This window comes from Dethiosulfovibrio faecalis, assembly GCF_021568795.1.
Taxonomy (GTDB): Bacteria; Synergistota; Synergistia; order Synergistales; family Dethiosulfovibrionaceae; genus Dethiosulfovibrio; species Dethiosulfovibrio faecalis.
Genome location: NZ_JAKGUE010000007.1, coordinates 1 through 107,385, shown reverse-complemented (window position 1 = coordinate 107,385; position 107,385 = coordinate 1). Strand labels below are relative to the sequence as shown.

Here is a 107,385-nt window from a genome sequence, read left to right as displayed (position 1 = left end):
TCGTGACCTGAAAAATGGAGAACTGGCTTCCCATGGCATCCTGCCATTCGTTCACCATAACCTCGTTTCCTGTGATGAGTTTGAGACCGTCGTCCATGACGAATATCTTCTGGACCTCTCTATCTCCGACCGGAACCACGTCCTCGTTTTCGAAGGTTCTCTTTCCGGACAGCCTCTGTACCACTATGTTGACGAATGATTCGTTGGCCTTTCTGAGAGAGTCTATCTCCTGAGATGCTCCGATCTGTAGGCTTTCGACGAAGCCAAGACCTCCGTCGTCTATTGTATCCCCCATCATCCTACCGGACCTCACCGACGCCACCGTGACGACGACGGCCATCAGGAGGGCTATCATGACGCCGACCACCAAGGTAACCTGTATCCCAACGGACAAACCACGTGCTTCATCTGCTCGAGCCATAAAATAGTCCTCCTCTTCCAAACCCTATCTCTAATCTAAAAAGCGGACACAAGAAGAGTCTAAAGAATCACATTCGACATGTCAATCACATCAAACTACAGAGGAGGATAGACTCTAGGCTACCTCTGACCGGATTTCATGCCGAGAGATTCTATCAACTCCACGTCGTCCTTTGCGGAGCTGCCCGTCGTGGTGAGATAATCGCCGGTCAGAAGGCCTCCTATCCCTCCTACGAGCCCTATGGACACGGCTTCTCCAAGGAGAGAGCGGCCTCCGGCATAACGGACCGTCGCACCGGGTACGGCTATCTGCATCACAGCCCCCCACCGCAGCACCGTCTCTGGGTCGACAGGAGCCGCTCCTTCCAATGGAGTTCCCTCTATGGGCATGAGGATATTCAGAGGAATGGAGTCCACCTCCAGCCCAGAGAGAAGAGCGACCATCTCCGCCCTGTCTCTATCGGTCTCCCCCATCCCTAAAAGGCCGCCGGAACACAGCTCCAGCCCGGCCGCCCTGGCGGCACAGAGGGTACGCAGCTTCTCCTCTATGCCATGAGTGGTGCATATCGAGGGGAAAAACCCCGGCCCGGTCTCCAGATTGCAGTGATAACGGGACACTCCGGCCGACGCCAGTCTCCTCAACTGCCCCTCGTCCAGTAACCCGTGGGAACCGCAGAGGCTCAGCCCCACCTCGTTCGAGACGACCTCGTAAATTCCGCAGAGACGATCCAGATCTCGGTCGGTCAGGGTCCTGCCGCTGGTGACCAACGACAACCTATGGATCCCGGAATCGCGGCAACTCCTGGCGATGGACATAACCTCATCCAGAGAGAGAAAAGAGGATCGGCATCCCGTGTCCCATCTTACAGATTGAGCGCAGAAGGCACAGTCCTCGCTGCACCCTCCGGATCTGGCGTTGACTATGGAACAGAACTCTATTCCGTCCCCTCCCATCCTGCGTACCGAATCCGCCCTTTCCAAAAGGTCTTTCAGCTTTCCTCTCGATAGATCCAACAGAGACTCTATATCCCAGACCATGATTGTCAACCACACCCTCTACTCAAGATGACAGACAAGATAACACTACCGGCGGGATAGTTCAACTGAATCACCGAAGATGGTTGCTGGACTACACCACAAAAATAGTTATAATGACGATGAACAATACTTAGCACGAGAGGGAGGATGAAGATGGCCGACTATCACGGCATGTGGGAAGATCTGAACATAGATCTCAAGACTCACGATCTTTTATGCGACGCTCTTCCACCGCTTTACGAGGGGATATACCTGGATCAGGAGAATAGACCCGAATCCATGGACTATTTCAACATGGTGGTCGCAGAAGTTCACGGAGCCAGGATCAAGGAACTGATGGATTTCAAGGCCGAGGGGAACAAGGTAGTAGGAGCATTTTGCATCTACGTACCGGAAGAGTTGGTCCTTGCCGCAGGATCCCAGCTGGTGGGTCTATGCGCCGGTTCGGAATTTTGGGTTCCGCCGGGAGAAAAGGTTCTCCCCAGAAACACCTGCCCTCTCGTCAAGGCAGGGGTAGGAGCCCGAATATCCAGAACCTGCCCCTATTTTCAGAGCGTCGACCTGATCGTAGGTGAAAACACCTGCGACGGAAAGAAGAAAGCCTGGGAAATCCTGGCCGAAGAGGCACCTATGTACGTCATGGACATACCCAACGTAAAATCCCAATCCGGCATGGCCTTATGGAAAAGCGAGGTAAAATCTCTCTCCGAAGAGCTGGAGAAATTAACGGGGAAAACCGTAACGGCCTCCAACTTGAAAGAGGCTATCGAAAAAGTAAACGCGAAGAGAAAGGCTCTTCAGAAACTGAACGAACTGAGAAAAGGCGACGTAGTTCCCATATCGGGAAAGGACGCCCTTTTGGTCAGCGAAATAGCCTTCTACGACGACGTCGATCGTTTCGTTGAAAAAGTTCAGGTATTAACCGACGAATGCGTCGAAAGAGTTCAAAAAGGCGAATCCCCCTTCACCTCCGGGGCAAAGAGGATAATGGTAACGGGTTCTCCGTTGGTCCTGCCGAACTGGAAACTGCATCATCTCGTAGAGAGCACGGGTAACCCCGTCGTCGTTGAAGAAAATTGCACGGGAACCCGTTATTACGAACAGATGGTGGACGGCTCTCCGTCGAACCTAGAGGGACTCATGGACAACCTGGCCTCGAGATATATAGACAACATCCACTGCGCCTGTTTCACCCCCAACGACGGAAGGCTCGACGACATCGTCAGGCTGGCCAAGGAATACAGGGTGGACGGCATAATAGACTATTCTCTCTCGTTCTGCACCACCTATCTGACCGAGGGAACCAAGGTAAGAGATAGACTCAAGGAAGAGGGCATACCGGTACTGAGCCTGGAAACGGGATACGAATCAGGAGACGAAGGACAGCTCAAGACCCGCATAGAGGCGTTCATAGAGACCCTTGAGTGAAAAAGCCTACGCCCTTTTCCAGACCCAGTCGGACGCTCAGAGACTTCACAAGGTCCTCAGGGAGAGGAAGATTTCACACGACGTATCCCCCACACCGAGAGACCTCTCGAGATCATGCGGGATGGCACTCAGATTTTCGATAACGGAAATAGCCGCCGTTTCCCGTATCGCCGAATCCATAAAAGTCCCCATAGAGATAGCGAAGAGGGGCTGAGCGATCGCTCAGCCCCTCTTCGCTATCGTAATCATCAAGACCGTCTTTCGTTCACCGGCCAATCGAAAAGATCCGGTATGTTCGCCATCTCGTGGATTTCCTCTCGGTTCGAAAGCCCAGAGGAAGCCAGGGATATCTTGGCGGGAGCAGCCTGCCCTATCCCCATGGCTATGGCACCGCAGAGCATCATTGTGCTAACCCCTCTGGTTATCCTCTGTCTCAGGGCCTTGGACAGCCCGTCCAGATCCAACAAAGGCAGGGGACCTTTCTGTTCCCCGCCGTATCTGGCCCTCAAAGCCTGAAGCTGGGCCAGAAGCCTCTCGTCCTCCAGATCCGACGCCCCCTTCAGGAGCCGATCGATCCTCTTCAAGTCCGCCTTGTCGAGCCTGATTATCTTTCTATCGAGACTCCGAAGCTCCTTCTCGGCGGCCTTTTGCTCAAAGCCATCCAATCGATCCATCTCGGACGCAAGATGCTCCATTCTCTCCATATACCTTACCCCGAGGCTCTCGTGCTCCACGAAAAGGTCGAGATCCTCGCTTAAAGTACTGATGGTCATCTCGATACCTCCGTATTCCACAACGATATGTTCCATTGTACGATAATCATACACCGAAAACCTCCTGAGGACATCGGTCCTTTTACCTACCCTAAAACCGTTGATGTAGCTAGATGAAGGTGCTAAAATGGGGATATATTAGGACCAAGTCTTAAAAACAGATCCTCACAAAGGAGAGTGACGCCATGCTCGACGTAAGGGAGATTTTTCAAGAGGGAGAGACCCTGGAGGCCAACAGGACCGTCCAGGTGGACGACACGGTGGGGAATTTCTCGGTTCATCTGAACCAACTGCTGTCCACCACCGCCTGCATAGAGCGAATGGTACGCATGTCCACAGAGATGGTGGAAGGGAGGCTGCCGGAGGGATTCATCACCGTAGGCCTCAGCTACAGCGTCCGACACGACGAGACAGCCATGCTGGGCACTGGGCTCAGCTATTTGCTCAAGCTTGAGCAGATAAAGGGAAACAGACTGGTGTTCTCCATGAAGGTGACCGATTCGATCGGAGAGGTCTTCCACGCCACCTGCGAGAGGGCGATCGTAAACCGCTACGAGCTGATCGACTCGGCCACTGAGAGGGCCAAAAAGGCCAGAGAATCCTAAGATACAGGGTCGCCCTTTCCGACCAAGGAGGGATTCCCTATCTCGACCCTGTTGCGACCGCCCTCCTTGGCCCTGTAAAGGGCGTCGTCGGCGGCCCTCAGCAGATCGTTGAGGCTGAGGTCTCCATTGGCCTGGAAGGCGGCCCCTCCGAAACTGACGGTCAGAGGTCGACCCAGGCCGAAATCGCTCTCCGATACGATCCGACGGATTCTGTCCGTGACGGGGAAAAGGTCCCGTTCGACCATATCGTCGAAGATTATTATGAATTCCTCTCCTCCCCACCGCCCAACGAGATCCACAGCTCTCACGGCATCGACGAGGATCTCGGCCAACCTGACCAGTACTCTGTCTCCGACCTGATGGCCATAGTCGTCGTTGACCCTCTTGAAGTGGTCGATGTCCCCTATGGCGACGCAAAAAGGGGCCCCTCGCCTGGCCTTGTGAACCGCCCTGTTCAGGAACTCCTCTATGCCGAAGCGATTGGCTATTCCGGTCAGGTGATCCATCTTCGAAAGTAGCTCCAGTCGTCTGTTACCCTCCTCCAAAGCTGCCTTGGCCTTTGCCAGTTCTCGGTTGAGAGCTCTCAACTGATCGTTTTTACGGACGAAACGGTAGGCTACCCCGGAAGCCGAGGCTATCAGGATTATAAGCAAGGCCACTATGGACCAAAACAGACCTCTGTCTATTCCCTTTGAAGCCAGAGGATTCCAGCGGTCAAAGATCCTGGAGCTTTCCTTCAGGTTCAAAGAAAGGACGGCTTTCTGCATTATCCCAAGCAGAATAGGGTCGTCCTTCCTTATGCCCATCCGAAGCCTGTGCTCGAAATCGTCGTGACCCCAGAGCTTCAGCGTCGTCAGCCCCTCTTCCTCTATCACCAGAGACGCCACGAGGAGAGGAGCGGAGGCGGAAAAGACCTCCCCGTTGGCCACCATGTGGAGCCCCTCTCGGTTGTTAGCCACCGGCACGATGGAGAGATCGGGATATCTCTCTCGAAGGATATCCTCTACGTTGTAACCCTTCACAACCGCAACGGTCTTTCCGGCCAAATCCACGAAACCTGCCAAATCCGACACGTCGTCTTTGGTGACTATCACGGCTGGGTTTATGACGTACGGAGAGGTAAAACCCAGATATTCCTCTCGATCCTCGGTCCTGTTAAGCAAAGGGATCACGTCGGAGCTGCCGGCCTTGACGAACTCCAGGGTCTCCTCCCAAGATCTAGTGGGAACCAACTCCATGGCGACTCCCAACTTTCCGGAGAGGAGCTTGAGATAATCCGCCCCGACGCCACGATATTCGCCGGATTCGTCTATCCATTCATAGGGAGCCCAGGAGGGGTCCACGGAAAAACGGATGGGGCCCAGCTTCTCGAGGTATTCTCGCTCCTCCTCCGAGAGAGGCACGGAGGCATCCACGTAGAGCAAGCCGTCGGAGGTCTCGGAAAAGACTACGGAGCAGTTGAAAGACACCCATGAGAGTACCGCCACGAAGACCAAGCGCATGACCCTACTCACGTAAATCCCCCCTTATTTATCATGATATCACGTAAACTCGCCGAAAAAAAAGCCGAGGTAGGGGGCTTGAGCCCCCTACCTCGGCCTGAGCTTCCGATCAGAGTCGGGCCAAACCTCTGTCCTCTTTCTTCAGCTTGAACCGTTTCACCAGCGACATCATGGAGGAGGCCCCTTCGGCCATAGCCTGAGCCTCCAGAGAGACCCCCTCGGAGGCTTTCGCGGTCTCCTCCGAGGCCCCTCTTATGGCCTCCATCATGCGAACGGTGTCGAAGTTGGCGTTGGTGACCTGATCTATCGAGGAGGTCATCTCCTCCGACGAGGCGGCCTGTTCCTGGGCCACGGCTGCGATGTTCTGTATGGCCTCGTTGACCTCTCTGGTCATCTCCAAAGACCGGTTCAACTCCTCCTGGGCTCCCCTGGCGGATTCGACCGCCTCGGACAGGATCGAACCGGTCCTCTCGGTGGCCTCTATGGACTCACCCGAGTGTTCCTCAAGCTCGACTATTATCTTGGCGACCTTGTCGGCCGACAGGGCCGATTCCTCCGCAAGCTTGCGGACCTCCTCGGCGACCACGGCGAATCCTCGGCCGGCCTCTCCGGCCCGGGCGGCCTCTATGGCGGCGTTAAGGGCCAACAGGTTCGTCTGGTCCGCTATCCTGGTGATGTCCCCTACGAAACCGCTGATGGAATCCACCGATCCTGCCAGTTCTCTTATACGACCTATGCTTTCCCTGGACACCTCGCCGGCCTCCTCCATCTTGTGGATGGTTTCCTCCACCTTACCCACCGCTTTTTGGGTCTCCTCGGCGCTTTTCTGGGATGCCTCGGCTCCTTCGGTGGCAGACGAGGCAGACATCTGCGCGCTCTCCGCCACCTCCTGCACGGAAGCCCCGCTTTCCTGCAAAGCCGCCGAGTTGCTCTCAGCCAAAGAGGCTACCTTCTCGACGGACGAACGGATCTCCTCCATGGAGGCGTTGGCCTCCTCGGAGAGGGCCGCCAAACTGGTGGACCTGTCTGAGACCGACTGAGCTTCCTCTACCACCGAGCCGACTATGTCGCGAAGCCCCTCGACCATCTCGGAGAGGGAATCGGCCATACGGCCAACCTCGTCGCCGGAGGAGGTCTGGAACTCGTCCCTGGTTATAGTGAGGTCGCCGTCCTTTGCCCTGCTCGCCAAGAGGGAGGCCGTTTTTATGGGACGCACCACTCTACCCACGAAGAACAGGACTACTCCGGCCAGCACCGCCAGGGCCGCTACTCCGACCATGATTCCCATGGTCATTATAGAGTCCGCCTCCTGATATATCATGTCGTAGGGCAAGGCGATCTGCACCGACCAGGGCGATCCGTATCTGTCCACATCCACTGGCTGGAAGGTCTCGTATATGTCCACTCCTGAGACGTCGGACACGACCGAACGATTGAAGTTCTTTCCGTCTCGGATGGCAGAGAGGGCCTCTCCGTCCGATACGGTGGTGCCAACCAGATCTTTCTTGGGATAGGCCACATAGGTTCCCTTGTCAGAAAGCAGCCCGGCATATCCGGTCCCGAAGGGTTTTATTTCGGAGAAGACCTTCTGGAAGGTGTCCATGGATATGTCCACCCCGACCACTCCTATGACCTTTCCACCCAGCTTAACCGGAACGCAGAGAGATGTCATCATGACCATCTTGCCCCCTACCTCCCATTCGGCCGGATCTGCTATTACTACATTTCCAGACGTCAGAGGCAATTGATAATACTCGGCAGTCTCATAACCCACGCAGGGATCGTGCAGTATATCGCCGCCGGAACGCACCAGATAGGGGATATAGCGTCCGGTATCGTCGTGTCCCTCGGCACCGACGAACTCCGAGTCCCTGCCGTCGAAGACGTTAGGCTCGAAGACTGCCCAGGCTCCGAAAAGTTGGGGATTGGACTCCAAGGTGGATCGAAGAAGAGCCACCCCGGCGTCCCTGTCGGACCTTTCACGACCGACCATCATGGAAAACTGTATCGACAGGTCCCTGGCGTGGGTCAGAGCCCTGCCAAGATACTCGGAGACCTGAACCCCGTACCTCTGAGCCGTCTCCTCTCCGAGACTGTAGGCGTTTTCAAGGGCCATCGACCTGGCCCGATAGGTCAGTATTCCCACGGCCGACGAAAAGGCCAAAAACGAGATCGTCAGGATCACCGTCAGAAGCTTGGTCTTCAGACTCCAGTTTCTCATGTTCGATCGCCCTCCTCATGTTCAGAGACATCATCCCTGTATGCTTATCTAAAAATACCCCCTTGTATTTTACATCAAGGGGGATAGGGCTATCAAAGATCTTATGCGACTAAAAGAGCCGTGTCTTTAGTAATGGCTTTCAACGCCTTCTCCATTTTCCAACAGCTCGACCAGGAAGGGAGGAAGGGCGAAGGACGCCCTGTGGACGTCGGAGGTGTAGTACTTGAGTCCCTTGGGGGCCTCCCTCAGCGGCTTCGACGGATCGTGCCTCTTCGAGCCTATGGCATATACCCACATCCCAGAGGGATAGGTGGGCATGAAGCCCAGATAGGGATGTACGGAAGGAAAGACCTCCTTCATGGCACGATAGGCCGGGACCATTATGGCGGCGTCGGTGAAGGGCGATTCTATGTGGGTCACCATGAAGCCGTCGTCGGACAGAGCATCCCACACGTCCCTGTAGAAGGGCGACTGGAAGAGTCCTGCCGCCATGTCCACCGGATCGGTGGCGTCGACTATTATCACGTCGAACTCCCCTCGATGGTCCTTCATGTAGACCATGGCGTCCATAGGCCTTATCTCCGCCTTGGGATCGTCCATGGCACAGCTCAAGGTCGGAAAGAACTCCCTGGAGGTGTTTATTACCTCCTCGTCTATGTCCACCAGAACGGCCTTTTCAACCGACTCGTGTTTTACCGCCTCTCTGAGCGAGCCACCGTCTCCGCCTCCGACGACGAGGACCTTTTTAGGGTTGGGATGGGAACAGAGGGGCACGTGGGCCATCATCTCGTGATAGCAGAACTCGTCCTTCTCCGTCACCTGAATTGCCCCGTCCAGGACCAGCATACGGCCGTACTCGGCGGTCTCCAGTGCCAGCAGGGATTGATAGGGAGTCTCCTTCCGAACCAGCTCTCCCGTCACCCTCAGGGACAGGCGCAGATGTTTGGTGGACTCCTCGGTAAACCACACTTCGTTGTGTCTCTTCTCTCGGGAAATCATGGCGAATAACCCCTTTCGATGCTTTTATGCCGAAAAAAGAACCCCCGGCACAGACATTGTACAGTCTGGCACCGGGGGTGTACATCTTGATCTCATCGCACTTCTCTTCTGAGAGTCATCGAATCCTTTGTCAATATCAAAGTTTTTTGCGCAGCATATCCACCTGATCGGAGTAATATCGGTGTATCTTGGTGCGGTAGGAGGTTATGCTCTTACCCCTGTATATATCCAGGGCCTTGTCCACGTTTCCTCCTCTTTTGAGGGCATCCCTCAACATATAGCAGCCGACGTATATGTTAGGTTTGGAATGGAGCAGCTTCGAGGCGGATTTTACCGTGGGGAATACCCTGGGGATCCACTTTCTGTTGGCCTTCCAGTTTATCTGCATCAGACCGTAGGCCTTGCCGCTCTTGGCCCTCACCTTTACGGTGGACTCCTTCACTATGATAGAGGACACCAGAAAGGGATCCACGCCGTATTTTCCGGAGATGGCCTCCACCAAAGACGCGTAGGTCCTTGCCGCCTTGGCACTGATGCCGGGGTTCTTCGCCTTGAAATAGGAGGTCATGACCGACACCCTGGCCTTGGCGTAGCGTTTGGACCGGTGTTTTTCCATGTAGTTCCAGGCCGGACTGTTCCGGAAGACCCAGCTGTAGGACTCCGCGGCGTGAGGCAACACCAGTGTCGATAAGATCACAGTCAAGATCACCCACAGTGCAGTCCGAGACGCTCTTAACGGCGAAACCGCTCTAGTCTTCACGGGATACCCCTCCTTCCAGTTGATTCAGCATTGACAAAGCCGCTATCTCCTTTCGTACCATCTCCTCCACCGAGGCCATAAGCTCCTGCTCCAGAGCGGCCCATTCTCTTCTCACCCCGTCTTGAAGGCCGTCGGAGATGGCCTTTCTGGACCTCGCGACGGCCTTCTCCACCGTCCCTTCCGATACGACGGCTCGTGCCATCATCTTAGGTATCGATATGTCCCTAAACCCTTTCCTTATCCTCTCCCGACCCAACGCGTAACCGCCGAGACCTATGACTCCGCCCAGGAGCAGTCCGGGCAGGCCCGAGGCTATGAGGGCCATTCCTCCTCCGCCACAGATAGAGGCGACCACGGCTCCGGCCAGGACAGCTGCGACCCTGTCCATTCCGGAGGACAGTCCCGCCACGGGGGATATGCCGCTCATGTCCAGGGCGGACAAAACATCCGGCCCCTCCTCTCCGAGGGCGAGTTCCAGATGTCTCGGCATGGACCGTACTCCGTTTTTCCTGAACCAGAGAGCCAGCTTTTCCAGCACCATGACGGGGATCTTCTCCGAGGCCGACCTGAGATGATCCGTCACCTTACGGTCGACCGAGTCCTTTCTGTCCTCCATGGCGGAGATCACCCTCTTTTCGAAGGCGGAGATCTTCCCTCCGGCTCTGCGGAATTCCTCCAGGGCGGGGATTACAGCCTCTCCGACCAGAAGGGACGCCACGTCGTCGGACGCACGGTCCACAGTGTCCTCCAGCACAGGATCGATCACGTCGGTCCGGATCTCCTCCACGAAACGATGCAGATCTCTCCGGAGCGACGACAGGGTCTGACCGTTTTTGTTCTTCAGCGCCGGGAACAGAGCCAGACCTCGGGAGACGACCCCGTAGGGCTGATCGCTCCTTATCAGCCTGGCCTCGGGCATGATCCTCTGTACGAGGTCCGACACGAAGGGCCAGAGACTGCTTCCCCCCGCCAATATGACCGAATCCGCTCCGTCGCAGCCCAGGATGAGGCCCCCAAGTCGAGTGACCAGGTTTTCCGGACAGTCCGAGCCGGGACAGTCTCCCCCTATTGAACGGATCATGTCCTCGGTGGGACGATAGTCGGAGATCCTCTCCATGAACTCGTCCCATCCCAGCCTTCGGATGCCGCCGTAGGCTCCGGCGGTCCCGCTCCACAGAACCGACCTGTCCCGGGCCATGGTCGTGGAGAAGCTCTCTTTTAGGATCCTGCTCCAATACCAGTGGACGAAGTAGGACGTTCCCTCGTCCATACTCTCCTCCAGACCGGGGTTCCTCTCGCAGAGGATCCGAAAGAACAGGTCGTCGAAAAGCCTTCCTCCCAGGGACCAGTCTCCCCAGGACGATCGAACCGACAGCCCCTCCAGGGAGGCCAGATCGCAGGTGCCTCCTCCGAAGTCCAGCACCAGCACCCGTCCCATGGCCTCCGACGGCGCCATGTCCCTCTGGGAGATATGGTAGAGCAGGGCCCCGAGAGGCTCCTCCAGGGTCTTCACCCTACCGTAACCGGCATCGAAGGCGGCGGAGGTCAATGCGTCGAGGTAGGATCCGCCGGCCTGACAGGGAACCCCGAAATAGACCTCTCTGGAGCGTGGATCGAAGGGGATGTGCCTGGCCTCGGCCTCCTCCCTAACGGAGGACAGAAAGGCCACGGCGGCCCTGTAGCTCTCACGGTCCCTGTCTATCTCGGGCTTGAAACGGGTTACCAGTTTAAGGGATCGTCTCTCCTCCTCGGTGGCCTCTCCCCAGGTGTTCAGGGCAATGGACCCCACCAGAGGGGATCTTCCCTCTCGGTAGAGCACCACCGTGTCCATCCCGGTACGGTCCGCGATGAAATCCACAGGGGAGGGCAGAAGCTCGTCAGAAGGACACTTGCAGAAATAGGAGTTGGAGGTACCGAAGTCGACCGCCAGAACCGGCCTGGTCATCTCGAGGACCTCCGTCGCACAAGGCCCTTGACGACCAGAGATCCGTCTCTGAAGACCGGAGCTCTCTCAACCGTCACAGGGGTGCCCTCCTCGTAGTGTCCGAAGCTCTCGTAGGTCTCGAATAACTCGGAGCTCCATACCATGGTCGAAGCGGCAGGAGAATCGACTCCGGGGCGGTAAGTCGACGGACCTCCGTATCCCCGGTTCTCTCCCTCTATCAGGAGAGCCTCCACCGCCGTCTCCAGCTGGTCCCTAGGGACGGCCTTCAGATCGGTCAGGGCCCTCCCTATCCAGAGATCGTCCGAACCCCTCCTTGAATCCTCTTCTCCGTCCTCCACGGCCCTGTCGATCCTCTCCCTTGCGACGGACAACATCGTCTCGAGCCGCCTCTCCATCTCCTTCAGGTCGACCGATTCGGTCTTTCTACGGAAGAAGGACAGCCCAGTAGCCCCGAGAGCCGTACCCAGAAACAGGGGGAAGTCCCCTGTCATCCCCAGGGAGGTCAGGGCGGGGGAGACGACAAGCCAACCCAACATGGCTCCTATGAAGACCGGTGCGGCGCTCCAGACCCGGTCGAATCCGTATAGATAGGGGGTGTCTCCCGGGTCCATCTCCAGAGGAGCCAGCCTTATAGCGCCCTCTCTATCCGGGTTTTCCAAAGCCATGTCGTCTATCATCCTGGAGAGGGCGACCCTCCAGGCTCTTTTCATCGGGTCGTCGCCGGGAAGGGATCGTTTAGCCTCCTCCAATCCCTCCCGGACGGCCGATCTATAGAGATCTTCCATGTTAACGCCTCCGAACTCGTCTTCTGATTTCAAGGCACCTCTAAAAACTCACGCCCGAGGTTTTCGGAGATGCCCTTCAGACATCGCGACAGACCCTATGATACATCCTGCGGCACTTGTGGGGATAGGAACTCTGGATTATGCTGGGATATCCGAAGCGACCGATCTCGGTCGGGAAGGGGGACGTTCAATGAAGAGAAGAGGCTTTTCCGGCCTTATGGCCTTGATATTACTGCTTATATCCCTGATCCTGGGGACTTTGGTCGGTCTCATGGGCAAAAGAGGCGACGATAAAGACGAGAGAACCGATATGCCGATCTCCACTCCGGGCTACGTATCCGGCGACGCTACGGAGGAGAGAATCGCATCTCCGGTGGTGATCCCCGATCCCAAACCCCGCACGAAGCCCCGGAAGCCGACGGTGGAATCCTACAGCATAGGCGGAATAGGGTCCACCGAAAGGGTTCCGGTGGACCTTCCCGATCAGGATCCATCCGACGACCTGGCCGTCGGAGAGGAACGAGAGAGACCGTCTATAAAGCTGCCCAAGGAGCTCGAGGAGCTGGGAGACAAGATGAAAGGCCATCTGGACGCCTTCGACGAAGCTACGAGACAGGCCCTCAAGTCGGTACTGGACGCCATCGAGCTGGACGAGCTGAGCCCCGACAAGGCTACCATACGCCCGAAAGGCGACGGCCTGGAGCTGCGGTTCTCCCTGCCCACAGGGGACTAGCGCTCCGAGAGGGCGACGATACGGTCCAGAGGGATCCATGCCCCCACCACGTAACGGCCATCCCTCTCTCCTCCTAGAACCGCCACGTCCTCGAAGAGCGCTCCGTCGGTCTCGAAGGTGTCGGGAGGCTCCGTTCCTGTCAACTCGTGGGACAGAAGAGAGCAGTTGAGAAAGAGGGACACCCTGGCGGCCCTTCGAGACCTCAGCATCTCCGAGGGAGTCCCCCTATCGGGCAGAAGGGCCTCTCCCGCCACGTAGGCCAGTTCACTCTCCCAGTCGACCTCTCCGTAGCGGAAACTCTGGGTCCCTTGGACCATGCCGTTAGCCATCCAGAGTTCCGGAATCGACGGAGAGGCGGAACAGACCGAGCCAACCGCCAGGACCAGAAAGACGGCAAGAAACGGGACCCGTCTCATCTCGATCGCCTCGCTCCAACCGTCGCGGCGGTCAGATCGACCACCTCGAGCCCTCTGCCGTCCAGTATCACAGCCACGTCCTCCGCCGTTCCGTCCACCGTGACGTCGAGCTCCAGCCTGCCGGAACGGAAGGACCGACGATAGACGCCTACCACTCCGGGAGACTCCCTTAGGGCCGCCTCCAGATCCCTGACGGACCCGAAGTCCATTCCCTCCACCGAGACCCTGATCGAGCGACCGGGGACGCCGTTTCCCCCGCCGGTCAAGGCATAGGCCACCTCGTTCACCAGAGAGGAGGAGGCATTTTTCGCCGCTTCCTTGAGCCCTTTGACGGCCCCGTCCCTCTCGCTGAGCCCCTTGGATCTAACCTCCGGAACCTCCACGGCCAGACTCTGTCCGGTCTGGGCTATCACTGCCTTCAGCTTGAGAAGAGTCCTGACTCCGTATATGGTCTGACCCGACATCTTCTGGGCCGTAAAGGAGGACGACTGTCCCTTGCCGAAGATAAGGACGTCGGCGTCGAAGTATCGAGCCAGCTCGGCCAGCTCCGCTTCGTCACCGGCTATCTTGGCCGCCTCCACCCTCTTGGAGGCTATGGCGTCCAGCTGTCCCTTGTCCAGCATGAGATACCCCGCCCTCTGGAAGGCCGACTCGACCTCTCCCTCGGCGGCGGAAAGAAACGGGCGGTCATCTCCTATCATCTCGTCCACCAGGACCACCACCCTGGGATTGCCGAGGGCGTCTATCACGGCCGGACCGAGAACCCCGTCCAGAGCCGTCTCCTCCACCTCGCAGCGCCCCTTAAGGTGCAGGACTCCGTCTTCGGTACGCCACTCCTTCGATATCTCCAGATTCTTGACCAACCCTCTGGATCCGGAGAAAACCCTGTCCCTGACCACCTGGAAGTCCTTCATCTCCGTGATGCCCTCCACCCTGGCACCTATGGCCCTCTCCAGAGCGTTTCTGTAGAGCTGCCTCTTGGCCTCTTCTCTGGCCGCAGATACGTTGCCCTCAACAACCGCTGCCTCCCCCTCCGCCTCGATGGTCCGAGCCTCGGCCGTGCAGACCGAGAGGAGAATGATCGAGATCAAAACCAGAACAAGTTTTTTCATGACCTTCCCTCCTTTCCCTACTCTACTGTTTCATGGTATGGTTTTTGTGACCTGAAAGTCAACGGGGTCACATCGTGAAGAGGAACCTGCTATAATGCTTTTCAGGGAAGACTTCGAAGCCGGATTTATGCTATTATTTTCGACATAAGTCGATAGCGATGGGCAGACAGGAGAAAAATCTCCGGCGTTTGTCCGCCGGACAGCAAAAGGAGATGGGATAATGTACGAAGACGACAACATCAAGGCAAACAAGGCAGAGGAGCAAGACGAGATGGACGTCCAGGCGGACGAGTTCGTCACAGAGGAAGAGGAGCAGAATTTCGACAGCTGCTGCTGCGACTCCGACTACGACTCCTGCGAGGGGAAGAGCGAGAGCAAGGTAAAGAAATACGGCCTTCTTATTTTCGTAGTAGTGGTCTTCCTGGGTCTTTTCTCCGGGATAATGCTCAGGCTCGATCGTCTTGAGGATCAGACTGCGGCCGCCAGACAGGATGCCATAGCCTCCCAGGCCGCCGTGATGGAGTCCGCCAAGGCGATGGAAGCCCAGTTTGCCGAGGTAAAGGCCACCTTCGAGAACATCGAGAGCCGCCTCGACGTTATCGCCAAGGCCAACACCGGTGCCGTAGAGGCAGTCGAGGATATGAAGACCCTTTACAAATCCACCGACCAGCTCCTTAGGGAGACCCTGGTAGCCAGAGATCAGCTCATCAGGGAAATCATCAGCAACCTAAGACTTCCCTAAAAAAGAAAAAAACGGAGACCGATTGGATTCGGTCTCCGATTTTTTTTAGCTTACCTGGCTGTCCTCGTCTCCCAGGATAGAGGAGATCATCATGGATCGCCTTACCCCCTTGCCGTAACGGAGAACGACGTCCGGTCCGGCCCTGTCCAGTTCGTAACCAACAGCCCCCATGGCGAGAACCCTGCGATGATGCTCAACCTCTCCCGACGGAATCCTCAGGTGAAGGGGTCTGGCTATCACCATCGGATCGTCCAGATCCTGCCAGGTGATGAACCTGGTGTGTCCTCCGTAAAGTTTCTTACAGGAAACGACGTAGTATCCCTCGGCCAGTACGTTCTTCAGGCTAGCCCAGTTTCTGGGAGAGACGGTGGAGATGACGTAACGCCTGCTGGATGGGATGAAAGACCCCGATGCGGATATAAGCATCCGGTGCAGCCCGTTTCCACGGAAATCCCTGTCCACCACGACTATATCCCTCATGGCGAACTGCTCCAGGCTCCAGCTGTCCAGATACGTCCCCTCCACCACCTTGAACATATCCTCCAAGACCCAGGAAAAGACGCACAATGCCACCAAAAGGCCACCTGCCTTGACCCCGAGGGCAAACCCCTCTCCTGAGAGGTTTCTCTCTATGGAGTTCTCCGAGGCATATATATCTTCGTCGCCGACCTCCCTGTATACCCTGGAGTTCAAGGCCATAATCTCGTCGTAATCCTCCATGCCCAGACGGCATAGCCTAGCAGGTATCGGCAAGGAGCTACCGTGACGGTGAAGATAAAGAAGCTTTCTGTCTCTGTCGGACAGCATGAGACATCCCTCCTCTGAGATGTGATCCCCGCAGGACGGGGCTTTTTTAATTTTCAATCTTCAATACAACGAAGACGCCTAGACCTCCCGCTTCCGAAAGGGAAAACAGCCGATTTCGGGCAAACTCGATTTACTTTCGAAGGTAGAAAAAAGACGAGATAGAAATCACTAACAGATAAAAGCCCGAGGAAAAAGGAGGTTGTGGCAACAATCGAGCGGAAACAAGCTAAACTCCGATACAAGTATATCATATCGATCGTCATATACAACAAAACGACAGGGGGGGCGCTTGCGTTTCGCAAGCCCCCCCTGTCGTTAACGAGATATTCCGATTCAACGGGAAAAAGACGCCATGGACTCCTCCACTATGTGATCCAGCAGGTCGGGAAAGGAGAATCCACCCGCTCTGGCCGCCTTGGGAACCAAACTGTTGGAGGTCATACCGGGAACGGTGTTTACCTCCAACACGAAAGGACGATTTTTACCGTCCAGTCTTATGTCCACCCTGGAGTAGATGGAACACCCCGATACCCTGTGGGCTATCTCGGCGAACCGGGAAACCACGTCCACCACCGACGGGTCCAGAATCGCCGGAGAGACGTAACGACTGCCCCCGCCGTACTTGGATCTGTAATCATAGAAATCCCCGTCGGGAAGGATCTCCACTATCGGGAAGGCCCTGGGAATCCCTCTTTCCTCCATCACCGTCACGGTAAGCTCCCTGCCGGCCACATAGGCCTCCACCAGAGCCCTGTTCTCTAGATTCCACGCGGACCGAAGGGCCTTCCTCAGTTCGTCCTCCTCGGAGACTATGTAGGTCGCCACGGTACTGCCTCCGCAACAGGGCTTCACCACCAGGGTCCCCCATCTGGAGAGAGCCTCCACAGGAGAGGCTCCCTCGCCGGGATGGACCGCCACGCCCCAGGGGACGTCGAGCCCCGCCGCCGCGAAAGCCCCTTTGGAGAGGGTCTTGTCCATCGCAACGGCACAGCCAGACGGCCCCGAACCGGTATAGGGAACCCCCGCCATATCCAACACCGCCTGAAGCCTGCCGTCCTCGCCCCATCCTCCGTGAAGGGCCACGAAACACAGGTCGGGACGATCACCGGCCAGGAAGGAGAACAGGGCCTCAGGAGACGGCAGATCCACCAGCTCGACCGAATGGCCCTTGGCCTTCAAACCCTCGGCTACCGCCTTGCCGCTGTCCAGGGAGACTTCCCTCTCCGGAGAGTCCCCTCCGCATAAAACCGATATCCTCATAGAACCTTCCTAGGACCTTATCTGACCCGATCCGGAGACCCGGAATTTGATCGTGGTGAGCTGTTCTATCCCCATAGGTCCCCTGGCGTGAAGTTTCTGGGTGCTTATACCCATCTCGGCCCCCAGACCGAAGACCGCCCCGTCGGTAAACCTGGTGGAGGCGTTGACGTAGACCGCCGCGGCGTCCACTCCGTCCAGGAACCGCCTGGAGCTGCCGTAATCTCTGGTGACTATGGCCTCGCTGTGTCCCGATCCGTGAAGGTGGATATGATCCATAGCCTCGTCCAGGGAGTCGACCATCCCGATCGAAAGGATCAGAGCCAGATATTCGGTGTCCCAGTCCTCCTCTACGGCGGACTTCATCGGCACGATATTCCTGACCCTCTCGTCGCCCCTAAGCTCCACGCCAGCTTCCTCCATCGCCTTTACAAGAGGGGGCAGGAATCGGGACGCCACGTCGGAATGGACCAGAAGGGTCTCTATGCTGTTACAGACCGAGGGTCTCTGAGCCTTGGCGTTTACGGCGATCCTGACGGCCATGTCCACGTCGGCCGAGCTATCCACGTAGAGATGGCAGAGTCCCATGCCTGTCATTATCACCGGAACAGTGGCGTGCTTTCTGACCGCGGCCTTCAGCCCCTTTCCGCCTCTCGGTATGAGAACGTCCAGAGACTCCAAACCCATGAGAGCCTGGGTGGCCTCCCTGCCGGGGTCGTCCAGCAGCTGAACCGCTCCGGCAGGAAAATCGACCTTCGCAAGGGCCTTTCCTATCGCGTCGGCGATGGCACCGTTGGAGTGATACGCCTCCCTGCCGCCTCTCAGTATCACAGCGTTTCCCGACTTGAGGCAGAGTCCCGCCGCGTCGGCGGTAACGTTGGGACGGGACTCGTATATCATCCCTATCACCCCGAGAGGAACCCTGACCCTGGATATCTCCAGGCCGTCCTCGCTTATACAGCTGCCCAGACCGGCCCCTATCGGATCCGGCAGCGCCGCTATCTGCTCGAGCCCCGACGCCATAGCCTCTATCCTCTTGTAGTCCAGGGTCAGCCGCTCCAGAAGAGGCTCGGACAGACCGGTCTTCCGGCCCTCCTCCAGATCCAAGCCGTTGGCCTCCATGATGGAATCCCGATGGGAACGTATCGACGAGGCCATCTCCCTCAGGGCTCGGTCCTTATCTTTCCTCCCCATCAAGGCAAGGTTTCTGGCCGCCTCCCGAGCGGAGAGCCCCATCAATCTAAGCTTTTCTTCCACTTTTCATACCCCCAAAAATAATACGATCATAAAACGGCGAGATTGTCCCTGTGGACCACCTCGTCGAAGTCCTTGTCTCCCAGAAGATCGGCGATCTCCTCGCTCTGATGCCCCAATATAGCCAGTATCTCCGAGCTGTCGTAGTTGGAGAGCCCTCGGGCTATCTCGTCTCCCTTGATCTCCTGAATGGAGACGATCTGTCCTCTGGAGAACTCGCCTCTGACCGCTATTACACCCGAGGGCAGAAGACTTCCGCCTCCCTCTGTAAGCGCTTCTACGGCACCGTCGTCTATGACGAGAACCCCCTGAGGTCTCGCCCCTGATGTGATCCACTGTTTCCTGGCGTGTCTGCCGGTCTGATAGGGCACGAACAGAGTGCCGAGTTCCTCGCCCTCCAGGATTCTCCGGGTGATCCTGTCCTCTCCCCCGCTGGCTATCACCATCGGTATCCCCGCCGGAAGGACTATGTCCGCAGCGGCCAGCTTGGTGTACATCCCTCCGCTGGCGAAGCTTGACCCCCTCCCGGTAGAGTTGGCCCTGATCTCGTCGGAGATATCGGCCACCACCGACAGTCTGGTGGCGTCCGGATGCTCCTTCGGGTTACGGTCGTACAGGCCGTCTATATCGGACAGTATTATCAGCAGATCGGCCTGGACCGCCACCGCGACCAGGGCGGACAGGGTATCGTTGTCTCCGAACTTGATCTCGTCGACAGCCACGGTATCGTTTTCGTTTATTATCGGCACGACTCCCAGCTCCAGAAGCCCGCACAGGGTGTTCCTGACGTTAAGATATCTATGTCTATCGTCGAAGGCGTCCCTGGTCAGAAGGACCTGTCCCACGTTCTGACCGTACTCCCCGAAGAACTTCTCGTACATCTGCATCAAAGATGCCTGACCGACCGCCGCCAGAGCCTGTTTCATGGGAAGGGTCGACGGTCGCTCCCTGAGACCCATCCTGCCCACCCCGGCTCCTACGGCACCGGAGCTTATCAAAATCACGTCCTTGCCCTGGTTGTGCAGGTCCGAAAGGGCTCTTGCCAGACGCTCCATCCGAAGGAGGTTGAGTTTCCCCGTCGGATGGGTGACCGTGCTCGTTCCCACCTTTACAACGATCCTTCGGCAATTTCTAAGATCCGATCTGTCCATGGTCTTCACCCCAATGGTTTAAATATGTCGCGGTGATGAAATTATACACCTCTAAGGAAAAGGGGAGAGAGGCACAATCCCTCTCTCCCCCCTCTAAAGATCGAAGACACCGGAAAGACGTCAGTCCTTGCCGCCTCCCAGGATACCCTGAAGGAGCTTCCCCGCCTCTTCCTCGACGGCCTCCTTCAGCTGGTCCTCCAGCTTCTTGGGCTGAGCGGGTTCCTGAACGTCCTCGGAGACGCCGGAGACGACATCCTTAGGAACCGAGGGAACTATCTCCTCCGCCGGAGCGGCTTCGGTCTTCTCCGGAGCTATCTTGGAGGGACCTATCTTGAGATCCTTGACGGACGACGAGTCCATGGTGCCCGCGACCCGGAAGGAGATATCCCTGAAATCGTCCTTGACGATACCCTGCTGGGCTCCGCCTAAGACCCCTCCTACAACCGCCGCCAGGGTTCCGACTCCGCCCCCGGCCAGACCACCGAGACCGGCTCCCACAGCCGCGTTGAGGAGCTTGACGTTGACCTCTCCGGAGCAGGACAGGTTCAGCTTCTTATCCGGACCGACCGTTCCTATCACAGCCATGGTCCTATATATCGGGTCACCCTCTCTGGCGGTGACCAGGGTTCCCTTGTCCAGGTGGAGCACCATGTCCACCATCCGGAAATCACCGTGTCCCTTGGCGTAGGAGATGCCGTCGGAACCGTAGAGGGACGCCGCCATATCGGCGATCGGGAAGCCTGTCAGCCTGCCGCCGCCGAGGTCAAGGGTCCCCTCTCCCTTCATGGCGAAGGGACTTAGAACGCCTGATGCGGAAAATTTAGCCTTGGCCGTTCCCGTCACCGTTCCCTTGGTTCCGGCGAAGTCCTTTATTAGGGGGGCCACGTCGGTTCCGGACAGGGAGACCTTCTTGGAAAACTTCATCGTTCCGAAATCGATCCACGCAGAGCTGACGACCTTTCCTCCGTACAGATCGGCCGTGCCCTCGGGGGCATCCAGCTTTGTCCCAGACAGTTTCAGAGGACAGTTCAGGTTCTTGATCGCTATGTTCATAACCGTGAAGGGAGGAGACTTGACGTATCCCGATCCGCTGCCCGTCTCTCCCTCGAAGGTTCCCTTGAAGGCCACGGAAAGCTTGCCACCTATTCCGTAGGCATCGGCGTCCACTATATCCTTGGTAGCCTTGGAGAGGTCCAGGTCCGGCCCGGAGAGCTCGAAGCTACCCTTGGGCACCGATCCCGAGGCGTCCATCTTTCCCTTTAACGACAGAGGGCGTCCTCCCACAGAGGCAACCGCCTCCTTGAGGTCCACCATACCGTCTTTGTAGGTCAGAGAGGCCGACACTCCGTCGACTCCGACCCCCCAGGCCACGACCTTGGGACTGGACAGAGCCATGGAGACCTCAGGAGAGGCGGCGGGACCCTTTGCCCTTATCGTGCCGGAAACGGCGGCCTGGAGAGGCAGCTCGACTGACTTCTCCAACATTATCTTCGAGCCCTCCAGAGCCAGGTCCAGGACGGGACCGTCCACCAGGGATATCGAGCCCGACGCCTCCACGGAGCCGCCGGAAACCATCGCCGATCCTCTGGATACCTTGAGGGCCGACGAATCGCCGGTAAGGCCCAGGTCGACCTTCTCCACGGGAAGCCCAGCCAGGGAAAGTTTTCCCGAAGACAGGGCCAGGTCCACCCCTAGGCCGTCCAGAGGACCGTCGAGATTCAACGAACCGTCGACCAATCCGGACAGAAGGCCGCTGGGCAGATCGAACCCGGCAGCCACCTTGGCGAGGTCCAGACCGCCCAGCTTCCCCTTCATGGAAAGCTTAGGCGACTTGCCTCCGATCGAGACCAGGCCGGAAGCGGTGATAGGAGCTCCGAACCACTCGGCCTTGGCGGAGGGGATCTCCAGGTCGGAGCCCTTCAGGGCGAAGTTGACCGACGGCTGCCCTATGTTCTGACCGAAGCCGGACAGAGAGGGCGAGCTGACCTTGCCCTTGATGGAGGGTCCGGCCAAAGGCCCCTTGATCGTAACGTCCAGGTCCAGATCCCCTTCCACCGGGATATCCGCACCGGTGAGGGCCGCCACCAACTCGGTGGAGACCTTTCTGGCCTTCAGAAGCAGGTCGACCTGAGGGGAGTCGTCCATGAAGGAAACTGTGCCCTCGAGATAGGCTGGCTGTCCCTGAAGAACCGTCTTTGACGACAGTTTGGCCACCCCTTTGGGATCCATTACCACCGAGATCCAACTCTGAGAAAGGGTCTGACCCCAAAGGGAAAGGCTCTCGGCCCGAGCCTTGACGGTACCCTTCAGCCCGTCCACCGGGCCGCTGAGGTCCACCGCTACGGAATCGATCACCCCGGAGACCTCCTTGGGGATCTGGGAATAAGTCCCTCTGAGTTTGCCAAGATCGGCGTCGGACGCGTCCAGCTTAAGCGCCACCTTGGGCTTGCCAGGTCCGAAAAGGGCGGAGAGACCTCCCGAAAGGGGGACCCCCGCCACTGCCGCCTTCAAAGACGAGACCTCCATAGACATATCCTGATAGCTCCAGTTGCCCTTTAAATTCGTGACCGGGACGGAGGCCAGCTTGCCTTCGAAACCCATGGTTCCAGAGAGAACGGGAGCGGCCAAAGAGCCCCCGGCCTTTACGGTAAGGGAAGCCGAGCCCTCCATGCCTCCTTCTGCCAGAGGGGGCCACAGCTTGGCCAGCTCCTCCAGCTTAAGCCCGTCGACGGTTCCTTCGGCGGTCAGTTCGGGCAGCAGATCGCCCTTTACCGACACTGTGCCGGAACCGACCGACAGCCTGGCGGATTCGACTACGGCCATCGAACCTCCGTATAGAGCGGAGATATCGCCCTTCACAGGAAGTCCCAAATAGGACAGATCGAGCTTCAACCCTAAGTTCAGAAGCTCTCCCTGGTTTAAGGCGGCGGATAGCAGGGATATCTCTAGGTTACCTCCTGGCAGAGCCAAGGACGAGTCCCTGAGCTCGACTATCTCCACGGGGATGGAAGAGGGCTCGCTTCCCTCCGACTTCGGAAGACCGTCAACCAAGGCCTGAATCTCGTCCGGATCGGTATCCACTCCGACCAGGGACAGACGCCTGACCAGGGCCCCCTTTCCCAAGATACCCATGAGGTTGGTTTTGATCTCTATGGACGGGACCTTTAAAGAGTACTCCCCGTCCTTCACGATATCCAAGTTTCGAATATCGTATCCCTTAACCGGGTTGCCCGAGACCTCTCCCATGGAGACCTTAGCCTCCAGAGTCTGAGAGAGTATCTTAGTAGCCTGGCTCTTGACGACCCCCGTACCGAGGTCGGTCACGGCCAGCAAAAATCCGGCCGCGACTACGAGAACAGCTAACGAAAGTCCGACAACGGTCTTTTTACTCATTTCACACCCTCCTTATGTCTATCGTGCTGCCACGAGTATAGCACGACACCGTAACGAAAGCGTTGACCACCGGGCCTCTCTGTTATAGGATGAACTTGAATCGGGGGGGTGTTCCGGAGATGACGCAGAGCGAAAAAGACAAAAAAGAAGAGAGCAAGAAGAAAAAGGTCTTCGAAGAGGTGGCAGGGGCCACCAAATACTGCCCAGTCACCTTCCAGGCGGATATAAGAGAGGCCGAGGAGAACGAGCTGGTAAGACAGGCTGAGGAAAAACTGTTCCTCCACAACATAGAGGTGGCGGACAAACTTCACAAGATATCGCTGGATCTCTCCCTAGACGATCTGATGGGCGACGACACGGCAGAGGAAGAAAAAGACGAAGAGGAGGAGGCCTAGGCCTCCTCCTCTATGGTTCCCTTGGCGACGACGGCCGTCTCGCCTCCCAGCACTATATCGCAGAGATCCTCCCTGAAGGTGGCCGTAACTATGTTGACCCCTCCGGGATTGCATACCGTTACGGGCGACTCCAGGTCAAGTCGTCGGACCGCCGCAACGGCAGAGGCACAGGAACCGGTGCCGCAGGAATCGGTCAGATCCTCCACCCCTCTCTCGTAGGTCCAAACCTTAAGAGACCGCCGGTCCACAGGGCCCACGAAGTTCACGTTGGTCCCCTCGGGAAAAAGCCTCCGGTCCTCACGGAGGGTTCTGCCCCATCGGATCAGATCCTCTCTGTCGACCTTTTCAGGATCCTCCAGATATATAACCAGGTGAGGCACTCCTACGATCAGGAAATCCGCCTCTACCTCTCCCCCAGCCATAGGCACCTTTCGACCGAACCATCCCTTTCCCAGATCGACCTCGCCCATATCCAGGTTGACGAAGCTGCCCTCGACCCTGGCCTTCATTATCCCCGCAATCGTCTCGAAAGACATCTCGAAAGGCGCTACCCCTCTCTCGAAGGCGTAGCGGGCTATGCAGCGGGCGCCGTTACCGCACATCTCGCCCTCCGAACCGTCCGAGTTGAACACCCTCATCCTAAAATCGCTGTTATCCGACGGCTCCACCACCAAGACCCCGTCGGCTCCTATGGATCTCCTTCTACGACAGACCCGTCTGGTCAGGTCCACCAGCTGTCCGTAGGCCATGCCGTCCCTGTCGATCACCACGAAATCGTTCCCGTTGCCGTTCATCTTCCAGAAATTCAACGGGATCACCTCCCTACCGTAAATAGAAAGGGGCAGGTCGCCCCGCCCCTATGATACATCTTAATTCTCAATCGGCAGAACCGGTCGACACCGATCGGGCGAAAACCTGGTCCGGACGATAGTCCTCTACAGGACTGGATATCACGTGGAAGGACACCAGGGCCACGGTGACGGCCAGGAGGAGACACAGAGGAGCGCCCATCCCCATGGCGACTCCCACATAGCCGGCACCGGCCCCAATCGCCGCCAATATGGCGTAAGGCGCCTGGGTGTTGACGTGGTCCATGTGGTCCGCCCCGCTGAACATGGAGGACATTATCGTCGTATCCGATATGGGACTGCAGTGGTCGCCCCAGACCGCCCCGGCGAAGACCGCCCCTATTGTGGGGACCATGTGGGTCATGGGATCCACCCCTCCGTTGACCGAAACCGACGCCACCAGGGGCACCACGATAGGCATCAGTATGCCCATGGTTCCGTAGGAGGTCCCGGTACAGAAGGAGATGACCGCTCCGACGAAGAAGGTCAGAAGAGGTATCCAGCTGGGGCTGAGGATATCTCCCGCCACAGATACTATGTATCCCGCAGTTCCCACCGACTTTATGGCCGAGCCTATTCCCCAGGCGAAGATCAGTATGAGTGACCCCACGAAGATGGACTGGGCTCCCTTCATGAAGCCTCTGAACATACTGCTGAGAGGAGCCAACCCCTGTAGCGAGTAGAGGACTATGGTCATGAAGGTCCCTCCGAAGGCTCCGTAGACCAGAGCCTTGGAACTGCTTCCCTCTCCGATGGCCTCGGCCAGACCCACGTTGGGCCATCCTCCTGTGATCACCAGCATGGAGAAGATAGTCCCTATAAGGAAAAACAGGGGAAGGACGAAGTTTATCACCCTCCTGGGAGTCTCGTCCGCAGGAGACAGGTCCGGGTCGGCGTCGGTGGAACTAAGTGGCTGAGCTCCCTCCCTCAGAAGCTTTCCGGTCTTTCTTGCCCGCCTCTCCGCCGTCAGCATGGGGCCGAAATCCCTGCCGGAGAGCACCACGTAGGTCAGCAAGGCCAGCGCCACCACGTTGTAGATCACGAAGGGGATGGATTTCAGATAGGTCACGTAGGCCGACGCCTCTATGCCAAGCTCGTTGAACTGCATACCTATCTGGCCCACCATATAGGCCACCCAGGAGGATATCCCGGCTATACAGGCGATAGGAGCCGCCGTGCTGTCCACTATGTAGGAGAGCTTCTCCTTGGACACCCTGTAGCGATCGGAAACAGGGGCCATCGTTGTCCCCACCACGGCGGTGTTGACGTAGTCCTCGAAGAAGATGACGAAGCCGGACAGCTCGGTGAAGAACATGGCACGTCTGCTGCTGGAGATCTTCTTGGAGAGCCAGCGCACCGCCGCGTCCACCCCTCCTCCGACCTGCATGACCCCGACCAGGCCTCCCATGGTGAGACAGGTAAGGACTATCCTGGCCCCCCAGGGATCGCCCAGGCCATTCCAGAGCGACTCGACCGCGTTGCCGAAGCCCACCACCGGATTCCACCCGGCCAACATGGTGCCGGCCATCCAGGAACCTACGAAGAGGGCGGGGATTACCTCCTTTGTAACCACGCACAGGCCTATGGCTATGACGGGAGGAAGAAGGGACAGCACGCCGAAGTCGGGAACGACGCCGTCGGCGGCGAAAGCGCACCGGGCCCATGCCAGAGACAGGACCAGGGCGGAAGAAAAACGGTAGATCGATCTCATAACGAAAACCTCCTGAAAAAATGGAATATCAAAGCAAATCCTCCGGAACCGATTCGCCCTTTATCAGATCGTCGAAAGACTGACGCTCAACGATGCATCGTGCCTCGCCGTCTTTGACCAGGACCACCGCCGGCCGTCTGAGCCGGTTGTATCCGCTCGCCATGGAAAAGTTGTAGGCTCCGGTGTCGAAGACCGCTACGACGTCGCCTCTTTCGGGGAGAGGCAGCTCGGCGTCCTTTATCAGGATATCGCCGGACTCGCAGCACCTGCCTGCCACCGTCACCACCGAATCGGGCTGTTCGTCCATCCTGTTAGCCAGGACGCACCGATACTCGGCCTGATACAGGGAGGGCCTGGGATTGTCCGTCATGCCCCCGTCGACGCTGACGTAGGTCCTTATTCCCGGTATCTCCTTGACCGTGCCGACCCGGTACAGGGTGATCCCAGACGGACCGACTATCCATCTGCCCGGCTCTATCACCAGTCTGGGCCTTGCCATTCCCCTCTCGGAACATATCCTCTCGGCGGTCTCCACTACGCAGCCCAGGAAAGAGTCCAGGTCCACCTCTCTCTGATCCTTGCCGTAGGGTATGCCTATGCCGCCTCCGACGTTGAGCTCTTTAGTCTCGAAGCCGATCTCCTCTCTTAGGGTTTTCATAAGATCTCCCAGAACCCCCAGGGCCTCCAGATAGGCCCTGTTCTCCATCAGCTGGGAACCTACGTGGAAATGGAACCCCAGCAGCTTAACGTAGGGAGCCTTCATAGCCGTCTCGACGCAGTCCCTCAGTCCCTCACCCAGAAGGGGCATACCGAACTTGCAATCCGTGTGGGCCGTCTGGATATAGCGATGGGTGTCGCCGCTGACCCCGGGAGCCAGGCGGAACAACACGGAGACCTCCGTCTTACTTTCCTCGGCCATACTGGCCAAAAGGTCCAGCTCGTCCCGGTTGTCCACCACGAAACGTCCCACTCCGACGTCCATGGCCATGGCCATGTCCTCGGCGGTCTTGTTGTTGCCGTGAAAATAGGCCCGCTCCATGGGAAAACCGACGCTCACCGCCGTATGGATCTCGCCGGAGGAGACCACGTCCAGCCCCAACCCCTCTGACTTCACCAGGGCGCACATCGCCCTGGGCAGAAAGGCCTTACCTGCGTAGAGGACCTCCACGTCTTCGTACCTCTCGGAAAAGGCACTCTTGACCGCCCTCATCCTCCGCCTTAGCTCCGTCTCGGACATCACGTAAAGGGGCGTGCCGAACCTCTCGGCCAACTCGGTCACGTCGCACCCGTCGAAAACCATACCGCTCATAAACCCCACCACCTCGCATCATCTCTCTGATAAGATAAAATCCATCGGAACAAAAAAACGAAGACCCATCCCACTCAGGGACGAGCCTTCGTAAAAGGCACGCGGTACCACCCTGCTTGGACGTCTACGTTCCAAGCATAGCACCACCGAGAGTATAAAAAAAAGACCCGCCCCTACCGTAGGGACGGGTCTTGAATACCCGCGGTACCACCCTGCTTGGACGTGTAAACGCCCCGCTCGGACCCTTTGACGGAGGTCAACCGGGAGACGTACTACGGCCTAAGGGCCTTTCCGTTCCGGCTCGCCGGGCCTTATCCCCCGAGATCACGTTCGAGACCCCTTCCAGCCGATGGAGGTCTCTCTCTGGTCGAACGCCAAAGATCGCTGGGGCTTCCGGTTCATCGCCTTTATCGCTATGAAAACAACTTGCGCTGTATTATACACCTAGCCGAGAACCTGTCAAGAGGACATGCTCGCAGGAAGTTCCTACAGCACCGAGACCTCTAGGCCTCCTGGACCTCGAGCTCCATTTCCTTGTGTTTTCTGGCAGCGGCGAAAAGGGTCATCGAAGTGTAGAAGATCACGACTATGACCAGGTACCTCAAGATCTTCAGGGGCAGCGACTTGACGATGAAGGCCGCTATCAACACGCCGATCACACCGAACAAGTTGATGGCCCAAGAGGCTTTCTTGTTGTATGCCTGCTGCTTAACGAACTCCGCTGAGGCCACTGGCATAAGGAAGGCGCAGGAGCCCATCATGACGGGGAAGGCCACTCGAGGACTCATTCCAAGGAAGGTCACCATGGCCATGGCAGGAGCGTAGAGTCCGACACCCATGGTCATGAGGGCACCGAAGATGAAATTCAAGACGATGCCTATGGCGAGCCTGGCACCAGTCAGGCCCCTTGCCTCTCCCTGGAAGGCCAGCCAGCCCTGATCTCCGGCGATGAAGAGGAAGGCCGCGGCCAAAAGGGCGAAAGCCATCACCAGCTGCACCCGCTTCTCGGAGAAGCCGGAAACCCACTTAGATCCAATCTTGGCACCAACCACCGAGGCCGCTATGAGGGAGATCAGGGTGACCATGTCCATATCGATGGCGGAGATGAATATGAAGGCCTCCAGAAGGACCGGCCACGTGCAGGAGACGTTAAGGGTCCCAGGTATCACCCTGTCCTCTATCTGCTTTCCGAACCTCAACATGGCGGTCAGGGGAGCAAAGCTGCCTATGCCGAGGGTGTCAAAGAAATTGGCGACGAACCCCATAAACCCGGACAACATAAAGTTAGTGCCTTTTTCCATCTTGCCCTTGAACTCCATCATGTCCTTTATGAAAAAGAACGAAAAATAAGCTCCAAAGACACCTAGCGCACCAAGAAGACCGTATAGCATTTTTTATCCTCCTATGATTAGTATAGTCCATGCCTAACGCCAACCTGACAAAAAACATTAAAAAAACCACCGAAAAAGATAACGACTCACACAAGCTCACAAAAGACACTCGGCACTTCTCTCTCGTTCAATGGGCAAAAATGCTATCCCCCCTTCAGATCACGAAACCCAACCCGATCGGATCATCATCGTCTATGACGTACTGGTTGAGCCCGGTTATATAGGCACTCCCGGTGATTTCCGGGATAACCGCCTTAAAGGATCCCACGGAGGTCTCCGCTAAAACCCTTCCCTTGAACAACGTTCCTATAATGCTCTCGTAAACGAACTTCTCGCCTATTTTAAGTTCATCCTTCGCATATAAGGTCGCCATCTTCGCACTGGTTCCGGTGCCACAGGGAGACCGATCGAGCTGCCCCTGACCGAAAACAACCAGATTCTTGTAGTTAGCCTCCGGATTTGAAGGACGATCGAATATCTCTATGAGGTCCACGGTCTTTATATGAGGAAGCAGAGGATGAACTACTTCGAGCTCACAATTCAGAATGTCTCTCAGCTCAAGCGCAAGTCTCTTCAACTCCTGGGCTTTGTCCACCTCTACCGATAGGCCGAACTCGGCAGCGTTTATGATACCGAAGAAGCTACCTCCGAAGGAGATATCAAGCTTCACGTTCTTCCCCAGGCTAGGCATGAAGACCTCTACGTCTCTCTTATATAGGAAGGCGGGGACATTTACGAAAGAAACCTCCTTGACCTTCTTCTCCCTCACCTGGACCTCGGCCCTTACAAGCCCGGCCGGAGCCTCCAAGACGACCTTCGTAACCGGCTCGTTCATCTCGACCATGCCGGTTTCGACTGCCACGGTGCAAGCTCCTATGGTGCCGTGGCCGCACATGTTGAGATAGCCGCCACCGTCCATGAAGATGATCCCGAAATCGGCCTCGCTGCTGGAAGGCGCAGTCAGAATGGATCCGAACATATCGTTGTGACCTCTCGGCTCATGCATCAGAGCGGTGCGAAGATAGTCCATGTGATTTTCGAGATAGCTCTTCTTCTCCGGCATGGTCAACCCGGGGATATTTGGAACCCCACCTACGATTACTCGGGTTGGCTCCCCCATAGTGTGGGAGTCAACGGCAAAGACGTTTTTCTTGAACTGCATCGTACAGCCCTCCTTGACTTTAATTGGATTCCTGTCTTTTGCGCATCTTCAACTTAAGAAGGGAAACCGCCTTTTTGGCATCGAGCTCCGAAAGACTGTTCTCGCCAAGGACCTCCGTCTCCACTCCTTCTTCCGTCTTGTTGATATCGACTATGGTGTTCATGTACTTGTTCACAACGACGAACTGAGCCTGAGTCCCTACAAAACTGACCCCCACGACGGAGATATCCCTTTTCCCAAGCTCCTCGACCGTGTTAGCGAAGTCGACGTGGCTATTTCCCCAACCGTCCAACGAGACTATGGCTCCATCGGCTCTCATGGACTCCGCCCACGCCGCGGCGCGCTTTCCAACAAAATACTTATCGCCGTTGTCCTGCGGGGTCCCCACAACTATGACCCCCAACAAATCGACGTCGTCGTCGCTATCGACGATCTCCAAAAGAGGATCCCTGAAATGGTGCAACGTGGTCTCTTTAGTGGAAGGTCCTATTCCCATATTTATCCTCCGTCAAATCAATAGAGACACATCAAGGCTCCGTCCCGATATTCGTTCGGGGTTACTATCACCGGGACGTTCCCGAAATCGACTATGGAGTATCCTCCCTCAAATCCGGCGGGCTCCCGGCCGAAAAGCCTGGTATCGTACCCTCCGCCCTGACCTGCTACTTGTTTCACAATCACGATCTTAGGCTTATCCGCAGAAACACTCTCGTAATAGACGTGTCTTTCATCGGCATCTCTAGGGTTCAGTTTTTTTATGGACTCCCTGATGGATTGGATCACGGAGTCGCACAGACGATACGCAGCGTTCGGACCGGATCGGACCCGACCTTGATCTTTCTGAAACTCGACGTCGACCTGTACGATGTAGTCCGACTCCTGCGGCGTCCCTCTGCGATTGAAAACCACGGCGTCCTTGAGCCTTCCCGATGCCGCACCCATGTTAGAGGCCTGCCGTCCGTCGACGTCTATTCCGTTTATCATGACCACCACTCCGGTGAGCACGTTGGTCACACCCTCGCCCAAAGTCCCCAGAGCCTTCGTTGCGATGGGCTGAAAATCCATTATGGCGTTCACCTCTACGTCGCGCTGAGAGGGAGAGATCACGTTCAATCGGACCTTGTTTATGACATCGGAGTGGACCTCCTCCGCCATGGGTCTCAATTCCTCGCCCAAGGTCAATAACCCGTCGCAGAAGGACGTCTTCTCTCCAAAAACGACCTTCTTGACGTGGAAGGCATTGACCACCAACTTTCTAGTCTTTTTAGAGTTATCCATGATCGAAGTCATCTCCGTATTCATCAGATATGCGCACATCCAACGTGGACGTACGCATATCCTGCGTATGTCTGACTTAGACCTTCGCTATGTATTCGTAAGGCAAAGGGACTATCACCCCTGCCGACTCTATCTCGGTCATAGCCCTGAGACTGTCCTTGACTATGGCCATCTGCATCTCGACGTTATGCGGTTCTCCGGCGTTCGCACCCATGGGGACCCTGGGAGCGACGGCTCTGGGCGAACCGTTCTGTCTCACGACGGGAGGCAAAGCAGCGATTATTATCGTAGGAATCCCCGATTCCTCTATTGCCCGCTGTACTATGACAGCGGACCGATGGCAGGTGCCTCACCCAGCGGTCATAAGGACGGCGTCCACACCCTCGTCCTTCAGTATCTTCGCCACCGATGGACCGAGATCGTTCTTGAATTTCTCCTGATTGCCGCCGCCACCCATAAACCCGACATGGCTCTTGGCTACGGACTTGATGAACCCCTCGGCTGCAAGCTCTCTGATACGGTCGAGAGGGAACATGCAGTTGATGTCCTTGTTGACGTCACCATTATCGTATCCTCCGTGAGAGACCATCATGTCGTCGATCAGGGCATCTCCGGGAACGATACGATAGGTGGAGTCTCCAGCCAGGTTAAAGCGCTTGTCGCTCTTGAGATGCACTCCGGCCGCGGTCGCCAGGGCGATGTTCATGTCTTTGAGGTCCTTGGTGACCGGGGTCCACACAGGGTTCGGAGTTATGGGGACGTATATCTCGGATTGCAATCCACTTACGCAGACGGCTACCATATCTATCCATTCCTTTCTTTTTCGTGTTCTAAGATCTGCACGTACTTTTCGTTTGGGGTCGAGTTGACCACCTCGGGAAAGCTCATCCTGAAGGCGACTTCCTGTCCGATCTGCAACGGCTCGTCGCAGATAAGCATCCTTTTAGGGACCCGAAGGGATCCCAGACGTCCCTTGAGATCCATCCCAACGGCGCCGTCTTGAATGTCCACTATGACTCCGGCCATCACGATGAGCTTGTCGCCGTAGTTCAAGGGCAGATCAGTCCATGTATTTTTCACGACGTTTATCGCTTACCGGTATGGAATTTTCGTTCGGGACCAGCTCCAACTCCATTCCGATCTGCTCCTCTATGCTCTCAAGATTGCTCTCCTTCACGTTGGGGTTCCACTTGCGCTCCGGCTCCATGACTTCCTCGCCGTTCATGATGGCCCGAAGCATCTCCAACGCCCTCACGGCGTCCTCCCTGCAAAGGGTGTTACAGCCGAGGATCTCGTTCTCGATCCCGTTATCGGACTTATTCAGGTCCACCATGGCAGTCATGTAGGGGTTACCCACGACCAAGGCTCCCTGCATGGCACAGAAAGACATACCCACCACAGGGATCCCTCTCATACCTATCTGCTCGATATGGCTGGCGAAGTCTATATGGTTATTTCCGAAGCCCTCGGTGGTGACGATCGCTCCGTCCACGTCCAGGGCCTCCACAGTCATGCCGAGCCTCTCCGACACGTAGAACTTCTCGCTGTTGATCTGAGGGCTTCCGATCAATATGACGCCGCAGAGATCCATCTCCTCGTCCTTGAGGGTCTCCAGCACCAGAGGCTCACGCCAATAATGCCTCGAGCACTCCTTCGATGCCGGTCCGATACAGGTCAGAGCGTGGATGCCGCCGTCCAGCACCTCCAGCGGAGACAGCATCACGGGGAGGTTCCCAAGGTCGATATTGGGATGCCCTCCGAGCATGCCTACCGGCTCCTCCGGAAGTATCAGGTTGTCGTGCATAGCTCCCTGCCCCATTATCTCCTTGACTATGACGACCTTCTTCTTGCTGGGATGACGGACCTGCTTGAACTCCTCCGTATCTACCACGAGACTTTCATCCAGATCCTTCAGCGCCATGCGGATCTCGTTCGTGATGAACTCGGTGGCCCGATGAGCAGAAAACGGCCCCCTACGCTCCATGTTAGTGTGAGCCTCTATGACCACCTCGGTCTTGATCATTATGTCGCCCTTGTCGGGAGCCCCGGGACGGTTCCATAGGATGTTCTCCTGGAGAATTCCCTCCGACGAGCCGAACTCTCCTATCTGAACCCCGTTCTCGTCAGTCCCGGTGATAACCATGACCACGTTGTCCAGGACCCTGGTCACCCCAGTCCCCAGCTTGCCGTCGTTCTCCTTCGTCGCTATAGGCTGGATGTCCATCAGGGTCTCGGAGTAGGTGTCGTATAACTCGGGGGTGATGATATCTATCTTTATCTTCTTGACCAAGTCGCTTACTTCCACCGCATCGTCGCAGATGTCTTTTCTGATGTAGAGCTTGGTTCCATCTATCTTCGTATCGTCGCCGAAACTGACCTCGGTGATGTTGAAATGCTTCTTGACCAGAGACCGGATCTCCTTCGGTTCCGCCTTGGCGGCCGAAAGAGCCCGAGGCTCCTCCTCCGGGACCTCTACCAGCATCGCCTCCGAGGGATAGGGCTCCTCGCTTGAATAGTTGCCGTACGAGCCGAGAGGCAGCTCTATATCTATCCCTCGCCCTTCTTCTATCTTGATTCTCAATGTACCTCCGTAGCTGCCGGAGGACCGGGAGAGCTTCGGAGCGGCCTGTGCAGGCATAGCCGGCGCCACGTATCCCTGGAACATCGAGGGAGTCAAGGCAGTGAAGGCCTCCCTGGCGGAGGACAGCTTTTTCCCGACGGCCTCCCCGCGAGTCACCGCGTCCCGGGGCAAGGAGAGCAAGAGCGAGTCCACGAGATTGGCGAAGTTGGACGGATCCTCCAGATCGTCCGGACCGATGGGCTCACCTGCCTTCTTTCCAACCTTGAGGACCGCCTTCTCGTTCTTCTTCGACACCTTGGCCTTAGACGAACCATCCGTAGTCCCGGCGTCCGACATCTTCTTGGCCCCCTCTACCAGATCGGGGGTCAGGGGAGTGAGAGAGTCTATAGTCTTCAACAGCTTAGCTCCCAAAATTTCGCCGATCTTATGGCAATTAGACGGTATAGTCAGCAATCCGGAGTCCTCGAGGTCCGGAAAAATCGCAGGATCCTCCAGGTTGTGGGACTCCAGAATCGTCCCCTCCTCCGTCCGACAGCAGACGATAGCCGGCTTACCGGCCATTTTCTTCGCTTGCTCGATATCGATAGACATTCTTATCCGCTCCTTTATTCGTCACCCGAGAAGGGCAACCTTCTTGTCAGATCGTGCCCGATGGTCCTCATGACATGATCGGTGTGGTGATATACAGGCAACCCCAGATTAGGGGCGCTGCACATGACCGTGTTGCTACAGTCGCTGCAATTGGAAATCAAAAGCCTCTCAGCCCCCTCCCTCTTCAGCTTCAAAACGGCCTGAGCTTGACCGGGACAATCCCCCGGAGTCATGCACTTATTGGCACCCTTTATCTTCACGACGTTCTTGCACTCCGCTACGGACACGACCTCCGACCCCATCTTGCGGGCTATATCCCGAAGCCTGGCCTCGTCGGCTCCACACGCGCAGACCAATAAACCGAGTTTTCCCCTGAACTGAGGGAAAGGTATCGTGACTATGGCGCCCCCGGAGATCTTGGTGACGACCGAATCGTCTATGCCCGCCGCCTTTCCGGTATAGGGACCGCCTATTATGAGCTCCCCGAAATCTCCGTCGATGCCACCGACGTCTTCGATAAGCTTTTTGACCGAGGTCCCCACGGGGACATCGGAAAAGATCCTCACTCCGTCGGGCCGTCCTATCTTCCCTATGATCGTGAAATCCTTGTCTATCACCGGTTTGAACTCGTCGATAGCCATGGCTATGTTCTTGAGGGTCTCCACGTTCAAGACCACGCAACCTGCATCCGAAGGCAGCTGGGTGGGCTCCAGCCAGGTCCCGAAGATATCGTGTATCAAAGCCCGCTCCTCCCCCATGGGATACATATCGGCGAGGAGGTGGATCTTGATGGAATCGTCGCTGCCAAGCTCCTTGCGCAGGGCCGCTACAGCGTTTTCGTTCTTTCCCTTGATCCCTATGACGGCATCGCCGGCCCCGGTCATCCGCATGGCATGGCGGATTCCCCTTATGAAGAGCCCCGCGTCCTTCTCGATTCCCTTTATGTTATGGTGAAGAGCGGGCTCGCATTCCGCGGCGTTCGCGACTATATGCCCTCCGTTTAGATCGGTCTTAAGCTTCACGTGAGTGGGAAAACCGGCGCCTCCGGCTCCGACCACTCCGGCGTTGAAGACGGTCTCGACCATGTCCTTGCCCTTCTTGACCTTGACGTAGTCCCTAGACTGGTTCTCGCTCGCCTCTATCACGATGAAACCTTCGGATATCTCCTTCACCACCCCGGACACGCTGGAATGGATCCTGGCCCCCAAGCCGTCGGGCTCGGCGACACACTGCCCTCGTTCGACCAAATCCCCTTCTTTCACTGTCGGAGAACTTGGTTTCCCTATGTGCATAGACAAAGGGATATTGAATAAGTAGTTCAACGTCATACCCCCCTAAGGATATATAAAGTTAAAGCGACAGCGAGACAAAAGCAGACGCAGGCCGCCACCCTGGAAACCTTAACGAGTCCGACTACGCCGCCGCGAACGATCCTTCCTGAGAACTCAGAAAGGACGACAGCCTCGACAGGCGGTCACATAAAAGAACCTCTATGATAGATATGAATTTTGTTTTGGATAAAAAGAAAGGGGTTCGTCGCCTGTTCAGGCCAAAGGCCGACAGGGACAAAGGGGAGAGATTTGAAAGAGAGATGCAACTATTTACAGTTAGGATGACTCTATTCAGACAGGAGGCTATGGGACTTGGGGTAAGGTATGGTCCTAGATCGACTGGCTCCGATGGTCGCCTTTCCGGCATCGAAACCAGGCAAACTGGGCATGGGTAGGACATCACCATAAAAATCCCGTCCAGTGGAGGCTTCTTGCGAAGACGGCCAAAACCGCATGGTCCTGGGCACGGTTCCGGGCACAGGGCTGGGGCTGGGGCTGGGGCTGGGGCTGGGGCTGGGGTCTCGCTCTCTTCAGTAGCCTGACCCATAGCGATGACATTCCGTATCAAAGCGATTATCTCCTTCATACATAGAGTCATGGCAGAAAGTTATTAAACTATCCACCTCACAAAACAATTAATATCACAAAGCAGTAAAACTGTCAAACACAGCCAAAAAGGAAAACACTTTTACTCGTTTTAGTTCTTCAATCACCTCCCTATCTCATGCAACTCTAAACGAAACGCCGCCCAAAGAAAGGAGTTATTGAGAGCGCTTTCACATGAATGCCGCACAAAAAACAAGGCGAAACCACAAGAAGACCATTCAAAGACGCCGCGGATAGAGACGACATAAAGACGAACAAGGAACGAAAAGTAGAGAGAGATATATACTTCATATGTGTTCAAAACGGCTGCTGCGAAGGAATAACTAGAGACCGGAAGTTCACCTCATATCGATGGGCAAACGCCCTTACTCTTTATTAAATTGTTCACTCTATATCATAACCAATACCATGGGCAAGAGATGCTGTCAAATAAAAAATATACTTTGAATTTTCCGATCAAATTCCCAGACGTGATGGCGACGACCCATGAAAAACACTGTCGCCAAGCCCACTTACCGATCTAACCCCGTTAAAATAAGGCCGATTCAGGGCTTCGTTTTCAGAATAGATTTCCTATTCTCTCCTCCGTCGTTATTATGGATAGACTAATAACATTAACAAAGGGGTCGCATTATAAAAATATACGCCCCCTTTGTTTTTTGATTTTTAACGAGTCAATCTACAACGATAAGATCCTTAGTGTAACCGTTCAAAACCTCGCATCCATCCTCGGTGGCTATAACCAGGTCCTCTATCCTCACCCCTATATCGCCCGGAAGGTAGATTCCGGGCTCGATGGAAAAGATCTGCCCAGGCATTACCACGTCGGTGTTTACGGGTGAAACGTCTCCGAACTCATGATCCTCTATGCCTATGGAGTGCCCCAACCTGTGAGTGAAGTACTTGCCGTATCCCTTCTCCGTTATATAATCCCTCGCGGCCCCGTCTATATCGCAGAATCTGACACCGGCCTTGACCTTCTCGATCCCCCTCATATTGGCCTCTCGGACGATCTCGTAAACCTCCCTGGCGTGGTCAGAGACGCTGCGATAAAAGACGGTTCTGGTCATATCCGAACAATATGACTGAAAACGACAGCCTATGTCGATGATCACGCAGTCCCCCTCCTTGACGAGGGAGTCGTCCATCACGTGATGAGGGTCTGCGGCGTTGGCTCCGTATCCCACTATGGGATCGAAGGAATGCCCGTCGGCCCCTAATTCCTCCCAGATGTCGCCTAGCATCTTGCCCATCTTCTTTTCCGTGTATTTCTTCGGAACCAGGCCGATCATCCTGTCCATGGCGGAATCGTTCAACTTGGAGGAGGTCCTCATGAGGTCCTTCTCCATCTCGTCTTTACACATCCTGACCTTGTCCACTATCTCCGAGCCGTTGACGAAGTCGCTTGCGCCGCCGGATTTCATGAGCTTAAGCAGGAAACGGGCGGGCCAGTTCTTATCCACCCCCATAACCCCATCGTGATCGGTGAATTTCGTCAGCATGGGTACCGGATCCTGGGTGTCGTTGTACCACACCATGTCCAGACCGAGATCCTCCTCCACGGGGAACAGCTCGTTTATGAAAAGCCTGTGCTTGCCCTTCAGGTCAAGATAAAGGGCCAACATCCTCTCTCCCGGCAGGATCCATTTTCCGGTCAGATAGAATATGGCACAGGGATCCGACACTATCATCTGAGGGATTCCCTTCTTCTCCATGGATGCTAGAACGGCGTCAAGCCTGGTCCTGTTCATATAATCGACCTCCTATGATATTTAATTATCAACTACCTGACACAATGGGTTCTTTTAACGAATTTTCTCCATATCCACAACCCGCTGAAAATAACGACGACTGCTCCGCCTATTATCTCTATCTCGTAGATAACGTTTTCCCTAAGGGTGGGCATAGCCGGAGCGAGGGGCAACAGAATGCCGCCTATGACCACGACCATGACGACGGAGGCTATCAAAATCGCCGTATTCGCGTCCTTGGCGATCACGTAGGGCCGGACCTCGTCAGGTCTCGTCCTGCGCAGTTTTATATAGGACGTGAAGAGAAGGATATAGGGGAAGAGCGAGGTCAAAGCGGTCATGGTGACCAAAACGTTGTAGATTATGTCCACCGAGGGCAGTAGATTTATGGCGAGCAGGATTATCGTCACTATCGTAGCCTGAAGATAAACCGCCCTGACCGGGATGTTATGCTCGTTGCTTTCGGTCAATTTCTCCGGGAAAACCCCTTTCGGGACGCTGCAGAAAAGCATCTTTATAGGCGATCCGATGTACAGAATGATGGCGCCCAAAACCGACAGGGTAATTCCAAAAGCGACCAGCTTGATGAACCATGTCCCTACCCCCAGGTGGGAGGCGACCTGGGACAAGGCCACGAGGATACCCTGAGAGGCAGTTATCTCGCTGGTGGGCAATATCATCGTTATGGCGACGGAACCCAATATATAAAGCCCCGAGATCAGACATGCGGCTATCAATATGGCTCGGGGGAAGTCCTTTTTAGGGTTCTCCATCTCCGTGACGAAATTAGCCGTCGTCTCCGCGCCGCCCAGAGCGAACAAAACGGACGAAATCGCGACGAAGGAATTTACGTTCAACTGAGGCATCATGCTCTGCACAGTATAGACCGAGGCCGACTGATGTCCGAAAACAAACACCGATACGAAACCCATGGCTATCAAAAGGATAGCGGGGATGGTTGATCCCAAGGCTCCCACGAAAATAAAAAAGCACCGTTTAAACCAATATCGGATAAACAGGATACAGTACGAAAATATTACCGCAGAGATACCCCATTCAGCTTGCTTAATTTGAAATATTTAAGCTGATGCCAATATTTCAAGATCAACAGGGCAAAAAAGGGTGGTCGAGCCAAGCTCGATCCACCCTTAAGAGACGAAACGTATCTAAAAAATCAGCGAGAGATCTCTTCCGCCAGTCTCTCCACCAGGTCGGGCAGGACGGAGAAGGCGAAGCGGGGCTCAAGTCTCTCGGTGGCCTTGTGTACGTCCTTTCCGAAGGGCCCCAGGTTGCAGACCGGGGCCTGCACCGCCTTCATGGCCTCGAAGGGAACGTCGTAGAGATCGCCCCATCCCGCCATGTTCTCCTTCAGTACGGACATATCGCCGTTCCCGACGGCACGACCGAGGTAGCTCAGATCGGAGATACCCTCGAAAACCGGCACATTTACGGGTTCGTAGCCCCTCTCCCTGGCGAGGTCGAACACCGCCTCCAGGGCTCGATCCAACCGCCCTTCGGCTTCGTCGTCGACCGCCACGGTTGGAGGGTATAACGGAGGCAGAAATCCCACGACCGCCATCGGCCCATCCAGGCCGCTTTTGTCCAGAAGAGATAGTACCTCCGCCGCCGCCGCGTCGACCGGGGACCCCGAGACGTCGCCTCCGACGGGATCGGCCTCTCCCGCGACCTTTCTCAGCTCGGAAAGGGTCATCACCCGCGACTCCGGCAGAGATAGACTTACGCCCAGCTTTCTGGCAGACCAGGAGGTCAGGTCTATCGCCCTGGCCAGCCCCTCCCTGGCGGAGTTCAGGAGAACCTTCAAAAGCTCCTCGGGAGAACGGGAACAGTAGAGCAGGTTATAACGGGCCATCACCCTGTCGTAGAGGGTAACGGAGTAACCGTCCCTCAACGCCTCAAGCCCCAGACAGGCGGCGGGAGGAAAAACCATATCGCCCAACCGATCCGCCGACTCGGGGGCTCCCTCCAGATGGGAGTTTATCTGACCGGCTATCTGAACGGCGCTTATTCCCTTGAAGAACTCTCCCACATGGGATCCCACCCCCACGGAGAGGACGAAACCCATGGCCTTGCCTATGGACCCGCGGTGAACCGGCCAGCTAGAGCCCTTGGCTCCTACTGTGGGCTCTCCGTTGACCCAGGCCGACACATTCAGGCCCCTTTCCTCCAGAAAACGGGCCACCTCGGGAACGGCTTTTCTCATGCCGAGAGACAGGTTCTCCTCGTCGGGGACCGCCAGAAACAGCACGTTACAGGGGGCGCCCTCACGATCCCACTTTTCAATCAGCGCCATGTGAACGGCCAGACCGCATTTCATATCGGCGGTTCCCCGCCCGAAAAGCCACCCTTCGTCCAGATCCTTACGGATCGGCTCGGGAAGCTCCCTCATGGCGATATCGACCGCAAGCCTTTCGGGATCGAAGGCCACGTCGGCCAGGTCACCGTAAACGGAGGCGCTGACCACGTCGAAGTGCCCCGTCAGTCCCAACGTGGCCGAGGAGCCGCCGGACGCCTCCATAAAGGCCAGCACGGCAGGGCGACCGTCGCAGTCTATCGTTTTAAGGTTCCCCGACCTCTCGCCGGAGAAACAGGACAACTTAGCCAGGATGGAATGGATTTTTCGCCCCATCTCCAACTCGCCGGACGAGCCGGAAACGCTCTTAACCGAACATAGATCCAGCAGCAGCTCTCTTATTCGATTTTCCATCGTAATAGATCGTCCTCCTTCACGGATACATAAAATCTCCGAAAACGGCATCTCCATCGCAGTGGAAACCGTTATTTAAAAGGATTACGTCATCGATTATACTAGAAAAATCGAACATACTACAGAGGACTTATGACCCCTTTGTACATCAGGGTCAGGGCCAAAACGGCTGCGACGGACAGACCTCCGGAGATCAGGAAGTTCGAGGGAGAAAAAGCCGACTTTCCCGACTCGTACTTTGCCTTCCAGAAGAAAAAAGCTCCCGGAGCGTAAAGAACGGCACACATCAAGAGATAGTCCAACCCAGCGGCGTAGATCAGCCAGAAGGAGTAAACCGAGGCTATCGCACCTATCGCGAGATCGCCGACACGAGACTCTTCCGGGCCGTAGGACTCGCCTGTGACGACCAGCTTGAACTGGTACAGGGCACTGAACATGTAGGGTATGAGGATGGCAGCGCTGGCTATGGTATACACCGCCTGATACGTCCCGCTGGAGAAGAGGATCAACACCAGAAAAAGCTGAATCAGGCCGTTCGTTATCCACAGAGAGGCGACGGGAGCTCCGTTGGCGTTCTCCTTGGCGAAAAGCCTGGGAAGGACGCCGTCCTTCGCCGCCACGTAGGGAGTCTCGGCGGCCAGGAGGGTCCATCCGAGGATGGCTCCCAGGAGGGACACTATCAGCCCCAGGTTTATCAAGGTGGCGCCCCACGGCCCCACGACGGACTCCAGTATATAGGCGGTGGTGGGATTGGGCAGCCCCACCAGATCTCCACGGGCCATAACTCCTAGAGACGTGATCGAAACGAGAACGTAGATCACCAAGGTACCGACCAGACCGACCAAGGTCGCGGTCCCCACGTCCTTGCGGTTCTTTGCTCTTCCGGAGACGACGACCGCCCCCTCTATGCCTATGAACACCCAGAGGGTCACCATCATAGTGCTCTTGACCTGAGCCATGACGGAACTCCACTCGAAGGCCCCTCCGGTGCCCCAGAAATCGGAGCTGAAGAGGTCGGCATTGAAGCCCAAAGTAACCAGGACCAAGAATACGATGAGGGGAACCAGTTTGGCTATAGTGGTCACCAGATTGACCAAAGCCGCCTCCCTGACACCCCGAAGGGCCAGAAAATGGACGCTCCACAGGACCAAAGAACCTCCCAGAATCGAGGCTAGGTTGTTTCCCTCGCCGAAGACGGGGAAGAAATATCCTATTGCGCCGAACAGCAGGGTTATGAAGGCAACCGTCCCCAACCAGGCGCTTATCCAATACCCCCAGGCCGAGTTGAACCCGATATACTCACCGAAACCGGCCCTGGCATAGCTGTAGACTCCGCCGTCCAGATCGGGCTTTCTGGACGCCAAACTCTGATACACCAAGGCGAGAGAGATCATACCAACACCGGTGATGAGCCATCCCAACAGAATGGCTCCCGGATGAGCTCCTTGGGCGATGTCGGAGGGGAGGCTGAAAACCCCTCCACCGATCATCGACCCCACTACCAAAGCCACGAGGGCGAAAAAACCCAGTTTTCTATCGTCGGACATTTGAGAAACGGACCACCTTTCGGAGAAAAAAACGAGACGAAGCGTAAGAATAAAGGTAGACGAAATGGACCGGTCGAAGAGACTAGATCTCTTCCCTGACCAGGGGCATACTCATACAGCGCGGGCCGCCACGTCCTCTGGAGAGCTCGGAGCTCGGCATGACGTAGGTCTTTATGCCGTTATCCCTGAGAAGCTCGTTGGTGACGTAGTTTCTGGAGTAGACCACCACCTCGCCGGGAGCTATAGCCAAGGTGTTGGAACCGTCGTTCCACTGCTCTCTGGGGGCGTCCACCGGATCTCCTCCGGCACATCGGATGAGGGTTACGTCGTCCAGCTTCAGGGTGCTCTTGAGGATATCCTCCAGGGTGGCGGTCATCTCCTCTATCTTGAGGCCGTCTCCGTCCTTCTTTATGGAGAAGACCTGCAACGGACCTTCTATCTCGGGATGGATGGTGAACTTGTCCCTGTCCACCATGGTGAAGACCGTATCTAGGTGCATGAAAGCCCTCTTCTTGGGGATATTGAAAGCCAGTATGGTCTCGAAGGTCTGGCCGTCCCGGAATATATTATCCGCCAGGGTCTCCACCGAAGCGGCATCGGTCCTCTGGGAGATACCTATGGCCAGCACCTTCGGGCTGAGGATCAGCTCGTCCCCGCCCTCCAGGGAGGTGTGCTCGTCTCGATCGAACCATATGGGAATCTCGCAGTCGGAAAAACGGGGGTGATTCTCGAAGATGTACTTGGCGAACAGGGTCTCCCTGTTTCTCGTGTCGGTGCGCATGTGGTTGAGGGTTATCCCGCTGCCGATCGTGGCGAAGGGATCTCTGGTGAAATAGAGGTTGGGAAGGGGATCGATCGCGAAGAAATCGTCGGTGCTTAACTTGTCCGCCAAAGAGAGCCTGCGGGCATCGGCCATCTCGTGCCAACGAACTCCGGCCATCATTCGGTCCACCATCTCCCTGGGCTCGAAGGAAAGAAAATAATCCTTGAGGCTTTCCCTGGTACCGCGACCGGGAATTCTCGCCTCGGAGATGAAATCGTCGACGAAACTGCCTCTAACAAAGACATCCGTCAGGGACTCGGCGGCCAGATCCTCCAGATAGAGGACCTCCACCCCGTTACCCGTAAGGATCTCGGCGAATGCATCGTGTTCCTGTCTGGCGACCTCCAGATAGGGAATATCGTCGAAGAGAAGGCGCTCCATAAGATCGGGGGTGAGGTTCTCCACCTCTTTACCCGGTCTGTGAAGAAGCACCGTCTTAAGACGACCGATCTCGGAAGAGACTTTCAAAGGAGACGGGTTCATATATATTCCTCCTTACATTGGATAGTGTAACTGAAACAAACGGGATCTCGCTCTACGGCTTAAGTCTATATCATAAACCAAATATGTCAATAGGTTCAGAAGGCCCGAAACAGGCCATTCCCCCAAACGAAGACAAGAACACAAGTACAGCAAGGGTTCAAGGCTACTCCAGAGATCTCTATCATAGATAACCCAGCTCGTCTAAAAACTTATAATAAACCAAAATAAACCAAGCCGGAGTCCATAAACTCCGATTTAGAAAACCTTCGTTCGATTTATAGATCGTCGAAAAAGAAAGCACACTAAGAAACTCGTTTATAGTTTAAATCTTCAACTATAGAAACCCCTCGAGGAGTACGAAAAAACAAAGGAGAGCCATTTACGAGGAGGGATATCCGATGACCGAGAGGATAGAGAGTATAAGGCCGGTAAAATCCATAGCTCCGACCAGACTGAAGAGAGTGGAGAGAAGAGGGAAGGACGGAAAGGGGAGCAAAAAAGACTGGGAAGAGGCCCTGGAGGAAGAGCTCCGACAGGAACAGGATCGTGAAAAAGACGAGGATAAAGAGGAGAAGGACGAGCCGGAGGAACGGGAACCGGAAAAGGCCCCGCCTCCCAGCAAACCCATAATCGTCCACGGGCATCTGGACGTAAAAGCGTGATAGAATATCGATCGAAACCGGTCTAAATCAAAAATGAAGAGGGTGACCCTTTGACTACGCAACGAGAACGAATAATACTGTCCCCACCTCACATGAGCGGAGACGAGCTTCGTTTCGTCCACGAAGCCTTCGAATCGGGCTGGATAGCCCCTCTGGGACCTCAGGTGGACGCATTCGAGAGGGAGACGTCCGATTATATAGGAAGACCTCAGGCCCTGGCTCTCAGCTCGGGCACGGCGGCGCTTCACCTGGGACTGAGACTTCTGGGCGTAGAGGCCGGAGACGTGGTTCTCTGCTCCAGCCTGACCTTCATAGCGTCGGTCAGTCCTGTAACCTTCATGGGAGCCAAGCCCTACTTCGTCGACTCCGACGAGGACACCTGGAACATGTCGCCTCGGGCCCTGGAGCGCGCCATAGACGACCTGTCCTCCAAGGGAATAAAGCCCAAGGCGGCCATAGTGGCGGAGCTATACGGCCAGGCCCCCAAATGGGACGAGCTCATGCCCATCTTCGACAACCACGACATCCCGGTACTGGAGGACTCGGCGGAGGCCCTTGGAGCCGAATACGACGGCAGAAAGTGCGGCACCTTCGGACGCTACTCGGTGCTTTCCTACAACGGGAACAAGATAATAACCACCTCCGGAGGAGGGATGCTCCTGCTGGACGACCCCGAATCCAGGGAGAAGGCCTTCTTCTGGGCCACCCAGGCCAGGGACAAGGCTCCCTGGTATCAGCACAGCGAGATAGGCTACAACTACAGGATGAGCAACGTCCTGGCCGCCATAGGCAGAGGGCAGATGCTTCACCTGAACGAGAGGGTCGAGGCCAAGAGGACCGTCTACAAAAGATATGCAAAGGCATTCTCGGACATACCGGGAATCGCCCTGATGCCCGAGGCCGAAAAGGGAAGATCCTCCATGTGGCTCACCTCCATAACCGTCGATCCCGACGAGACCGGTACCACCGCCATGGACATATGGAAGGCCCTGGGAGATGAGAACATAGAGAGCCGGCCGGTCTGGAAGCCAATGCACCTTCAGCCGGTGTTCGAGGGCTGCGGCTACGCTTCCCACGACGACGGGATAAGCGTAGGAGACAGGCTCTTCGAGAACGGCCTGTGCCTCCCCTCCGGCACCTCCATGACGGAGCAGCAGCAGTACAGGGTCATAGAGGCGGTAAAGAAGGCCCTGAAACGGTGAAAAATCCCCATCCCTCCGTAACCGATCCTATCAAAAGAGCCGTCGACATATGCCTGGCGGCTGCCGGCATCGTGGTCCTGTCTCCGATACTGGCGGCGGTGTCCCTGGCTGTTCGGTCCAAGCTGGGCCATCCCATATTCTTCGAGCAGAGAAGGCCGGGACTGAACGGACGGATCTTCCACATGATAAAGTTCCGCACCATGACAGACGGCAGGGACGAAAGAGGCGAACTCCTGCCGGACGAAAAGAGACTTCCTCCCTTCGGAAGGTTCCTCCGCAGCACCAGCCTGGACGAACTGCCCGAGCTGTTCAACGTCCTGAAGGGAGATATGAGCCTGGTGGGCCCCAGGCCTCTGCTGGTCGAATACCTACCTCTCTACAGTCCGGAACAGTCCAGACGCCATCTGGTCCGACCGGGGGTGACCGGCTGGGCTCAGGTGAACGGAAGGAACGCCCTGTCCTGGGAGGACAAGTTCTCCCTGGACATATGGTACGTGGACAACTGGTCCAGAAGACTGGACTGGAAGATACTCGTCATGACGGTGAAATCGGTGTTCCGCAGGGAAGGCATAAGCTCGGGAGACCACGCCACCATGCCGCCCTTCGGAGGCTCCCGATGAGAGACGTCTTCGTTCTCGGCGCGGGAGGACACGGCAAGGTGGTCATAGCCACATTGAAGGCATTGGGATACCATGTGGCTACCGTACTGGACGACGACGAAAAACTGTGGGGTACGAAGGTATCGGGAATAACCGTAGCGGGCCCCATGGATGTCGTCAGGGAATACAAGAACCCCTCGGCGGTTATCGCAGTGGGGGTCAACGAGACGAGACGAAAAATCGCCCGTAGGATTGAGGGGGTGGATTGGATCTCCGCCGTTCACCCTTCCGCTATCGTCGATCCATCGGTAAGGATAGGCCCTGGCACGGTGGTCTTCGCCGGAGCGGTGGTCCAGCCGGACTCGGTTCTGGGAAGCCACGCCATAATAAACACCGGAGCCACGGTGGACCACGACTGCCACATAGGGAACTTCGTCCACGTGGCGCCGGGATGCAACCTGGCCGGGGCCGTTACCCTGAAGGAAGGGTCCTTCATGGGCATAGGAAGCCGGGCGGTCCCGGACGTCACCGTCGGAGCCTGGACCACCGTCGGAGCGGGAGCCACAATCGTGTACGACCTGCCGGGAGGAATCACAGCGGTGGGAACGCCGGCCAGACCCGCTCGCTAGCCCTCGACTACATCGTCGAGGGCTTTCGCTATCCTCTCCGACGCCCTTCCGTCCCCGTAGGGATTGGGAGACGACGCCATTTGGGCCAAACGGACATCGTCATCCAGAAGAGACGACACGGCCTCCCTCAGGTTCTTAGGGTCGTTGCCGACCAAGGTCAGTATGCCGGCCTCCACTCCCTCGGGCCTCTCCGTGACGTTTCTGGCGACCGCCACAGGAACCCCCAGAGAGGCACCCTCCTCCTGAAGCCCTCCCGAATCGGTCAGTATGAGACGGCTGGCGGACAACAACGCCGCCATGGCCCCGTATTCCAGAGGATCCAGCAAAAGGACGTTCGGCTCTTTCTCCAAAATCGACCACACCGACTCACGGACCTTAGGGTTGAGATGGACCGGATAGACGAAGAGATGGTCCCGATGCTCCCTGGCTATCGAGGACACCGCCTCGGCCAGACCCGGCAGAACGGGCCAGTTTTCCCTCCTGTGGAGAGTCACCGTTACGATCCTTCCCGACTCGGGCATCTCGACAGGCAGGGCCCCCTTTCGGGCGGCGTAGAGAATGGCGTCCACTCCGGTCTGACCGGTCACCACTATACGGTCCTCCCTCTTGCCCTCCCGAAGCAGATTGTCCCTGGAGGTCTCGGTAGGGGCGAAGTAGAGATCGCATATGACGTCGGTCAACACCCTGTTGGCCTCCTCCGGGAAGGGCTCGGACATTGATCCGGAGCGAAGCCCCGCCTCGACGTGCCCCACCGGGATCCTCTCCAGGAAGGCCGCCCAGGCCACGGCGAAGGTGGTCAGGGTATCTCCGTGAACCAGGACGTAATCCGCCTCTAGTTCCCTCAGGGCCTCGGCGGCCTGGGGAAGAATTCTGGCCGCCAGATCCGGAAGGGTCTGGCGGTCTGTCATGACGTCCAGATTCGCATCGGCGGATATCTCGAAGATCTCCAATGCCTGGCGAAGCTGCTCTCTGTGCTGTCCTGTGAGCAGTATCTTGGGGATCAGGCCGTCCCGTCCGGAAAGGGCCCTGTAGACCGGGGCCATCTTTATGGCCTCCGGCCTGGTCCCGAAGACCAGGACGACTACCTTATCCCTTCCCTTCGCCATCAGAGGCCGCATCTCCGACGATAATAGGAGACCGTATCGTCTATGCCGTCCTCCAAGGATCGGAAGGACGAAAGGTCCATCAGGCTCCTAAGCCTGGATAGATCGGCGAAGCTGTGTCTGATGTCACCGGGCCTCTCCGGCTCGAAGGAAGGGGCCTCCCTCTCCGGAACCAGCCGGGACAACAGCGAGTAGACCTCGTTCACCGAGGCCCTGCGGCCGCTTCCCACGTTCATGACCGACCCGCCTATGGACTCGGCTTCCTCCGCGACCCTTACCATGACCCTGGCGACGTCTTTAACGTGGATGAAATCCCTGGTCTGCTCTCCGTCGCCGAATACCGTCACGGCACGGCCGTCCAGAAGGGCCGTTGTAAAACGGGGTATGACCGAGGCGTAGGGTCCCTCCGGATTCTGTCTGGAACCGTAGACGTTGAAGAACCGAAGCCCAACCGAAGGGATACCCCAACAGCGAAAAGCCGCGGCTGCCACCAGCTCGTCCATGGCCTTGCTAGCGCCGTAGGGAGACTGGGGCATAGGAAGCTCGGCCTCCCGTCTCGGACCGTCGTCGGCCCCCTCTCCGTAGACGGCGGCGGAGCTGGCGTACACCACCGGAATAGGCCTGTCCTTCAGGATCTCGAGCATATCGGAAAAGGCGGTCACGTTTACCTCGTAACACTCCCTGGGCTCCCGTACGGACCTGGGAACCGATACCATGGCGGCCAGATGAAAGACCCCGTCGACCGACGCCAGAAGACGTTCCATCAGAGCAAGGTCCCGAATATCCCCTCTGTAGAGCTCCACTCCGTTGCCCTCTAGATGTTCTATGTTGGAACCGTCCGTCCCGGAGAGATCGTCGAGAACGGACACGGTCCATCCCCTCTCGATCAAAAGATCGCAGAGATGAGAGCCTATGAAACCCGCTCCTCCCGTTACGAGGGCTTTTTTTCCTTTCATGACCGGTTCTCCTCTCTTTTCCAGATGACCAGAGCATCCTGCCCCTCGAAGGTGACCTTCAGCCTTTCGAACTCGTCGTCGTCCAGAACCAGCCACCTTATCTTTATTCCCAGATCCGATTCCAGACGGGAAACCAGTCCCTGTAGGTACTCCCTGTCGATGGATCCCACCAAAACCAGGTCCATCAGCCCCGAGTTCACCCCTCTGGCGTAATCGCCGGTGACGAAAGCCAGCCTCACGTCCCCCAGTTTGGCCACGACCGACTCGACCAGACGATCTATCCCCATGGTCTTTCGGACAAGCCCCTGTATCTCCGGAAACAACGGATGTCCGCTGTTGGCCCGATAGACCTTGGTTCTGCCTTCCGTGGAGGACTCTAGCAACCCCGCCTCGGCCAGGCGGTTCAGCTCCACCCTGACCGAGTTCGTCGACTCGCCGAACTCGTCGGCCAATTCCCTCAGGTATCCCGAGGATCCGGGATTCAGAAACAATTTTAGAAGAAGACGCACCCGCGTCTTGGACGTTATCAGAGATTCAAGCATATCATTCGCTCCTATCGACCTTAGGCAAAACGATCAAGTCGAGTAATAATATAACTCGGATCTTCCGCAAAGAAAAGACCCCCGATCGGGGGCCTTTCTCCATCGTTTTATCGATTTTCGTCTTATCGGTCGGCCTCGGGAACGTCTATCCGATAGAACAGCACGAATAACACCGGCACGAACAGAAGGGTCAGGACGGTGGCGAAGCCCAGACCGCACATTATGGTCACCGCCATGGGGCCGAACAGAACGTCTCTGATGAGAGGGATCATGCCCAGTATGGTGGTGCCAGCCGCCATCATTACCGGCCTTAGACGGCTGACGCCCGAGTCCATCACGGCGTCGAAGGGGATCATTCCGTCCTCCAGGTTTATGTTGACCTGATCTATCAAGACTATGGCGTTCTTTATGAGCATTCCGATGAGGCTGAGTACCCCCAGAAGAGCCATGAAGCTGAAGGACTTGCCGAAAAGCAGCAACCCTACCGTAACCCCTATTATGCAGAGGGGTAGGCAGGCCACTATGATCGCGGACTGCTTCACAGAGTTGAAAAGCATGACTATGATGGAGAGCATGACCACCAGGCTGAGCGGCAACATCCGCTTGATACCCTTCTGGGCGTCGCTGCTGCTCTCGAACTCGCCTCCCCACTCCATCGAATAGCCCAAAGGCAGCTCTATGGCTTCCACGCCGGATCGGATCCTCTCGAAGAGGGCGTTGCTGTTGGCTCCTATGATCGGGTCGGCCTTCACCGTCAGGGTCCTCTCCCTGTCCCTCCGCCGGACGATGGGATTTTCGAAAACGGTCTCCACTCCGGAGACCAGGGACCCAAGAGGAACCATCTTTCCTGTGAGGGGGCTCCATATCTGTACCAGCTTCAGCCCCTCTACACCGTCCCTCTCCCTCTCGGGAAGCCGGGAGTATATGGTCAGAAGCCGATTATCCTCCCGATACACCCCGACCGGGTCTCCCTGATAGCTGTTCATGAGGGCCTCGTTTATCTGCGGACGGGAGAGCCCCATATTTCTCATCTGGTTGGTCATGACCTTGGGCCTGATGACCTTGGCCAGCTGGCGCCAGTCCTGCCTGACGAAACCCGCCTTGGGATCGGCCGCTATGACCGCCTCGGCCCGTTCCGCCAGAGATCGCAATACCGCAGGGTTCGACCCCTGAAAACGGACCTGTATCTTAGCCTCCGAACCGCCGCCCTTGCTGAACTGTCTTGACTGAGCCACGGCCCCGGGAAGGTTCTTGCTCACGAAATCCTCCGCCCCCTTCATGGCGTCGAAGAGGGTGTCCGATCCCTTCAGGTTGACCACCGCCTGGCCGTAGGCCGAGTCGGGATCCTCCGCCGTGTAGGTCAGGGTAAACCTGAGGGTTCCCCCTCCGACGGTGGTGGCCACCGACTCCACGTCCGGTCGACTCAAAAGATAGGCCTCCAATTTCGCCATGTTTTTCGAGGTCTCGTATATATCGGCCCCCTCGGCACGCCAGAGGTCCACGGTAAAACGGGGAGACGCGTCCTGAGGCATGAAGGATTTATCGACGAAACGGAATCCGAAAAGCGCCAAGGCGAAGAGGACCACCATCACAACGGCGAATATCTTGCCGTTTTTGAGGGCGGAGAAGAGGAACCCCCTGTATACCCTGAAGAACTTGCCCTTGTAGGGGTCGTCCGGCTCTCCCTCGGGATCCTTTAGCACCATGACCGCTATCAGAGGGGTTACTGTTATGCCGAGAACCCAGCTCCAGAGCAGAGAGATCCCCACCACCTGGAATAGGCTGCGACAGAACTCTCCTGTGCTGTCCGGAGAAAGGCCTATGGCGGAGAAGGCCATTATGGCTATGACGGTGGCTCCCAGCAGGGGCCAGATGTTTCCCGCCACGGTCTTGGCCGCAGCGGCAGGGCCGCCCTGGCCTTTCTGAACCCCTATGAGGACCCCTTCCGTTACGACTATGGCGTTGTCCACCAACATCCCCAAGGCTATTATGAGAGAGGCAAGAGAGACGCTTTGAAGGGTTATCCCCATGTAGAGCATGGTGGCGAAGGTGGCCGCTATGGTCAGAAGAAGTATTCCGCCTATGAGAAGACCGCTCCTCATGCCCATGAACACCACCAGAACCCCGACCACTATGACCAGAGATTCTATCAGGTTCAGGACGAATCCGTTCACCGCCGTGGTGACCTCGCTGGCCTGAAGATATATGGGCTCCAGCTCCATCCCCACCGGTGTGATCTCCACCAGCTCCCTGAGCCTCGCATCCACAGCCAAGCCCATATCGACCACGTTGCCGCCCTTAACCGTAGAGATGCCTATGCCCAGGGCGGGGCGGCCGTCGTAGCGCATGATCTTCTGGGGAGGATCGACGTACTTCCTCTCCACCACCGCCACATCCTTGAGACGGATAACCCCTCCGGGCCCGCCGCCTATCATCACATCTCCGATATCCTCCACCGACTTGACCGCTCCGGTTGGGTCGATCCTTATATATTCGTTCCCCACGGCAACCTGGGCCATGGGAGAGAGGGTGTTCTGCTGATTCAGAGCACCGTATATATTCTGAGGCGAGATTCCAAGGGCCGCCATCTTGGAACGGGATATCTCCACGTATATGCCCTCGGGCTGATCCCCTATTATGGAGACGCTTCCGACTCCGTCCACCAGGAGGAGCTCTTTTTTCAGCTTATCGGCGTGATCCTTGAGTTCCCTGTATGAATATCCGTCTCCTACCAGGGCGTAAAACTGACCGTAGACGTCGCCGTAATCGTCGTTCACGATGGACTTCTGAACGCCCGGAGGAAGGTTAGCCTGGACGTCGTTGACCTTCCGCCTCAGTACATCCCAGATCTGAGGAAGGTCGGCCGCGGTGTATTCGTCCCTGATATCCACGTACACTATGGACAGGTTGGCCTTCGAGAGGGAGCGGACCATCTTGATCTCGCCCATCTTCTGTATGGCCTCCTCGACCCTGTCGGTTACCTCCTGCTCCACCTCCTGGGCGGTCGCACCGGGATATATAGTGGTGACCACGGCGGTCTTTATGGTGAAGTCCGGGTCCTCCAGCTTGCCGAGTTTTGAGTAGGAGACCAGTCCCGCTATGGCTACGACCACCACCATGTACAGGACGACCACTTTTTTCTTTATGCACAGTTCGGCTATGTTCATTACATCCACCTATTCGGCGGTCATCAGGCGGACCTTCTGACCTTCTCTCAGAAAATGGACCCCGGCCGTCACGACCACGTCTCCGATCTTGAGATCCCCCGTTACGGAGAGCCTGTCGCCCATATAGGGACCGGTCTTCACAGGAACCCTGCGAACGACTCCATCCTCGTAGAGCCATATGTAGCTGTTGCCGGACTGATCGGCGAAGACAGCGTCCACCGGAACGGAGAAAAGAGACTCGAGCTTCGAGTCCTGACCTTCGATAACCCCTACGACCCTCAACGTAACGGCCATACCGGGAAGTACTGTCACGTTTTCCGGGTAGGGCATGGTTACCGTCGCCTGGTAGGTCTGGGTCGAGGGGTCCGCCTGAGTGGAAAACTCCTTGAAGGTAACGGGGAACACCCGTCCCGGCATGGCGTCCAACGTGGCGGTCAGCTGCAGATTCCCTATCTGTTTTTCTCTTATCCTGATCACGTCTCCGTCTGGCACGTGGACCACCATCTCTATGTTCTTGAGGTTCTGAAGGCTCAATATGGTCTGCTTCGCCTGGACGAACTGATGGTTGTCGGCGAAGGTATCGGCCACTACCCCGTCGAAGGGGGCTCGAAGCTCCGTGTCGGACAGGGCGGAACGGGCGGCCTCGACCGCCGACTCCTGAGCCTGGATGGCCGCCTCCTGCTGCTGGAGCTCTTCCTTTCTGGCTCCGGAGCGGGCCTTCTTAAGGGACTCCTGTGCGGACCGGAGGGAAGAACGGGCGACGTCGTAGGCGGTCTTGTACTGTTCATACTGCACCTGAGAGACCGCTCCCTGATCGTAAAGGGACTTGAACCTCTTGTAGTTCGACTCCGCCTCGGCGTACTGGGCCTGGGCGGCGCTTACCGAAGCCTGAGCCGCGGCAAGGTCCTCCGCCCTGGCTCCGGACTTCATCTCCGCCAGTTTCGCCTGTAACTGCCTGAGCTGGCTCTCGGCGCTGTCCAGCTTGGTCTTGAAATCCCTGGGGTCTATACGGGCCAGGAGGTCGCCTGCCTTGACCTCCTGGCCCTTCTTGACCGGAAAGTCCACAAGAGGGCCCGACACCCGAAAGGAAAGGTCCACCTTCTGGGAGGCCTGTACCGTGCCCTGATAAATTCCCTGGAAGGCTTTGCCCTCCGGCGCCAGAGTCTCGGTACGGACCGGGCGGACTATCTCCGGCTCCAGGTCCTTCTCGCCGAGACGGGAACGCACGAACTCCATGCCTCCGTATCCCACTACCACCAGGATAACCACCGCCAAGGCGATCTTTTTACCTGCCCACAACATTCTCTTCATTTTCTGACCTCCCGGGAATATGAATCCGTATATCGACCGTCGTCACTATTAAGACGATCTTACCATAGAGGATGTCCAAAAGTTCGTCATTTTGTGATACAGTGTCCTGACTTGATGTATCCGTTCAGCAGTAGAAAAGGAGGGAACGGCGTCCGCGCCGACTGGAGATGGCAGAGAGAATATACGATAAGAAGAAGATGGCTCTAGGGGATCTGGGCATCCTAACCTGTGCGCTGCTTTGGGGAGTTTCCTTCGCCGCCACCAAAGAGGTAATGAAATACATGGGCCCTCTGTGGCTTCTGGCCTTCAGGTTCACCTTCAGTTTCCTGCTGATAGCGGGGCTGTCTCCCAAGAGGCTGAAAAAACTCACAGCCAGAGATATCAAGGTCGGAGGGATAATAGGTTCTCTGCTGCTGGTGGCCATGGCCCTCCAGACAATAGGGCTTCAATACACCACGACGGGCAAATCGGCCTTCATAACGGCCTGCTACGTCGTGATGGTCCCGTTCATAACCTGGGCTGCCGACAGAAGAAGCCCGGGATTCAAGGCCTTCGTGGCCTCGGGCATATGCCTCTTGGGGATGGGGGCCATAACCCTGGACGGAGCCAATATAGCCATAGGCTTCGGAGAACTTCTCACCATGGGCTGCGCCCTGGCCTTCGCTGTTCAGCTGGTGGTTATAGACAGGATGGCCCAGGAGAGCGACGCCCTCACCCTCACCATGGTGGAGACCGCCTTGAGCGCCGTGGCCTGCGTCATAGGGGCCCTTATATGGGAGCCTATGCCCCAGATTCAATCTACGGCGGTAGTGGGCTGGATGGCATATCTCGTCGTGGGGTGTACCTTGATTCCCTACGCCCTACAGATAAAATCGCAGCAGCTGACGTCGTCCACCCACGCCAGCATACTGCTCATAATGGAGTCGGTATTCGCCATGACGGTCGGCATCGTCTTTCTCGACGAGCCCCTCACGTCCCGACTCGCCATGGGCTGCGGCCTGATATTCTTCTCCATCCTACTAACCGAGCTGGACCTGTCAGGCCTGTCTAAGAAGATCAGGAGACAGGAGGCCTGAGGGATTCTACGAATTCCGGCAGATTCTCCGGGTTCAGAGGACGGCTGTAGACGAAACCCTGAATTATGAGATCGGTCTTCTCGCCTCCTATATGGAAAAGCTGACTTTTCGTCTCGACCCCCTCTATCACGACCGCCCTAGCCATATTACGGGCCATCGCTATCACCGAGTTCGCCACTGCGGCGCTTCTGGGAGACCGCTCCAGATCCAGCACGAAGGAGCGGTCTATTTTTATACCGTAGAAGGGAAAGTTCCTTATAAAGTCGAAGGAGGAGTAACCCGTTCCGAAATCGTCTATGGCGACCTTTACGCCCAGCTCCTTTATTCTGTCGAAGATGTCGAGAAGATAGCCGCCGTTGTCCTTCAAGGTATTTTCAGTTATCTCAAGGGTGAGCCGCTCCGCCGAAAATCCCGTCTCCTTCAGGACGGAGGCCACGGTTTCGCAGAGATCGTCTCCGTATATCTGCACCGGCGACACGTTCACCGACATCTTCAGGTAAAAGCCCGCCCTCTCCCAGAGGACCCCCTGACGACAGGCCTCCCCCAGTATCCATCTCCCCAGAGGGACCATTATTCCCGTCTCCTCCGCCAGGGGGATAAACTCTCCGGGAGAGACCACCTCTCCGTCCGGCTTCCGCCACCTCACCAGGGCCTCCACCCCTACGATCTCCGATCCTCCCATGAGAACCTGGGGCTGATATTGCAAAAAGAACTCGCCTCGATCCATGGCGAGCCTCATCTCCTGTTCAAGGGCGGCCCTTCGGCGAGCGTCGCGATCCATCTCGTCGTTGTACAGGGCATAGCCTCCAAGTAGAGCCTCTCTCTTGACCCTGTGCATGGCCAATCCGGCGTTTCGTATCATCTCGTCTCCATTGGCAGCGTCGTCGGGGAACACGCTGACCCCCACGCTGACCGATATATTGAGCTCCGCATCGGAGATGGAGATGGGCCTTTGGAACACCTCGCCGATCGAGCGCAGGACCGTTCGTATCCTGTCGGATCTTCCGTTCTGAGGTATAACGAAGGCGAACTCGTCGCTGCCGACCCGGGCGACCATCTCGTGATCATTCACTATGGACCGGAAACGATCGCCTATATGCCTGAGGACCTTGTCGCCCACTAAGTAGCCGAAGCCGTCGTTGACGTCCTTGAAACGGTTCAGATTCAGCACTATCAGCCCTACCGATTCGCCCTGCCTCTTCCCCCGGACCAACGACGAAGAGAGCCGCTCCATAAGGACGAAACGATCGGGCAGACCGGTCAGGATGTCCTTGGCGCCGTGAAAGGACTTGCCCTCCTTCATCGACTTCATCCTGGACAGATCGGAGAAGACCGCCATGTAATATACGGAGCCGTCCGAGCCGTAAAGCCTCTTTATGGAGAGCCACTCGGGGTAGATCTCTCCGTCCTTGCGACGGTTCCAGATCTCCCCTTCCCATCGTCCTTCGTCCTTTATGGACCGCCACATATCCCTGTAGAAAAAATCGTCGTGATGCTGGGACTTCAATATCCTGGGGTTCCGACCCACCGCCTCGGAGGCCCCGTAGCCGGTTATGGCAGAGAAAGCCCTGTTGACCGCCAGGATGGTCCCGGACCGGTCGGTCAGGGTAATTCCCTCGGTTATCTCGTCCCAGACAGCCTCCACCAAGGAGTCTCGATCAACCGAAAAGTTCAACGTCATATGAAATCCCTCCCGACGAGGATTATACATCGGCCGCGACGACGGACGACCTGAAGATCGTAGGATAGTTCCTCGCCAGCTCCACTCGATAGGCCCTGGACGCCCGGATATCGTCTATGGGTTTTACCTCCAGGCCGAGAGCGTCTCCCGCCGACCGGAAAGCCCCCTCGTCGAAAAGGCTAGCTCCGGCCATGGCGGCCTCGGCCCGGAGGGACCTGATCGGGACCGGCCCCATGGAGCCCAGGACCATCCGTATCTCCTCCACCGATCCTCCGTCCTCCGAAGGCCTCCAAATTGCCGCACAGGACCCCACAGAGATGGCCATGGCCCTGCGCAGGCCGTCTTTTCGAAAAAAAGGACGCCAGCCGGTCCTCAGGGGAATAAGTATCTCCGTCAGGAGCTCCCCCGGCTCCAGTACGGTCTTTCCCGGTCCAAGTATGAAGTCGTCTATAGGTAAGGATCTGGTCGAGTCTAGCGACCTTATACACACCTCCGCCCCCAGGGCCCAGAGGGAACAGAGTCCGTCCGCCCCGGGAGAGGCCGTACATATATTTCCCCCCACCGTCCCCATGTGACGCAGGGCCGGACCTCCCACGGAGGAGGCGGCCATGGCCAACAGGGGAACCTCAACGGCTATGAGAGGACTGTCGATCACCCTCTGCCAGGTGGCACAGGCCCCTAGGACCAGATAGTCTCCCCTGAGAGAGACCCATTTCATGCTCTCTATCCGGTCGAGCAGGACAAGATCGGGACGTTTTTCCGAGGATCGAAGCCTTACCGAAAGGTCCGTGCCTCCCGCCATGGGGACAGCCCCTCCGGACAGACGTTCCAGGGCCTCTCCGACGGTGATCGGGCTGTAGACCGTCACAGCGAGAGCCCCCTCATTATCTCGGCCCCCTCCATGACGGCGTCGACTATGGCCCTGTAGCCGGTGCAGCGACAGATGTTGCCGCTCAGGGCGATCCTGACCTCGTCCCTGGAGGGATCGGGGTTCCTGGTCAGAAGGTCGACGGCGGCCAGCACCATGCCGGGAGTGCAGTAGCCGCACTGGACCGCTCCCAGACGATCGAAGGACTCGAAAAGGGGAGCCCATCTGGGAAGGTCCCTGATCCCCTCCACTGTGGTGACGGTTTTCCCGTCCAGCTGAGCGGAGACCATGAGACAGGACAGACGACTCTCCCCGTCCACCAGAACGGTACAGGCTCCACACTCTCCTGTTCCGCACCCCTCCCGACAGGACGGAATCCCAACCCTGTCCCTCAGGATATCCAGAACTCTTTCGTCCCCGGACAGCTCCATGGAGAGGTCCTCTCCGTTCAGGTTAAACTCTACCTTCATCTCTCGCACCTCCGGACAAAGAGAAAAACACCCTCTCGGCGGTGAAGGGAGAGGCTGTCAGAGGACCGCATATATTGGCCAGACCGTTCGCCACCGCAGGCAGAGGCCCTATCAGAGGGAGCTCTCCCAACCCCTTCAGCCCCTTCGGCCCGGAGGGCTCGTCCAGCTCCACAGCCAGGCATTCCACCTCGGGAAGGTCCATGGAGGTGGGTATTATATAGGTGGAGAGGTCTTTCGAAACGACCTCGCCGTTCTTGACGGAAAAATCCTCGAAAAGAGCGTATCCCAGTCCCTGGGCTACGCCGCCCTCTACCTGCTGACGGTACATCTGAGGGTTCACCACCCGCCCCGCCTCCGTGACCGCCAGATAACGGGGAACCGACACCTGACCGGTGAAGAGATCCACCTCGACCCTGGCGACGTGCACCGCCCAGGAGAAGATGCAGTGAGGAAACCCGGAGTTTTTCGGACCATAGTCCGTCTCCGGCCCAGGAAAGGAGACCGGAGCCAGGCTCCCCGCCACGGAGCATCTTTCCGGAAGCTCCATGAAACCTGCGAGGACCTCCAAGGGCAGCTCCCTTCCGGAGGATATACACCTCATCCTGCCGGGAAGCAGGACGAGATCGTCCTCCCTCGCTCCGAGAACCATTCCGGCCTTCACGTACATGCGCCTCTTCAGCTCGTCCACCGCGGCTAGGAGGGCCCTGCCGTATATGTAGGTGGTGCGGCTGGCCGCAGCTGGGCCGGAGCGGAGGCTCCTGTCCGTGTCGGGCTGGACGAGATCGAATCTATCCCGCTCCTGACACAGAGGTTCTCCGGCGAGGTGGACGTAGGTGGAACCGTTGCCCTGCCCCATGTCGGGTATCCCCGAGTAGAGCCTGAAACGCCCCTCCTCGGTCAGCTCTATTCTGGCGTTGGCGAAATCCGGTATTCCCGGGCCGAAACCCTGACCGTGGCATATCAGGGCAGCCCCGGTGGAACGGGCCTTGCCCTCCGGTGCGGAGTTTCGCCATTCTTCCCTGGAGGTCCATATCTCCTGTTCCAGAGCTCGGTCCAGACAGGGGACGGCCCCAACCGTGGATGTGAGGACCACGCCGGAGCCGTTCATATCTCCCCGGACCAGGCCGTTCTTTTTGCGAAACTCCAGAGGATCCATTCCGAGCCTCTTGGCTAGACGGTCCACCAGCTGCTCCAGTGCTCCCATCACCTGAGGGGCACCGAAGGCTCGAAAGGCCCCTCCGAAGGGGTTGTTGGTGTAGACCGCCCGCCCCTCCAGTTCAACAGCCTCGAACCGGTAGGCACCGCAGCAGTGATCCAGACCGTTGGTGAGCACCGGAACGGACATGGACGCGTAGGCCCCCGAGTCCAGGGTGAAGCGGCATCTTATTGCCCTGAGAAATCCGTCGGAGGAGCAGCCCAAGGTCATCTCGGTCACGGAAGAGTGCCTCTTGGGAGAGCAGAGGAAGCTTTCCTCCCGGGAGAAGACCATCTTCACCGTCCGCCCCGGACAGGCCATGGCGGCGGCACCGAGAATCCCCTGGATAACCACTCCGTCCTTCCCGCCGAAGCCGCCTCCCAGGCAGGGGGCCTTGACCCTTATCCTCTCTCGGGGAAGGCCGAGCGCCCTGGACAGCTCGTCCCTGTCCCTCCAGGGATTCTGGGTGGACACCTCCATCTCCAGATTTTCTCCATCGTAGAGGGCCACCCCCGACTCGGTCTCCAGATAGGCGTGCTCCTGCATTGGGAAACGAAAGACGTCCTCCTCCACCAGATCGCAGTCCTCCAACACCGATTTGGCGTCTCCTCTTCTGACCCATCCCGACACCAGGAGATTGCCGCCCTCTCTGTCGGGATAGAGCAAGGGAGCATCCGGAGACAGGGCCTCCGGAGGATCGAATACCGCCGGAAGGGGGTCTATCTCCACGGTCAAGGCCCTGGCGGCCGCCTCGGCCCTCTCCCTGGTGTCGGCGACGACCACGGCCACGGGATCTCCGCGATATCTTATCCTGCCTCCTAGAGGGACCAGGACCGGCTGATCCGGCTCCAATACCCCCAGGAGATTCTCTCCCTCTATAGAGTCGGCCTTACAGACTGCGACGACCCCGTCCATCGAGACCGGCTCGTCCCCCAGGGACCGCAGTATCCCCGAGGGAATTCCGGCACGGCGGGCTACCGCCCAGAGGATTCCAGGACCGGTTATATCCGAGGCGTAGCGTTCCTCGCCGCGAACCTTGGCCATACCCTCGATCCTGGGCACCGAGATCCCGGCGACCAAGGGGCCTCTCATATCACTAAACCCTGGCGGCGACGTAGTTGGTGAGGTCCGACACGAGCTTGACAGCCTCCATGGCCTCCTCGGGAACCTCGAGGCCGTAGGCGTCCTCCAGCTCCATCACTATGTCCACCACGTTCATCGAATCGGCACCGAGGGCCTCCAAATCGCCGTCTGCCGGTACGTCCTCCATCGATATGCCCAGCTCGGTGGCCACGGCCTGACGCACCTTAAGCTCTATATCCGCTCTGCTCATCTCTTTTTTCCTCCTTAATTCAACGGTCCGGGTCGAGCCATCCCAGGTCTTCCAGGACCTTTTCCATGTATTCCGCTACGGCGGTATGTCCTCTGTCGTTCCAGTGGACCCCGTCGAAATAAAGCGTTCCCAGATCCTCCCTCCGAGAAAGATACTCCCTCAGGTCCAGAAAGGGAATCCCCATATCGGAACAAAAATCGTCCCTCAAAAGATCCTGGCACATGTCCAGGGTGGGGCCGTAGCCCTCGGAGAAGGCCCTCCAGTTTTCGTTTAGGGCGTCGAGAGGGCCCTTGTCCTCTCCGTCCCTGAGACACTGCTCCAATCCTGCTGCGGATAGGACCGCCACCTTGGCTCCCGATGCCTCGGCGATTTTCAGGATTTTCCGGTGGTTGTCCATGACCACCTCCAGAGCCTCGTTCCGTTTTTCCTCGGAAAAGGTCTTGAGGACGTCCCCAAAGGCCCTCCTGTAGAAATCCCGTCCTTTTCCCTGATAGTATAGGCAGCTGTGCATCATGGCAATCTGAAGAGGGGTCTGGACGGAGTTCATGCCCCATAAAAACTTCAGGGGCCAACGACTTTCCCTGTTCCACCTGTGCCCCATGGCGTAGGCCATGGACAGATCGTTGCCTCCAAAGCGCAACAATACCACGTCCGGCCGAACCGACTCCATCAGCTCGCCATCCCACAGCAGCCGATGCTGCTCCGACGAGTAGCCCGGATGGCCGCCGTTTATCACCTCCCACCGTCCCGGACGACTCCGGTCCAGCGAATCCTGCAGCACCCTGCGCCAGACCATGTCCTCCCGGGAGAGCTTCACCCCGAAGATCTCCGATTCTCCTATTACGACCAGTCTTTTTCTGCCCTCGAGGGGTTCGGGCCCTCTCAGGCCCCACCGATTTATGGAGACGCAGCGGGAACGGTAACCCCTGAGAAGCCTGCTGTCCATGGGGCCGTCGTCCTTCACTACGAACTCCCTGTATCTGTAATCGCCGTAGATTCTGGGCCTGTAGGGGATGCCGTAACGGTGTCTGTAGGAGTATCGGGAAAGTATCTCAGCCGTGACCGTGACCACCGCTCCGGCGGAACAGAAAGTGCCTATCAAAGCGATCCCTCCCGGTCGGATCTGACCAGATCCATCAGCATCGTGCCCCGCGGTGGGAGCAGCTTTATCTCCTCCCACAGAGGCTCGCCGGTTCTCTGAAGCAAGAGGCCGTCCGCCCCCTGAAACCAACGGGGAAGATATCCTCCCAGGCGAAATCCCATCTCCCGGACGACCTCCACGGATCGATCTATGCCCGGAAGTAGGGGCATCTGCAACATTATCGTATCGAGGATTCCCAGTTTCGCCAGAGATTCTTCCATCGTGTCGGCCAGATTTTCGCCCAAATCGGTCACGGTGACATAGGCCACTCCGGCCACGGGAAACACGATGAACTTCAAGGAGGCATCTTTGCCCGGAGGCGTTTCGCCTCTTCGAAACTCTCTTGGGAACCCCTCCGACAGGGCCAGGAGGGCCGATTCATACCGACTCGGCAGCCAGGTATCCAAGGGAGACAGCCCCGGTCTCTCCATGAAACTCATGACACAGCTCACCCTGCCGGAGACGGAGAACAGCTCGTCGTGACCGTAGGCCACTCCGGGAAGGAGGTTCAGAGCCAAAGCGCAATGACGGTGCCCCATTCGAAGGTCGATCCTCTGGGAACGGTCGTGGGCCGTTGTGCTCTCGGTGTAGCGGGCCTCCCATCCCAGAGAGGGCAAAACCTCGTCTGTGATGGCCTTCGCCAACATAGAAGCCGCAGGAGAGGACCTGAACTCAGGCAGAACCATGAGCCCCATGAGCTCGTAGAGGCCGGGATTCCACGCGGATCTGGACGCGACGGCCTGCCCGATCACCCGGTCTCCGGAAAAGGCCAGCAAGGTAACCTGGTCGCCCTCTCTGTCGGCCTTGAGAATCGCCTCGGAATCGTAGACCACCGGTGCCGGGAAATCGTCGCCGTATATGGCCCTGTAGAGCTTCGGAACCTCTCCGGCCGAGCTCTCTTCCAGTCTTCTTATGCCTATCTCCGGTCCATTCGCCAAGCCATACACCTCCTCGTCAAGTTATTATCCCCTTTAAAGCCCTCACGAACTCCTCCATCACCGGCAAGGTCGAAAGGGTCACCCTTATCTGATTGGGGGCACGAAAGCCCGTCATGGAACGGATCATTATGCCCCTTCGCATCAGTTTTCTGTACGCCAGGGTATCACTCATGGGAAGTGACGCAACCGCGAAGTTACCCTCCCTCACGGTGTGGGGCAGACCCATGTCGGACAGTTCCTCCAGGAGATATTCCCGGGCCTCGCGACACATCCTCCTGGTGGCCTCTATATGGGGTCCGTCGTCGGACAGGGCAGCCATCGCCGCCACCTGTGCCGGACCGTTCACCGAGTAGACAACGCAGGTCCTCCGGATGTCGTCCACCACCCTCCTGTCGCCGAACAGGTAGCCGATGCGGAGCCCGGCCAGACCGTACATCTTGGAGAAGGTGCGAAACACCACCAGGTTGGGGTAATCGTCCAGCATGGAGACTGTCCTGGGAAAGTCGGATGCCTCTACGAACTCCATGTAGGCCTCGTCCACCACGACTATGCAACGGCCGTTCACCCTGTCCAGAAAGGACCTGAGCTCGTCCTCGGACCAGTAGGTCCCGGTGGGGTTGTTGGGATTGCACAGGAAGAGGACCTTGGTTCTCTCGTCCATCGCAGCGAGCATGGCCTCTCCGTCGAAACGATCGTCCTTCAGAGGAAGCACCCTCGCCTCGAAGCCGGAGAACAGGGCCACCCACTCGTAGACGGCGAAGGTTCTGTCGGCCGTGACGATGTTGTCCCCCTCCTGACAGAAGGCCTTGATGACGAAGGCTATCACCTCGTTGGCACCGTTGCCCACGATGAAGCAGTCCGGATCCAGACCCAGCCTCTCTCCCAGAAGACAGCGAAGGTGATAGGCGTCTCCGCTGGGATATACCGAGGCCTCCGAAGGGGGCCAGTCGTCCAATACTTTCCTCGCCGCCTCGGGGGGGCCCAGAGGATTTTCGTTGTTGTTGAGCCTGTGGAGCCTCTCGCAACGGTACAGACGACACAGGACGTCGTCGGGACGACTGGGTATATAGGCCTCGAATTCCCTGACGTGATCCGGGACCAACCGATCCATAGGGGGAAAGGGAACCCTCACCTCGGACCCTCCATAACGAGCAGGTCTCCCCTGCCTCCCCAGGGGATCAGGACCTTGGGAATGAAGCCCGCTTCCAGCGCGCTTTGGGCCATATAGGCGAAGTCGGGCCGTCCCAGATCCAGATGAAAAGACACGGACCGAACGCCCCTCTCGGTCAGGGCGTAGAGATGGGCCAGGAGATTTTCTCCGACGTCGTTACCGGCCAAAAGAGGCTCTATCACAGCAGAGCCGTCCACCTCGGTGGAGACGGCCAGAAGGGATTTTTCGTCCAGTCCTTCCCGTCGCTCCGCCGAACGGATATCCCTCGGGAGCTCCAGACGGTCCACCCCGTCCTCCACGAAGGGACGGAGGTCGTCCGGAACCCAGATCAGGGCGCCGTTGTCCTCCCTGAGCTGTCGAAAAAGGGCCCCTCCCGGCGAGGAAAGAGGCTCGAAATATCCCTCGGGCACGTCGGAAACGGGTCGATCGACCACTATGCCCATGGCGTCGCTCTTGCCAAGGGTCCTCAATGCCTCCTCGACCAGTTCTCTGCCCACCGACGAAAAACAAAACGGCCCTCTGAGCTCTATGACCCTTCCCATGGGCCTCCAGAGGACGAGCCCTCCCAGCCGTCCTCTAGGGGAACGGGCCACCAGAGCCCCTATAAGACCCAGCTCCAGGGAGCGGGCCATAAGTCCCGCTTTTTTGAGATCTCCGCCGCGACCGTAACGCTCCTCCACCTGGGCCGCCAGATGAGGCCACTCGTCCGGCCTGGGGATCCCTATCTCCATCGGCTCGTCTTGATCGGGATAGAGGGGTTCCGCCGAGACCTCCCTGTACTCCCTCTCCCTCTCGAAGGATATGACCGCCAGATCCCCCTTCTCCAGGGAGACCCCCATCCTGTGGGCCGATCTCGCCGCCAGGACCAGACCCATCCTGTCTGGATCGTCCGATCTCGAGGTCATGTTGAAGGCCTCCAGGGGAAGCCTTTCCCGAGGGACTCTGCATTCCACCCTTATGGATACCCCTCTGTCGGAACAGACCACCTCCATGGCTCCTCCCCCCCCGGAGGAACCGGCGAAGGCCAGTATCTCCTCCGCCGCCAAGGCGAGTCCCAGCTGTCCTCTACGGTCCAGGCCGAAGGCCTCGGAGGCCCTCTCCACCACGGAGGTCGCCACTGGGATCATGGCGATCTCGAATGGGACAGAAACGGAAACCTCTCGTTCCATGAAAAAACACCTCCCGATTTAAGCACCAATCTTCACGATTATAACCTCATGGAGGTACAATATCGATGGAATATCACCTATATAGGAGGGGATACCCTTGGAAGCAGTCAAGAAAATCGCCCTGGTGGCCCACGACAGCAGGAAGAAGGACCTGATACGATGGGCTAAAAGACACAGGGAGCAGCTGACGGCTCATCGGCTATGCTCCACCGGAACGACCGGAGCCCTTCTGGAGGCGGCGTTGGGTCTTCCGATAGACAAGCTGAAATCGGGACCTCTCGGAGGAGATCAGCAGCTCGGAGCCAGAATAGCCTGCGAGAGACTGGACGCCATCGTTTTTCTGTGGGATCCGCTCAACACCCAGGCCCACGATTCGGACATAAAGGCACTGCTACGCATAGCGACCTTATACAACATCCCCATGGCCTGCAACATGGCCTCGGCGGACTTCCTATTCTCTTCGCCTCTGATATCCCTGCCATACGACAACGAACACAGGGATTTCGACGCCCATCAACAGGCGCGAAACGAGGCGATCATAGAGGAATACCAGAAGGAGGAAGAACGATGAAAAGAGGGGGACTCATGCCGCTAGACCTCTTCGGAAAAACGGAGATAAGACGTCCTTCGATCGAGAGGCCCGCCGAAGACGACCGATCCATAGAGAGGCTGTCCCTCTCCATAAGAGCTCAGGGCCTCTCGGAGGACCTGGAGGCCCTGGTCTCCGACGGCAGCGGTTCAATGGACAAAGTGGGAGAACACGCAGACGGGATCGCCGAGTCCCTCTGCGACCTTGACCGTATAACGGGACGACTTAGCGAAGAGGTAACGAAAATAGGCGAACTGCATCACGGCTCCGCCGAGATACTTAAGGAGATAGCCCAAGGAGGTGCCTCCGTGAGGGAGAAGGCGGAGAAGAACAGGGATCTCGCCGTCGACACGGAGAAGGCCAACGAAAGGGTCGAGACGACCGCCAGGGCCCTGGGCGAGGCCATAGAGAAGATGGTCTCCGTCAGCGGAGACATAGGCCGTTTCGTAAACGTCATAGCGGGGGTCGCCACCCAGACCAATCTGTTGGCCCTCAACGCCGCCATAGAGGCCGCCAGAGCGGGAGAGCACGGGAGAGGCTTCGCCGTCGTGGCGGAGGAGGTTAGGAAGCTGGCGGAGGAATCCTCCCTGGCGGCCAAGCAGATCGGCGATCTGGCCCACTCCATAGAGGAACTGGCCCAAAGGGGACAGGAGAGGATCTCCGAGGCGGATCGGTCCGTCTCGGAGGCGGGAAAACAGGCCAGAGAGAGCAGACTCAACCTGGAGTCCATGCTGGACGATCTGGTCAAGGTGCAAAACAGCCTGGAGACCGCGTCCTCCAACGTGAACGACCAGGCCGAAGGGGTGGAGACCTTCGTGGCATCCCTCCAGGAAACCGCGTCGGTGGTCACCCAGGAATCGATCAGGGTGGAGTCTCTCGCCGCCGCCATAGGAGAACAACGGGTCATAATGAGATGCCTGGAGAAGAGGACCTCGGACCTGAGCCCCATCGCCCGAGACCTGGAGAGAGAGGAACTCCCCCTCAATGGACATCCGTCGGTGAGATCGATATTGGACGACGGCAGGCTCAAGGTGGCCATGTTGGACACCGACTACGGCCTGTTCCACTTCGATCTGCACGGCAGCCCTAAGGGATTCGACGTCGATCTGTCCCACGCGATAGCGGAGGTGATAGGAGTCCCCCTGGAGATAGTGCCCGTTCCCCAGGGAAACGGCGAGGCCGGGACCAGGTCGGGAATACTGGACCGAGGCCTCTGGGGAGAGGATGTCCACATAATGGCGTCCGCCGTGACCAAGACCGTCGAAAGAGGCGAAAAGGTCCTGTTCTCGCCCCTCTCCTTCGCCAGCGGCCAGTGCGCCGTGTCCACCTCGGACAGAGGACTTACCCATCTGAGAGACCTTAAGGGAAAGACCCTGGCGGTTCACGGAGGACTCACAGGAGCCGACCTGGCCCGGGAACTGTTCCCCGACGGCAGCATAATTGAGAAGGACAATTGGGACGACATCTTCCAGGCGGTGAAAAAAGGCGAGGCCGACGGTGCCATAGTCGAGACACCGGTCTTTCTACAGTACGGCTCTAACGACCCATCTCTCGTCATGGTGGGATCCCAGATGGACCGGGAAAACTACGGGGTGGTCATGCCCCTGACGACCTCCTCGGACCTTTACGACCTTATAGCCCAAGTGATAGAGAAGAAGAGAGACGAACTGGAACGCCGCTGGTTCGGAAAGGGCTTGCAAAAAAGTTAGCACCTTCTTATACTTAAGGGCTGCACCATCGGGAAAGGAGAGATACAAACTATGAGAAAATTTTTTCTATGGTCCCTGACGGCGGCCCTATGTCTGACCGCCGGAGCGGCCTTGGCAAGTCCTACTCTTCACGTGGCGGTGAGCATACTGCCTCAGAAATTCTTCGTCGAGAAGATCGGGGGAAGCTACGTGGACGTGACCACCGTGGTTCCCAAAGGGGCAAGCCCTGCAACCTACGAGCCCAAGCCCTCCCAGATGGCCGAGCTGTCCAGCTGTTCACTCTGGTTCACGATCGGCGTTCCCTTCGAGAGAGCCCAGAAGGACAGGCTGCTGGCGACCCTGCCGGATCTCAAGGAGGTCCCCACCTACCAAGGGGTCAAGCTTTACCCCATAGAGGGAGCCGACCACGACCACGGAGCACTGGATCCCCACATATGGCTCTCCCCGCCGGAGGTAATGCTCCAGGTCAGGTCCATCGCCATGGCTCTGGCCGAGGCGGACCCTCCTCGAAGCGACGTCTATATGAGCAACTACATAAAGTTCGCCGCAGAGCTGGCTGATCTGGACCGCCATCTGGCCCAGGAGCTCGCCCCCCTGAAGGGCAGGTCCTTCATGGTGTTCCACCCGTCCTGGGGCTACTTCGCCAGGGCCTACGGACTCAGACAGAGGGCGGTGGAGCTGGAGGGCAAGGAACCCAAACCGGCGGAGCTGGGACGGCTGGTCGAGCTGGCGAAGAACGAGGGGATAGACACGATATTCGTACAGCCTCAGTTCTCCACCGCCGCAGCTAAGACGCTGGCAGAGACGCTCAAAGGCGAGGTGGCACCTATGGACCCCCTCGCAGAGGACTGGGACTTCAACCTCCGCAAGGTCGCCAAGGCCCTCAGAAAGGCCCTGCGGTGAATTCCGTAGAGTTCGACCGAGTTTCCTTCGGATACGAGGGGGCCCCGATCTTCGATCGGGTCTCCTTCTCCGTACCCGCCGGGGAGTTCCTTGTGGTGATAGGCCCCAACGGAGGGGGAAAGTCCACCCTCCTCCGGCTTATGCTCGGGCTTCTCTCCCCGTCGGAGGGCAGAATCGACGTATTGGGCAAACCTCCGGGCAGGACCTCCGAGGTGGGCTACGTCCCTCAGGACGTGGAGAAGAGCCTCTCCATGCCTGTGACGGTAAGAAGGGTGGTCTCCATGGGCAGACTGGGGGCCGGATCCGGAGACGACGACTCGATCGACCGGGCCATGGAAGCCATGGACCTGACCCCCCTTTCGGACAGGCCGGTCGGATCCCTGTCCCAGGGGCAAAGACAGAGGACCCTCATAGCCAGAGCTCTGGCCAGCGAGCCCAAGCTCCTGCTTTTAGACGAACCTCTGGCCAGCGTCGACCCCGACGCCAGAAAATCCATCTTCGACAGCCTCAACGAAGCAGCGAAGGGACGAACGGTCATAGTGGTAAGCCACGACTACTCGATAATACCGGCCTGTGCCTCCGCGGTAGCCTGCGTGGACCGAAGCGTCTACTACCATGGCGGAGGGGAGCTGACCGAGGAGCTATTCTCCAAGGCCAGCTGTTCCTGTCCGGTGGAGATAATAGGACACGGCCTTCCCCACAGGGTGTTGGGGGAACATCGCCATGATTGATCTTCTGCAATACGAGTTCATGAGAAACGCCCTGGCGGCGGCGGTCCTGGCCAGCCTGGTATCGGGGATACTGGGACCTATCACAGTCATAAGGCGTTCTGTAATGACCACCGGAGGGGTGGCCCACGGCGCCTACGGCGGACTCGGCCTGGCGTGGTTCATGGGATGGCCCCCAAGGGCGGGGGTCTACGGCGCCGCATTGATACTGGCCGGAATCGCCACCTATCTGAACAGAAAGGCCCCGGACAGATCCGACTCGATCATGGGGATCCTCTGGGCGGTAGGTATGGCGGTGGGGATAATCTTCACCGACCTGACCCCGGGATACGGAACCGAGCTGACCAGTTACCTCTTCGGAAGCATATTGACCGTGTCCTCCTCCGACCTGGCTGTGATGGCCTGTCTGGCCCTGGCGTCTGTCGGACTGACGATCTTTCGCTATTCCTCCATCGAGGCCTTTCTCTTCGACGAAACCTACGCCGCCACCAGAGGCATCCCGGTCGGCAGGCTGGACTGGATCCTGACGGTCCTGACCTCCCTGGCGGTAGTAGCGGTCATAAGGGTGGTCGGTCTGATACTGGTCATAGCCCTTTTCACCATACCTTCCGCTCTGACCGAGAGGGGCTCCCGATCGCTGGCGTCGATGATGGTCCGATCCACCCTGGCGGCTGGAACCTTCTGCATGGCCGGTCTGTGGCTATCGGTGCGATTCGACGTCACCGCCGGGGCCGCCATAGTCCTCATAGCCGCTCTGAGCTGCCTTGCGGCATATGGAATGAAATCGTTACGCTGAGGGAACTCTATCGTTACGTCGAGAGAACAGAATGGGGACGACCTCCTAGGAGGCCGTTCCCATTCTTTTTCAGAGGTGATTCGCGGTGACATTTACGAGAGGGAGACGCTTTTTAGCTAAGTTCGTCCTTGCGACGGCAATGGTGACGGTCCTGGCGGGAGGAGCCTGGGCCGATAGGGCAAAGTACGTCTTTTTGATGATAGGCGACGGCATGGCCATGCCCCAGAGAAACGCGGCGGAGATATACCTGGCCTCCATGGCCGGCAAGGACGCCAGACCGGGAATAGTCAAGCTGGCCATGAGCACCCTTCCCGCCCAGGGGTTCTGCACCACCTACTCGACCAACTCGATCATAACCGACTCGGCGGCGGCCGGGACGGCTCTGGCCACGGGAAACAAGACCAAGTCGGGGGTCATAGCCATGAACCCCACCGGCACGGAGTCCCACGAGACCATCGCCGAGATGGCCCATAAGAGGGGTATGAAGGTCGGTATCATATCGTCCGTGTCCATAGAACACGCCACCCCCGCCTGTTTCTATTCCCACAACGAGTCCCGCAACGACTACTACGATCTGGCCCGTCAGCTTCCCGAAAGCGGCTTCGAGTACTTCGCCGGAGGCGGTTTCAAGAAACCCAAGGGTCCCAAGGGAGATCAGCCCGACGTCATGGGAATCATAGAGAAGGCGGGCTACAGGGTAACCGAGACGACCGAGGACTTCCGGAAACTCTCCAAAGAGGACGGCAAGATCGTGGCGATCAACCCCGTGTTGTGGTCCGGCAAGGCCATGCCCTACGCCGTGGACGAGACGGACCGGTCCATCTCCCTGGCCGACTTCACCGCCAAGGGTATAGAGCTCCTGGACAATCCCGAAGGCTTCTTCATGATGGTCGAGGGCGGCAAGATAGACTGGGCCTGCCACGCCAACGACGCCGTCTCCTCCATAGGCGACACCATAGCCTTCGACGAAGCGGTCAAGGTAGCCCTCGACTTCTACAACGACCACCCCGAGGACACCCTGGTGGTGGTGACCGGAGACCACGAGACCGGAGGTCTCACCATAGGCTTCGCAGGAACCAAGTACGACACCTTCTTCGGCAAGCTGGACGGACAGAAGATGTCCTACGAGGCGTTCGACCTCGTCCTGGCCGACTACAGGAAGTCCACCGGCGGCAAGGGATCCCTGGAGGCCTTCTTTCCCCAGGTGGAGAAGGCCTTCGGCCTCAGCCTGAAGGGACAGGACGCCGTTACCGGATCGGAGCTCGACTCGCTCAAGAAGGCCTTCGCCGAGAGCATGAAGGGAGCCGAGGAAAGGTCCGAGGACCAGGAGACCTACCTTCTCTACGGAGGCTACGAGCCCTTCTCAATAGCCCTGACCCATCTTCTCAACCGCAGGGCCGGTTTGGCCTGGACCAGCTACGCCCACACAGGCGTACCGGTTCCGGTAAGCGCCGTCGGGGTTGGACAGGAGACCTTCAACGGCTACTACGACAACACCGACGTGTTCCGCAAGATGACATCCGCCATGGGCCTCTAAGCCCCTTTTCTTCCCCCCCCCTGAAAGGGGAGGGACGAGCCCGACGGGCTCGTCCCTCCCTTTACTTATGGAGAAAACACGAAAGGAGCAAACGACATGCTGAGACATTTCTACCGGTGGTTTCTGGACGGCACGTCGACGAAAGACCTGGCCTTCACCGCCCTGATATCGCTTATATGTGCGGCCCTCTGGACTATGCCCACCGGCTTCGAGGACAAGCTGGACGGAAACGTTGGACATTACAGGGGCAGGGTGATCGCCGTCGATAACTCCACGGTGGTTCAGTGCGGCATAATCAAGACCGGAGACCAGGGACTGACAGTGAGGATAGAGGAAGGCCCCTTCGGGGGACGGACCGTGGAGGGAAGCAACGTGCTGAGCGGCAAGCTCGAGCTGGACAGCTTCTACGCCCCGGGAGACAGGGTGCTTCTGGACATCACAACCGTCGACGGGAAAATCGCCGGGGTACACGCCTCGGGAAAATACAGGCTGGGAGTGGAGGCTCTGCTGCTGCTTCTATTCGCGGCCACCCTGGCGGTGGTGGGAGGTTTCACCGGGGTGAAGGCCATGGTGTCCTTCCTCTTCTCGGCCCTTATGATCTGGAAGGTCATGATCCCCCTGTTCCTCAAGGGATGGGACCCGGTGCTCGTGGCCTTCGGGGTGGTATCGGCACTGACCTTCGCCATAGTATTCCTGGTAGCCGGTTTCGACCGCAGAGGGGCCACGGCCTGGATCGGCGCAATGGCGGGACTGGGACTAACCTGTCTTCTGGCGAAGGTCTTCTCCGGCCCCTTCGGGATCCACGGAGCCGTGAGGCCCTTCTCGGAGATGCTGCTCTACTCGGGCTATCCACATCTCGACCTTACCAGGATCTTTCTGGCGGGAATCTTCCTGGCCTCGTCGGGTGCCGTCATGGACCTGGCTATGGACATATCCGCCGCCGTGGCGGAGGTCAAGGAACACAGGCCCGATATAGACAGATGGAGGCTGTTCAAGTCGGGGCTCAAGGTGGGAAGGGCCGTCATAGGGACAATGACCACCACGCTGCTGCTGGCCTACTCGGGAGGATACCTGACGATGATGATGGTGTTCATGGCCCAGGGGATACCTATGTCCAACATATTGAACGTCAACTACGTGGCGGCGGAGATACTCCACACCATGGTGGGAAGTTTCGGCCTGGTCACTGTGGCCCCTCTGACCGCCCTCACAGGGGCCTTCGTCCATTCCCGAACGGATCAGATCTGAGCCGAGAATAGATCGTTCAGATCGGATCTTCCCTTGAGAACGTCCAGACAGGCTCCTACCGCGTCGGGGTCGTATAAAAAGCTGCGACCCCGTCTTATCTCGTCCAGAGCCGCCAACAGTCCCAGTCCGGCCCGATAGGGACGATGAGATGTCATGGCCTCCACCACGTCGGCGACGGCGAGAATACGGGCTTCGGGAAGAATCTCGCCGGACCAAAGATGTCTGGGATATCCGGAACCGTCGAGCCTTTCGTGATGCTGCGAAACTATCGTAGCCACAGGCCAGGGGAACTCGATGTTCGAGAGTATCTCCTCTCCCAGCTGGGGATGTTCCTTTATTATCTCGAACTCCAGCTCGGAAAGCTCTCCCGGCTTGTTCAGTATCTCCGCCGGAACCCTTATCTTTCCGAGATCGTGGACCAAAGCCGCTATCCTCAATCCCTTTCTGCTCTCTTCGTCCATGCCCAGCCTTTCGGAGATCATGTCGGACAGCACCGCCACGTTTCTCTGATGGCGGGCCGTGTAGGGATCCCTGACCGCCAGCATATCCCCCATGGTCTTTATGCTGCTCTCGAAGGTCCGATGGAGCACGTCGTAGTTGGCCTTTATGGACCGTTCCCCTTCGTGGCGCTCCAGAGCGGCGGATATTATGCTGCTGAAGACGTAGAAGTCGGTGATCCTGTCAGAACCGAAATCGTCCGTCTCGGAGCGAAACAGGGATATCATCCCTCTGAGTTCCCCCCGGATGAAAAGAGGATAGACGTAGGCCTCGCCTCCGCCCAATAGCTCGAACAGCCTCCGCTCCATACAGGCCCTGGCGGGGATGGCGTCTCCGTTTCCTATCATCACGACATCGTCCACCTGGAGGCGATGCCAGAGCCAGGGGATATCCCTCGAGGAGACGTTCTCTACGAGATGGCCCAGATCGGGGTTCAAAGGGCCCCCGTGCCACCATATGGACCTCACCATATCTCCTGCGGGATCGAACTGAACGAGGTTACAGTGGGATGCCCTGAAAAAGGACCCGAAGTCCTCGAGAGCCTGTCTCAGGGAACCGTCTATATCGCTCGAGGGAAAGACGAAACGATAGGACACCCTGGAGAGCAGGTTCTGGAGGGTAGAGTGATACCTCAGCCTCTCCTCGTCCCTTTTTCTCTCGGTTATATCCCTGTAGCCGCAGTAGGCGAAGGTTTTATTCCCGAAAAGGAAGGGAGACGCGTGGATGGAAACAGGTAGGACGCTACCGTCGGTCCTGGTGCGTTTGGTATCGTACACGAAAGGCTCTCCGCTGAAGAGCTTCCTGGTCATCCTCTCTGCGTCTATCTGTATTCCCGGAGCCCTTCCGACTATGTCGTTTATGGCCGTCCCCCGCACCGATTCGGGGTCGCACAGAAACATGCGGCAGAAGGACCCGTTGACCTGGATTATCCTGTCCCGATTGTCCAAAAAGGCGATCCCTTCCGGCGACTCCTGAAACAGGGCCTCCCAGAAGCTCTTGCTCTTCTCCAGCTCCTCGGTCCTCCTGGCGACCTCCAGCTCCAGTCGTTCCTCCCACTCGGACCGCTCCGCCAGCTCCTGTTGAAGCGCGGCGTAGGCCCTCTCGAGGCCCTCCAACCTGGGGTCGTCTCCGTTTTGGGCCTCGGAGTCCCTTCTTCCAGTTACGTCCACCATGGACAACAGATAGGACCTTATGCCGTCGATTCCGGTTATGGGGGTGACGCTGAGCTCGACCCATATGGACGAGCCGCCTTTTCCCACATATCGTCTCTCCAGCCTGGACACGCCTTTCATATAAAGGACCTTCTGATCCTCTACGGTAGGGACAGGAACATCCTCTTCTCCGTGGCCCCACCAGGGATAGGGAGGAACGGCGCCAAGCACCTCCGACTCGTCGTAGCCGGACATGTCCAGAAAGGCCCGATTCGCCAGGACGACCTTCAGGTCTCTGGACAGGACCAATATCGGTATGGGGGATTGAAGAAGCAGCGAAGAATGCATGTCCTCGGCCAAGGGGTCGACCTCCTCCTCTATATCTTTGGATTCAATTATACTGGCAAAAAACTTGAAACAAAAGGGCCTCCATACCCAAAAAGGCGACGCAGGTCTTCCGTAAAGCAGTGCCGTAGAGGTCCGTTTCTTCGCCCTGCCTAGAGACAACCTCTTTTACCTTATCGTTACCTCCGCTACATAGGTTCGTTACACAACCGTCCTATACTGACGTCACAGCCCGAGGGAAAGGTTACCCTCGCTAGATCATCCAAGGAGGATCTGTATAAGATGAAAAAATCGGCTATCGCACTGGCACTGGCGGCAACTCTGTCTCTGGTCGGATCGGCTTTCGCCGGCGACCTGGTAATCAAGGGCTCCACCACCGTACTTCCCATAGCTCAGTCCGCGGCGGAGAAGTTCATGGAGAGCAATTCGGACGTGGCGATAACCGTGTCCGGCGGAGGAAGCGGAAACGGCATCAAGGCAATAATCGACGGAACCACCGACGTGGCCAACGCATCTCGATTCATCAAGAACAAGGAAGTTTCGGCGGCGGTTGAAAACGGAACCTACCCCGTTCCCTTCGCAGTAGCGATGGACGCCCTGATCCCGGTGGTGCACCCCTCCAACCGGATCAAGGACCTTTCCATCGAACAGCTCAAGAAAATCTATAAAGGCGAGATAACCAACTGGAAGGAAGTCGGGGGAGCCGACGCCAAGATCGCGGTGGTGGGACGTGACACCAGCTCGGGGACCTACGAGGTCTGGGAGAGCAAGATCATGAACAAAGACAGGGTGACCCAGAGAGCCCTTGTGGTGGCCTCCAACGGAGCCATGGTTCAGACCGTAGCCAAGAATAAATTGGCCATAGGCTATATCGGCCTCGGATACCTGGACAAGTCGGTCAACGCCCTGACCGTCGGTGGAATAGAGGGAACGGTCAAGTCCGTCCTGGACGGAGATTACCCCGTCTCCCGCTACCTCTACATGTTCACCAAGGGATGGCCCACCGGCGACACCCTCAAATTCATCAACTTCGTCCTCAGCGACGCCGGACAGGAGATCGTAGGCAACACCGGCTATATCCCCCTTCGCTGATACGGATTCAGAGAAAACTAGGATACCGGGAACTCCAGCCCGCCGCCCGAGATGGCGGCGGGCTGGAGTATATCCAGAACACGAGAGGTCTTGTCGATGGACGAAAGAATTCCGGGGTGGCTGATCACCCTGACGGCTAGCCTAAGCCTTTTCATAATGGTCTTCCTGATCTACTTCCTCGTTCAGGAAGGAATACCAACCTTACGGGAGGTCTCCCTCAAGGAACTCCTGCTGAACTTCGATTGGTACCCTACCGAAGAACCTCCGGCTCTGGGGATGGCTCCTCTGATCGTAGGATCAATGACGGTGACGCTGCTGTCCGCCGTCATGGCAGTCCCCTTCAGTTTCCTCATAGCCATATTCCTGTCCGAGGTGGCTCCGTCCTGGTTCAGGGAGATACTCAAACCGGCGCTGGAGCTGCTGGGCTTCCTGCCGTCCATAGTCCTGGGATTCCTGGGCATGGTGGTACTGGCCCCATGGCTTCAGGAGAGGTTCGACCTCCTCTCGGGACTGAACCTGTTCAACGCGTCTCTGCTGATGGGGGCCATGATAGTTCCCATAGTGGCCTCCCTGGCGGAGGAAAGCCTTCAGGCCGTTCCGAGAGAGCTGAGAGACGCCTGTTACGCCCTGGGATCCACCAGATGGGAGACGATCCGAAAGGTGGTTCTGCCCGCCGCCCTCCCGGGGCTTCTCAGCGCATCTCTGCTCGGGATAATGAGGGCTCTGGGAGAGACCATGGTGGTGCTGATGGCGGCGGGAGGAGCCGCATTGGTCCCGATATCGATCTTCGATCCGGTAAGGCCTCTGACCTCGGCCATCGCGGCGGAAATGGGGGAGACCCCGGTAGGCTCCGCCCACTATCACGCCCTGTTCTTCGCCGGACTGCTGCTGTTGGCCATGACCCTGGGGATCAACCTGGTCTCAATGTGGATAGAGAAAAAGGGAAAGGAGCGCTGGATGGCATGAGCAGAAAACTGGTTGACAGAGGCGCTTCCATTCTGCTCTGGACCTCGGCTGCCCTTCTGGTACTGGGACTGCTGTCCATACTGGCCTACCTGATGGCCAACGGAGCGGAGTCCATGAGCTGGGAGTTCATCACCAGACCTCCCAGGGACAACATGACCAAGGGCGGCATAAGCACCGCCATAATAGGAACGCTCCAACTGGTGGTCGTATCGATGGCCTTCGCCATCCCCGTCGGGGTCGCCACCGGGATATTCTTCGCCGAATACGCCACGGAGGGCCCGTTCACCACGGCGCTCAGGCTCTGCGTCCGATGTCTGGCCGGGGTCCCCTCGGTAGTATACGGTCTGTTCGGCCTCTCCCTCTTCGTGGTGTTCCTCAACTTCGGATCGTCCCTCCTGTCGGCGGGGCTTACACTGGCCTGTCTGGCTTTGCCCCTCATAGTGACGGCGTCGGAGACCGCTCTTCTGGCTGTGCCTCAGGACTTCAGGCTGGCCTCCTACGCCCTGGGGGCCAATAAATGGCAGACAGTCCGGAAGGTGGTCCTCCCGGCGGCCCTTCCAACCATACTGACCGGGGCGATACTCAGCGTCGGAAGGGTAGCGGGGGAGACGGCACCGATAATCTTCACCGGGGCGGCGTTCTTCACCCCAAAGGTGGCTACGAGTCTCTTCGACGAGGTCATGGCGCTCCCCTATCACATAATGGTCCTGGCAACGGCCGGGACCCACATAGAGCAGACCAGGCCCATACAGTACGGCACCGTGCTGGTGCTGATTCTCCTGGTCATGGGAGTAAGCTCCCTGGGGATAATACTACGGGCCCGGCTACGCCGGAACAGACGATAACTCAGAGGTGAAGGCAATGACCGGAAGGGATACCGCGATAGAGATAAAAAATCTGAACCTCCACTACGGGACGGCTCACACTTTGAAGGACATTTCCATGTCCATAAACGCCAACTCCGTGACCGCCTTCATAGGCCCCTCGGGATGCGGAAAGAGCACCTTCCTGCGGTGCCTTAACAGGATGAACGACTTTATCCCCAGCGCATCGGTCAAGGGGACCGTGCTGGTCGACGGAGAGGATATCTACTCCCAGGGAACGGACGTGATAGAGCTACGGAAAAAGGTGGGAATGGTCTTTCAGAAACCCAACCCGTTTCCCATGTCCATATACGACAACATCGCCTTCGGCCCCAGGATCCACGGCATAAAGGACCGTGACCGCCTGGACGGTATAGTGGAATCGAGCCTGAGAGGGGCGGCCCTGTGGGACGAGGTGAAGGAGAAACTCCACTCCCCGGCCAACGGCCTGTCCGGAGGACAGCAGCAGAGGCTCTGCATAGCCAGAACCATAGCCACCGAGCCGGAGGTGGTCCTTATGGACGAGCCGACCTCGGCCCTGGACCCTATGGCTACGGCCCGCATAGAGGAGCTCTGCCGCCAGCTCAGGGAAAGATACACCGTGGTAATAGTAACCCACAACATGCAGCAGGCGGCAAGGATATCGGACGACACGGCCTTCTTCCTTATGGGCGACCTGGTGGAATACGGCCCTACGGAGAAGATCTTCACCTCGCCGGAGAACAGGAAGACCGGCGATTACATAACGGGACGGTTCGGCTAGATCCGTCGGGGAGGCTATCTGATATGATGAACATAGACTCTAGAAGCCATATAGAGGAGGAGCTCGGGAACCTCAAGAGGGAGACCCTCTACCTGGCGGCCCTTGCGAGGGAGTCGCTCAACAGGGCCGTGTGGGCTCTGAAGGAAAGGGATCGGGACGCGGCGTTGGAGGTCGTCCGAAAGGACGACGAGATGGACGACCTGACCAGATCCATAGACCAGAGATGTCTCCAGTTCCTCGCCCGCTTCCAGCCCATGGGAGAGGACCTCCGAACGGTGCTGTCCATAATGCACATGGCGGTGGACATGGAGAGGATAGGCGACTACGGCGACAACGTGGCCAGGGTAGCCTTGGAGCTGTCGAACCAGCTTCCCATAAAGCCTCTCATAGATATACCCAGGATGTCCCAGCTGTTCTCTCAGATGCTGGACCAGTGCATGGAGGCTTTCGACCGGTGCGACGTCGAAAAGGCCAAGGCGGTCTTCCCCATGGACGACGACATGGACGATCTGGAGAGCCAGATCCTCAGGGAGCTGCTCTTCCTCATGATGGCCAGACCGGAGCGGATAGAACAGGCCTCCCAGCTGTTGACCGTGGCCAGGACCCTCGAAAGAGCGGGAGACAGGGTTACCAACATAGCCGAGAGGGTGGTCTACATCTGCACCGGCGATACCGTGCGATCAAGCCGCTACAGACGCCCCAGGCCAGGAAGCGAGATAGTAGACGAAGACGGGAAGACACGGAGATAATCGGAGGAGGGATCGGCCCGTGAGCTTACAGGGCAAGAGAATTTTATTGGTGGAGGACGAATCCTCCATAGTGGACGTAGTTTCACAGGCTCTGAAGAGGCACGGCTTCGACGTCATGACCGCCGACAACGGAGACGACGCCCTGGACATGCTGTATCCCGTGCTGCCCGACCTGGTGCTTCTGGACCTGATGCTCCCCGGCATGGACGGCTGGGAGGTCTGCCGTCGTATAAGGTCATCTCCGGAAAGCAGAGCTCTTCCGATAATAATGATGACGGCCAGACGGGACGAGCGGGATCTGGTACAGGGGCTCGAACTGGGCGCCGACGACTACATCCGGAAGCCCTTCTCCCTGGTGGAACTGATGGCCCGGGTGAAGTCCCTGATAAGACGCACCCAGCTCGTCCAGACCAAGCCGACAGTCTCGGTAGGAGACCTGGAGATAGACCTGGAGGGCCAGATAGCCAAGTTCAAGGGAGAGGAGATCAACCTGAGCCTCACCGAATACAGGCTGCTCCGAACCCTGGCGGAGAGACCGGGACAGGTCGTCCCGAGGGAGAGGCTCCTATCTCTGATATGGGGGGTCTATGGAGGAGACACCAGGACCGTGGACGTCCACATATCAAGACTGAGGAAGAAACTGGCCCAGGCGGGAGGAAAATCGGCTCCTACCATAACGGCCCTCAGAGGCCGGGGATACAGGATAATCGTGGAGGAATCGGATGAAAAGCCTGAAGGGTAAGACCCTGCTGGCCGCAGCGGCCGCGGTGTTGCTGACTTTCCTCGGTTCCTGGCTGCTGATGAGCCGAATAGTGGAAGATCACATCGCCGACGAGGCGGTTCGGGAACTGTCCCGACAGGCGGGGCTCGTGGCCCGGCTGGTTGAGGAAAGCGACGGAACTCTCGACCTTACCGAGTTGGCCCGGGAGCTGGAATGCAGAATCAGCCTGATAGACGAAAACGGCACTGTGCTTCGGGACACGGAGGCCTCGGTCGAGAGATTGGACAACCACAGCAACAGACCGGAGATAAAGAGGGCCTTCTCGTCAGGAGCGGGATCGGAGATAAGATACAGCAGAAGCCTGGACTCCACCATGGTCTACTCCGCCAGGGCCCTGTCTGTAAACGGAGACGTGCAGGTAGTCCGACTGGCCTACAGGCTGTCCGCCTTGGACCAGGCCGCATCGGAAGGCCGCAAAAGGCTGTTGGGGCTATCCATACTGGCGGCCCTGGCCGTTTTGGCCCTGGCCCAGTTCATGATAAGGCGGTTCTTCAGACCTCTGGAGAGGATAGTCGCGGCGGCGGACGACATAGCGACGGGAAGGGAATCCCGGTTTCCCATAATGGCCGACAGGGAGCTTCAAAGCCTGTCGGGAGCCCTGGACGACATGTCCCAGCAGCTCCACGAGGCCATGGAGGAACTGCGCCATGAAAGAGGCGATCTGGAGACCCTGATAGCCTCCATGCCGGTGGGACTGATACTTCTGGACAGGAAAAAGTCCATAAGGATGATAAACCGATGCGCCAGAGAGCTGCTGGACCTGAAGACCGGCGTACTCCTTCCAGGCAGCCTCCACCCACTGATAGACCGGGTGGCCGAATCAGGACAAGCCGACCCAGTCAATCTGGACCTGCCGGAGAGGGAACTGTTCCTTACCGTATCGGCCAAGTCCATAGAGACTGGCATACTGCTTGTCTTCCAGGACATGACGGAGGAACACAGGTTGGACCTGGCGAGGCGTAATTTCATAGCGGACGCGAGCCACGAGTTCCAGACCCCTCTGACCTCCATAGGGGTCACGGCGGAATTCCTCATGGACGAGGAGGACGGCGACGCCAGAAGACGATACCTCAACTCCATTCTGGAACAGCAGAGACGGCTGACCTCCCTTGTGGACGACATGCTGCTGCTCTCCAGGCTGGAGGCCGAGCCTCCCAAGGAAAAAAAGGAACCCCTCGACCTTGCCGAGGTCCTGTCCGAGGTGATATCGGAACACCGGTCCCACCCGATGGCCTCAGAGGTAGAGATAACTCTGGAAGCCCCCGAAAAGGCCCCCATGGTGGGACGAAGAGACGAGCTCTATCGAGCCCTGGGCAACCTAGTAGGCAACGGCGTGAAATACGTCAGAAGACGCTTCGAAAACGAGCCGGGCGGAAAGATCGCCGTGGAGCTGAAAGAGAACGAAGACCTCTGGACGGTCACGGTATCCGACAACGGAGTGGGTATAAAGGAAAGCCTGGCCTCCTCCATCTTCGAACGGTTCCAGAGGGGGGATCCCTCCAGAAGCAGAAAGAGCTGGGGACAGGGAGGATACGGCCTCGGACTGGCCATAGCCAAGAGGATAGTCGAGGGACACGACGGCAGAATCGATCTGACCAGATTCGTGGACGGAGCCACCTTCGAGGTAAACCTCCCGAAGTAAACAAATTATCGAAATGACACAGGCCCGGATATTTTTCTCCGGGCCTGTATCATTTACGAGCACCTCTAAAAACTCACGTTACTCCTATCTCCTACAGCTTCGCGAAAGAGCACATCAAAAATATTGGCATATTTACTATTCTCGTTGAGAATTTTAGAACGCTAACGTATAATCCCCTCGGGCCATGAACAAACTACCGTTTTTTCTCAAGAACTCGATCCTGAATCCGCCGAGATGACAAAACATGGTTCTTAAGATAGGGGGGAGACCAGTTATTCAATGACCTACAATAAAGAGCTTCTTTTCACATCGGCTATCGTGTTTCTCTCGGCATCTCTAACTGTGCTAACCGTTTTAGGACCAATTTTTTTCAGCTTTCCCGTATTCATAAACGTCAACATATCCGGGACGGCCCTTTTCTCCATTGCCCTCGGACCTTTAGCAGGTGCGATATGGGCCATTTTTTTGAACCTAATTTCAAGCACTTTCAGGATGGGAAACGGCATAATAGGCTACCTTGTGGTCTCTAAAGCCATAGAAGCGGCATTTATCGGTTGTTTATTAAAAGATAAATCAAAATCTTGGTGGGCTCCTTTTATCTGTGCTATGGTCCTTGCCGCAGTCCAAAAACCCATCAGTTCGACTTTGGCCTATTTTTTTGGTGGATTTAGCATATCAATAGGTTATTGGAGCTGGCTATCGGACGAAATGGCATTTTACCTCTCAGGCCCTATAGTGACATCCTTTTTTAGCTACATGTTTTCCTGTTACTTAGCCTATTCGATTTTCACATCTCTATATTTAAAGATAAAAAAAGGAGATAAGATCTAGAATGATAAAATTTTTTTTGTCGATAACCATGATCTGTTTCGCCGTCACAGGAGCTATAGCCGACTCGTTACCCTTAATTTCGGCAAAAGAAGCGTCTAAAATTCAACCGGTACAGTTCGTGGACGTTCGTCCGGAACACCAGTTCATCGGCTGGGATACCGAGAATGGCAAGGGCGGCCATATAGGAGGAGCCAAAGATTTCCCCCTCAGCTGGTTCGACCTGGCGAAAAACCCCGAAGACCTGGATAACGAACTGGCCCGGCGGGAGTTAAAGAAAGATATGGACACCGTGCTGTACGGTAACGATACCCTAGGATCGGACGCCTACGATCTGTTCGTAGGCGCGGGGTTCAAGCACGTCAAGATTCTCGATGGAGGACTCGAAAAGTGGATCGAATCGGGGCATACCGTAAAAAAGATGGCCCGATACGAGATGCTCGTCTATCCCGAATGGATCGAGGAACTCGTGAACGGACGGTCTCCGAAGACCTTTAAGGGCGGAGATTTTCGCATAGTAGAGGTTAATCTACCTTTCGAGAAAGACGATTTCCTCAGAGGACACATCCCCGGCGCCATAACGGTCGACGACACTATCAACCACGTCAGAGGGGTCAGGATCCTAGCCGATTATCAATCTATTCCGATGACGGAGCAGCTCAAATTCTGGAATCGCCCTACTGACGATAACATAAAGAAAAGACTCGAAGCCATGGGAATCACCTCGGATACCACGGTAATCCTCTACGGTTCGGTAGCCGCGACTACGGCAGCCTACAGAGCCGGTATGATAATGCATTACGCCGGAGTAAAGGACATTCGCTTTTTAAACGGTGGCAAACCCCTTTGGGAGCTTGAGAACCTACCGCTGGAAAAAGGAGAAAATGAATGGACCGCCGTGGATGATTTTGGAGTCCAAATTCCTCAAAACCCCGAGGTTTTGATCGATTACGACGAAGAGCTCGCCATGGTGAAAAACCCCGATGCCGTCATCGCCTCCATAAGAAGCTGGCCCGAATATCTGTGTAAGATAAGCGGCTATACCTACATCGGAGAAGCTGGAGATATCGCGAAATCTAGATTTGGATACGCCGGATCCGACCCTTACGCTATGGAAGACTATCGGAACCTGGATAACACCATGTTTAACTACGAATTGATAGCGGACAGATGGAAGAAATGGGGAATAACTCCAGATAAAGCTGTCTCTTTCCACTGTGGAACCGGATGGAGGGCCAGCGAAACCTATTTTTACGCCTACGCCATGGGTTGGGATAATATAAGAGTTTACGACGGCGGCTGGTACGAGTGGCACAAGAAAAAAGGCAGTCCCAGAAAAGACAAGGGATTACCGGAAGACGCTCCAGAGAGAAAACCAAACTCTTTCTTCAAGACCACCTCTAAAAAGTGAGACCATATCATCCCCCGCAAAATCGCCCCACCTGGAACCTCCGCCGCTCTGACGTATTTTCGAGCAGGCTTTATCAAGACGACCTTACGAAGAACCTGCGTTTTTAGACATACTCTTAATCCCGTAAAAAGCGAGGGAAATTCCCCTCGCTTTTTTTCGTATCTAAGAGGTTATACTATATCGTAGTGATCGTCACTCCTACACTATAAGGGGGTTTTTTTATGAGCTCTTTCGACACGTCCGTTCTCTACGAAGATGGTAACCACAGATACCTCCACCTAGGCTGGGAGGAAAAGGAAGAGAAAAGCATCGTCCAGACCAACCAGTACATGATAATCCACGACGGCGAGGTCGTTCTGATGGATCCCGGCGGAGCCCACGTGTTTCCCAGGGTCCTGGCCAACGTGGCGGAGATAGTGGACATCGGTTCGGTCAGCCAGATATTCTACTCCCATCAGGACCCCGACGTATCCTCCGGCATAACCCTATGGCTCTCCATAGCGGAAAGGGCCAAGGCCCATATATCGGAACTCTGGACCAGGTTCCTCCCCCACTTCGGCATCTACGAGACGAGCCGGATCGTAGCCATACCTGACGGAGGAGGCGACCTCACGTTGAGGGATGGGACGAAGCTGCCCTGCATCCCCTCCCATTTCCTTCACTCCACCGGGCAGTTTTCCCTCTACGACCCCACGTCCAGGATACTCTTCTCCGGAGATATCGGAGCCGCCGTATTCCCCGAGGGGAAGAGGTATCCCACCGTGGAGAGCTTCGACGACCACCTCAGGTATATGGAGGGATTCCATAAACGCTATATGGCCTCCAACTCGGCCTGCCGTCGCTGGGTCGATTCGGTCTCGAAGTTGAAGGTGGACGCCATAGCCCCTCAGCACGGCGCGGTCATAAAGGGCGACGACGTGGACAGATTCCTGAACTGGTTCGGGAACCTGAAATGCGGCGTCGACATCATGGACCAGCTCTTCCGATAGGGAGGCCCCGGTATGGACAAAAGGGAAAGAGAGCTGATAGCAAGACTGTCGTCGGCCTACTTCGGGAACACCCTGATGAACTCCTTCATGGACCAGCTGGACGAGGCCCTGGTAAGACGGGTCAACAACGTCCAGGGGGAGCTTTCGGACATATCCGACGACTTCCAGAAGCTAGACGCCATGCTGGCCGACACCGTAGGGGAATTTCAGAAAAGCAGCGCCCACGCCAGGGAGAACGTGGAGTCCATAGGCAAGATGAACCAGGAACTGGAGGAGGAACTTCACCGTTCCGGCACGGACATAGAGAACATGAGCTCCGACGTGAACAAGACGGTTGAGACCACCTACGAGACCTTAAACGGTTTCCTGGAGGTGGAGAAGATATCCGAGGAGATCACCAGGATAGCGAAACAGACCAACCTGCTGGCCCTCAACGCCTCCATAGAAGCGGCCAGAGCGGGGGAACACGGCAGGGGATTCAGCGTCGTAGCGGAGGAGGTCCAGAAGCTGTCGGTCCAGACCAAGGAGGCGTCGGACAAGATAACCGACAGGGTCTCCGAGATTTCCGGATCGGTCAAAGACGCCATGGACAACGTACGCCGGGTAAGCGAGATGTTCGACGTGGTGAGAAACTCCCTGTCCAGTTTTATGTCCTTCCTGGAGGAGAACAGGTCCTTCATGGACGACATCACCGTGATGCTGGACGGATCGGGAGAGAAGATGTCCGAGGGATCCAGGGAGATAGCCCACTCCGTGGGGGTCATGAAGGAGGCCATAGACCGCTTCGACGCCATGGCGGCCATAATATCCTCCATAGTCAGGGCCCAGAAGAACCTTCAGGACCTTCGCCTCTGACCATGGGCAAGAATAAGCTCATACTTTTGCTTGCCCTGGCGTCGCTCTTATCAGCGTTCTCCCATAAAGCCTCGGCAATCGAGTACGCCCTGCCTCTGGCTCCGCCGGAGAGGCATTCTCCAAGGCAGACCATGATTTCCTTCGCCACCAACATAAACATGGCGTACAGATTGATCAAAGAGGCAAACAAAGAGAACGACACCGCCGGAGCCGTCTTCTTCAACACCCCCGGAGCCCTGGCGAAAGCGGAAAAAGCCTCTATATATTTCAAAAAGGCGATAGAATGCCTGGACCTGAGGGACACACCAAGGGTCTACAGAAACAAGATAGGAAGCGAAAGAGCCCTTCAACTGAAAGAGATAATGGATCGGGTACCCATTCCGGCCTCGAGGGATATACCCGGAACGAGCGAACTCATAACCGATGAAGGACATATGGAGACGTGGAGAATCCCCGGAACGGAGATAAGGCTGAGGCGCCTGGAATCGGGAGAGGAGAAAGGATATTACCTTTTCTCCTCCGAAAGCCTCAGGGAGATATCCGATTTCTACGAGGCGGTACAGAACATGCCTTACAGAGACGATCCTCTGTCCACCCCGGGATTTTGGGATTGGTACAACGACTCTCCGGGACATCTCCTTCCTCCGAGATGGGCCTTTCTGCTTCCCAAGTGGTCCATGGTAACGGTGGAGAGCAACACCATATGGCAGTGGATGGCCTTGGTTATCCTCATAGGGTCAACTCTGTTGGCGATATCGTTGGCCATGGGTTTCTTCAGAAACAAGTCCCTTAAAAACGAATCGGATTTCAAAAAAGGGGTTTTGAAGCTCTCCTTTACCGTGACCTCAATAGCCATAGCCGCAACCAGCCGTTACCTGATAAAAGACGTCATAAACCTAAGCGGATCGGTGGCGTTGCTGTTCTCTGTAGGAACTCTGAGCGCATTCATCTGGATTTTCGGAGCGTGGACCCTGTTCGGAGCGTGTTCTCTCGTAGCCGACATAGTGATAATGTCTCCAAAAGTGGATCCTAACAGCGTGGACGCCAGCCTTCTGCGAACCGTATCCCGACTTATCGGTATCTTCGCCGCCCTGTCGCTGTTGACCTACGGGGCATCCCAGCTGGGCATACCTCTGGCATCGGTCATCACCGGACTGGGGGTCGCCGGTTTAGCAATATCCCTGGCGGCCAAACCGACTATAGAGAACATCATCGGAGGGATCTCCCTCTTCGCGGACAAACCGGTCAAGGTGGGGGATTTCTGTCAGTTCGGAGATAATAGCGGAACGGTGGTAGAGATAGGCATAAGATCAACCAGGCTGAGGCTGGTCGATAGGACCATCCTGTCAGTACCTAACGCCGACTTTTCCCAGCTCCACATGATGAACCTGACTCGCAGGGACAGGCATATGTTCGAGACCACCGTCGGACTGAGGTACGAGACCTCCATGGACCAGCTACGATGGACCATAACGAAGATAAAGGAGATGCTTCTGTCCCATCCCAAGGTACACCACGGCACACCGGTGAGAGTCCGCTTCTCCGGATTCGGTGCCTATTCGCTGGACATAGCGGTCCGGGCATTCGTACAGACCAGGGACTGGGAGACCTTTCTGGCTATCAAGGAAGACCTTCTCTTTCGAATGGCGGAGATAGTCGACTCCTCTGGGTCGGGATTCGCCTTCCCCTCCAACACAGCCTATCTTGCGGAGGACACCCCTCCGGACAAGAGTAGAGGAGCTCGAGCGGAGAAAGAGGTAGAGGAATGGAGGAAATCGGGAAAACTTCCCTTCCCCAATCCGTCCCCCGATCTCATGAAGGAAATCAGGAACTCCTTGGACTACCCTCCTCGGGGTTCTTTCGAGGCCGACCGCGATTGAGTTTATCCAGGGAGATGGCCCAGTACAGACGGCTCATCTCCCTGAAGTCCCTGACGTCGACATGGAAAATGGAAGCCAGCTTCTCCAGCCTGTAGTTGACGGTGGAGCGATGGAGGTGCAGAGACCGAGACGCTTCGGCCACGTTGAAACCGCTCTCGCACCAGGCCATCAGCGTATCGCGTAGTTCCTCCGTGTCGCCTCTGCCCTCCAGAGGCGACAGCTCCCTCTCGGACATGGACTCCGTCAGCGAACGGGGAGAAAAGAACAGAAGTTCCTCCACCCTGTAGCCCCTTATCGGGTAAAAACGGACGCCCGGAGCCACCTTTCTGCCGATCCTGAGAGCCAGCCGGGCCTCCCTGCATGATCGGGCCAGCTCCTCTATACCCACGGCCCCGCTGCCTATTCCAACCGCCGCCTCTATCCCCATGGACGAAAGAGACTTCTTGACGACTTTCCAGATCTCGCCGATCCTTTCCGATAAATCCGACCATCTTCCTCCCGGCAGGGGGAGAAAAACCACGTAGAGATCCATCTTCATGGCGGCCATGAGGCTTCTAGGACCTCCCATGGAGTCTCTAAGACGGGCCAATACGGAATCCCTGTAGGCTCCTGCCCCGGCAGAGTCCCTCGCCCTGGCGGTCTCCACCGCCAGGGCCACGTATTCGGAGGAACGATCGTATCCGAAATGCTCCGCCCTGTTCATCAGCAGCTCCGGGTCGCTGACCTTGGAGTTCAGCAGAAAAACGTCGGAGACCAACGCCTGGAGGTTTCTCTCCCTCTCCATTATCTCCCTCTGCATTATCCGCTCCCTGAGATAGAGTTCGGCCTGACGCTTCACCACCAGGGCGAAGGGGGTGACCTTTTCGGGATCACCGGTTATCGCCACGGTGCCTATCACCCTGCCGTCGGGGCCGACCATGGGATAGGTAACCCCCGGTCTGGTCCCTCTGAGCCTCTGGGACACCTCCTCGGTATCCACGCTTCCCTTTCCCGTCTCGGCGGCTATCCTGGACGACTCGTTCAGGGTTCCGAACCCTCTTTCGGGATCGCTGCAACCGATTATCACCCCCTTCACATCGGTGATGAGGACATCGTAACCTATGACCTCCGATATGGACTTGGCAAGCTCCTGAGCTATAGGTTCCAGCAAAACGATCGCTCCTTTCGTCAAAATGACGGAAGACTCTCCATATATAGGACGATAGTTGATTCAAAATACCGAAGTCTTTTCGATAGAGGGAGAATAGAATGGGGCCAGGATACAGAATATCTCGTTCCTTAAGGAGGGAATCATCGTGAGACACGGTGTGATGTTGTCCGCTCTGGCCGGTGCACTACTGCCCGCTTTGATCCTGTCGGGCCCAACTATATCCCTTTTCGGAATCGCCGTTTTCGGCATGGTGGCCGCCATAGGATCGGAAGATCTTCGAAGCACTCTGGCAGGCTGTCTGATTCTATCCCTCTCCGGAATTCTCGTTATGTACAGCCCGGTTTTCGTGGAGGAGATGGTCTCTCAGGCCTCGTCCCTCTACCTGGGAGGGCTGGTTTTCTTCTCCGCCGGATCCTTCGGAGCCATGAGAACCCTTTTCAGAATAGGCTCCCGGGAGGTCCACGACGCCGATATCAACGCTCCCTTCGATACGTCCCTGGAGAACCTGCACCAGGTAGCTTAGGGACGGTGGCGCCCCTCGCCGCATATATATCGTCTCAATATATTCTCTGCCGTAAGAGGCCCTGTGCGTACGCACAGGGCCTCTTACGTGTGTATAACGGACTAAAAACTCCGATCCCCTCCGATGAGACCACCGAGTCCCCCAAGGGTATCGAGAATGGATCCCTCGCCCTGGTCCTTGCTTCCCAATCTCTGAGGAGCGGCCTGAAGCATCCTGCCAGCCAGCCTGGAGAAAGGTAGAGACTGAAGCCATATCCGCCCGGGGCCCTTGAGGGTAGCGAAGAAAAGCCCCTCTCCTCCGAAAAGAGAGGTTTTTATATTGCCCGCCTGTCGAATGTCCATCTGCACCGAGGGCATGAAGGCAACGACGCATCCGGTATCGACGTCCAGCGTCTCTCCCGAGGCCAGTTCCCTGTCAAGTACGGTTCCACCGGCGTTCATGAAGGCCATCCCGTCTCCGGTCAACCTCTCCATTATGAATCCCTCTCCTCCGAAAAGCCCCGTAAGGATCTTCTTCTGAAGATAGATGTCGATAGACACTCCCTTGGCGGCACAGAGGAAACTGTCTTTCTGGCATATTATCTCCCCGCCCAACTCGCCCAGATCCACCGGAACTATGTTGCCCGGGAAGGGCGCGGCGAAGGCGACGTTGGCCTTACCTCCTCCGTTGTTCGTGAAGGCTGTCATGAAGAGGCTTTCGCCCATGAGGACCCTCTTACCGGCACCCATCAGCTTGCCCATAAAGCCCGACCCCTCTCGTCCCGACCCGTCTCCGAAGATGCTCTCCATGTGAATGGAGGGATCCTTGTACATCATGGCGCCAGCCTCTGCCATGGCGGTCTCTCCTGGATCCAGCTCCACCTCCAGATACTGCATCTCCGCTCCGAAGACCCGGTAGTCCACCTCGTGGCAACTCATGCCAGGAACGGGCGGCACCGGTGGGACCGGCGGCGCTCCGAGGGGAACGCCGGGCCCCGCTCCTCTAAGCTCCGAAATCTGAGATATCGGAAGCCACTGGGACATTCCCTCCCTCCAGGCCAGTCCTTCGGGAATCTCCAAGGCCATCCGTCTGGCGTCTCCGTCGTCGAAGGGGCCTCTCTAATCGCCGTTTACGCTGAAATACCATTGAGCCAACTCTCTATCCCCTTTCGCTCTGAAATCGAAAGATCTCTAAAAATCACAGAGATACCTTATCCCTGCCGGCATCCTTGGCCCTGTACATCGCCTCGTCCGCCCGGGCGATAAGACCGTCCATAGTCATTCCCTGCCGATATTCGGCCAGCCCCATGGAAACGGTTAACTCCACCCGGTCGTCGTCCAGCTTGAGGGGGCGATCTCCGATCCTCTCCCTGATTCGATCGAGTATCCTGTATCCCTCCTCCGACGAGGCTCCGGGAAGCACCATCACGAACTCCTCTCCTCCGTAACGTCCGATCACATCGTAGGGTCTGAGCTCCCGGCATAGGATCTTCGCTATGGAACGGAGCACCCTGTCTCCCGCCAGGTGACCGTAGGTATCGTTTATCCTCTTGAAGTGGTCCAGGTCCAACAACCCCAGGGTCAGAGGGGTGCCCTCCCGATCCGACCTTGCCATCTCACCGGAGAGCCTCTCGAACAGGGCGTGACGATTCAAAAGCTTGGTCAGCTGATCGTGGTTGGCGAAAAAGGCCAGTTTGTCCTGAAGCTCCAGTATCCTCCTTGCCACGGAAAGCCTCATCCTCAGCTCCTGGGAATCGAATGGCTTGACCACGTAATCGTCGGCCCCGGCCTCAAGTCCTCTCACCACGTCCTCCTTCTCGCTCTGCACGGTCAACAGGACGATATACTGGTATTTTCCGTTCATCCGGTTTCTCTCCCGAACGAGGCGACATATCTCCGTGCCCTCCAGTCCCGGCATAAGCCAGTCTATGACAGCCAGATGGGGAGCTTCCTCGCCGGAGAGGACCCTCCATGCCTCTTCTCCGTCGGAAACCACGACCGGATCGTATCCCCATTTTTTCAGCAACGATTCCAACATCACCCTGGTGGTCATGTCGTCCTCGGCTACCAGAATCCTCATTATTCGCCCCCCTCAGAGAATGACTTCTCGAACTCATCTACCTCAAGGATAAGTTCCTCCACTAGATCGCTCAACATCTCTCCATCCCCCGATTCCGCCGCCGTCTGAATCCTGTGACCTACGATCTTCAACCCCCAGGCCCCTGCTCCGGCCGCCGCTCCCTTCAACGAGTGTCCGCCCATTCGGACCTTTCGAAAGTCCCCGTTCTCGACGGAGGTCTTTATCTTTTCCACTATCTTAGCCAGATCGCTCCTGAAAGTCTCCAAAACCAACGCAGCTATGGTCCTATCGCCGCCCATCCGTTCCACCAGACCGGTCATATCGAGAACGTATCTGCCCGAAACGGACCTCCTCGGTTCTCCCGGCTCCACGTCTCTCAGGGCTTCGGCCAGGTCCTCCCGCCTAACGGGTTTAGAAAGATACCCTGACATTCCCTTCGCCAGATACCTCTCTTTGTCTTCCTTCATGACGTTTGCGGTGAGGGCTATTACGGTAACGTCCCGATCCAGGACAGGGCCTCCCCTTTCCCTTATGATCGCAGTCGCCTCCAGGCCGTCCATCCCGGGCATCTGTATATCCATGAACACCCCGTCGAAGCGCCTCTCGGAAAGGGCCCTGACCGCCTCCCTGCCGGATGAGACCGCCGTCACATCGTGTCCCATATCCTTGAGCATGGCCTCTACAACCACCCTGTTGGTGTCGCTGTCCTCCACGACCAGGAGAGAGAGAGGACGGAGAGACCCTCTCTCTTTGTCAGCTTCGACGTGAACCACGGGGGGATCGCAGAGAGCCATCTCTACGTCGAGGGAAAAAGTAGATCCTCTGCCTCTTTCGCTCTCGACGGAGATATCCCCTCCCATGGCCCTCACGATTTTACGGGAGATGGCCAATCCCAAACCGGTACCACCGTATTTTCTGCTCGTCGATCCATCAGCCTGGGAAAACGGCTTGAAAAGCCTCGGCACGGCCTCCTTGGAAATCCCTATTCCGGTATCGGACACGGAGAAGGACAGGGTTAACTTTTCTCCGTCGGATCTTAGACTTTTAACCGTAAGGGAGACCCCTCCTGAGGACGTGAATTTGACGGCGTTGTCCAAAAGGTTGGACAACACCTGCCTCAGCCTGATGGGGTCTCCGATCACCCAACGAGGTATATCCTTAGAAAGATCCAAGCTGTAGTCCAGACCCTTCCGTTTCGCCTCGGATCGATAGGAACCGTCCAACGCCTCCAGAAGCTCGAAAAGATCGAAGGGAGCCTCGTCCATGTCGAGGAACCCCGCCTCCATCTTGGACAGATCCAGGATATCGTTTATAAGTGCCAGAAGAGCGTGTCCCTCGTCCTTTATCACGTCCAGAGCCCGGTCCATCTCGGCGGGCGACTTGCCCCTGACGATAGCTGCGGTGCCGAGGATGGCGTTGAGAGGGGTTCTTATCTCGTGGCTGACGTTTGCCAGAAAACGGTCCTTGGCCTGATTGGCCTCGGCGAGCTGTGCCTCCGACTCCTGAAGTCGGGATACCTTGCCTCTGAGCTCGCCGTTCAGATCGTTGATCATCCTGTAGAGCCTGCTGTTTTTTATAACCCCGGCGGCAGCTCCGAGGACGACCGTAACGAAGGCCAGGGATATATCCATTACACGCCCCGGATCTCCCTCTATGCAGGCCATCATAATACCCAACGGCTCGTCCTGGGCTGTCAGGGAATGTATAAGCAAAGGAGTTCCATCCGAGGAAGTCATAACCATGGGTTTATTCCTGCCTAAAGCCCAGGCCACTGTACCGTCCTCCACCAGGATGGTCCGTTCCGACTCGAAGAAATCGGCCGATTCGGGAGGATCGCACCACTCACGGGAAAAGTCCAATCCATCCTCGGATATCAGGAAAAAGGCGATCTCGCCGACGTCTATCAGCGAACGGATCCTGGAGGCCACGCTCTCGAGGACGTCGGAGACGTCGCCGGACTGACCGAGGCTAACCGGGACGTTCAGAGAATCCACAGCATCGTCCAACACCCGGCGAGCTCTCTCCCTTTCTGCGTTGATCAGCGAGATTCGTTCCTCCAGCTCTCTTACCCTCTCTTCCATGGTCCCACCTCAAGCGATGAAAAATATTCGAAGTATCTCTTCGATCTGTCTCTCCGCCTGATCGAAGACGGAGCGGAGCTCCTCTTTGTGTATCCCGGTCAGCTCCCACAGTTCCTCGTCCAGAGGAGGAAGATAGAAGGTTCCGCTCGAGCCTATCTTCATGGCGTTGGCCATCCAATCGGCGATCCACAGGAGGGAGGTCTCCTCGGGATTCTCCGACGACAGGGGCTCGTGGTGCCACGAGGCCATACCGAGGATCGGTTCCGGTATCCGCCAGCTCTCTAGAAGCCTGAAGGTGACCTGGCCGTGGTCGAAGCCTACGAGCCTTCTCTCCACCTCCGTCAAGGGAAGGCGAAAGAAACGCGAGACTCCCAGACCATGGGACATATGGGAAGGGAACCGAACGTAAAGAATGGCCCTACCGACGTCGTGAAGCAAGCCGGCCAAGAAGAAATGATCGTCTCTGCGGATCTTCCTTCGACTCGCAAAGATCCTGGCCAGGACGCCACAGGTCACAGAGTGCTTCCAGAAAGACCTCATATCCACGTAGGACGACGGGATGTGGTCGAAGGCGTTCATGGTGGAGACAGCCAAGGCCAAAGAGGACAGCTCCTTTATGCCCACTATGGCGACGGCCCTGGAGATGGACCTTATAGGGGTGGGAAAACCGTAGAAGGCGCTGTTCACGAGCCTGAGCAATCTGAGAGACAGGTTGGGATCGGTGCCTACGACTCTGGCTATGGACGTCGCGGAGCTGACCGGAGACTGTATGACCTCCCGGATTTTAAAGTATATGTCCGGCAGAGAACTCAGAGGGACGTCCCCCCCGATTATCTCGGAAAGACGGGGTCTCTCGACCGGCAGCCCCTCCCTGGACGGAAGGGTCTCCGGCCTTCTGTGATCGGTCATATCGAAAAGACCGTCCGAATCCTCCTCTTCGATCAGCCGGGCGCATCTCTCCCTGCACAGATGAAAAATCTCCGAGCAGGGCCCGCCGTCTTGATGAGAGGGGAAGAAGCTTCGAACGATGGAGTCGCTTCTGTCCATGGTCTCCAGCAGAGACCTCTCCCGGGAGAGAAGCTCCTCCTGATCCAGGCCCTCTACGTCGGCAAAGGCTATTCCCCAGACCTTCATCATCGATATATGCTTTTCCGAGAGGGACGTTCCCCGGCCCAGGATCTTTCGACCAGCCGGGGTCGAGAGATCGTCGGCCAATATCATCCCCTCGGAGAGACGGGAGGTGCTGACCAAACCCATAGGCTCTCTCCTCTCAGGTTAAGCTCGATCTAAAGAAATTATACTTGAAAAAGCAGGTCGGGGACACCGTTGAAGGGCGTCCCCGACCTACTGAACTCTCCGGTTAAAACGATTTTTCCGTCATTTATCTACAACCGCCAGAGACGACGTCTCGGATATCTTGAACCTGTCCACCCCCGTCTGGAGTTTCTCGGCCATCTCCGCCAAAGACTCCGACCCTATCGCTATCTGCTCCGCCACGGAGGAAACGTCTCTCATCTGTTCCCTTATACCACCGGTGGAATCGGAGACATCGTTGGTCTTCTCCGCCATATCCTGGACGGCGGAGGATATTTCCTGACTGGACGCCGCCTGCTCCTCCGAGACCGCCGCCATATCCTGGGCCGCCGCCTCTATGTTGGCCAGAGACTGAAGGATATTTCCTATAAATACCTCCGCACCCTCGGCGTCCTGCCTGGCCTCGGTGGCCTGGCCTTCGTTGGCCTCCACGAGGGTTATGACCGCCTGAAGATCTCCGGCTATCTCCTTGGCGAGATCGGATATCTTGGCCGCCGAGGAATTGCTCTCCTCCGCCAATTTTCTGACCTCCTCCGCCACAACGGCGAAGCCCCTGCCGTGCTCTCCTGCCCTGGCCGCCTCTATGGCGGCGTTCAAGGCCAGAAGATTCGTCTGATCAGCAATGGAACCGATATCGGTCACGAAGGACTGTATCTGCTGGGCTCTGCTTCCCAGATCCTTGACCTTCTCCATCGAGCTTCTCGATTCGTCTGCAACCTTGATAACCGCCCTGACCGCCTTTCTGACCGACTCCAGACCGTCCTCGCCGGAGTGACGAGCCTCTCCGACCTGTTCGGCCACGTCGCTGCTCTTTTTGGCCGCGGCCTGAGACCCGGCGGCAACCTCCTGAACGCTGGCGTTTATCTCCTCCGCTCCTGCTGCCAGGCCTCCTACCATATCGCCGGTGTGATCCACATGGGAGTAGACCTCCTCAACGGTGGAATTTGCCTCTTCGGCGGTAGCGGAAAAAGTCTGCGCCTGTCCGGAAAGCTCGCAGGACATCTCCTTTATTTCCTTCATGGTGTACTCCACAGCGTCGAACAAACCGTTGAGAGCCACCAGGATGGACGAGATCTCGTCACGACCTACGACCTTGCCCCTGTGGCTGAGGTCCCTCTCCTCTCCGACCTTCTTGATATTCCTGACCATGGAGTCGATCGGCCTTGAGATGGAGAGGACGACCAGAGACGCCAGAGCCAGGGATAGCAGGGCCGTAACGGCTATGACGATCACCACGACCCTCTTTGAGGAGGAAGTCTCATCCTGAATGTCACCGAAGACATCCTCCATGCTGTTCGAGGCTATCACGACGAGCTCCTTTACCTCTTTGTCGAGCCTTACGGTCAGGTTTACTCCCGAAGAGGCTATGGCCATGAATGATTCTCTGGACTCTCCCCTGTCGATCACGTCTATCAGAGAATCCAACATGACCACCCACTCCTTCGAGGCTTCTACCGCCTCCTCGTATTCCTTCCTGGCGCCGTCCGACATGGGAATCTCTCCCAATCTACCGAGGGCGTCGTTCATGGCGGCCTTGCCCTTCGATATTCCCTCGCCGAAGACCTTACGCTTATCCTTGTCGGTGGCGTTCAATGCCCTGTATAGATTGACGAGGGCCTGGTTCATTCCGTCGGAGACCCTGTAGGCGGTCACAGCCCCCATGGCACCTACCTTGTGGAGTCTCTCCGTCAAGGAGCAAGTATCCTCTACCACCCCCACAAGATAGACCGAAGTTAAAACAGAGAAAGTCAACATAATACCAACCAAAACGAACAGTCGAACCCTTATCGACACCTGTCTGAGCAGATTCACACTAACTCACTCCTCTCGAACGAAACTGCGATATATAAACAAGCTTCCCCAGGTTCAATTTACCTCAAAAGCGTCAAAGAAACGCATAATCCGATTCAAATAGCGTAAAATTTTTTTGACGCAGGATGGATTTATATGGCATAGTCGAGGAAAAGATCTCTCATATCGAACAAGGAGAAAACCATGATATTCATACGATTGTTCGGTTCACCCTCCATAACCAGAGACGGGACCCCTCTGACCTTTCCCTTCAAAAAGGTGGAGGCTCTGGCATACCTTTTGACATCGCCGGGACGTCACGATCGCCGCAGACTCGCCAACCTGCTGTGGCCCGATAAAGACGAGGACCGTTCGCTGAAGAACCTTCGAAACGCCCTCTACAGGCTCCGGGCGACCCTACAGGAAAAGGCCGTGCTGTCCAAGGAGAGCAGGATCTTCCTGTCTCCGGACACAGTAAAAACCGAGCAGGAATTCATGGAGAATCTCTCCTCCCTCCCGGAGAGGGACCTAAGACGTATGGGACAGCCTTTCCTGGACGGATTTTCACTGGACGACGGAGAGGATTTCAACCGCTGGACTCAGGAACGAAGGGATGCGCTCAGGAAGAGGTACCTGGACGAGGTCACATCGGAAGCCCGAAAAGCGGGAGATAGGGGAGACGAAGCGAGAGCGACGTCGTTGCTGCAGAACGCCTTGAGCGCCGCTCCATGGGACGAGGAGATCGCCAGGGAGCTCATGAAAGCGTTGAAAAGGAGGGGGAACCTCCCCAAGGTGGTCGCCACCTATACGGAGCTCTCCAAAACCCTGAGAGACGAGATGGGACTGGATCCCTCTCCCGCCACGGTAGACCTTTACAGATCGATATTCAGGACCATGGACGTGCCCTCGGAAGAGACCGACGAACGGTATCATGTAGAGCTGCCCCGTTCGGACAGGGACCTGCTGGAGACTCTCTCCGTCTTCGGAACGGCCACCCCTCTCGAGGACCTGGAGATCTGTTCAAACCGAAACGGCAAAAGCCTGGAGGAGAGCGCTCTCAGCCTGGAGGAGAAGGGACTTATCTCCCTCAGCCAGCCATCTAACAAGGGGGCTCTGGCTTTACGGATAAACTCCGGTCAGCTAGAGCTATCGCTCTACGAAAGCATAAGCCCGTTCAAAAGAGCCCTGATTCACAGGAATATACTGAATCTGAGAGACCCCGGCAGTGTCTGGGCCTTTTCCCCACCTCAGGATTGCAGGGATCTAATACGTCATTCAGACAACGGAGGTTCCCTGGAGGACAGGATCTCGACCAGGATAAGATATCTCAGGCTGCTCTCCATCGGCCTATGCCAGGGATACCCGCCTATAGTGGATCCTGTACTGATAAAACTGGAAGAGGACGGCGTATCCCACTCGGACATAGACGATCTGACCATCTCGATCAGAGACCTGCTCGGGCGGCTGGAGACGGGCTACGGGGGAGACCGAATCCCACAACAGCGCAGGATGTTCACCTGCCTGTCCGGCTTCCACTCCGTCTGGAAGGGACTCATAGACCAGGGAAAAGCCGAGCTGGAACTGGCCCTTGAAAAAAGCGTCGAGGCGGGAGATCACGAGACGGCATCGGAAGCCCTCTGCGGACTGTGTCTCATGGCTATAAGGCTGAGCGACCGACGGGCCATCGGCGATTACAGCGACAGGCTCACGCGGGAAGGCAAGGACAACCCTCTGACCAGAGCCCTCTGCTACAGACTTCAGGGGGAAAACGCCAACGGAAATGATCCCCAGAAGGCCATCGATATCATGGAGAGGGCAATGGCCGAGATAGAGAACCTACGGGCATCGGGGTTCGGATATACCGCTATGGAGGCCATGGTATGGGGAGGTATGTCCGCAATGGCCATGGAGACCGGCGAGTTCGGAGAATCGGAAAGGTGCCTAAGAAAGGGGCTCAGCCGCCTTATAGGAGGCGGGATAAGACACGGAAGGTGGATCTTTCACTCCGCCCTGGCCTACATCGCCTGGAAAAAATCGGATGTAAAGTCCATGTCGGACGAGGCGGCCAAGGCGAGAGAGAGCGTCGACGACGTGATATACGGCGACCTGGGAATTCTGTACAACGGCATGCAGGCCCTGGCCGCTGCCGCAGGGGGTCAGAGCCGAGAAGAGGTGAACAGCCACATCGGCAGGGCCCGTTTTTCCGCATCCTGGCTTAACGGGGAAAACCGGACAGTCCGTTTTCTCCAAGAGATGGAAAAGGAGCTGAAAAGCTAGTTACCGACGGATAAGGCGATGACCTCGAAAAGTCATCGCCTTAGAGACAAACCTGTCAGTCTACCACCTTGTAGGTAAACTCCACGATGGTTTTCTTGCCCATCCCGGAGGGGAGAAAGATAATGTCGTCGCCGAAACCTATCTGATCGTTCTCTCGGATGTTGTTGATATAGTTGATCATCTCCATCTCCATCTCTTCCCTGTCCCCGTAATTTCGGACTATATTTCTGGAGATAACATGATTATCCGTTATGGGAACGTGAACCTGCATCATCATCTGAAATCCTTTTATCGACATGAAACCCTCTCCTTTCATCGAAAGAAAAATCTCGTGGCTACGATCACGAAGGGGGCTAACAGTATGGCCGTTATGGCCACAGTCAGGACAAGCCTTTTTCTATCGTGCCGTACCGTCTCTTTTCGCTCCCGAACCCTATCCTCCAGGGCTCCCTTTCGGACCGGATTTCCCCACATATCCGGATCGGGGGATATGAGTTTTCCCACAGCTCCGGTCTCCTTTCAAAAAAATGGTCTACCTATATTATACTATCGACGTATTCGGAATGTCCCCAAAGGGGCATATTTCTTTTTTCGCATAGAAAGGACGGGATCCCGTGAAAGGCCTAGTAGACAGATTTATAGGATACGCCAAGATCCACACCACATCGGACGAGAGCTCCTCCAGCTGCCCCAGCACCTCCTGCCAGCTGGATCTAGCCAAGCTCCTGATAAAGGAGATGACGGATATGGGGCTGGAGGACCCTAAGCTGGACGATAACGGATACGTAACCGCCACGCTCCCCGCGACGGAGAAGGGACCGACCATAGGCTTCATAGCCCACATGGACACCGCCCCCGACATGTCCGGCGAAAACGTATCGCCGAGGATAGTGAAAAACTACGACGGGAAAGAAATCGTCCTGGACGAGGCGGGAGAGGTCGTGCTGTCCCCCTCCGACTTTCCCTGTTTAAACGACTACGTGGGACAGGACCTCATAGTGGCGGACGGCACCACCCTTCTGGGGGCCGACGACAAGGCCGGCATAGCCGAGATAATGACGGCCGTGGCCTATCTGAAGGATCACCCAGAGATACCCCACGGCAGGATCAGAATAGGCTTCACCCCAGACGAGGAGATAGGCAGGGGAGCCGACCTGTTCGACGTCGAGGGCTTCGGGGCGGATTGGGCCTACACGGTGGACGGGGGCCCGGTGGGACAGATGGAGTACGAGAACTTCAACGCAGCCTCAGCCACGGTCCGCATAAAGGGACGTAACGTCCACCCCGGCACGGCCAAGGACCAGATGATCAACTCGATCCACATAGGAACCCGGCTGGCCGGTCTGATGCCGATCTCGGAGGTTCCGGAGAAGACCGAGGGATATCAGGGGTTCATCCACCTTCACACCTTCGACGGTACAGTCGAGGAGACCACCCTCAAGTTCATCATAAGGGATCACGACAAAAAACTCTTCGAGGAAAAACAGGAAACGGTTCGAAGGGCGGTGGACCAGGTCAACCGAGAGTTCGGAGACAGGGCGACTCTTAAGCTCAAGGAACAGTATCTCAACATGAGGGAACACATAGAGAACAGGATGGACATAGTCGAACTGGCCAAGTCCGCCATGGAGGAGGTTGGCGTAACCCCCATGGTGGAGCCGATTCGAGGAGGCACCGACGGCGCCAGGCTGTCCTACATGGGACTGCCATGCCCCAACCTTTTCACAGGAGGACACAACTTCCACGGAAAGTACGAGTTTATACCGATACCCTCCATGGAGAAAGCCGTCGACGTGATAGTAGCCATAGCCAAGCTGGCGGTCCAATCTTAAGGGGCACCTCTGAAAACTCCAGTCCTCGGAGAGGTCGTTTCGGAGGAGCCCATTCGAGCCCGTATTTCCGACCTGCCGTCGTGTAGTACGAATGGGGCGACAGGACGTCGCCCCAAGCCGAGGGGGCACAGGACGTGCCCTCCGAGGCGGTCTGTACGAAACAGGCAGGTCGGAAATACGTTTGGGCGAGACAGGTCGGAGCCGAAACGACCTCTCCGAGGAAACTCTGACGTGAGTTCTTAGAGACGCCCCATGATCTTATTTCACCGCATCCAGGTTCAGGGAATACCGGTTCTCCCCGGCCTGAGCGATTAGGTTGAGCTCCGCAAGACGCTTTACGTCCCTTCTGGCAGTCTGTTTGGTGACCTTTCGATAAAGCAGAGAGAAAGGCCTTTCGCCCATGAGATCGTTCAAAGAGAAGTCCCGTAGGTCGTCGAGCAGAAGGGACAAAAGCTCGAACTGTCTGACCGTGATCTCCCTCTGGGCCTTCAACTGAGCGAGGTGCTCTCTGAAGACGAGTTTTTTTATCAGATCCGTTATCCTATCCTTGATATCCATCAACGACTCGGTGACTCCGTCCAGACAAAACTTCAAAAAAGGGGTTACGTCCTTCCCCTTGAGCTTTATCGTCTCGGAGAAAGCGGAGTAATAGCCGTCGATATTCCGATAGTAATAATTGGACAACATCTTAGGCACATAACGAACGTTCGCCGCCTGAAGTATGATCGCCTCTATAAGCCGGGCGGTCCTGCCGTTGCCGTCGAAAAACGGATGGATCAGCGAAAAATGATAATGTGCCAAGATAGCCCGAACGAAAGGCCCCTTCGAGGTAAGCTCCTCGCTGTTGACCCACTCGACGTACTCCCTCATCAGGTCCTCTATATCCTTCAATATACGAGGGGGCCTGTAAACTCCGCCGTGAGACTTGTCTCCGACCTCCGTATAACCTACGGTCTCGTTGCGATATCTGCCGGGCTCGTTGAACTGGTGGGGAACCCCTGAGGTAACTATACGATGCAGCTCTCTGATCAGAGACTCCTCCAGGATAAAGGGGTCCTTCTCCGGCTTGATCCTCGATAGAACTTCATAGGCTTTGACGAGGTTCCGAATTTCGATCTCGCTTTTGTGGACCACGTCGGGAACGTCGTCGTTCTCCATTATCCCGATGACCTCTTCCTGAGAGAGGGGATTCCCCTCTATGGCGGCGGTGCCGAAGATGGACTGCCGGACAAGCTCCGTCTCTAATTGGGACACCTTCCGAGGCAGAATCGGAAGGTCCGCCACCGTCTTGTTGAGGATCGTCGCAACGGCCAACGAAGGGGACAGGAGCTCCTTGTCATACTCTTCGCTGAAGTAGAAAGGCCCGAACTTACAGGTCATATATCTTCTCATTCCTGCCGCCTCCCTTGATACGAAAAATGTAACACATATATTCAGCTACAGCAAGGGTTTAAGGGGAACGGGTCTATTTTAAATGATAGCCTTTAGGATCACTCTTTTTCCAGAAGATGCAGCGTGTCGGGGCGCAGAGAAACCCGGATCGACTCGCCGGGACGAAAGAGCTCGCCGGTTATGGGGTTGACCTGATGCACAGTCAGGGTCTTCAGGTCGGGGCATTCCACCTCGTACTCCACCAGATTTCCCAGGAAAGTGGTCCTGACCACCTCGCAGGGAAAATGTCCCTCCTCCCGGAAGAGAATCACCGCCTCGGGACGGGCCACCACCTGCCGCACCTCTCCCGTCTCGAAAGAGGATATATCCATAGGATAAGTCCTCCCTCCCAGAAGAATCCCCCCGTCGGAAACCGTCCCCTCCAGAAAGTTGGCCTTGCCTATGAAATCGGCCACGAAGCGGTTTCTCGGCCTTGCGTACAGGTCCACGGGAGAGCCTATCTGCTCGATCCGTCCGTCCTTCATCACCACGACCCTATCGGAGATGCTCATCGCCTCCGCCTGGTCGTGGGTAACGTAGACCGAGGTTATCCCCAGGGTCTTCTGAAGCCGCCGGATCTCTATCCTCATCTGTTCCCTGAGCTTGGCATCCAGGTTGGACAGAGGCTCGTCGAACAGCAGCAGCTCCGGCTCCATCACTATGGCTCTGGCAAGAGCGACCCTCTGCTGCTGTCCCCCCGAAAGCTGGGAAGGCTGACGGTTCTCCAGACCCCGGAGCCCCACCAGGTCTACCACCCTCTCCATCTTGGCCTTTATCTCCTTATGGCTCAGCCTCTTGAGCTTCAGGCCGAAGGCGATGTTCTCGAAGACGTTAAGATGGGGAAAGATGGCGTAGGACTGGAACACCAACGTGGCGTTTCTCCTGTTGGGGGCCACGTCGTTCATCCTCTTATCGCCGAAATATATATCTCCCTCCGTCGGGTCCTCGAAACCGGCTATCATGCGAAGCAGGGTCGTCTTGCCGCAGCCGCTCGGTCCCAACAGGGTAACCAGCTCGCCGTCCTCCACAGAAAGGTCGACCCGATCCACAGCCCGGACCTTGGAGGCGCCGTCGTAACCGTCGAATTCCTTTGTGACTCCCGATATGCGAAGCTCCATAACACTAACCCTCCCGAACCTGAATGGCCGAGGCCCCGCCGGTACGCCCCGGCACGAGTCGACCTATGACCGCCACGGCGATCAGAACGATACAGACCAAGATGACACTGAAAGCCGCCGCGACCCCAAGCCTTCCGGACCCCACCTGGCTGAGGATCTGCACCGTCAGAAGGTTCCAGTTGGCCGACACGAGGAATATAGCGGCGCTGATAGCGGTCATGGCCCTTACGAAGGCGAATACCAGCCCGGAGAAGAATGCCGGGGCTATGAGGGGCAGGGTCACCTTGCGGAAAGTCGTCAGACCGTCGGCCCCCAGGTTTCTGGAAGCCTCCTCTATGGACGGATCTATCTGCCGAAGCACCGCCACGCCGGACTGAATCCCCACCGGAATATAGCGAAACACGAAGTTCAGCACCAGAATGCTCAAGGTCCCTATCAGCACCATAGGAGGCCTGTTGAAAGCCAGTATATAGCCTATTCCCACCACGGTACCGGGAACGGCGAAGTTCAATATGGAGCCGAACTCCAGAGTCCCCTTGCCCGGAAAGGACAGCCGGACCACCATGAAGGCTATCAGCATACCCAATATCCCCGATATCGGCGTGGACAGCAGGGCCACGATCAAGGTGTCCTTTATGGTATCCCCTCCCACCTGGAAAGCGTAGGTCAGATGGGCCAAGGTCGGGGTGAAATCGTATCCCCACACCTTGGTGAAGGCCCCTACTGCTATGACCCCGTAGAAGAGCGCCACCGAAAGGGCGAACAACCCCAGAAGACCTCTGAGAAAGGCTCCTGCCCCTGGGCCTATGAGTTTGGACGTGGAATCCACCGGTTTTCCCGTAACGGTGGTGTACTGTCTTTTTCTCAGGAAATAACGCTGTATCAGGAAAGCCGTCACCGACGGAAGCAGCAACACCACCGCAAGAGCCGCCCCCAGGGGCAGGTTGAATGAACCGGTTATCTCCAGATATGCCTGGGTGGCCAGCATGGGAAAGCGGCTGCCCGCCAACACCAGAGGATTTCCGAAATCCGCCAGAGACTCTATGAACACCACTAGAAAGGCGCTGGCTATGCCAGGCAGGCTCAGAGGCAGAGTGACCCTGAGGAAAGTCTGCCAGCGGGACGCCCCCACGTTCATGGCTGCGTCCTCCAAGGTGGGGTTCAGAGACTCCAGGACGCCCCGGAGGGTCAGATAGGCCACGGGAGCGAAGGTGAACACCTGCGATATCAGCACTCCCTTGAAACCGTAGATGGAATAGTGCCTTATCCCAAGCAGCCCCCTCGTGATGAGGCCGTTGGAGCCGAAAAGCATCAGCACCGACAGAGCGCTGGTGAAAGGAGGCGCTATTATCGGAAGTATGAATATCAAATGCAAGATCTTCTTCCAACGTATATTGGTCCTCACCATCGTCAAAGCGGCCACATAACCTACGGCAACCCCTATGATGCCGGTAAGAGCCCCCACATGAAGGCTGTTCATAAGGGCGTTTCTGAGATAGGAGAACTGGCCGAAACGAAGGTAGTTTTCCAGGGAAAAACCGCCTCCGTCTCCCTGAAAACTCTTCAACAACACCATCCCCAGAGGGTATATGACGAATAAAGCCAGGGCGACCCCGACGGCTAGCACCAAAAGGGCGACCACAGGGTCCCTCCAGAGCAGACGAAGCTCTCTCATACCTCGTCGCAAGATAACACTTCCCTCCAAATCAAAAGCCCGGGGAGATCTCCCCGGGCGAACTATACGAAAGAGGACTCGGGGAAAACTACTGTCCCAGCACCTCTGTGACCCAGCGTTCCACTATGCGCTTTTTGTCCTTGGCGGCCTTTTCCCTGTCGTAATCGATAAGGGTGATCTCCGAAAGGGCCGGAACTCCCTCGCCGGCCGATACGTCGGAACGGACCGGGAAGAAGTAGGTCTTGGCGGCACTGAGGGAACTCTGCCCCTTCTTGGAAATTATCCAGTCCACCAGAGCCTCGGCCTCGTCCAGGTTCTTGGCTCCCTTCACTATGGAAAGGGCGGCGGCCTCGTAGCCGACTCCCTCGGCGGGGAATATCACCTTGGACGGATATCCCTGGTCGACCAGCTTGAGGAAGGCCGGGGTAAACTGTATGGCGATGTCAGTCTCGCCTATGGCCAGGTTCTTGCTGGGGCCGGTTCCGCTCTGGGTATATGTCTGGATGTTGGGATTGAGCTTCTTCATGTAGTCGAAAGCCCCGTCCTCTCCGAAAACGGTCATGAGGGTCTGTACCATGGCGTAGGCCGTCCCGGAAGACTGAGGAGAGGGCATCTGGATCATCCCTTTGTACTCGGCCTTGGTGAGGTCGGCCCAGGATTCGGGAACGGATATTCCCTGATCCTTCAGCTCCTCGTCCAATACGCCGAATCCCAGAGGATTCATGTAGAAAGCGTACCAGTAGCCCTCCGAATCCTTGAAATTATCGGCCAAGATTTCTGCCTCGGAAGACACATAGGGACGGGTGAGACCTCTGGTCTTGGCAACTATGTGGTTCTCGTTGGGAGCCCCGAACCACACGTCCGCCTGAGGATTGGCCTTCTCCGCCTCGATGCGGCTGAGAGCCGGACCGGAGGATAGAAAAACCATATTGACCTTTATCCCCGTATCCTCGGTGAAGGCCTTCAGAATGTTGGTGGCGTTCTCCTCGTCTACGCTGGAATAGACCACCAGAGAGCGGTCTTCCGCCATGGCTCCAGCTATGAAAACGAAGGAGAAAAGGGCGACGAGCATCGTCGCCAGGAACCTGGAACATCTGGACATGGACGTTGCACCTCCTAAGGTATTTGTTCTCGAAAGATCGGAACGAGAAAACTATACCACGTAACGTCTTCGTTACAAAGAGGTAGCCGTCAGAGGGAAATCAGATCAACATAACGGGAAAAATCTCGTCGGGATTCTTGGGATTACGATTCAGAATAAGATCGCTAAACCCGAGTTTCTCAAACAGCTCGTCCTTCAAAAAGGCATCGGCGATCTTGAAGACCATCTGGGAAGGGTTTTTGGGTTTTATTATCCTGATATCCGAAATAAAAAGAGAGGTCGTTGGAGTTTCATGGTTGAGCATAAGTTTTTTTTCCTCGCCAACCAGAACAGGAACCTCCGAATCCGGAGTGACGGGATCCTGAGCCTCTCGCTCCTTTAATTGCTCGTATAAAGATGAAATGGACTCCACCTTCTTGAGAAGCTCGTCCATCCTCTTATCCAGAGAATCGGTGGTCCAAGCCGCGTCTTCGGCGCTCATCACCGAGAGCTTGGATTGATCCGTAAAGTCCTCGAAGGACAGCTTTTCGTCGCACTCATCGTAAAGACAGGTCAGGCTTTCCAGATCACCGGTCACCTTGACCCCATAATCGGTGTCGTCGTAGGATAGCCCAGCTAGATAACATGGACAGCTACCTAAAAAATCCGCCGAGAAGGTCCCGTCTCCGTTATCCGTAAAAGGACCGGCATCAGTGCCGTCGGCGATCCGACCTCTTTCTCTATCTATAACCGCCATACAGGAGGCCTCGTATCTATCTATCTCCGCCAGATACTCCTCTATCCTCTTCTCGGATAAAAGGCCACATTCCTTGAGCCCCATTCTATAGATCCTTCTGAAAAGGTCCGCCTGAAGCGAGGACATCTCAGCCTGAAGGGTCAACCTGTCCTCCTTGGAGATAGAACTATCCTCGGCCAACTTCGAGATCGACCTCATCCTTTCCATGGTGTCGCCAACATCCTGAACGGACATGGCGATCAAAGCCACGGTATCGTTGTCCCTAAGCCCCTTCACAGCCTCGGACCAATCCCGCCCCTCAACTCTCGATTGAACGTCGCTGAGCCCCGATCCCAGCTCGGAGATCTCAACCCGATCCACATCGGGAAGCAGAACGTTATTCCGGTTATGAGTAACAGGTGTCCACTTGTAACAGGTGAAATCCGCCATTTTGGAACCGTCTATATGCATGACTCAACCTCCTAACCCTATCGAGGGTAATAATCTTCCCCTGGACTATACGCCCAGGGGACCGCAAAAAAAGGAGACGACAAAACGCACAAGATCAGAAGCATGGCCCTAAATACGGTTTTTAACCCAGAATGGTTACTAAAAATAACATCAGTCTTCAAACAACATCAGTTCTCCCTAGTCTCATTCACGTCTACATCAAGTCTCTCCTCATTATATATCTCGGAGTAAATAAGGAATCACTCAAGTACTTATAGAAAAAACAACAAAAAAGAGAAATAAATACCCACATAACGCATCCAGCCCCGACCATCGAAGGATGATCGGGGCTGGATGTAGAAAAATAGAAAAGACTCTTGGCAGCGACCTACTCTCCCACGAAGCGAATCGCAGTACCATCGGCGCTGGAGGGCTTAACTGCCGGGTTCGGCATGGGAC

94 protein-coding genes, 1 rRNA gene and 2 pseudogenes are annotated in these 107,385 nt (G+C 56.9%); 34 read left to right on the top strand and 63 right to left on the bottom strand.

Going from position 1 to position 107,385, the window contains the following annotated elements:
* Both L2W58_RS07070 and bioB read right to left on the bottom strand, forming a co-directional pair.
* Window positions 1-421: pseudogene (locus L2W58_RS07070) on the bottom strand (methyl-accepting chemotaxis protein); the annotation flags it as partial.
* Window positions 422-540: 119 nt separating this feature from the next.
* The gene (gene bioB / locus L2W58_RS07065; protein ID WP_236102647.1) at window positions 541-1,473 is read right to left on the bottom strand and encodes a biotin synthase BioB; all 933 of its coding nucleotides are present in this window, start codon (window positions 1,471-1,473) and stop codon (window positions 541-543) included.
* Window positions 1,474-1,611: 138 nt separating this feature from the next.
* Between bioB and L2W58_RS07060 the strand changes: the two genes are divergently transcribed.
* Together L2W58_RS07060 and L2W58_RS07055 are read left to right on the top strand one after the other, a co-directional pair.
* Window positions 1,612-2,886, top strand: a complete 1,275-nt coding sequence (locus L2W58_RS07060) for a double-cubane-cluster-containing anaerobic reductase (RefSeq protein WP_236102646.1) — start codon at window positions 1,612-1,614, stop codon at window positions 2,884-2,886.
* On the top strand, window positions 2,879-3,100 hold the full coding sequence (locus L2W58_RS07055) for a putative Se/S carrier protein (protein WP_236102645.1): 222 nt from the start codon (window positions 2,879-2,881) through the stop codon (window positions 3,098-3,100). Before L2W58_RS07060 ends, L2W58_RS07055 begins: the two co-directional genes overlap by 8 nt.
* 34 nt (window positions 3,101-3,134) lie before the next feature.
* On the opposite strand, the gene L2W58_RS07050 is transcribed toward L2W58_RS07055, so the two are convergent.
* Window positions 3,135-3,659: a hypothetical protein gene (locus tag L2W58_RS07050; RefSeq protein ID WP_236102644.1), complete on the bottom strand. Its 525-nt coding sequence runs from the start codon at window positions 3,657-3,659 to the stop codon at window positions 3,135-3,137.
* A 185-nt stretch (window positions 3,660-3,844) separates the two neighbouring features.
* Between L2W58_RS07050 and L2W58_RS07045 the strand changes: the two genes are divergently transcribed.
* Window positions 3,845-4,264, top strand: coding sequence for a thioesterase family protein (locus L2W58_RS07045; RefSeq protein WP_236102643.1), 420 nt, complete (start codon window positions 3,845-3,847; stop codon window positions 4,262-4,264).
* Here the strand turns inward: L2W58_RS07045 and L2W58_RS07040 are convergent.
* The 6 genes from L2W58_RS07040 to L2W58_RS07015 all read right to left on the bottom strand — a co-directional run bounded on the left by L2W58_RS07040 (window position 4,261) and on the right by L2W58_RS07015 (window position 12,476).
* Window positions 4,261-5,778 (bottom strand): diguanylate cyclase, encoded by a 1,518-nt coding sequence (locus tag L2W58_RS07040; protein WP_236102642.1) that lies wholly within the window; start codon window positions 5,776-5,778, stop codon window positions 4,261-4,263. The two genes, L2W58_RS07045 and L2W58_RS07040, sit on opposite strands and share 4 nt — an antisense overlap.
* A 97-nt stretch (window positions 5,779-5,875) precedes the next feature.
* Window positions 5,876-7,987, bottom strand: a complete 2,112-nt coding sequence (locus L2W58_RS07035) for a methyl-accepting chemotaxis protein (protein WP_236102641.1) — start codon at window positions 7,985-7,987, stop codon at window positions 5,876-5,878.
* Window positions 7,988-8,113: 126 nt separating this feature from the next.
* Complete coding sequence (gene speE, locus L2W58_RS07030; RefSeq protein WP_236102640.1) at window positions 8,114-8,986, bottom strand: polyamine aminopropyltransferase; 873 nt, start codon at window positions 8,984-8,986, stop codon at window positions 8,114-8,116.
* A gap of 136 nt (window positions 8,987-9,122) precedes the next feature.
* Window positions 9,123-9,746, bottom strand: a complete 624-nt coding sequence (locus L2W58_RS07025) for a transglycosylase SLT domain-containing protein (RefSeq protein WP_236102639.1) — start codon at window positions 9,744-9,746, stop codon at window positions 9,123-9,125.
* A complete protein-coding gene (locus L2W58_RS07020; RefSeq protein WP_236102638.1) occupies window positions 9,736-11,691 on the bottom strand; it encodes an Hsp70 family protein in 1,956 nt (651 codons plus the stop codon). Before L2W58_RS07020 ends, L2W58_RS07025 begins: the two co-directional genes overlap by 11 nt.
* The gene (locus L2W58_RS07015) at window positions 11,688-12,476 is read right to left on the bottom strand and encodes a hypothetical protein (RefSeq protein WP_236102637.1); all 789 of its coding nucleotides are present in this window, start codon (window positions 12,474-12,476) and stop codon (window positions 11,688-11,690) included. Before L2W58_RS07015 ends, L2W58_RS07020 begins: the two co-directional genes overlap by 4 nt.
* A 190-nt stretch (window positions 12,477-12,666) precedes the next feature.
* Here L2W58_RS07015 and L2W58_RS07010 point away from each other — a divergent pair, with 190 nt between their 5' ends.
* A complete protein-coding gene (locus L2W58_RS07010) occupies window positions 12,667-13,209 on the top strand; it encodes a hypothetical protein (RefSeq protein WP_236102636.1) in 543 nt (180 codons plus the stop codon).
* Here the strand turns inward: L2W58_RS07010 and L2W58_RS07005 are convergent.
* Together L2W58_RS07005 and L2W58_RS07000 are read right to left on the bottom strand one after the other, a co-directional pair.
* A complete protein-coding gene (locus L2W58_RS07005) occupies window positions 13,206-13,625 on the bottom strand; it encodes a hypothetical protein (protein WP_236102635.1) in 420 nt (139 codons plus the stop codon). The two genes, L2W58_RS07010 and L2W58_RS07005, sit on opposite strands and share 4 nt — an antisense overlap.
* A complete protein-coding gene (locus L2W58_RS07000) occupies window positions 13,622-14,737 on the bottom strand; it encodes a hypothetical protein (RefSeq protein WP_236102634.1) in 1,116 nt (371 codons plus the stop codon). Before L2W58_RS07000 ends, L2W58_RS07005 begins: the two co-directional genes overlap by 4 nt.
* Before the next feature lie 220 nt (window positions 14,738-14,957).
* Between L2W58_RS07000 and L2W58_RS06995 the strand changes: the two genes are divergently transcribed.
* A complete protein-coding gene (locus L2W58_RS06995) occupies window positions 14,958-15,479 on the top strand; it encodes a hypothetical protein (protein WP_236102633.1) in 522 nt (173 codons plus the stop codon).
* Window positions 15,480-15,524: 45 nt separating this feature from the next.
* On the opposite strand, the gene L2W58_RS06990 is transcribed toward L2W58_RS06995, so the two are convergent.
* The 5 genes from L2W58_RS06990 to L2W58_RS06970 all read right to left on the bottom strand — a co-directional run bounded on the left by L2W58_RS06990 (window position 15,525) and on the right by L2W58_RS06970 (window position 23,341).
* Window positions 15,525-16,286, bottom strand: a complete 762-nt coding sequence (locus L2W58_RS06990) for a hypothetical protein (protein ID WP_236102632.1) — start codon at window positions 16,284-16,286, stop codon at window positions 15,525-15,527.
* Between the two features lie 333 nt (window positions 16,287-16,619).
* The gene (locus L2W58_RS06985; RefSeq protein ID WP_236102631.1) at window positions 16,620-17,546 is read right to left on the bottom strand and encodes a D-alanine--D-alanine ligase family protein; all 927 of its coding nucleotides are present in this window, start codon (window positions 17,544-17,546) and stop codon (window positions 16,620-16,622) included.
* A gap of 9 nt (window positions 17,547-17,555) precedes the next feature.
* Window positions 17,556-18,800, bottom strand: coding sequence for a glutamate-5-semialdehyde dehydrogenase (locus tag L2W58_RS06980; RefSeq protein WP_236102630.1), 1,245 nt, complete (start codon window positions 18,798-18,800; stop codon window positions 17,556-17,558).
* Between the two features lie 26 nt (window positions 18,801-18,826).
* The gene (proB, locus tag L2W58_RS06975; protein WP_236102629.1) at window positions 18,827-19,948 is read right to left on the bottom strand and encodes a glutamate 5-kinase; all 1,122 of its coding nucleotides are present in this window, start codon (window positions 19,946-19,948) and stop codon (window positions 18,827-18,829) included.
* A gap of 120 nt (window positions 19,949-20,068) precedes the next feature.
* On the bottom strand, window positions 20,069-23,341 hold the full coding sequence (locus tag L2W58_RS06970; protein WP_236102628.1) for an AsmA-like C-terminal region-containing protein: 3,273 nt from the start codon (window positions 23,339-23,341) through the stop codon (window positions 20,069-20,071).
* Window positions 23,342-23,460: 119 nt separating this feature from the next.
* Here L2W58_RS06970 and L2W58_RS06965 point away from each other — a divergent pair, with 119 nt between their 5' ends.
* Complete coding sequence (locus tag L2W58_RS06965) at window positions 23,461-23,736, top strand: hypothetical protein (RefSeq protein WP_236102627.1); 276 nt, start codon at window positions 23,461-23,463, stop codon at window positions 23,734-23,736.
* On the opposite strand, the gene dapF is transcribed toward L2W58_RS06965, so the two are convergent.
* The 12 genes from dapF to prdC all read right to left on the bottom strand — a co-directional run bounded on the left by dapF (window position 23,733) and on the right by prdC (window position 35,929).
* Window positions 23,733-24,554, bottom strand: a complete 822-nt coding sequence (gene dapF, locus L2W58_RS06960; protein ID WP_236102626.1) for a diaminopimelate epimerase — start codon at window positions 24,552-24,554, stop codon at window positions 23,733-23,735. The genes L2W58_RS06965 and dapF overlap by 4 nt on opposite strands.
* A gap of 58 nt (window positions 24,555-24,612) precedes the next feature.
* Window positions 24,613-26,295, bottom strand: coding sequence for a Na+/H+ antiporter NhaC family protein (locus L2W58_RS06955; protein WP_236102625.1), 1,683 nt, complete (start codon window positions 26,293-26,295; stop codon window positions 24,613-24,615).
* Between the two features lie 28 nt (window positions 26,296-26,323).
* On the bottom strand, window positions 26,324-27,604 hold the full coding sequence (gene lysA, locus L2W58_RS06950; RefSeq protein WP_236102624.1) for a diaminopimelate decarboxylase: 1,281 nt from the start codon (window positions 27,602-27,604) through the stop codon (window positions 26,324-26,326).
* 503 nt (window positions 27,605-28,107) lie between these two features.
* Window positions 28,108-28,995 (bottom strand): TSUP family transporter, encoded by an 888-nt coding sequence (locus tag L2W58_RS06945; protein WP_236102623.1) that lies wholly within the window; start codon window positions 28,993-28,995, stop codon window positions 28,108-28,110.
* A 154-nt stretch (window positions 28,996-29,149) separates the two neighbouring features.
* On the bottom strand, window positions 29,150-30,157 hold the full coding sequence (locus L2W58_RS06940) for a proline racemase (RefSeq protein WP_236102622.1): 1,008 nt from the start codon (window positions 30,155-30,157) through the stop codon (window positions 29,150-29,152).
* Between the two features lie 19 nt (window positions 30,158-30,176).
* Entirely contained in the window at window positions 30,177-30,653 is a 477-nt protein-coding gene (locus L2W58_RS13055; RefSeq protein ID WP_255700434.1) for a glycine/sarcosine/betaine reductase component B subunit, read from the bottom strand.
* A 17-nt stretch (window positions 30,654-30,670) separates the two neighbouring features.
* The gene (locus tag L2W58_RS13050) at window positions 30,671-31,435 is read right to left on the bottom strand and encodes a glycine/sarcosine/betaine reductase component B subunit (RefSeq protein ID WP_255700433.1); all 765 of its coding nucleotides are present in this window, start codon (window positions 31,433-31,435) and stop codon (window positions 30,671-30,673) included.
* 76 nt (window positions 31,436-31,511) lie between these two features.
* Window positions 31,512-31,694 carry a hypothetical protein gene (locus L2W58_RS13235; RefSeq protein ID WP_236102621.1) on the bottom strand — a complete coding sequence of 61 codons (183 nt, stop codon included), beginning with the start codon at window positions 31,692-31,694 and terminating at the stop codon, window positions 31,512-31,514.
* A gap of 90 nt (window positions 31,695-31,784) precedes the next feature.
* Window positions 31,785-32,237: a glycine/sarcosine/betaine reductase selenoprotein B family protein gene (locus L2W58_RS13230; protein ID WP_236102620.1), complete on the bottom strand. Its 453-nt coding sequence runs from the start codon at window positions 32,235-32,237 to the stop codon at window positions 31,785-31,787.
* A 2-nt stretch (window positions 32,238-32,239) separates the two neighbouring features.
* The gene (locus L2W58_RS06920) at window positions 32,240-32,515 is read right to left on the bottom strand and encodes a CBO2463/CBO2479 domain-containing protein (RefSeq protein WP_236102619.1); all 276 of its coding nucleotides are present in this window, start codon (window positions 32,513-32,515) and stop codon (window positions 32,240-32,242) included.
* Entirely contained in the window at window positions 32,496-34,607 is a 2,112-nt protein-coding gene (gene prdA / locus L2W58_RS06915; RefSeq protein ID WP_236102618.1) for a D-proline reductase (dithiol) proprotein PrdA, read from the bottom strand. The genes L2W58_RS06920 and prdA overlap by 20 nt, the downstream gene beginning before the upstream one ends.
* 14 nt (window positions 34,608-34,621) lie before the next feature.
* Window positions 34,622-35,929, bottom strand: a complete 1,308-nt coding sequence (gene prdC / locus L2W58_RS06910; protein WP_274705048.1) for a proline reductase-associated electron transfer protein PrdC — start codon at window positions 35,927-35,929, stop codon at window positions 34,622-34,624.
* Between the two features lie 170 nt (window positions 35,930-36,099).
* On the opposite strand from prdC, the gene L2W58_RS06905 reads away from it, so the two are divergent.
* A complete protein-coding gene (locus tag L2W58_RS06905; RefSeq protein WP_236102617.1) occupies window positions 36,100-36,333 on the top strand; it encodes a hypothetical protein in 234 nt (77 codons plus the stop codon).
* Between the two features lie 885 nt (window positions 36,334-37,218).
* On the opposite strand, the gene L2W58_RS06900 is transcribed toward L2W58_RS06905, so the two are convergent.
* The 5 genes from L2W58_RS06900 to arcA all read right to left on the bottom strand — a co-directional run bounded on the left by L2W58_RS06900 (window position 37,219) and on the right by arcA (window position 43,873).
* Window positions 37,219-38,295, bottom strand: a complete 1,077-nt coding sequence (locus tag L2W58_RS06900; RefSeq protein ID WP_236102616.1) for a M24 family metallopeptidase — start codon at window positions 38,293-38,295, stop codon at window positions 37,219-37,221.
* Between the two features lie 32 nt (window positions 38,296-38,327).
* The gene (locus L2W58_RS06895; protein ID WP_338033077.1) at window positions 38,328-39,332 is read right to left on the bottom strand and encodes an amino acid permease; all 1,005 of its coding nucleotides are present in this window, start codon (window positions 39,330-39,332) and stop codon (window positions 38,328-38,330) included.
* Window positions 39,333-39,469: 137 nt separating this feature from the next.
* Window positions 39,470-41,020 (bottom strand): M20/M25/M40 family metallo-hydrolase, encoded by a 1,551-nt coding sequence (locus L2W58_RS06890; protein WP_236102615.1) that lies wholly within the window; start codon window positions 41,018-41,020, stop codon window positions 39,470-39,472.
* A gap of 119 nt (window positions 41,021-41,139) precedes the next feature.
* Window positions 41,140-42,567 (bottom strand): arginine-ornithine antiporter, encoded by a 1,428-nt coding sequence (gene arcD, locus L2W58_RS06885; protein ID WP_236102614.1) that lies wholly within the window; start codon window positions 42,565-42,567, stop codon window positions 41,140-41,142.
* An 82-nt stretch (window positions 42,568-42,649) separates the two neighbouring features.
* Complete coding sequence (arcA, locus tag L2W58_RS06880; protein WP_236102613.1) at window positions 42,650-43,873, bottom strand: arginine deiminase; 1,224 nt, start codon at window positions 43,871-43,873, stop codon at window positions 42,650-42,652.
* 398 nt (window positions 43,874-44,271) lie between these two features.
* Between arcA and L2W58_RS06875 the strand changes: the two genes are divergently transcribed.
* From L2W58_RS06875 to L2W58_RS06860, 4 genes are read left to right on the top strand one after another with little or no spacing between them, the layout of a single operon-like run.
* Entirely contained in the window at window positions 44,272-44,535 is a 264-nt protein-coding gene (locus L2W58_RS06875) for a hypothetical protein (protein ID WP_236102612.1), read from the top strand.
* Window positions 44,536-44,585: 50 nt separating this feature from the next.
* The gene (locus L2W58_RS06870; protein ID WP_274705047.1) at window positions 44,586-45,737 is read left to right on the top strand and encodes a DegT/DnrJ/EryC1/StrS family aminotransferase; all 1,152 of its coding nucleotides are present in this window, start codon (window positions 44,586-44,588) and stop codon (window positions 45,735-45,737) included.
* Window positions 45,734-46,357, top strand: coding sequence for a sugar transferase (locus L2W58_RS06865; protein WP_338033076.1), 624 nt, complete (start codon window positions 45,734-45,736; stop codon window positions 46,355-46,357). Before L2W58_RS06870 ends, L2W58_RS06865 begins: the two co-directional genes overlap by 4 nt.
* Window positions 46,354-46,965: an acetyltransferase gene (locus L2W58_RS06860; protein WP_236102611.1), complete on the top strand. Its 612-nt coding sequence runs from the start codon at window positions 46,354-46,356 to the stop codon at window positions 46,963-46,965. The genes L2W58_RS06865 and L2W58_RS06860 overlap by 4 nt, the downstream gene beginning before the upstream one ends.
* Here L2W58_RS06860 and wecB read toward each other — a convergent pair.
* The 5 genes from wecB to L2W58_RS06835 all read right to left on the bottom strand — a co-directional run bounded on the left by wecB (window position 46,962) and on the right by L2W58_RS06835 (window position 54,044).
* Complete coding sequence (gene wecB / locus L2W58_RS06855; protein ID WP_236102610.1) at window positions 46,962-48,071, bottom strand: non-hydrolyzing UDP-N-acetylglucosamine 2-epimerase; 1,110 nt, start codon at window positions 48,069-48,071, stop codon at window positions 46,962-46,964. The genes L2W58_RS06860 and wecB overlap by 4 nt on opposite strands.
* Window positions 48,071-49,024: an NAD-dependent epimerase/dehydratase family protein gene (locus L2W58_RS06850; RefSeq protein ID WP_236102609.1), complete on the bottom strand. Its 954-nt coding sequence runs from the start codon at window positions 49,022-49,024 to the stop codon at window positions 48,071-48,073. The genes wecB and L2W58_RS06850 overlap by 1 nt, the downstream gene beginning before the upstream one ends.
* Window positions 49,021-49,566, bottom strand: a complete 546-nt coding sequence (locus L2W58_RS06845) for a winged helix-turn-helix domain-containing protein (RefSeq protein ID WP_236102608.1) — start codon at window positions 49,564-49,566, stop codon at window positions 49,021-49,023. Before L2W58_RS06845 ends, L2W58_RS06850 begins: the two co-directional genes overlap by 4 nt.
* Before the next feature lie 122 nt (window positions 49,567-49,688).
* Complete coding sequence (locus tag L2W58_RS06840; RefSeq protein ID WP_236102648.1) at window positions 49,689-52,733, bottom strand: efflux RND transporter permease subunit; 3,045 nt, start codon at window positions 52,731-52,733, stop codon at window positions 49,689-49,691.
* Window positions 52,734-52,742: 9 nt separating this feature from the next.
* Window positions 52,743-54,044 (bottom strand): efflux RND transporter periplasmic adaptor subunit, encoded by a 1,302-nt coding sequence (locus tag L2W58_RS06835; RefSeq protein ID WP_236102607.1) that lies wholly within the window; start codon window positions 54,042-54,044, stop codon window positions 52,743-52,745.
* Window positions 54,045-54,211: 167 nt separating this feature from the next.
* Here L2W58_RS06835 and L2W58_RS06830 point away from each other — a divergent pair, with 167 nt between their 5' ends.
* Window positions 54,212-55,120: a DMT family transporter gene (locus L2W58_RS06830; RefSeq protein WP_236102606.1), complete on the top strand. Its 909-nt coding sequence runs from the start codon at window positions 54,212-54,214 to the stop codon at window positions 55,118-55,120.
* Here the strand turns inward: L2W58_RS06830 and L2W58_RS06825 are convergent.
* From L2W58_RS06825 to L2W58_RS06785, 9 genes are read right to left on the bottom strand one after another with little or no spacing between them, the layout of a single operon-like run.
* Window positions 55,101-56,801, bottom strand: coding sequence for a putative bifunctional diguanylate cyclase/phosphodiesterase (locus tag L2W58_RS06825; protein WP_236102605.1), 1,701 nt, complete (start codon window positions 56,799-56,801; stop codon window positions 55,101-55,103). The two genes, L2W58_RS06830 and L2W58_RS06825, sit on opposite strands and share 20 nt — an antisense overlap.
* Before the next feature lie 22 nt (window positions 56,802-56,823).
* Window positions 56,824-57,669 carry an FAD binding domain-containing protein gene (locus L2W58_RS06820; RefSeq protein ID WP_236102604.1) on the bottom strand — a complete coding sequence of 282 codons (846 nt, stop codon included), beginning with the start codon at window positions 57,667-57,669 and terminating at the stop codon, window positions 56,824-56,826.
* The gene (locus tag L2W58_RS06815; protein WP_236102603.1) at window positions 57,666-58,139 is read right to left on the bottom strand and encodes a (2Fe-2S)-binding protein; all 474 of its coding nucleotides are present in this window, start codon (window positions 58,137-58,139) and stop codon (window positions 57,666-57,668) included. Before L2W58_RS06815 ends, L2W58_RS06820 begins: the two co-directional genes overlap by 4 nt.
* The gene (locus tag L2W58_RS06810; protein ID WP_236102602.1) at window positions 58,123-60,426 is read right to left on the bottom strand and encodes a xanthine dehydrogenase family protein molybdopterin-binding subunit; all 2,304 of its coding nucleotides are present in this window, start codon (window positions 60,424-60,426) and stop codon (window positions 58,123-58,125) included. Before L2W58_RS06810 ends, L2W58_RS06815 begins: the two co-directional genes overlap by 17 nt.
* Before the next feature lie 4 nt (window positions 60,427-60,430).
* The gene (locus L2W58_RS06805) at window positions 60,431-60,667 is read right to left on the bottom strand and encodes an acyl carrier protein (RefSeq protein ID WP_236102601.1); all 237 of its coding nucleotides are present in this window, start codon (window positions 60,665-60,667) and stop codon (window positions 60,431-60,433) included.
* Between the two features lie 19 nt (window positions 60,668-60,686).
* The gene (locus L2W58_RS06800; protein WP_236102600.1) at window positions 60,687-61,769 is read right to left on the bottom strand and encodes an SGNH/GDSL hydrolase family protein; all 1,083 of its coding nucleotides are present in this window, start codon (window positions 61,767-61,769) and stop codon (window positions 60,687-60,689) included.
* The gene (locus L2W58_RS06795; protein WP_236102599.1) at window positions 61,766-62,746 is read right to left on the bottom strand and encodes a GNAT family N-acetyltransferase; all 981 of its coding nucleotides are present in this window, start codon (window positions 62,744-62,746) and stop codon (window positions 61,766-61,768) included. Before L2W58_RS06795 ends, L2W58_RS06800 begins: the two co-directional genes overlap by 4 nt.
* A 16-nt stretch (window positions 62,747-62,762) precedes the next feature.
* On the bottom strand, window positions 62,763-63,878 hold the full coding sequence (gene hisC / locus L2W58_RS06790) for a histidinol-phosphate transaminase (RefSeq protein WP_236102598.1): 1,116 nt from the start codon (window positions 63,876-63,878) through the stop codon (window positions 62,763-62,765).
* Window positions 63,875-65,086 carry a hypothetical protein gene (locus L2W58_RS06785; protein ID WP_236102597.1) on the bottom strand — a complete coding sequence of 404 codons (1,212 nt, stop codon included), beginning with the start codon at window positions 65,084-65,086 and terminating at the stop codon, window positions 63,875-63,877. The genes hisC and L2W58_RS06785 overlap by 4 nt, the downstream gene beginning before the upstream one ends.
* Window positions 65,087-65,183: 97 nt before the next feature.
* Here L2W58_RS06785 and L2W58_RS06780 point away from each other — a divergent pair, with 97 nt between their 5' ends.
* From L2W58_RS06780 to L2W58_RS06750, 7 genes are all read left to right on the top strand, one after another.
* Window positions 65,184-65,657 (top strand): methylglyoxal synthase, encoded by a 474-nt coding sequence (locus L2W58_RS06780; RefSeq protein ID WP_236102596.1) that lies wholly within the window; start codon window positions 65,184-65,186, stop codon window positions 65,655-65,657.
* On the top strand, window positions 65,654-67,384 hold the full coding sequence (locus L2W58_RS06775) for a methyl-accepting chemotaxis protein (protein ID WP_236102595.1): 1,731 nt from the start codon (window positions 65,654-65,656) through the stop codon (window positions 67,382-67,384). The genes L2W58_RS06780 and L2W58_RS06775 overlap by 4 nt, the downstream gene beginning before the upstream one ends.
* A 51-nt stretch (window positions 67,385-67,435) precedes the next feature.
* A complete protein-coding gene (locus L2W58_RS06770) occupies window positions 67,436-68,287 on the top strand; it encodes a metal ABC transporter solute-binding protein, Zn/Mn family (RefSeq protein ID WP_236102594.1) in 852 nt (283 codons plus the stop codon).
* Window positions 68,284-69,018, top strand: a complete 735-nt coding sequence (locus L2W58_RS06765) for a metal ABC transporter ATP-binding protein (RefSeq protein WP_236102593.1) — start codon at window positions 68,284-68,286, stop codon at window positions 69,016-69,018. The genes L2W58_RS06770 and L2W58_RS06765 overlap by 4 nt, the downstream gene beginning before the upstream one ends.
* On the top strand, window positions 69,011-69,811 hold the full coding sequence (locus L2W58_RS06760) for a metal ABC transporter permease (protein WP_236102592.1): 801 nt from the start codon (window positions 69,011-69,013) through the stop codon (window positions 69,809-69,811). The genes L2W58_RS06765 and L2W58_RS06760 overlap by 8 nt, the downstream gene beginning before the upstream one ends.
* An 85-nt stretch (window positions 69,812-69,896) precedes the next feature.
* A complete protein-coding gene (locus tag L2W58_RS06755; protein WP_236102591.1) occupies window positions 69,897-71,348 on the top strand; it encodes an alkaline phosphatase in 1,452 nt (483 codons plus the stop codon).
* 96 nt (window positions 71,349-71,444) lie between these two features.
* Window positions 71,445-72,596, top strand: coding sequence for a YibE/F family protein (locus L2W58_RS06750; protein ID WP_236102590.1), 1,152 nt, complete (start codon window positions 71,445-71,447; stop codon window positions 72,594-72,596).
* Here L2W58_RS06750 and L2W58_RS06745 read toward each other — a convergent pair.
* Window positions 72,587-74,605: an HD domain-containing phosphohydrolase gene (locus tag L2W58_RS06745; RefSeq protein ID WP_236102589.1), complete on the bottom strand. Its 2,019-nt coding sequence runs from the start codon at window positions 74,603-74,605 to the stop codon at window positions 72,587-72,589. The two genes, L2W58_RS06750 and L2W58_RS06745, sit on opposite strands and share 10 nt — an antisense overlap.
* 267 nt (window positions 74,606-74,872) lie before the next feature.
* On the opposite strand from L2W58_RS06745, the gene L2W58_RS06740 reads away from it, so the two are divergent.
* The 12 genes from L2W58_RS06740 to L2W58_RS06685 all read left to right on the top strand — a co-directional run bounded on the left by L2W58_RS06740 (window position 74,873) and on the right by L2W58_RS06685 (window position 87,409).
* A complete protein-coding gene (locus tag L2W58_RS06740; RefSeq protein ID WP_236102588.1) occupies window positions 74,873-75,682 on the top strand; it encodes a phosphate ABC transporter substrate-binding protein in 810 nt (269 codons plus the stop codon).
* A gap of 96 nt (window positions 75,683-75,778) precedes the next feature.
* Window positions 75,779-76,648 carry a phosphate ABC transporter permease subunit PstC gene (pstC, locus tag L2W58_RS06735; protein WP_236102587.1) on the top strand — a complete coding sequence of 290 codons (870 nt, stop codon included), beginning with the start codon at window positions 75,779-75,781 and terminating at the stop codon, window positions 76,646-76,648.
* Entirely contained in the window at window positions 76,645-77,493 is an 849-nt protein-coding gene (pstA, locus tag L2W58_RS06730) for a phosphate ABC transporter permease PstA (RefSeq protein WP_236102586.1), read from the top strand. Before pstC ends, pstA begins: the two co-directional genes overlap by 4 nt.
* Before the next feature lie 16 nt (window positions 77,494-77,509).
* Window positions 77,510-78,274, top strand: a complete 765-nt coding sequence (pstB, locus tag L2W58_RS06725) for a phosphate ABC transporter ATP-binding protein PstB (RefSeq protein WP_236102585.1) — start codon at window positions 77,510-77,512, stop codon at window positions 78,272-78,274.
* 26 nt (window positions 78,275-78,300) lie between these two features.
* Window positions 78,301-79,023 carry a phosphate signaling complex protein PhoU gene (gene phoU / locus L2W58_RS06720; RefSeq protein ID WP_236102584.1) on the top strand — a complete coding sequence of 241 codons (723 nt, stop codon included), beginning with the start codon at window positions 78,301-78,303 and terminating at the stop codon, window positions 79,021-79,023.
* 19 nt (window positions 79,024-79,042) lie between these two features.
* Complete coding sequence (locus L2W58_RS06715) at window positions 79,043-79,765, top strand: response regulator (protein WP_236102583.1); 723 nt, start codon at window positions 79,043-79,045, stop codon at window positions 79,763-79,765.
* Window positions 79,746-81,446 (top strand): sensor histidine kinase, encoded by a 1,701-nt coding sequence (locus tag L2W58_RS06710; protein ID WP_236102582.1) that lies wholly within the window; start codon window positions 79,746-79,748, stop codon window positions 81,444-81,446. Before L2W58_RS06715 ends, L2W58_RS06710 begins: the two co-directional genes overlap by 20 nt.
* Window positions 81,447-81,725: 279 nt before the next feature.
* Window positions 81,726-82,277, top strand: coding sequence for a hypothetical protein (locus L2W58_RS06705; RefSeq protein WP_236102581.1), 552 nt, complete (start codon window positions 81,726-81,728; stop codon window positions 82,275-82,277).
* Window position 82,278: 1 nt separating this feature from the next.
* Window positions 82,279-83,685: a rhodanese-like domain-containing protein gene (locus L2W58_RS06700; protein ID WP_236102580.1), complete on the top strand. Its 1,407-nt coding sequence runs from the start codon at window positions 82,279-82,281 to the stop codon at window positions 83,683-83,685.
* A 221-nt stretch (window positions 83,686-83,906) separates the two neighbouring features.
* On the top strand, window positions 83,907-84,674 hold the full coding sequence (locus L2W58_RS06695) for an oxygen-binding di-iron domain-containing protein (protein WP_236102579.1): 768 nt from the start codon (window positions 83,907-83,909) through the stop codon (window positions 84,672-84,674).
* A gap of 12 nt (window positions 84,675-84,686) precedes the next feature.
* Window positions 84,687-85,529, top strand: coding sequence for a methyl-accepting chemotaxis protein (locus L2W58_RS06690; RefSeq protein ID WP_236102578.1), 843 nt, complete (start codon window positions 84,687-84,689; stop codon window positions 85,527-85,529).
* Window positions 85,530-85,531: 2 nt separating this feature from the next.
* On the top strand, window positions 85,532-87,409 hold the full coding sequence (locus L2W58_RS06685) for a mechanosensitive ion channel family protein (RefSeq protein ID WP_236102577.1): 1,878 nt from the start codon (window positions 85,532-85,534) through the stop codon (window positions 87,407-87,409).
* Here the strand turns inward: L2W58_RS06685 and L2W58_RS06680 are convergent.
* Window positions 87,354-88,559 (bottom strand): CdaR family transcriptional regulator, encoded by a 1,206-nt coding sequence (locus L2W58_RS06680; RefSeq protein WP_236102576.1) that lies wholly within the window; start codon window positions 88,557-88,559, stop codon window positions 87,354-87,356. The genes L2W58_RS06685 and L2W58_RS06680 overlap by 56 nt on opposite strands.
* Before the next feature lie 145 nt (window positions 88,560-88,704).
* Here L2W58_RS06680 and L2W58_RS06675 point away from each other — a divergent pair, with 145 nt between their 5' ends.
* Window positions 88,705-89,082, top strand: coding sequence for a hypothetical protein (locus L2W58_RS06675; protein ID WP_236102575.1), 378 nt, complete (start codon window positions 88,705-88,707; stop codon window positions 89,080-89,082).
* Between the two features lie 101 nt (window positions 89,083-89,183).
* Here L2W58_RS06675 and L2W58_RS06670 read toward each other — a convergent pair whose 3' ends face one another.
* The 6 genes and pseudogenes from L2W58_RS06670 to L2W58_RS06650 all read right to left on the bottom strand — a co-directional run bounded on the left by L2W58_RS06670 (window position 89,184) and on the right by L2W58_RS06650 (window position 96,347).
* The gene (locus L2W58_RS06670; RefSeq protein ID WP_420827987.1) at window positions 89,184-89,999 is read right to left on the bottom strand and encodes a TIGR00266 family protein; all 816 of its coding nucleotides are present in this window, start codon (window positions 89,997-89,999) and stop codon (window positions 89,184-89,186) included.
* Window positions 90,000-90,077: 78 nt separating this feature from the next.
* Window positions 90,078-90,167, bottom strand: a pseudogene (locus L2W58_RS13215) (hypothetical protein); the annotation flags it as partial.
* 91 nt (window positions 90,168-90,258) lie between these two features.
* Entirely contained in the window at window positions 90,259-91,140 is an 882-nt protein-coding gene (locus L2W58_RS06665) for a GGDEF domain-containing response regulator (RefSeq protein ID WP_236102573.1), read from the bottom strand.
* On the bottom strand, window positions 91,140-93,221 hold the full coding sequence (locus L2W58_RS06660; RefSeq protein ID WP_236102572.1) for an ATP-binding protein: 2,082 nt from the start codon (window positions 93,219-93,221) through the stop codon (window positions 91,140-91,142). The genes L2W58_RS06665 and L2W58_RS06660 overlap by 1 nt, the downstream gene beginning before the upstream one ends.
* 9 nt (window positions 93,222-93,230) lie before the next feature.
* Window positions 93,231-94,478, bottom strand: a complete 1,248-nt coding sequence (locus tag L2W58_RS06655) for an HDOD domain-containing protein (protein ID WP_236102571.1) — start codon at window positions 94,476-94,478, stop codon at window positions 93,231-93,233.
* A gap of 120 nt (window positions 94,479-94,598) precedes the next feature.
* Window positions 94,599-96,347: a methyl-accepting chemotaxis protein gene (locus L2W58_RS06650; RefSeq protein WP_236102570.1), complete on the bottom strand. Its 1,749-nt coding sequence runs from the start codon at window positions 96,345-96,347 to the stop codon at window positions 94,599-94,601.
* Window positions 96,348-96,530: 183 nt separating this feature from the next.
* Here L2W58_RS06650 and L2W58_RS06645 point away from each other — a divergent pair, with 183 nt between their 5' ends.
* On the top strand, window positions 96,531-98,603 hold the full coding sequence (locus tag L2W58_RS06645; protein WP_236102569.1) for an AfsR/SARP family transcriptional regulator: 2,073 nt from the start codon (window positions 96,531-96,533) through the stop codon (window positions 98,601-98,603).
* Between the two features lie 55 nt (window positions 98,604-98,658).
* Here the strand turns inward: L2W58_RS06645 and L2W58_RS06640 are convergent, their stop codons facing one another.
* Together L2W58_RS06640 and L2W58_RS06635 are read right to left on the bottom strand one after the other, a co-directional pair.
* Window positions 98,659-98,901 carry a hypothetical protein gene (locus L2W58_RS06640; RefSeq protein ID WP_236102568.1) on the bottom strand — a complete coding sequence of 81 codons (243 nt, stop codon included), beginning with the start codon at window positions 98,899-98,901 and terminating at the stop codon, window positions 98,659-98,661.
* A gap of 14 nt (window positions 98,902-98,915) precedes the next feature.
* Window positions 98,916-99,107, bottom strand: coding sequence for a hypothetical protein (locus L2W58_RS06635; protein ID WP_236100379.1), 192 nt, complete (start codon window positions 99,105-99,107; stop codon window positions 98,916-98,918).
* Window positions 99,108-99,217: 110 nt separating this feature from the next.
* Between L2W58_RS06635 and pepT the strand changes: the two genes are divergently transcribed.
* A complete protein-coding gene (gene pepT / locus L2W58_RS06630; RefSeq protein WP_236102567.1) occupies window positions 99,218-100,435 on the top strand; it encodes a peptidase T in 1,218 nt (405 codons plus the stop codon).
* Between the two features lie 258 nt (window positions 100,436-100,693).
* Here the strand turns inward: pepT and L2W58_RS06625 are convergent, their stop codons facing one another.
* From L2W58_RS06625 to rrf, 6 genes are all read right to left on the bottom strand, one after another.
* A complete protein-coding gene (locus L2W58_RS06625; protein ID WP_236102566.1) occupies window positions 100,694-101,827 on the bottom strand; it encodes a Fic family protein in 1,134 nt (377 codons plus the stop codon).
* A gap of 98 nt (window positions 101,828-101,925) precedes the next feature.
* Window positions 101,926-102,984, bottom strand: coding sequence for an ABC transporter ATP-binding protein (locus L2W58_RS06620; RefSeq protein WP_236102565.1), 1,059 nt, complete (start codon window positions 102,982-102,984; stop codon window positions 101,926-101,928).
* A gap of 4 nt (window positions 102,985-102,988) precedes the next feature.
* Window positions 102,989-104,671 (bottom strand): ABC transporter permease, encoded by a 1,683-nt coding sequence (locus tag L2W58_RS06615; protein WP_236102564.1) that lies wholly within the window; start codon window positions 104,669-104,671, stop codon window positions 102,989-102,991.
* 76 nt (window positions 104,672-104,747) lie between these two features.
* Entirely contained in the window at window positions 104,748-105,761 is a 1,014-nt protein-coding gene (locus tag L2W58_RS06610) for an ABC transporter substrate-binding protein (RefSeq protein WP_236102563.1), read from the bottom strand.
* A gap of 100 nt (window positions 105,762-105,861) precedes the next feature.
* The gene (locus tag L2W58_RS06605; RefSeq protein WP_236102562.1) at window positions 105,862-106,947 is read right to left on the bottom strand and encodes a hypothetical protein; all 1,086 of its coding nucleotides are present in this window, start codon (window positions 106,945-106,947) and stop codon (window positions 105,862-105,864) included.
* Window positions 106,948-107,301: 354 nt separating this feature from the next.
* A 5S ribosomal RNA gene (gene rrf, locus L2W58_RS06600) occupies window positions 107,302-107,385 on the bottom strand; the annotation flags it as partial.

Excerpts from the sequence above, each read along its gene's own strand:
- L2W58_RS07060 (WP_236102646.1), top strand. The coding sequence starts at position 1,612 with ATGGCCGACTATCACGGCATGTGGGAAGATCTGAACATAGATCTCAAG.
- L2W58_RS07050 (WP_236102644.1), bottom strand. The coding sequence starts at position 3,659 with ATGACCATCAGTACTTTAAGCGAGGATCTCGACCTTTTCGTGGAGCAC.
- L2W58_RS07045 (WP_236102643.1), top strand. The coding sequence starts at position 3,845 with ATGCTCGACGTAAGGGAGATTTTTCAAGAGGGAGAGACCCTGGAGGCC.
- L2W58_RS07035 (WP_236102641.1), bottom strand. The coding sequence starts at position 7,987 with ATGAGAAACTGGAGTCTGAAGACCAAGCTTCTGACGGTGATCCTGACG.
- speE (WP_236102640.1), bottom strand. The coding sequence starts at position 8,986 with ATGATTTCCCGAGAGAAGAGACACAACGAAGTGTGGTTTACCGAGGAG.
- L2W58_RS07020 (WP_236102638.1), bottom strand. The coding sequence starts at position 11,691 with ATGACCAGGCCGGTTCTGGCGGTCGACTTCGGTACCTCCAACTCCTAT.
- L2W58_RS07015 (WP_236102637.1), bottom strand. The coding sequence starts at position 12,476 with ATGGAAGATCTCTATAGATCGGCCGTCCGGGAGGGATTGGAGGAGGCT.
- L2W58_RS07010 (WP_236102636.1), top strand. The coding sequence starts at position 12,667 with ATGAAGAGAAGAGGCTTTTCCGGCCTTATGGCCTTGATATTACTGCTT.
- L2W58_RS07005 (WP_236102635.1), bottom strand. The coding sequence starts at position 13,625 with ATGAGACGGGTCCCGTTTCTTGCCGTCTTTCTGGTCCTGGCGGTTGGC.
- L2W58_RS07000 (WP_236102634.1), bottom strand. The coding sequence starts at position 14,737 with ATGAAAAAACTTGTTCTGGTTTTGATCTCGATCATTCTCCTCTCGGTC.
- L2W58_RS06995 (WP_236102633.1), top strand. The coding sequence starts at position 14,958 with ATGTACGAAGACGACAACATCAAGGCAAACAAGGCAGAGGAGCAAGAC.
- L2W58_RS06990 (WP_236102632.1), bottom strand. The coding sequence starts at position 16,286 with ATGCTGTCCGACAGAGACAGAAAGCTTCTTTATCTTCACCGTCACGGT.
- L2W58_RS06985 (WP_236102631.1), bottom strand. The coding sequence starts at position 17,546 with ATGAGGATATCGGTTTTATGCGGAGGGGACTCTCCGGAGAGGGAAGTC.
- proB (WP_236102629.1), bottom strand. The coding sequence starts at position 19,948 with ATGGACAGATCGGATCTTAGAAATTGCCGAAGGATCGTTGTAAAGGTG.
- L2W58_RS06970 (WP_236102628.1), bottom strand. The coding sequence starts at position 23,341 with ATGAGTAAAAAGACCGTTGTCGGACTTTCGTTAGCTGTTCTCGTAGTC.
- L2W58_RS06965 (WP_236102627.1), top strand. The coding sequence starts at position 23,461 with ATGACGCAGAGCGAAAAAGACAAAAAAGAAGAGAGCAAGAAGAAAAAG.
- L2W58_RS06955 (WP_236102625.1), bottom strand. The coding sequence starts at position 26,295 with ATGAGATCGATCTACCGTTTTTCTTCCGCCCTGGTCCTGTCTCTGGCA.
- lysA (WP_236102624.1), bottom strand. The coding sequence starts at position 27,604 with ATGAGCGGTATGGTTTTCGACGGGTGCGACGTGACCGAGTTGGCCGAG.
- L2W58_RS06945 (WP_236102623.1), bottom strand. The coding sequence starts at position 28,995 with ATGCTATACGGTCTTCTTGGTGCGCTAGGTGTCTTTGGAGCTTATTTT.
- L2W58_RS06940 (WP_236102622.1), bottom strand. The coding sequence starts at position 30,157 with ATGCAGTTCAAGAAAAACGTCTTTGCCGTTGACTCCCACACTATGGGG.
- L2W58_RS13055 (WP_255700434.1), bottom strand. The coding sequence starts at position 30,653 with ATGGGAATAGGACCTTCCACTAAAGAGACCACGTTGCACCATTTCAGG.
- L2W58_RS13050 (WP_255700433.1), bottom strand. The coding sequence starts at position 31,435 with ATGGATAACTCTAAAAAGACTAGAAAGTTGGTGGTCAATGCCTTCCAC.
- L2W58_RS13230 (WP_236102620.1), bottom strand. The coding sequence starts at position 32,237 with ATGGTAGCCGTCTGCGTAAGTGGATTGCAATCCGAGATATACGTCCCC.
- prdA (WP_236102618.1), bottom strand. The coding sequence starts at position 34,607 with ATGTCTATCGATATCGAGCAAGCGAAGAAAATGGCCGGTAAGCCGGCT.
- L2W58_RS06905 (WP_236102617.1), top strand. The coding sequence starts at position 36,100 with ATGATAGATATGAATTTTGTTTTGGATAAAAAGAAAGGGGTTCGTCGC.
- L2W58_RS06900 (WP_236102616.1), bottom strand. The coding sequence starts at position 38,295 with ATGAACAGGACCAGGCTTGACGCCGTTCTAGCATCCATGGAGAAGAAG.
- L2W58_RS06890 (WP_236102615.1), bottom strand. The coding sequence starts at position 41,020 with ATGGAAAATCGAATAAGAGAGCTGCTGCTGGATCTATGTTCGGTTAAG.
- arcD (WP_236102614.1), bottom strand. The coding sequence starts at position 42,567 with ATGTCCGACGATAGAAAACTGGGTTTTTTCGCCCTCGTGGCTTTGGTA.
- arcA (WP_236102613.1), bottom strand. The coding sequence starts at position 43,873 with ATGAACCCGTCTCCTTTGAAAGTCTCTTCCGAGATCGGTCGTCTTAAG.
- L2W58_RS06875 (WP_236102612.1), top strand. The coding sequence starts at position 44,272 with ATGACCGAGAGGATAGAGAGTATAAGGCCGGTAAAATCCATAGCTCCG.
- L2W58_RS06860 (WP_236102611.1), top strand. The coding sequence starts at position 46,354 with ATGAGAGACGTCTTCGTTCTCGGCGCGGGAGGACACGGCAAGGTGGTC.
- wecB (WP_236102610.1), bottom strand. The coding sequence starts at position 48,071 with ATGGCGAAGGGAAGGGATAAGGTAGTCGTCCTGGTCTTCGGGACCAGG.
- L2W58_RS06850 (WP_236102609.1), bottom strand. The coding sequence starts at position 49,024 with ATGAAAGGAAAAAAAGCCCTCGTAACGGGAGGAGCGGGTTTCATAGGC.
- L2W58_RS06845 (WP_236102608.1), bottom strand. The coding sequence starts at position 49,566 with ATGCTTGAATCTCTGATAACGTCCAAGACGCGGGTGCGTCTTCTTCTA.
- L2W58_RS06840 (WP_236102648.1), bottom strand. The coding sequence starts at position 52,733 with ATGAACATAGCCGAACTGTGCATAAAGAAAAAAGTGGTCGTCCTGTAC.
- L2W58_RS06835 (WP_236102607.1), bottom strand. The coding sequence starts at position 54,044 with ATGAAGAGAATGTTGTGGGCAGGTAAAAAGATCGCCTTGGCGGTGGTT.
- L2W58_RS06830 (WP_236102606.1), top strand. The coding sequence starts at position 54,212 with ATGGCAGAGAGAATATACGATAAGAAGAAGATGGCTCTAGGGGATCTG.
- L2W58_RS06825 (WP_236102605.1), bottom strand. The coding sequence starts at position 56,801 with ATGACGTTGAACTTTTCGGTTGATCGAGACTCCTTGGTGGAGGCTGTC.
- L2W58_RS06815 (WP_236102603.1), bottom strand. The coding sequence starts at position 58,139 with ATGAAGGTAGAGTTTAACCTGAACGGAGAGGACCTCTCCATGGAGCTG.
- L2W58_RS06810 (WP_236102602.1), bottom strand. The coding sequence starts at position 60,426 with ATGAGAGGCCCCTTGGTCGCCGGGATCTCGGTGCCCAGGATCGAGGGT.
- L2W58_RS06805 (WP_236102601.1), bottom strand. The coding sequence starts at position 60,667 with ATGAGCAGAGCGGATATAGAGCTTAAGGTGCGTCAGGCCGTGGCCACC.
- L2W58_RS06785 (WP_236102597.1), bottom strand. The coding sequence starts at position 65,086 with ATGGAACGAGAGGTTTCCGTTTCTGTCCCATTCGAGATCGCCATGATC.
- L2W58_RS06775 (WP_236102595.1), top strand. The coding sequence starts at position 65,654 with ATGAAAAGAGGGGGACTCATGCCGCTAGACCTCTTCGGAAAAACGGAG.
- L2W58_RS06770 (WP_236102594.1), top strand. The coding sequence starts at position 67,436 with ATGAGAAAATTTTTTCTATGGTCCCTGACGGCGGCCCTATGTCTGACC.
- L2W58_RS06760 (WP_236102592.1), top strand. The coding sequence starts at position 69,011 with ATGATTGATCTTCTGCAATACGAGTTCATGAGAAACGCCCTGGCGGCG.
- L2W58_RS06750 (WP_236102590.1), top strand. The coding sequence starts at position 71,445 with ATGCTGAGACATTTCTACCGGTGGTTTCTGGACGGCACGTCGACGAAA.
- L2W58_RS06740 (WP_236102588.1), top strand. The coding sequence starts at position 74,873 with ATGAAAAAATCGGCTATCGCACTGGCACTGGCGGCAACTCTGTCTCTG.
- pstC (WP_236102587.1), top strand. The coding sequence starts at position 75,779 with ATGGACGAAAGAATTCCGGGGTGGCTGATCACCCTGACGGCTAGCCTA.
- pstA (WP_236102586.1), top strand. The coding sequence starts at position 76,645 with ATGAGCAGAAAACTGGTTGACAGAGGCGCTTCCATTCTGCTCTGGACC.
- pstB (WP_236102585.1), top strand. The coding sequence starts at position 77,510 with ATGACCGGAAGGGATACCGCGATAGAGATAAAAAATCTGAACCTCCAC.
- phoU (WP_236102584.1), top strand. The coding sequence starts at position 78,301 with ATGAACATAGACTCTAGAAGCCATATAGAGGAGGAGCTCGGGAACCTC.
- L2W58_RS06710 (WP_236102582.1), top strand. The coding sequence starts at position 79,746 with ATGAAAAGCCTGAAGGGTAAGACCCTGCTGGCCGCAGCGGCCGCGGTG.
- L2W58_RS06705 (WP_236102581.1), top strand. The coding sequence starts at position 81,726 with ATGACCTACAATAAAGAGCTTCTTTTCACATCGGCTATCGTGTTTCTC.
- L2W58_RS06700 (WP_236102580.1), top strand. The coding sequence starts at position 82,279 with ATGATAAAATTTTTTTTGTCGATAACCATGATCTGTTTCGCCGTCACA.
- L2W58_RS06695 (WP_236102579.1), top strand. The coding sequence starts at position 83,907 with ATGAGCTCTTTCGACACGTCCGTTCTCTACGAAGATGGTAACCACAGA.
- L2W58_RS06690 (WP_236102578.1), top strand. The coding sequence starts at position 84,687 with ATGGACAAAAGGGAAAGAGAGCTGATAGCAAGACTGTCGTCGGCCTAC.
- L2W58_RS06685 (WP_236102577.1), top strand. The coding sequence starts at position 85,532 with ATGGGCAAGAATAAGCTCATACTTTTGCTTGCCCTGGCGTCGCTCTTA.
- L2W58_RS06670 (WP_420827987.1), bottom strand. The coding sequence starts at position 89,999 with ATGAGTTGCCACGAGGTGGACTACCGGGTCTTCGGAGCGGAGATGCAG.
- L2W58_RS06665 (WP_236102573.1), bottom strand. The coding sequence starts at position 91,140 with ATGAGGATTCTGGTAGCCGAGGACGACATGACCACCAGGGTGATGTTG.
- L2W58_RS06660 (WP_236102572.1), bottom strand. The coding sequence starts at position 93,221 with ATGGAAGAGAGGGTAAGAGAGCTGGAGGAACGAATCTCGCTGATCAAC.
- L2W58_RS06655 (WP_236102571.1), bottom strand. The coding sequence starts at position 94,478 with ATGGGTTTGGTCAGCACCTCCCGTCTCTCCGAGGGGATGATATTGGCC.
- L2W58_RS06645 (WP_236102569.1), top strand. The coding sequence starts at position 96,531 with ATGATATTCATACGATTGTTCGGTTCACCCTCCATAACCAGAGACGGG.
- L2W58_RS06640 (WP_236102568.1), bottom strand. The coding sequence starts at position 98,901 with ATGTCGATAAAAGGATTTCAGATGATGATGCAGGTTCACGTTCCCATA.
- L2W58_RS06625 (WP_236102566.1), bottom strand. The coding sequence starts at position 101,827 with ATGAGAAGATATATGACCTGTAAGTTCGGGCCTTTCTACTTCAGCGAA.
- L2W58_RS06620 (WP_236102565.1), bottom strand. The coding sequence starts at position 102,984 with ATGGAGCTTCGCATATCGGGAGTCACAAAGGAATTCGACGGTTACGAC.
- L2W58_RS06610 (WP_236102563.1), bottom strand. The coding sequence starts at position 105,761 with ATGTCCAGATGTTCCAGGTTCCTGGCGACGATGCTCGTCGCCCTTTTC.
- L2W58_RS06605 (WP_236102562.1), bottom strand. The coding sequence starts at position 106,947 with ATGCATATAGACGGTTCCAAAATGGCGGATTTCACCTGTTACAAGTGG.